Origin of the sequence: Streptomyces dysideae (genome assembly GCF_001514305.1) — a bacterium.
In the GTDB taxonomy this organism is placed as follows: Bacteria; Actinomycetota; Actinomycetes; order Streptomycetales; family Streptomycetaceae; genus Streptomyces; species Streptomyces dysideae.
The window spans coordinates 197,629-307,950 of sequence record NZ_KQ949079.1 but is presented as its reverse complement, the minus strand read 5'-3'; the positions used below and the strand labels follow the sequence as shown (position 1 = coordinate 307,950).

General features: G+C 70.1%; 111 protein-coding genes, 8 pseudogenes and 1 riboswitch (1 of these 120 only partly in view). Of the genes and pseudogenes, 70 read left to right on the top strand and 49 right to left on the bottom strand.

The window, feature by feature from the left end:
* The 6 genes and pseudogenes from AQJ91_RS11880 to AQJ91_RS11855 form a co-directional block, all read left to right on the top strand.
* Positions 1-548, top strand: the 3' portion of a protein-coding gene (locus AQJ91_RS11880) for a TIGR03086 family metal-binding protein (protein ID WP_067019381.1). The gene continues 67 nt to the left of window position 1, outside the view; the window shows 548 of its 615 coding nt (coding positions 68-615); its start codon lies beyond the left edge, outside the window; its stop codon occupies positions 546-548.
* 82 nt (positions 549-630) lie between these two features.
* Positions 631-1,716, top strand: coding sequence for an LLM class flavin-dependent oxidoreductase (locus AQJ91_RS11875; RefSeq protein WP_067019378.1), 1,086 nt, complete (start codon positions 631-633; stop codon positions 1,714-1,716).
* A pseudogene (locus tag AQJ91_RS11870) lies at positions 1,713-2,353 on the top strand (CE1759 family FMN reductase). The gene AQJ91_RS11875 and the pseudogene AQJ91_RS11870 overlap by 4 nt, the downstream one beginning before the upstream one ends.
* A gap of 118 nt (positions 2,354-2,471) precedes the next feature.
* The gene (locus tag AQJ91_RS11865) at positions 2,472-3,191 is read left to right on the top strand and encodes a response regulator transcription factor (protein WP_199847906.1); all 720 of its coding nucleotides are present in this window, start codon (positions 2,472-2,474) and stop codon (positions 3,189-3,191) included.
* Entirely contained in the window at positions 3,192-4,634 is a 1,443-nt protein-coding gene (locus AQJ91_RS11860; protein WP_067019374.1) for a sensor histidine kinase, read from the top strand.
* 27 nt (positions 4,635-4,661) lie between these two features.
* Positions 4,662-5,096 carry a hypothetical protein gene (locus AQJ91_RS11855; RefSeq protein ID WP_067019371.1) on the top strand — a complete coding sequence of 145 codons (435 nt, stop codon included), beginning with the start codon at positions 4,662-4,664 and terminating at the stop codon, positions 5,094-5,096.
* Here AQJ91_RS11855 and AQJ91_RS11850 read toward each other — a convergent pair.
* Positions 5,071-5,259, bottom strand: a complete 189-nt coding sequence (locus AQJ91_RS11850; RefSeq protein ID WP_067019369.1) for a DUF397 domain-containing protein — start codon at positions 5,257-5,259, stop codon at positions 5,071-5,073. The two genes, AQJ91_RS11855 and AQJ91_RS11850, sit on opposite strands and share 26 nt — an antisense overlap.
* A 10-nt stretch (positions 5,260-5,269) precedes the next feature.
* Positions 5,270-5,653, bottom strand: a complete 384-nt coding sequence (locus AQJ91_RS11845; protein WP_199847905.1) for a DUF5753 domain-containing protein — start codon at positions 5,651-5,653, stop codon at positions 5,270-5,272.
* 1,423 nt (positions 5,654-7,076) lie between these two features.
* On the opposite strand from AQJ91_RS11845, the gene AQJ91_RS11840 reads away from it, so the two are divergent.
* Both AQJ91_RS11840 and AQJ91_RS11835 read left to right on the top strand, forming a co-directional pair.
* Positions 7,077-7,292: a hypothetical protein gene (locus AQJ91_RS11840; RefSeq protein WP_067019367.1), complete on the top strand. Its 216-nt coding sequence runs from the start codon at positions 7,077-7,079 to the stop codon at positions 7,290-7,292.
* A 98-nt stretch (positions 7,293-7,390) separates the two neighbouring features.
* Complete coding sequence (locus AQJ91_RS11835; protein WP_067019364.1) at positions 7,391-8,713, top strand: phytase; 1,323 nt, start codon at positions 7,391-7,393, stop codon at positions 8,711-8,713.
* A 95-nt stretch (positions 8,714-8,808) separates the two neighbouring features.
* Here the strand turns inward: AQJ91_RS11835 and AQJ91_RS11830 are convergent, their stop codons facing one another.
* From AQJ91_RS11830 to AQJ91_RS11820, 3 genes are all read right to left on the bottom strand, one after another.
* Positions 8,809-9,441 carry a DUF305 domain-containing protein gene (locus tag AQJ91_RS11830; RefSeq protein WP_067019362.1) on the bottom strand — a complete coding sequence of 211 codons (633 nt, stop codon included), beginning with the start codon at positions 9,439-9,441 and terminating at the stop codon, positions 8,809-8,811.
* A 116-nt stretch (positions 9,442-9,557) separates the two neighbouring features.
* Positions 9,558-9,986, bottom strand: a complete 429-nt coding sequence (locus tag AQJ91_RS11825) for a DUF6153 family protein (RefSeq protein WP_324617990.1) — start codon at positions 9,984-9,986, stop codon at positions 9,558-9,560.
* A gap of 88 nt (positions 9,987-10,074) precedes the next feature.
* Entirely contained in the window at positions 10,075-10,386 is a 312-nt protein-coding gene (locus tag AQJ91_RS11820) for an SCO0607 family lipoprotein (RefSeq protein WP_067019360.1), read from the bottom strand.
* A gap of 175 nt (positions 10,387-10,561) precedes the next feature.
* Between AQJ91_RS11820 and AQJ91_RS11815 the strand changes: the two genes are divergently transcribed.
* On the top strand, positions 10,562-10,816 hold the full coding sequence (locus AQJ91_RS11815) for a hypothetical protein (protein ID WP_067019359.1): 255 nt from the start codon (positions 10,562-10,564) through the stop codon (positions 10,814-10,816).
* Positions 10,817-11,040: 224 nt separating this feature from the next.
* Here the strand turns inward: AQJ91_RS11815 and AQJ91_RS11810 are convergent, their stop codons facing one another.
* Positions 11,041-11,634, bottom strand: coding sequence for a hypothetical protein (locus AQJ91_RS11810; RefSeq protein ID WP_067019356.1), 594 nt, complete (start codon positions 11,632-11,634; stop codon positions 11,041-11,043).
* Positions 11,635-11,883: 249 nt separating this feature from the next.
* Positions 11,884-15,093, bottom strand: coding sequence for an AfsR/SARP family transcriptional regulator (locus AQJ91_RS11805; protein WP_267891179.1), 3,210 nt, complete (start codon positions 15,091-15,093; stop codon positions 11,884-11,886).
* A gap of 249 nt (positions 15,094-15,342) precedes the next feature.
* Between AQJ91_RS11805 and AQJ91_RS11800 the strand changes: the two genes are divergently transcribed.
* Positions 15,343-15,687: a hypothetical protein gene (locus tag AQJ91_RS11800; RefSeq protein WP_067019354.1), complete on the top strand. Its 345-nt coding sequence runs from the start codon at positions 15,343-15,345 to the stop codon at positions 15,685-15,687.
* 126 nt (positions 15,688-15,813) lie between these two features.
* On the opposite strand, the gene AQJ91_RS11795 is transcribed toward AQJ91_RS11800, so the two are convergent.
* Positions 15,814-16,665 (bottom strand): hypothetical protein, encoded by an 852-nt coding sequence (locus AQJ91_RS11795; RefSeq protein WP_067019352.1) that lies wholly within the window; start codon positions 16,663-16,665, stop codon positions 15,814-15,816.
* Positions 16,666-16,813: 148 nt separating this feature from the next.
* Between AQJ91_RS11795 and AQJ91_RS11790 the strand changes: the two genes are divergently transcribed.
* Positions 16,814-17,038, top strand: a complete 225-nt coding sequence (locus AQJ91_RS11790) for an ABC transporter permease family protein (protein ID WP_067019349.1) — start codon at positions 16,814-16,816, stop codon at positions 17,036-17,038.
* Positions 17,039-17,126: 88 nt separating this feature from the next.
* On the opposite strand, the gene sigJ is transcribed toward AQJ91_RS11790, so the two are convergent.
* The gene (gene sigJ, locus AQJ91_RS11785; protein ID WP_067019347.1) at positions 17,127-18,080 is read right to left on the bottom strand and encodes an RNA polymerase sigma factor SigJ; all 954 of its coding nucleotides are present in this window, start codon (positions 18,078-18,080) and stop codon (positions 17,127-17,129) included.
* Positions 18,081-18,253: 173 nt separating this feature from the next.
* On the opposite strand from sigJ, the gene AQJ91_RS11780 reads away from it, so the two are divergent.
* Positions 18,254-18,661, top strand: coding sequence for a hypothetical protein (locus tag AQJ91_RS11780; protein WP_067019346.1), 408 nt, complete (start codon positions 18,254-18,256; stop codon positions 18,659-18,661).
* A 47-nt stretch (positions 18,662-18,708) separates the two neighbouring features.
* On the opposite strand, the gene AQJ91_RS55425 is transcribed toward AQJ91_RS11780, so the two are convergent.
* The 3 genes and pseudogenes from AQJ91_RS55425 to AQJ91_RS11765 all read right to left on the bottom strand — a co-directional run bounded on the left by AQJ91_RS55425 (position 18,709) and on the right by AQJ91_RS11765 (position 20,551).
* On the bottom strand, positions 18,709-18,960 hold the full coding sequence (locus AQJ91_RS55425; RefSeq protein WP_067019344.1) for a LamG domain-containing protein: 252 nt from the start codon (positions 18,958-18,960) through the stop codon (positions 18,709-18,711).
* A 379-nt stretch (positions 18,961-19,339) separates the two neighbouring features.
* A pseudogene (locus tag AQJ91_RS58185) lies at positions 19,340-19,957 on the bottom strand (AbiTii domain-containing protein); the annotation flags it as partial.
* Positions 19,958-20,086: 129 nt separating this feature from the next.
* Positions 20,087-20,551, bottom strand: coding sequence for a GNAT family N-acetyltransferase (locus tag AQJ91_RS11765; protein WP_067019494.1), 465 nt, complete (start codon positions 20,549-20,551; stop codon positions 20,087-20,089).
* Between the two features lie 30 nt (positions 20,552-20,581).
* Here AQJ91_RS11765 and AQJ91_RS11760 point away from each other — a divergent pair.
* A pseudogene (locus tag AQJ91_RS11760) lies at positions 20,582-21,643 on the top strand (tyrosine-type recombinase/integrase); the annotation flags it as partial.
* A gap of 67 nt (positions 21,644-21,710) precedes the next feature.
* Here AQJ91_RS11760 and AQJ91_RS11755 read toward each other — a convergent pair.
* On the bottom strand, positions 21,711-22,148 hold the full coding sequence (locus tag AQJ91_RS11755; RefSeq protein ID WP_003974483.1) for a hypothetical protein: 438 nt from the start codon (positions 22,146-22,148) through the stop codon (positions 21,711-21,713).
* A 585-nt stretch (positions 22,149-22,733) separates the two neighbouring features.
* Here AQJ91_RS11755 and hemL point away from each other — a divergent pair.
* From hemL to AQJ91_RS11715, 8 genes are all read left to right on the top strand, one after another.
* Positions 22,734-24,050 carry a glutamate-1-semialdehyde 2,1-aminomutase gene (gene hemL / locus AQJ91_RS11750; protein ID WP_067019339.1) on the top strand — a complete coding sequence of 439 codons (1,317 nt, stop codon included), beginning with the start codon at positions 22,734-22,736 and terminating at the stop codon, positions 24,048-24,050.
* Between the two features lie 38 nt (positions 24,051-24,088).
* Entirely contained in the window at positions 24,089-24,736 is a 648-nt protein-coding gene (locus tag AQJ91_RS11745; protein WP_107122412.1) for a histidine phosphatase family protein, read from the top strand.
* A 162-nt stretch (positions 24,737-24,898) separates the two neighbouring features.
* Positions 24,899-26,185 carry a polysaccharide deacetylase family protein gene (locus AQJ91_RS11740; protein ID WP_067019335.1) on the top strand — a complete coding sequence of 429 codons (1,287 nt, stop codon included), beginning with the start codon at positions 24,899-24,901 and terminating at the stop codon, positions 26,183-26,185.
* A 66-nt stretch (positions 26,186-26,251) separates the two neighbouring features.
* Positions 26,252-26,881 (top strand): TlpA family protein disulfide reductase, encoded by a 630-nt coding sequence (locus AQJ91_RS11735; RefSeq protein WP_067019334.1) that lies wholly within the window; start codon positions 26,252-26,254, stop codon positions 26,879-26,881.
* Between the two features lies 1 nt (position 26,882).
* Positions 26,883-27,653: a cytochrome c biogenesis CcdA family protein gene (locus tag AQJ91_RS11730; RefSeq protein ID WP_067019333.1), complete on the top strand. Its 771-nt coding sequence runs from the start codon at positions 26,883-26,885 to the stop codon at positions 27,651-27,653.
* Between the two features lie 3 nt (positions 27,654-27,656).
* A complete protein-coding gene (gene resB / locus AQJ91_RS11725; protein WP_067019331.1) occupies positions 27,657-29,399 on the top strand; it encodes a cytochrome c biogenesis protein ResB in 1,743 nt (580 codons plus the stop codon).
* Positions 29,396-30,532: a c-type cytochrome biogenesis protein CcsB gene (gene ccsB / locus AQJ91_RS11720; protein ID WP_067019329.1), complete on the top strand. Its 1,137-nt coding sequence runs from the start codon at positions 29,396-29,398 to the stop codon at positions 30,530-30,532. Before resB ends, ccsB begins: the two co-directional genes overlap by 4 nt.
* Before the next feature lie 66 nt (positions 30,533-30,598).
* A complete protein-coding gene (locus AQJ91_RS11715; protein ID WP_067019327.1) occupies positions 30,599-31,003 on the top strand; it encodes an SRPBCC domain-containing protein in 405 nt (134 codons plus the stop codon).
* Here the strand turns inward: AQJ91_RS11715 and AQJ91_RS11710 are convergent.
* The 3 genes from AQJ91_RS11710 to AQJ91_RS11705 all read right to left on the bottom strand — a co-directional run bounded on the left by AQJ91_RS11710 (position 30,912) and on the right by AQJ91_RS11705 (position 33,076).
* A complete protein-coding gene (locus AQJ91_RS11710; RefSeq protein ID WP_324617989.1) occupies positions 30,912-31,961 on the bottom strand; it encodes a hypothetical protein in 1,050 nt (349 codons plus the stop codon). The genes AQJ91_RS11715 and AQJ91_RS11710 overlap by 92 nt on opposite strands.
* An 88-nt stretch (positions 31,962-32,049) precedes the next feature.
* Positions 32,050-32,169, bottom strand: coding sequence for a DUF397 domain-containing protein (locus tag AQJ91_RS55415; protein WP_234382076.1), 120 nt, complete (start codon positions 32,167-32,169; stop codon positions 32,050-32,052).
* A complete protein-coding gene (locus AQJ91_RS11705) occupies positions 32,117-33,076 on the bottom strand; it encodes a helix-turn-helix domain-containing protein (RefSeq protein WP_067019324.1) in 960 nt (319 codons plus the stop codon). Before AQJ91_RS11705 ends, AQJ91_RS55415 begins: the two co-directional genes overlap by 53 nt.
* 131 nt (positions 33,077-33,207) lie before the next feature.
* On the opposite strand from AQJ91_RS11705, the gene AQJ91_RS11700 reads away from it, so the two are divergent.
* Positions 33,208-33,633 carry a DUF7848 domain-containing protein gene (locus AQJ91_RS11700; protein ID WP_079084838.1) on the top strand — a complete coding sequence of 142 codons (426 nt, stop codon included), beginning with the start codon at positions 33,208-33,210 and terminating at the stop codon, positions 33,631-33,633.
* Here AQJ91_RS11700 and AQJ91_RS11695 read toward each other — a convergent pair.
* The 4 genes from AQJ91_RS11695 to AQJ91_RS11680 form a co-directional block, all read right to left on the bottom strand.
* Positions 33,630-34,295, bottom strand: a complete 666-nt coding sequence (locus AQJ91_RS11695) for a hypothetical protein (RefSeq protein WP_067019320.1) — start codon at positions 34,293-34,295, stop codon at positions 33,630-33,632. The two genes, AQJ91_RS11700 and AQJ91_RS11695, sit on opposite strands and share 4 nt — an antisense overlap.
* The gene (locus AQJ91_RS11690; protein WP_067019317.1) at positions 34,217-34,765 is read right to left on the bottom strand and encodes a hypothetical protein; all 549 of its coding nucleotides are present in this window, start codon (positions 34,763-34,765) and stop codon (positions 34,217-34,219) included. The genes AQJ91_RS11695 and AQJ91_RS11690 overlap by 79 nt, the downstream gene beginning before the upstream one ends.
* Before the next feature lie 127 nt (positions 34,766-34,892).
* A complete protein-coding gene (locus AQJ91_RS11685) occupies positions 34,893-35,879 on the bottom strand; it encodes an isopenicillin N synthase family dioxygenase (protein ID WP_067019315.1) in 987 nt (328 codons plus the stop codon).
* Positions 35,860-36,309, bottom strand: a complete 450-nt coding sequence (locus AQJ91_RS11680; protein WP_067019313.1) for a nucleoside deaminase — start codon at positions 36,307-36,309, stop codon at positions 35,860-35,862. Before AQJ91_RS11680 ends, AQJ91_RS11685 begins: the two co-directional genes overlap by 20 nt.
* A 100-nt stretch (positions 36,310-36,409) precedes the next feature.
* Between AQJ91_RS11680 and AQJ91_RS11675 the strand changes: the two genes are divergently transcribed.
* Positions 36,410-37,036, top strand: coding sequence for a helix-turn-helix domain-containing protein (locus AQJ91_RS11675; protein WP_234382085.1), 627 nt, complete (start codon positions 36,410-36,412; stop codon positions 37,034-37,036).
* Here AQJ91_RS11675 and AQJ91_RS11670 read toward each other — a convergent pair.
* Positions 37,023-37,937 (bottom strand): transglutaminase-like domain-containing protein, encoded by a 915-nt coding sequence (locus tag AQJ91_RS11670; RefSeq protein WP_067019491.1) that lies wholly within the window; start codon positions 37,935-37,937, stop codon positions 37,023-37,025. The genes AQJ91_RS11675 and AQJ91_RS11670 overlap by 14 nt on opposite strands.
* Positions 37,938-38,128: 191 nt before the next feature.
* Positions 38,129-38,274: pseudogene (locus AQJ91_RS58730) on the bottom strand (transposase); the annotation flags it as partial.
* 38 nt (positions 38,275-38,312) lie between these two features.
* On the opposite strand from AQJ91_RS58730, the gene AQJ91_RS49135 reads away from it, so the two are divergent.
* Positions 38,313-38,483 carry a hypothetical protein gene (locus AQJ91_RS49135; RefSeq protein WP_234382040.1) on the top strand — a complete coding sequence of 57 codons (171 nt, stop codon included), beginning with the start codon at positions 38,313-38,315 and terminating at the stop codon, positions 38,481-38,483.
* On the opposite strand, the gene AQJ91_RS11660 is transcribed toward AQJ91_RS49135, so the two are convergent.
* The gene (locus AQJ91_RS11660; RefSeq protein WP_067019307.1) at positions 38,422-39,174 is read right to left on the bottom strand and encodes a MerR family transcriptional regulator; all 753 of its coding nucleotides are present in this window, start codon (positions 39,172-39,174) and stop codon (positions 38,422-38,424) included. The two genes, AQJ91_RS49135 and AQJ91_RS11660, sit on opposite strands and share 62 nt — an antisense overlap.
* A gap of 81 nt (positions 39,175-39,255) precedes the next feature.
* Between AQJ91_RS11660 and uvrA the strand changes: the two genes are divergently transcribed.
* Together uvrA and AQJ91_RS11650 are read left to right on the top strand one after the other, a co-directional pair.
* On the top strand, positions 39,256-41,781 hold the full coding sequence (uvrA, locus tag AQJ91_RS11655; RefSeq protein WP_067019305.1) for an excinuclease ABC subunit UvrA: 2,526 nt from the start codon (positions 39,256-39,258) through the stop codon (positions 41,779-41,781).
* A 76-nt stretch (positions 41,782-41,857) separates the two neighbouring features.
* Positions 41,858-42,409: an HAD domain-containing protein gene (locus AQJ91_RS11650; protein WP_067019302.1), complete on the top strand. Its 552-nt coding sequence runs from the start codon at positions 41,858-41,860 to the stop codon at positions 42,407-42,409.
* 305 nt (positions 42,410-42,714) lie between these two features.
* Here the strand turns inward: AQJ91_RS11650 and AQJ91_RS11645 are convergent, their stop codons facing one another.
* Positions 42,715-43,032, bottom strand: coding sequence for a PLD nuclease N-terminal domain-containing protein (locus AQJ91_RS11645; protein ID WP_067019299.1), 318 nt, complete (start codon positions 43,030-43,032; stop codon positions 42,715-42,717).
* 86 nt (positions 43,033-43,118) lie between these two features.
* On the opposite strand from AQJ91_RS11645, the gene AQJ91_RS11640 reads away from it, so the two are divergent.
* Both AQJ91_RS11640 and mqnP read left to right on the top strand, forming a co-directional pair.
* Entirely contained in the window at positions 43,119-44,576 is a 1,458-nt protein-coding gene (locus AQJ91_RS11640) for a menaquinone biosynthesis decarboxylase (RefSeq protein ID WP_067019296.1), read from the top strand.
* Positions 44,573-45,475, top strand: a complete 903-nt coding sequence (gene mqnP / locus AQJ91_RS11635; RefSeq protein ID WP_067019294.1) for a menaquinone biosynthesis prenyltransferase MqnP — start codon at positions 44,573-44,575, stop codon at positions 45,473-45,475. Before AQJ91_RS11640 ends, mqnP begins: the two co-directional genes overlap by 4 nt.
* On the opposite strand, the gene AQJ91_RS11630 is transcribed toward mqnP, so the two are convergent.
* The gene (locus AQJ91_RS11630; protein ID WP_067019291.1) at positions 45,465-46,067 is read right to left on the bottom strand and encodes a rhomboid family intramembrane serine protease; all 603 of its coding nucleotides are present in this window, start codon (positions 46,065-46,067) and stop codon (positions 45,465-45,467) included. The genes mqnP and AQJ91_RS11630 overlap by 11 nt on opposite strands.
* 91 nt (positions 46,068-46,158) lie before the next feature.
* On the opposite strand from AQJ91_RS11630, the gene AQJ91_RS11625 reads away from it, so the two are divergent.
* From AQJ91_RS11625 to AQJ91_RS11595, 7 genes are all read left to right on the top strand, one after another.
* The gene (locus tag AQJ91_RS11625) at positions 46,159-46,839 is read left to right on the top strand and encodes a UbiX family flavin prenyltransferase (protein WP_079084832.1); all 681 of its coding nucleotides are present in this window, start codon (positions 46,159-46,161) and stop codon (positions 46,837-46,839) included.
* Positions 46,840-46,912: 73 nt separating this feature from the next.
* A complete protein-coding gene (locus tag AQJ91_RS11620) occupies positions 46,913-47,368 on the top strand; it encodes an Lrp/AsnC family transcriptional regulator (RefSeq protein WP_067019284.1) in 456 nt (151 codons plus the stop codon).
* A gap of 51 nt (positions 47,369-47,419) precedes the next feature.
* On the top strand, positions 47,420-48,583 hold the full coding sequence (mqnE, locus tag AQJ91_RS11615; RefSeq protein WP_067019281.1) for an aminofutalosine synthase MqnE: 1,164 nt from the start codon (positions 47,420-47,422) through the stop codon (positions 48,581-48,583).
* A 140-nt stretch (positions 48,584-48,723) separates the two neighbouring features.
* On the top strand, positions 48,724-49,362 hold the full coding sequence (locus AQJ91_RS11610; protein WP_067019278.1) for a UdgX family uracil-DNA binding protein: 639 nt from the start codon (positions 48,724-48,726) through the stop codon (positions 49,360-49,362).
* 30 nt (positions 49,363-49,392) lie between these two features.
* Positions 49,393-49,917, top strand: a complete 525-nt coding sequence (locus tag AQJ91_RS11605) for a GNAT family N-acetyltransferase (protein WP_067019275.1) — start codon at positions 49,393-49,395, stop codon at positions 49,915-49,917.
* A 109-nt stretch (positions 49,918-50,026) separates the two neighbouring features.
* Positions 50,027-50,338 (top strand): DUF4229 domain-containing protein, encoded by a 312-nt coding sequence (locus tag AQJ91_RS11600; RefSeq protein WP_067019488.1) that lies wholly within the window; start codon positions 50,027-50,029, stop codon positions 50,336-50,338.
* A gap of 70 nt (positions 50,339-50,408) precedes the next feature.
* Entirely contained in the window at positions 50,409-51,071 is a 663-nt protein-coding gene (locus AQJ91_RS11595) for a TetR/AcrR family transcriptional regulator (RefSeq protein ID WP_067019272.1), read from the top strand.
* Here the strand turns inward: AQJ91_RS11595 and AQJ91_RS11590 are convergent.
* On the bottom strand, positions 51,053-51,913 hold the full coding sequence (locus AQJ91_RS11590) for a MaoC/PaaZ C-terminal domain-containing protein (protein ID WP_407696845.1): 861 nt from the start codon (positions 51,911-51,913) through the stop codon (positions 51,053-51,055). The genes AQJ91_RS11595 and AQJ91_RS11590 overlap by 19 nt on opposite strands.
* Entirely contained in the window at positions 51,910-53,205 is a 1,296-nt protein-coding gene (locus AQJ91_RS11585) for a 3-oxoacyl-ACP reductase (RefSeq protein ID WP_067019266.1), read from the bottom strand. Before AQJ91_RS11585 ends, AQJ91_RS11590 begins: the two co-directional genes overlap by 4 nt.
* A 153-nt stretch (positions 53,206-53,358) precedes the next feature.
* Between AQJ91_RS11585 and AQJ91_RS49130 the strand changes: the two are divergent.
* Together AQJ91_RS49130 and AQJ91_RS11580 are read left to right on the top strand one after the other, a co-directional pair.
* A pseudogene (locus tag AQJ91_RS49130) lies at positions 53,359-53,559 on the top strand (acetyl-CoA C-acetyltransferase); the annotation flags it as partial.
* A gap of 212 nt (positions 53,560-53,771) precedes the next feature.
* On the top strand, positions 53,772-55,703 hold the full coding sequence (locus AQJ91_RS11580; protein ID WP_067019263.1) for an AMP-dependent synthetase/ligase: 1,932 nt from the start codon (positions 53,772-53,774) through the stop codon (positions 55,701-55,703).
* A 37-nt stretch (positions 55,704-55,740) separates the two neighbouring features.
* On the opposite strand, the gene AQJ91_RS11575 is transcribed toward AQJ91_RS11580, so the two are convergent.
* The gene (locus AQJ91_RS11575; protein WP_067019485.1) at positions 55,741-56,433 is read right to left on the bottom strand and encodes a cation efflux transmembrane domain-containing protein; all 693 of its coding nucleotides are present in this window, start codon (positions 56,431-56,433) and stop codon (positions 55,741-55,743) included.
* Positions 56,433-56,768 (bottom strand): ArsR/SmtB family transcription factor, encoded by a 336-nt coding sequence (locus tag AQJ91_RS11570; protein WP_067019260.1) that lies wholly within the window; start codon positions 56,766-56,768, stop codon positions 56,433-56,435. Before AQJ91_RS11570 ends, AQJ91_RS11575 begins: the two co-directional genes overlap by 1 nt.
* Before the next feature lie 313 nt (positions 56,769-57,081).
* Here AQJ91_RS11570 and AQJ91_RS11565 point away from each other — a divergent pair, with 313 nt between their 5' ends.
* Positions 57,082-57,804 (top strand): HEAT repeat domain-containing protein, encoded by a 723-nt coding sequence (locus AQJ91_RS11565; RefSeq protein ID WP_067019257.1) that lies wholly within the window; start codon positions 57,082-57,084, stop codon positions 57,802-57,804.
* On the opposite strand, the gene AQJ91_RS11560 is transcribed toward AQJ91_RS11565, so the two are convergent.
* On the bottom strand, positions 57,775-58,029 hold the full coding sequence (locus AQJ91_RS11560) for a DUF397 domain-containing protein (RefSeq protein ID WP_067019254.1): 255 nt from the start codon (positions 58,027-58,029) through the stop codon (positions 57,775-57,777). The genes AQJ91_RS11565 and AQJ91_RS11560 overlap by 30 nt on opposite strands.
* Entirely contained in the window at positions 58,026-58,160 is a 135-nt protein-coding gene (locus AQJ91_RS49125) for a hypothetical protein (RefSeq protein ID WP_407696844.1), read from the bottom strand. The genes AQJ91_RS11560 and AQJ91_RS49125 overlap by 4 nt, the downstream gene beginning before the upstream one ends.
* A gap of 79 nt (positions 58,161-58,239) precedes the next feature.
* Here AQJ91_RS49125 and AQJ91_RS49120 point away from each other — a divergent pair, with 79 nt between their 5' ends.
* Positions 58,240-58,746: an ATP-binding protein gene (locus AQJ91_RS49120; RefSeq protein WP_079084831.1), complete on the top strand. Its 507-nt coding sequence runs from the start codon at positions 58,240-58,242 to the stop codon at positions 58,744-58,746.
* Here the strand turns inward: AQJ91_RS49120 and AQJ91_RS11555 are convergent.
* On the bottom strand, positions 58,661-58,972 hold the full coding sequence (locus AQJ91_RS11555) for a hypothetical protein (RefSeq protein ID WP_067019251.1): 312 nt from the start codon (positions 58,970-58,972) through the stop codon (positions 58,661-58,663). The genes AQJ91_RS49120 and AQJ91_RS11555 overlap by 86 nt on opposite strands.
* Positions 58,973-58,983: 11 nt before the next feature.
* Entirely contained in the window at positions 58,984-59,874 is an 891-nt protein-coding gene (locus AQJ91_RS11550) for a LysR family transcriptional regulator (protein WP_199847903.1), read from the bottom strand.
* A gap of 229 nt (positions 59,875-60,103) precedes the next feature.
* On the opposite strand from AQJ91_RS11550, the gene kstD reads away from it, so the two are divergent.
* A complete protein-coding gene (gene kstD, locus AQJ91_RS11545) occupies positions 60,104-61,888 on the top strand; it encodes a 3-oxosteroid 1-dehydrogenase (RefSeq protein WP_067019249.1) in 1,785 nt (594 codons plus the stop codon).
* Between the two features lie 76 nt (positions 61,889-61,964).
* Here kstD and AQJ91_RS11540 read toward each other — a convergent pair whose 3' ends face one another.
* The 3 genes from AQJ91_RS11540 to AQJ91_RS11530 form a co-directional block, all read right to left on the bottom strand.
* Complete coding sequence (locus AQJ91_RS11540; protein ID WP_067019246.1) at positions 61,965-62,612, bottom strand: class I SAM-dependent DNA methyltransferase; 648 nt, start codon at positions 62,610-62,612, stop codon at positions 61,965-61,967.
* 11 nt (positions 62,613-62,623) lie between these two features.
* A complete protein-coding gene (locus tag AQJ91_RS55405) occupies positions 62,624-62,944 on the bottom strand; it encodes a hypothetical protein (protein ID WP_234382038.1) in 321 nt (106 codons plus the stop codon).
* 107 nt (positions 62,945-63,051) lie between these two features.
* Positions 63,052-63,255, bottom strand: a complete 204-nt coding sequence (locus tag AQJ91_RS11530) for a cold-shock protein (protein ID WP_003992177.1) — start codon at positions 63,253-63,255, stop codon at positions 63,052-63,054.
* A gap of 288 nt (positions 63,256-63,543) precedes the next feature.
* Between AQJ91_RS11530 and AQJ91_RS11525 the strand changes: the two genes are divergently transcribed.
* From AQJ91_RS11525 to AQJ91_RS11500, 6 genes are all read left to right on the top strand, one after another.
* Entirely contained in the window at positions 63,544-64,392 is an 849-nt protein-coding gene (locus AQJ91_RS11525; protein ID WP_067019243.1) for a menaquinone biosynthetic enzyme MqnA/MqnD family protein, read from the top strand.
* Between the two features lie 325 nt (positions 64,393-64,717).
* Positions 64,718-66,985 carry a protein kinase domain-containing protein gene (locus tag AQJ91_RS11520; protein ID WP_067019240.1) on the top strand — a complete coding sequence of 756 codons (2,268 nt, stop codon included), beginning with the start codon at positions 64,718-64,720 and terminating at the stop codon, positions 66,983-66,985.
* Positions 66,986-67,000: 15 nt separating this feature from the next.
* Positions 67,001-67,882 carry a prepilin peptidase gene (locus AQJ91_RS11515; protein ID WP_067019237.1) on the top strand — a complete coding sequence of 294 codons (882 nt, stop codon included), beginning with the start codon at positions 67,001-67,003 and terminating at the stop codon, positions 67,880-67,882.
* Between the two features lie 72 nt (positions 67,883-67,954).
* Positions 67,955-69,154, top strand: coding sequence for a cyclic dehypoxanthinyl futalosine synthase (mqnC, locus tag AQJ91_RS11510; RefSeq protein WP_067019234.1), 1,200 nt, complete (start codon positions 67,955-67,957; stop codon positions 69,152-69,154).
* A 7-nt stretch (positions 69,155-69,161) separates the two neighbouring features.
* Positions 69,162-69,611, top strand: coding sequence for an imidazolonepropionase-like domain-containing protein (locus tag AQJ91_RS11505; RefSeq protein ID WP_067019231.1), 450 nt, complete (start codon positions 69,162-69,164; stop codon positions 69,609-69,611).
* Between the two features lie 147 nt (positions 69,612-69,758).
* The gene (locus tag AQJ91_RS11500) at positions 69,759-70,454 is read left to right on the top strand and encodes a demethylmenaquinone methyltransferase (RefSeq protein ID WP_067019228.1); all 696 of its coding nucleotides are present in this window, start codon (positions 69,759-69,761) and stop codon (positions 70,452-70,454) included.
* Here the strand turns inward: AQJ91_RS11500 and AQJ91_RS11495 are convergent.
* Entirely contained in the window at positions 70,441-70,740 is a 300-nt protein-coding gene (locus tag AQJ91_RS11495; RefSeq protein ID WP_067019476.1) for a PASTA domain-containing protein, read from the bottom strand. The genes AQJ91_RS11500 and AQJ91_RS11495 overlap by 14 nt on opposite strands.
* 131 nt (positions 70,741-70,871) lie before the next feature.
* Positions 70,872-71,393 (bottom strand): GNAT family N-acetyltransferase, encoded by a 522-nt coding sequence (locus AQJ91_RS11490; RefSeq protein ID WP_067019224.1) that lies wholly within the window; start codon positions 71,391-71,393, stop codon positions 70,872-70,874.
* A gap of 98 nt (positions 71,394-71,491) precedes the next feature.
* On the opposite strand from AQJ91_RS11490, the gene AQJ91_RS11485 reads away from it, so the two are divergent.
* Complete coding sequence (locus AQJ91_RS11485) at positions 71,492-72,781, top strand: geranylgeranyl reductase family protein (protein ID WP_067019221.1); 1,290 nt, start codon at positions 71,492-71,494, stop codon at positions 72,779-72,781.
* Between the two features lie 95 nt (positions 72,782-72,876).
* Here the strand turns inward: AQJ91_RS11485 and AQJ91_RS55400 are convergent.
* A pseudogene (locus tag AQJ91_RS55400) lies at positions 72,877-73,005 on the bottom strand (peptide deformylase); the annotation flags it as partial.
* A gap of 90 nt (positions 73,006-73,095) precedes the next feature.
* Here AQJ91_RS55400 and AQJ91_RS11480 point away from each other — a divergent pair.
* The gene (locus tag AQJ91_RS11480) at positions 73,096-74,916 is read left to right on the top strand and encodes a hydroxysqualene dehydroxylase (RefSeq protein WP_067019218.1); all 1,821 of its coding nucleotides are present in this window, start codon (positions 73,096-73,098) and stop codon (positions 74,914-74,916) included.
* A 54-nt stretch (positions 74,917-74,970) separates the two neighbouring features.
* Here the strand turns inward: AQJ91_RS11480 and AQJ91_RS11475 are convergent, their stop codons facing one another.
* The gene (locus tag AQJ91_RS11475; RefSeq protein WP_067019215.1) at positions 74,971-75,792 is read right to left on the bottom strand and encodes a C40 family peptidase; all 822 of its coding nucleotides are present in this window, start codon (positions 75,790-75,792) and stop codon (positions 74,971-74,973) included.
* Between the two features lie 714 nt (positions 75,793-76,506).
* Here AQJ91_RS11475 and AQJ91_RS11470 point away from each other — a divergent pair.
* The 15 genes from AQJ91_RS11470 (at position 76,507) to recQ (ending at position 94,779) form a co-directional block, all read left to right on the top strand.
* Positions 76,507-76,866, top strand: a complete 360-nt coding sequence (locus AQJ91_RS11470) for an NADH-quinone oxidoreductase subunit A (protein ID WP_003974383.1) — start codon at positions 76,507-76,509, stop codon at positions 76,864-76,866.
* Between the two features lie 13 nt (positions 76,867-76,879).
* Entirely contained in the window at positions 76,880-77,434 is a 555-nt protein-coding gene (locus AQJ91_RS11465) for a NuoB/complex I 20 kDa subunit family protein (protein WP_067019213.1), read from the top strand.
* Positions 77,431-78,177, top strand: coding sequence for an NADH-quinone oxidoreductase subunit C (locus AQJ91_RS11460; protein ID WP_067019209.1), 747 nt, complete (start codon positions 77,431-77,433; stop codon positions 78,175-78,177). The genes AQJ91_RS11465 and AQJ91_RS11460 overlap by 4 nt, the downstream gene beginning before the upstream one ends.
* Positions 78,174-79,556 carry an NADH-quinone oxidoreductase subunit D gene (locus AQJ91_RS11455; RefSeq protein WP_067019207.1) on the top strand — a complete coding sequence of 461 codons (1,383 nt, stop codon included), beginning with the start codon at positions 78,174-78,176 and terminating at the stop codon, positions 79,554-79,556. The genes AQJ91_RS11460 and AQJ91_RS11455 overlap by 4 nt, the downstream gene beginning before the upstream one ends.
* Positions 79,553-80,422, top strand: a complete 870-nt coding sequence (nuoE, locus tag AQJ91_RS11450) for an NADH-quinone oxidoreductase subunit NuoE (RefSeq protein ID WP_067019204.1) — start codon at positions 79,553-79,555, stop codon at positions 80,420-80,422. Before AQJ91_RS11455 ends, nuoE begins: the two co-directional genes overlap by 4 nt.
* Positions 80,422-81,768, top strand: coding sequence for an NADH-quinone oxidoreductase subunit NuoF (gene nuoF / locus AQJ91_RS11445; protein ID WP_067019201.1), 1,347 nt, complete (start codon positions 80,422-80,424; stop codon positions 81,766-81,768). The genes nuoE and nuoF overlap by 1 nt, the downstream gene beginning before the upstream one ends.
* Complete coding sequence (locus AQJ91_RS11440; RefSeq protein WP_067019198.1) at positions 81,765-84,269, top strand: NADH-quinone oxidoreductase subunit G; 2,505 nt, start codon at positions 81,765-81,767, stop codon at positions 84,267-84,269. The genes nuoF and AQJ91_RS11440 overlap by 4 nt, the downstream gene beginning before the upstream one ends.
* Positions 84,266-85,630: an NADH-quinone oxidoreductase subunit NuoH gene (gene nuoH, locus AQJ91_RS11435; RefSeq protein WP_067019196.1), complete on the top strand. Its 1,365-nt coding sequence runs from the start codon at positions 84,266-84,268 to the stop codon at positions 85,628-85,630. Before AQJ91_RS11440 ends, nuoH begins: the two co-directional genes overlap by 4 nt.
* On the top strand, positions 85,623-86,234 hold the full coding sequence (nuoI, locus tag AQJ91_RS11430; protein WP_067019192.1) for an NADH-quinone oxidoreductase subunit NuoI: 612 nt from the start codon (positions 85,623-85,625) through the stop codon (positions 86,232-86,234). The genes nuoH and nuoI overlap by 8 nt, the downstream gene beginning before the upstream one ends.
* Complete coding sequence (locus AQJ91_RS11425) at positions 86,231-87,073, top strand: NADH-quinone oxidoreductase subunit J (protein ID WP_067019189.1); 843 nt, start codon at positions 86,231-86,233, stop codon at positions 87,071-87,073. Before nuoI ends, AQJ91_RS11425 begins: the two co-directional genes overlap by 4 nt.
* Positions 87,070-87,369: an NADH-quinone oxidoreductase subunit NuoK gene (gene nuoK, locus AQJ91_RS11420; protein WP_067019186.1), complete on the top strand. Its 300-nt coding sequence runs from the start codon at positions 87,070-87,072 to the stop codon at positions 87,367-87,369. Before AQJ91_RS11425 ends, nuoK begins: the two co-directional genes overlap by 4 nt.
* Positions 87,370-87,383: 14 nt before the next feature.
* Complete coding sequence (gene nuoL / locus AQJ91_RS11415) at positions 87,384-89,297, top strand: NADH-quinone oxidoreductase subunit L (protein WP_067019183.1); 1,914 nt, start codon at positions 87,384-87,386, stop codon at positions 89,295-89,297.
* A 5-nt stretch (positions 89,298-89,302) separates the two neighbouring features.
* Entirely contained in the window at positions 89,303-90,898 is a 1,596-nt protein-coding gene (locus AQJ91_RS11410) for an NADH-quinone oxidoreductase subunit M (protein WP_067019180.1), read from the top strand.
* Positions 90,895-92,544 carry an NADH-quinone oxidoreductase subunit NuoN gene (gene nuoN, locus AQJ91_RS11405; RefSeq protein WP_067019177.1) on the top strand — a complete coding sequence of 550 codons (1,650 nt, stop codon included), beginning with the start codon at positions 90,895-90,897 and terminating at the stop codon, positions 92,542-92,544. Before AQJ91_RS11410 ends, nuoN begins: the two co-directional genes overlap by 4 nt.
* Before the next feature lie 246 nt (positions 92,545-92,790).
* Positions 92,791-94,779 (top strand): DNA helicase RecQ, encoded by a 1,989-nt coding sequence (recQ, locus tag AQJ91_RS11400; protein WP_067019174.1) that lies wholly within the window; start codon positions 92,791-92,793, stop codon positions 94,777-94,779.
* Between the two features lie 65 nt (positions 94,780-94,844).
* Here recQ and AQJ91_RS11395 read toward each other — a convergent pair whose 3' ends face one another.
* The 4 genes from AQJ91_RS11395 to fahA all read right to left on the bottom strand — a co-directional run bounded on the left by AQJ91_RS11395 (position 94,845) and on the right by fahA (position 98,532).
* Positions 94,845-95,783 carry a M56 family metallopeptidase gene (locus AQJ91_RS11395; protein ID WP_067019171.1) on the bottom strand — a complete coding sequence of 313 codons (939 nt, stop codon included), beginning with the start codon at positions 95,781-95,783 and terminating at the stop codon, positions 94,845-94,847.
* A gap of 187 nt (positions 95,784-95,970) precedes the next feature.
* On the bottom strand, positions 95,971-96,348 hold the full coding sequence (locus tag AQJ91_RS11390) for a GntR family transcriptional regulator (RefSeq protein WP_067019168.1): 378 nt from the start codon (positions 96,346-96,348) through the stop codon (positions 95,971-95,973).
* Positions 96,345-97,211 carry a hypothetical protein gene (locus tag AQJ91_RS51960; RefSeq protein ID WP_199847911.1) on the bottom strand — a complete coding sequence of 289 codons (867 nt, stop codon included), beginning with the start codon at positions 97,209-97,211 and terminating at the stop codon, positions 96,345-96,347. The genes AQJ91_RS11390 and AQJ91_RS51960 overlap by 4 nt, the downstream gene beginning before the upstream one ends.
* A 109-nt stretch (positions 97,212-97,320) precedes the next feature.
* Positions 97,321-98,532 carry a fumarylacetoacetase gene (gene fahA / locus AQJ91_RS11380; protein WP_067019165.1) on the bottom strand — a complete coding sequence of 404 codons (1,212 nt, stop codon included), beginning with the start codon at positions 98,530-98,532 and terminating at the stop codon, positions 97,321-97,323.
* A 100-nt stretch (positions 98,533-98,632) separates the two neighbouring features.
* Between fahA and AQJ91_RS49110 the strand changes: the two are divergent.
* The 3 genes and pseudogenes from AQJ91_RS49110 to AQJ91_RS11365 form a co-directional block, all read left to right on the top strand.
* A pseudogene (locus tag AQJ91_RS49110) lies at positions 98,633-99,243 on the top strand (hypothetical protein); the annotation flags it as partial.
* The gene (locus AQJ91_RS11370) at positions 99,228-99,689 is read left to right on the top strand and encodes a carboxymuconolactone decarboxylase family protein (protein ID WP_067019158.1); all 462 of its coding nucleotides are present in this window, start codon (positions 99,228-99,230) and stop codon (positions 99,687-99,689) included. The pseudogene AQJ91_RS49110 and the gene AQJ91_RS11370, both read left to right, overlap by 16 nt.
* Positions 99,690-99,810: 121 nt before the next feature.
* Positions 99,811-100,617 (top strand): Cof-type HAD-IIB family hydrolase, encoded by an 807-nt coding sequence (locus AQJ91_RS11365; protein WP_067019157.1) that lies wholly within the window; start codon positions 99,811-99,813, stop codon positions 100,615-100,617.
* Positions 100,618-100,635: 18 nt separating this feature from the next.
* On the opposite strand, the gene AQJ91_RS11360 is transcribed toward AQJ91_RS11365, so the two are convergent.
* The 3 genes and pseudogenes from AQJ91_RS11360 to AQJ91_RS11350 form a co-directional block, all read right to left on the bottom strand.
* A complete protein-coding gene (locus tag AQJ91_RS11360; protein WP_067019154.1) occupies positions 100,636-101,382 on the bottom strand; it encodes a LysM peptidoglycan-binding domain-containing protein in 747 nt (248 codons plus the stop codon).
* A gap of 5 nt (positions 101,383-101,387) precedes the next feature.
* Positions 101,388-101,555: riboswitch (cyclic di-AMP (ydaO/yuaA leader) on the bottom strand.
* 318 nt (positions 101,556-101,873) lie between these two features.
* The gene (locus tag AQJ91_RS11355) at positions 101,874-103,895 is read right to left on the bottom strand and encodes a CocE/NonD family hydrolase (protein ID WP_067019151.1); all 2,022 of its coding nucleotides are present in this window, start codon (positions 103,893-103,895) and stop codon (positions 101,874-101,876) included.
* A 28-nt stretch (positions 103,896-103,923) separates the two neighbouring features.
* Positions 103,924-104,238, bottom strand: a pseudogene (locus AQJ91_RS11350) (POT-type proton-dependent oligopeptide transporter); the annotation flags it as partial.
* A gap of 291 nt (positions 104,239-104,529) precedes the next feature.
* Here AQJ91_RS11350 and AQJ91_RS11345 point away from each other — a divergent pair.
* The 4 genes from AQJ91_RS11345 to AQJ91_RS11330 all read left to right on the top strand — a co-directional run bounded on the left by AQJ91_RS11345 (position 104,530) and on the right by AQJ91_RS11330 (position 108,906).
* Positions 104,530-105,540 (top strand): polyprenyl synthetase family protein, encoded by a 1,011-nt coding sequence (locus AQJ91_RS11345; RefSeq protein ID WP_067019144.1) that lies wholly within the window; start codon positions 104,530-104,532, stop codon positions 105,538-105,540.
* Positions 105,541-105,803: 263 nt separating this feature from the next.
* Entirely contained in the window at positions 105,804-107,012 is a 1,209-nt protein-coding gene (locus AQJ91_RS11340) for a LolA family protein (RefSeq protein WP_067019141.1), read from the top strand.
* A gap of 36 nt (positions 107,013-107,048) precedes the next feature.
* Positions 107,049-108,035, top strand: a complete 987-nt coding sequence (locus tag AQJ91_RS11335; protein ID WP_067019138.1) for an ABC transporter ATP-binding protein — start codon at positions 107,049-107,051, stop codon at positions 108,033-108,035.
* Positions 108,022-108,906 carry an ABC transporter permease gene (locus AQJ91_RS11330; RefSeq protein WP_067019135.1) on the top strand — a complete coding sequence of 295 codons (885 nt, stop codon included), beginning with the start codon at positions 108,022-108,024 and terminating at the stop codon, positions 108,904-108,906. Before AQJ91_RS11335 ends, AQJ91_RS11330 begins: the two co-directional genes overlap by 14 nt.
* 3 nt (positions 108,907-108,909) lie before the next feature.
* Here AQJ91_RS11330 and AQJ91_RS11325 read toward each other — a convergent pair whose 3' ends face one another.
* Together AQJ91_RS11325 and AQJ91_RS11320 are read right to left on the bottom strand one after the other, a co-directional pair.
* Positions 108,910-109,491, bottom strand: a complete 582-nt coding sequence (locus AQJ91_RS11325) for a flavodoxin family protein (RefSeq protein ID WP_067019473.1) — start codon at positions 109,489-109,491, stop codon at positions 108,910-108,912.
* A 61-nt stretch (positions 109,492-109,552) separates the two neighbouring features.
* A partial coding sequence (locus tag AQJ91_RS11320) for an amidase family protein (protein ID WP_234382036.1) occupies positions 109,553-110,322 on the bottom strand: 770 nt, incomplete at its 5' end.

The following is a 110,322-nucleotide window of genomic DNA, read 5'->3' as shown; positions in this document are numbered from 1 at the left end:
GGGCCGTTCCGGTGCTGCGGGCGGTTCCCGACGAGGCGCTCGGCGCGGCCACACCCTGCGCCGACTACGACGTGAAGGCCCTGGTCAACCATCTGCTCCAGGTGGTCGTGGAGTTCCAGAAGCTGGCCGCCAAGGGGGAGTCGGACTTCGCGACGACGCCCGACCGGGTCGGTGCGGGGCCGGACTGGCGTGAGCGGTTCGCCGAGGAGACGGACCGGCTTGTGGCGGCCTGGTCGGCGCCCGGCGCGGAGGAGGGCACGGCGGGGGCGTGGCAGATGCCGGCGCGGCTCGTCGGTTCGATGGCGCTGCTCGATCTGACGGTGCATGTGTGGGACCTGGCGCGGGCCACGGGTCAGGAGTACCGGGAGGACGACGACGTGGCGGAGGTGGTCGTGGAGCAGCTGGCGGGCACGGTCGCCGAGCTGGCGCCGACGGCTCGGGCGACGGGCGTGTTCCGGGATCCGGTGCCGGTGGCGGAGGGCGCCTCGGCGTTCGAGCGGCTGCTCGGGCAGACCGGGCGGGACCCGCGGTGGGCGCCGTCGGCCTGAGGGAGACAGGGGGAATAGGGAGCGGAGGGCCGCCGTTCTCCGGGTATAGTTGAACGGTCAACAACCTGGAGGGTGAGCGACCATGCAGTTCGGGATCTTCAGCGTCGGTGATGTCACACCGGACCCGACCACGGGCCGTACGCCGACCGAGCGCGAGCGCATCAAGGCCATGGTCGCCATCGCGCTGAAGGCCGAGGAGGTCGGCCTCGACGTCTTCGCGACCGGCGAGCACCACAACCCGCCGTTCGTGCCGTCGTCGCCGACGACGATGCTCGGGTATGTCGCGGCGCGGACCGAGAGGCTGATCCTCTCGACCTCCACGACGCTGATCACCACCAACGACCCGGTGAAGATCGCGGAGGACTTCGCGATGCTGCAGCACCTGGCCGACGGCCGGGTGGACCTGATGATGGGGCGCGGCAACACGGGCCCCGTCTACCCCTGGTTCGGGCAGGACATCCGGCAGGGCATCAACCTCGCCGTCGAGAACTACGCCCTGCTGCATCGGCTGTGGCGTGAGGACGTCGTGAACTGGGAGGGGAAGTTCCGTACGCCGTTGCAGGGGTTCACGTCCACGCCGCGGCCGTTGGACGGGGTGCCGCCGTTCGTGTGGCACGGGTCGATCCGGTCGCCGGAGATCGCCGAGCAGGCCGCGTACTACGGGGACGGCTTCTTCCACAACAACATCTTCTGGCCCGCCGACCACACCAAGCGGATGGTCGAGCTGTACCGGGAGCGGTACGCGCACTACGGGCACGGCACGGCCGAGCAGGCGATCGTGGGGCTGGGCGGGCAGGTGTTCATGCGGCGCAACTCGCAGGATGCGGTGCGGGAGTTCCGGCCGTACTTCGATGTCGCGCCGGTGTACGGACACGGCCCGTCGCTGGAGGAGTTCACCGACCAGACTCCGCTGACGGTCGGCTCGCCGCAGCAGGTGATCGAGAAGACGCTGAGCTTCCGGGAGTACGCCGGTGACTACCAGCGCCAGCTGTTCCTGCTGGACCACGCCGGGCTGCCGCTGAAGACGGTGCTGGAGCAGCTCGACCTGCTGGGTGAGGAGGTCGTGCCGGTGCTGCGCAAGGAGTTCGCGAAGGGCCGTCCGGCGGATGTCCCCGAGGCCCCCAGCCACGCTTCTCTCAAGGCCGCCCAGGAGGTGACCGTCGCATGAAGCTCGTCGTCGTGTCCGCGGGGCTGAGTGTCCCGTCCTCCACCCGGTTGCTGGGTGACCGGCTGGCCGCGGCCGTCGCCGGCCAGGCCGAGGTGGAGGTGCAGGTGCAGGTCGTCGAGCTGCGCGACCTCGCCGTTGGGTCGTGCCGGAGGCGCGCCACGGATGCAGTGCGCACAACTTCACCAATGGCTTCCCGGGCCGGAATCTGGCCGCCGCGATCGACGCGGTGACGGGGGCGGACGGGCTGATCGTCGTCACGCCGGTCGTGCCGGAGGCGCGCATCGATGCAGCCTCCGCGTCGTGCAGCGGGCTGTTCAAGTCGTTCTTCGACGTGATCGATCCGGACGCGCTGGCCGGGATGCCGGTGCTGGTCGCGGCGACCGGTGGTACGGCGCGGCACTCGCTGGTGCTGGAGCATGCGCTGCGGCCGCTGTTCGCCTATCTGAGGGCGGTGGTCGTGCCGACCGGGGTGTACGCGGCCTCGGAGGACTGGGGCGCGGAGGGGCTGGACGGGCGGATCGAGCGGGCGGCGGGGGAACTGGCCGGGCTGATGGCCGGGCGGCCCCCGAAGCGGACGGCCGAGCCCGAGGTGGTGCCGTTCGCGGAGCAGCTCGCCGCGCTGCGACCGGCCGGGTGAGAGGGCGGTGGAGAGTTCCTCCCCGGTTGCCGCCCGCCGGGTGAGAGGCCAGTAAGAAGGGCACCCGGTGAGCTGCTCATCACGGCGTACGACACCGGCGGCTTGGCAGTATGGATCCGTGCCCCGAACCGTGCTGCTCGCCGAAGACGACCGCGCCATCCGTCACGCCCTGGAGCGCGCCCTGACCCTGGAGGGCTACCGGGTCACCGCGGTCGCCGACGGTGTCGAGGCGCTCGCGCAGGCGCACCGGACTCCGCCGGACGTGCTGGTGCTGGACGTGATGATGCCGGGCATCGACGGGCTGCAGGTCTGCCGGGTGCTGCGGGCGGAGGGGGACCGGACGCCGATCCTGATGTTGACGGCGCTCGTGGAGACCCAGGACCGGATCGCGGGCCTGGACGCGGGCGCCGACGACTATGTGGTGAAGCCGTTCGACGTGGAGGAGGTCTTCGCCCGGTTGCGGGCGCTGCTCCGCCGGACCAGTGAGGAGAACGGCACCGCGGTCCCCGTCAAGAACGTGGCCAAGCCGGAGCCCGACCGCTTCCTGGAAGCTGCCGGGCTGCGGATGGATCCACAGGCGCGGCGGGCCTGGCGCGGGCGGCGGGAGCTGGAGCTGACGCGGACCGAGTTCGAGCTGCTGGAGCTGCTGGTGCGCAACGCGGGGATCGTGCTCGACCACTCCACGATCTACGACCGTATCTGGGGCTACGACTTCGGCCCGGGCTCCAAGAATCTCGCCGTGTACGTCGGCTATCTGCGCCGCAAGATCGACGAGCCGGGCGCGCCGCAGCTGATCCAGACGGTGCGGGGCGTGGGTTACGTGCTGCGGGAGGACTGAGTGGGCCGGCTGCGGCGGCCCCGGCTGGTCTCCCTGCGGACCACCTTCGCGGTGTCCTTCGCCGCGGTGACGGCCGCGGTGACGCTGCTGGTGGGTGTGCTGTCGTACGGGGCGGCGGCGCGGCTGGTGCGGGTGGACCAGGAGACGGTGTTCGACGAGGCCGTACAGGATCTGCGGGCCGAGGTGCGGGACCAGGCGATGGCGCCGGAGGACTTCTCGTCCCAGGCGCCGGGGCACGATCTGGTACGCCCCGCCCGTACCGATGTGCAGGTGCTCGGGCCGGACGCCCGCATCGTCGACCCGGGGAGTCCCGGGCTGCCGGTCATGGCCGCCGACCGGCGGATCGCGGCCGACGGTACGGCCGGGCGGATGGTCGAGCACAAGGACGTGGACGTCGGCGACGACGTCTACCGCGTCGCGACGGTCGCCCTCGGCGGCGGGCGGGGCGCGGTGCAGGTGGCGCAGGAGTTCAGCGACACGGAGGATCTGCTGCGTGCGCTGCAACAGCGCACGCTGATCCTGATGGCCGCGGTCGTGGTCCTCGCCGGGCTGTTCGGCTGGTGGCTGGCCCGGCGTATCACCCGCCGGCTGGTCGTCCTCACCTCCGCCGCCGAGGACGTCGCCCGCACCCGTCGGCTCGGCATCCAGGTGCCGGTCGCCGGGTACGACGAGGTGGGCCGCCTGGGCCGCGCCTTCGACCGGATGCTGGGGCGGCTGGCCCAGTCGGAGGAGGACCAGCGGCGTCTGGTCCAGGACGCGGGGCACGAGCTGCGTACGCCGCTCACCTCCCTGCGTACGAACATCTCCCTGCTGCGCCGCATCGACGAGCTGCCGTCCGGCACCCGCGACGAGCTGGTCGCCGACCTGACCCAGGAGGCCCGCGAACTGACCGACCTCGTCAACGAGTTGGTCGACCTCGCGGCCGGCCAGTCCGACACCGAGGCGCCGCGGCGGGTGGACCTCGCCGACCTCGCCGAGGACGTCGCGGGGCTCGCCGGGCGGCGTACCGGGCGGCAGGTCGTGGTGCGGGCGAGCGGCGACACGACGACCGACGGGCGGCCCGGGATGCTCCAGCGGGCGGTGTCGAACCTCGTCGAGAACGCGGCCAAGTTCGACCGCGACGGCACGGCACCGATCGAGATCCGGGTCAGTGGGCCCGCGCGGCCGGGGACGGTACGGGTGGAGGTGCTGGACCGGGGGCCGGGTGTCGCGGACGACGATCTGGTCCGGGTCTTCGACCGGTTCTACCGGGCGGCGGACGCGCGGTCGTTGCCAGGGTCGGGGCTGGGGTTGTCGATCGTGCGGGAGGTGGCACTGGCGCACGGGGGAGCGCCGTTCGCGTCTCGGAGGGAGGGCGGGGGCTCGGTGATGGGATTCACGGTGGGCGGTGTTGAGCGGGGTGACCCCCTTGGCGGGCTGAGCACCGCGTCCGTGGACACTTGATCACACAACACGGGGGAAGGACCACACGTGATCACTCCATGGCGCAGTGCCCTGTCGTACGCGGCGATCGTCACGCTCGCCTCACTGGCGGTAGGGCAGGTGGTCAGCATCCTCTACTTCGCCCTGGACTTCGACGCCTGGGCCAAGGAGGCCTTCCGCTCCCCGGACCAGCTGGTCTTCCCGGCGGCCGCGATCGCCGTACTGACCGGGGTACGGATGCGGCTGCCGGCCCTGTCGCGGTGGCGCACGGCCGTGATCGACACCAGCCTGTACACGTTCGTCCTGCTCGTCGTGGAGATCACGCGGGCGGCGGTGGCCGGGGACGAGCAGCCGGTCGACTGGGGGTTCTTGATGCTGATCGTGGCGATGTACAACCTGCAACTCCCAGCTGCGCTGGGGTTGTCGGCGTGGCGGTATGAGCGGTTGGTGCCGGTGGTCAGTGTGCGCGCCCGAGGGTGGTGAGCAGGGCGTGGAGGGCGGTGAGGGTGGGGGTGAGGGTCGTGGTGGGGTGATCGCTTTCGCGGAGGTGGAGGGTGGTGGGGGTGGAGGCGGCTATTTCCAGGCAGTTCGTGTCCTCGTCGCCTGCTGAGAACGACGACTTCTGCCAGTGGAGGGTTGTGGACACGCGTGGCCTCTCAGAGTTCCTGGGCGATACGACGGACGAGGTCAAGTGAAGCATCCTGCGGGAGGGCAGTGCTGTCCACGCGTTCGAGTAGCGCTCGGTAGCGATTCAACTGGGCGGTGGCATCGATGAACTCGGCCCCGTGCTGGGTGTCGATCTGCACGGTGTCGAGTTGCGGGACGGTTCCGCCGAGGTACTGCATGGGGAGGCCCGACCCCGCGAATCCGTCGGCTGAGAACGGGATCACGCGAATCGTGACGTTCGGCCTCTCGGACACCTCGAGGAGATGCGCGAGCTGGGCGCGGGTGACTTTGGGGCCGCCGACGCGCATACGTAGCGCGGCCTCGTGGATGATCGCGTTGTACGGCTTCCCGGACTCGACCTCCGAACTCGTCACCAACGCCTGCGTACACGCGAAGGGCGACGGCGCGGCGCTGTGGCTGGCGGTGGAGGACGGACGCGTACGGGTCGTCGTGTACGACGGGGACGAAAACCCGCCGGTCATAAGGGGGATGACGCCTCAGCAGTGGGCGCAGGGCGGACGGGGCCTGCACCTGGTGGACGCCCTCACCGCCGGCAAACGGGGGGCACGGCCCGGCCGTACCGTACGACGGCCTGGCCCGCCCGGAGGGCAAGTCGGTGTGGTTCGACCTGGGCCTCGGCATCGGCCTCAACCTGCCCTGAACGTAGCGTGTCGGGTGAATGAGCAGATGGCGGGTCGAGCGAGGCACAGGGCGCGGGCGGTAGGCGTGTGCGGGCGTGGAATCCACTCAGCCCTCGGCCGACGCGACGCTCGGAACCGCGGCCGCGCCGACCTGTTCGGGCCAGGCCTGTGAGGGGCTCGACCCCAAGGTCACCGGGTGCAGCGCCGGAGCGGAAACCCTGGCACAGGAATGGGGGTCTTCGAAGTTGAGCGGTGCGCGGACGCCGGGCGCCGACTGGTAAGCCGCGAGGATGTGACAGTTTCCGCGGGAGTGTCACATCCCCGGCTTACGAGGGCCCTGGGGGCGGACGCCGACCAACAGGGGCGCACCGCTCAAGTTCGAAGACCCCCTTTGCGACGATAATTTTGGCTTCCGCCTCATATCCGCCGGTGACGTCGAGGTGAAGGTGTGGGACCCCGTTATCGTCCACGAAACCGATTGGCGAGGCAGGAGCCACGTCGACTGAGGCTTACTCTTGTCCGGCAGGAAGTACGGCGCACCCTTCACCTTGTACTTCGGAGGGTCATTCACCTCAGGACAAGCCCTGTTGGCTCGGGGTGTCTTCGCGGCGGGCTTTTCGCCGGTGAAAGTGAACTCGATTTCGCCGTTTGCGTCCACGACGGTTCCGTCATTCAGGACAATCTTTGCGTCATCGGCCGGTGCCGGTTCATCGTCCGGCGTGACGGCGCCTGCGCCGGTTGCTGTCAGCAACACGGCTGCAGTGGTCATGAAGGGAAGAACGGTACGCCGCGCCTCTGTGACGCTTCCCCGGGTGTCGTGTGCGCGTCTTTTCTATACGTTCGCCAGCGCTTGAGACGAGAGTTTGAGGAAAGCTCAGGAAAGCCTCAAAATTCCGCGAGGGCGGAGTCGCGGGCCAACTTCCCCTGGGTTTTGGGGAGTTGCGACGCGCATGGGTGGCGGGGGCAAGGCCGGGGGTGGCGTCTGTCCGGCATGCGTACATCCGGCCCTTGTTGTTACACCCCACCGCTGTGATGATCTTCACCTCGGGATGGTTGAAACTTAATAGACCTGCGCGAGTGATCACTGGCACAGTTCTCTCGCCCGGCTCGGGCAGGCCGGATTCGGCCACATGGGGAACCAGTCCCGGGGGGGCGTATGAGCAGGTCCGGCTTTCAGGTCGGCGACAAGGTGCTGCACTACCGCGAGGGCGACAACGTTGGCACCGTCATCGCTGTGCGGCGGACGTGGTGGTCGTTCTTCGGGCGGGTCTACTGGGTTCAGTGGCGGGAAGGCGTCCTGCCCGTGCCGATGCACACCGGTCTGCGGTCCGCCGCCAACGCCGGTCGGGCCGAGGGGTGGGAGGCGGCCTGACGAGATTGTGCTGCTGGACAGCTCACGGCCCACTGCGCGCAAACTTTCCCTCGCACCATCGGCATGTCCTTGACATCCTGGAGTAAGGAAGCGCGCCTGTGAGAACGACGAGCCGCACCGCCCGCAGAGCCGCGGCCCTCGCCGGCGGCACCGCACTCACCACCCTCCTTGCCACGATCCCCGCGGGGGCGGCCGGGCCGCACGGTCTGCCCGCGGTGACCGCGAACAGTGAGACCGCCGCGCTCTACGACGACGAGGCCGGCGGCAACTCCGACGCCGACGACCCGGCGATCTGGCGGAACGCCGCCGATCCCGGCCGCAGCCTCGTCGTGGCCACCGCGAAGGAGGGCGGCCTGCGGGTCTACGACCTCGACGCGCGGCTTGTGCAATCGCTGTCCGCTCCGGAGCCGCCGGGCGCGGACGACGCCCCTGGCCGCTACAACAACGTCGACCTCGTCTCCGGTCTGCGCACCTCCGCCGGCCGCGCCGACGTCGCGGTCGTCAGCGACCGGGGCAACGACCGGCTGCGGATCTACCGCATCGACCCGTCGCGGCCGGGCGGCCCCCTGAAGGACGTCACCGACCCCGGCGCCGCCCCGGTCTTCTCCGCCGACCAGGCCGAGATCAACGACCAGCGCACCGCGTACGGCCTCGCCACCTGGACCGACAAGGCCACCGGACGGACGTACGCCCTGGTCAGCCAGCGCGAGCGTACCCGCCTCGCGCTCCTCGAACTCGTCCCGGCCGCCAACGGCACCGTCGGCTACCGAAAGGTCCGCACCCTCGACCTCCCCTCCTCCTTCCGGCTGCCCGACGGCACGTCCTGGAGCCCCTGCGCCGAGCCCGACGAACTCCCGCAGGTCGAGGGCGTGGTCGTCGACCCCGCCACCGGCACGCTCTACGCCGGCCAGGAGGACGTCGGCATCTGGCGGCTGCGCGCCGACCTCACCGGCACCCCGGCCCTCGTGGACAAGGTGAAGGAGTACGGCGTCCCCGGCACCTACGACGAGGAGACCGAGGAGTGCGTGCCGGGCGCCGACCCCGGCTACGGCGGCAAGCATCTGACCGCCGACGTCGAGGGACTGACGCTCTATCAGGAGCGGGACGGCGACGGCTACTTGCTCGCCTCCAGCCAGGGTGACAACACCTTCGCCCTCTACGACCGCGAGGTGAGCGAGCGCAACGAGTACGAGGGCGGCTTCCGCGTCGCCGCCGCCTCGGCGACCCTCGACAGCGTGGAGGAGTGCGACGGCGCCGCCGTACTGAACGCCCCGCTGGGCACCCGCTACCCGCGCGGCCTCCTCGTCGTCCAGGACGGTCAGGAGACGCCCGGCGTCCCGGACGGCGAGGGCGGCACCCGCACGGCGACCGGGTTCAAGTTCGTCGACCTCGGCGCCGTGGTGGACGCGGCCGACATGTGACGTTCCGTACGGCCACCTACTGGCGGCAGGCCCCGGACCGTCCGGCGAAGTGCGAGGCGGCAGGCCCCGCACCTCGCCGGACGGCCCTTGCCGTGTCAGCTCTTGCCGAGCAGCTTGTTCATCTCCTCGATCTCGGTGGTCTGCGCGGTGATGATGTCGTCGGCGAGCTTCGTGGCGGGCCCGTACTGGCCCTTGTCCTTCTCGGTGGTCGCCATCTCCACGGCGCCCTCGTGATGCTCGACCATCATGGTCAGGAACACCGTGTCGAAGCCCTTGCCGGACGCCTTCATCAGCTCGTCCATGTCCTCGGTGTCCATCATCCCGGGCATGCCGGAGTGGCCGGAGTTTCCATGGTCCATGCCGGGCATGTCGGCGGGCACGTCCTCGCCCCACGCCTTCAGCCACCCGGACATCGTCTCGATCTCCGGGTCCTGGGCCTTCTCGATCCGCGCGGCGAGGTCCTTGACCTCGGCGGACGAGGCCTGAGTCGCGGCCATCTTCGACATCTGAACGGCCTGCTGGTGGTGCGGGATCATGCCCTGCGCGAAGGACACGTCCTGCTCGTTGTGCGCGTCGGCGGTGGCCTCGGCACTGGCGGACGCCGACGTGTCGGCGGCGGCGGTGCCGGAGCCGCCGTCGTCGCTGCCGCACGCGGTGAGGACGAGAGCGGCGGCGACGGCCGTGGCGCCGAGCGCGGCACGGCGCACGAGGGTACGGGCACTGGTCATGGTGGTGCTCCTGCGGTGTGTACGAAGGATGCGCCGCCGCAGCAGTTGGTGTGCTGAGCGGCGTGGGACATGACAGGGGCCGTTCCCGCTCCGGGGCGGGTCGGCGCGGTCTTGTCCTATATCCGCAGGAGTTGCAGTTCCGCCAGTGAGGACGGCGCGCGGCCGTCCTCGGGCGAGGTGGTGAGGGAGCGGTGCGAGGTGCCCGCGGGCACGGCGGCGCCGACGGGGTCGGGCAGCGGTGCCGCGAGGGCCGGGCCGCCACCGACGGCGGCGGAGGCGCAGGCCGGGTCGGCGTGCTGGGCGTGTCCGCCGTCGCCGCTGTCGCCGTCACAGACGAACTCGTCGTCCAGGGCGGTCAACTGGGTGTGCGCCATGGCGGCGGCATGCGGGTGATGGCCGCCGCCGGAGTGGGCGGGCGTCCCGCCCGGTGCGAGGCCGTGCATCCCCAGCAGCCCGATCAGCAGCCCGACCAGCACACACGTCCGCGCCCACCCCTGGGGCGGGCGCACACGGCGGAACTGTGCACGGGCTGTCACGAACGCCATGCTACGGAAGCCGTCGCGTCCGCGCTGCCCGAGTGGGGCAGTTCACACCAGGTGCAGTTCACACCAGGTGCCCCACCTCTCCCACCCGTCACTCGCCTTCGGCCACCTCGATGATCTTGCCGTTCTTGTCGATGGTGTGGGTGCTCCAGTAGGTGTCCCACTTGTCGCCGACCTGCTCGGGGACCTTGCCCTCCGGGTAGCGGACGTATCCCTCCGGCGGCTCCTCGCCGTTGCTCACGCACGCGCTTCCGGTGCTGCCCACGGTCATCACCGGGTACTCGCCGCCCCCGCAGCTGGCCTCCTTGATGGAGCAGCCGGTGAGCACGGCGGCGACGGCGGCACCGGCGAGGGCGAGGCCCAGCACGGACGACGGACGGTGAACTCGGTTGGTGATACGCATGGTTGTCTCCCCCACGGGTGGCTGATGCGACCAGCCTGCGGGAGCCGGGGAAAAGCGGCATGAGTACCGGTACTCAGAAGCGATGCGCGCAGTTACCGGGGTGGGCACGCGAGACCGCCGTCGATACAGTGGCGCCCCCATGTCACCCACGTCACCCATCTCATCCACGCCACCGGTGTCCGGCAAGCCGCGCCTTCGGCGCCTCGCGTTCTCGCTCACCGTCTGGTGGCTGCTGCTCGCCCTCGTCCTCTGGCTCCTGGGCAAGGCACTCGACCAGCCCGCCTCGCTCGCGCAGTGCGCCGCCTCGTCCGCCTTCTTCGTCGCTCTCGGGGAGGCCGGCGACTGGCTGCGGCGGCGGCGCCGGCGAGCCGGCCGGGGCGCGGGTCGGCGCCGGGCGTCCGGTACGGAGACGCCGACCGCGCGTCCTTGACCGCTCCCGCCACTGTGACCTGCTGCATCGGCAGGACCGCACAACCCCCGGGAAAGATCAGCCGTCTTCCCTATGGGCGCCGGAAGAGCGCCTCGCTCATCCGTTCTGCGCGAAGGAACGGAGGATGGAGGCACGGAGGATGGCTTCACGTCACCACGGGCCGGACGGCTGCCCGGCGTCCTTCCACAGGTGTGGAAAGGCTCCCGTCGGGGAGCGCGTACAGATCAGGTACGAGGTGGTCGAACCGCTGCTGCTCCGGGCCGGCCTGCTGTCCCAGCTCCTGTGGATCGGGAGTGCGGGTGATCCGCGGGAGCGGGAGGCGTAGCGACGAGCGACGGGAGCCGGTCGGCAGGGCTCAGCTCGTCGCTCCAGCGGACGGCGAGCAGATAGGTGTGGCCGGTCTCCAGACGGGGCGCGCTCGCGGTCGTACTCTCGACGCGGGTGCCGCTCTCCCGGTACACCTGCCAGCCGGGGGCCGTCATGTCGAAGCCCTTGCCCAGGGAACGTCTGGGCCGCGCGGCGGACCACAGGAGGCTGTCGGTACGGAACGTCACCGTGCGGTCGGTCTCGTACCGGAACTGGCCCTGCGTGAACTCACGCCGGTTGGTCTCCCGCTCCTGTACCGGGGAGGCGACGACGACATGGTCGGCGTACCTGATCCATTCCTCCGCGGTCTGGGAGGGGTAGCCGTCGGCGGCGATCCCACAGCCGACCACCGTGTCCAGACCGCTGTGGCCGACGAGGACGCTCGCGGCGATTCCGGCGATGGGCAGACAGACAATGACAGGCCGGCTCGTTACGCGGCCGCCGTAGTGCATCCGTCGCACGGCGAAGTGCTCCCCCTGTAAGCGACGGTGTCCCCCGGTCGCTGTCCCGCTCGCGCCGCCTCCCGCGGCTGCGCCGGCTCCTCGCGCTCGCCACGGACAACTGGCCCGCCCGGGGCTATCTGGCGGTCTTCGCCGTCTCCGTCCCGGTCGCGTTCCTCTTCCCGGACAGCGTCGCCGTGCTGCTCGGCCTGCTCGCCCGGAGGCTGACAGACCGGGAACCGCATCCGGCGGCCTGAGGCGTCACCAGTCCAGGTCCCTGTACGTCTCCGCCGGCACGCCCACGTCCGAGAAGATGGCCAACGCCTGCTGACGTACGGACTCGGCGGCAGCGGAGTCGGTTTTCCGGTGGGCGCGGGCGAGTGCCGTGAGGGTGCGGGCCTCGCCGAGTCGGTGGCCGGTCTGACGGTGAATCGACAGGGCCTGGTCGCCGAGGGCGACGGCTGTGGCGTACGCCGACTCGGCCTCCGCCAAGCCGCACAGGACCGTCAGCGCCTGCCCCTCCACCACCCGGAAGCCGTACTCACGGGCCAGGCTCAGCGCCTGCTCGGCATGGCTGCGGGCCTCGTCGTGGTGGCCCCGTTGCTTGTGCGTGAGGGAGAGCCCCAGGATGCAGTCCGCCTCAGTGCGTCTGTATCTCGCCTCGCGGGCCAGGGCGAGAGCCTGCCTGCCGGCCCGAACGGATCGGTCGAAATGTGCCAGTTCTCGGTGGGCGGCGGCGACCGTGTTGAGGATGCTGGCCTGAATCCAGCGCCGTCCTCTGCCTTTGACCATGGCAAAGGCGCGCTCGGCCTGTTCCAGCGCCTCGTCGTGGCGGCCGAGCTCGATATTGATCTTCGCGACGGCGTCGAGCATCATGGCGCGGTCGTTGCGGTATCCGCCCCTCCCGCCAGCGGTCACCTCGGGACCGAGGACGTCGAGGCCGTCAGCCAGACGGCCGAGTTCCCAGTACACCCAGCCCAGATTCTGCAGAGCCAGGCTGTCGTCGTTCCAGCCGATCTCTTCATTCCGGCTGATGGCCAGTTCGAGGTGATCGGCAGCCTCGCGCAGCCGACCGAGATCCCGGCAGGTGACACCCAGGACGACCAACCCCAACGCTTCAAGGTGAAGATTTCCGGCGTCACGGGTGATCCGCAAGCCGGTGGTGACTTGCTCGCGCGCGCTGTCGAGGCGCGCCATGCTCCATTCCGCCTGGCCCATGCCGCCGAGAGCCGCTGCCTTGCCCGTCGCCCAACCGAGCTCCCGGCTGATTTCCAGTACGCGTGTGTGATGATCCATCGCCTGACTGGCGTGCCCCCGGTCCCACTTGAGCAGTCCGAGGCTGCTGTGCATGGCTGCCTGGCCGAACAGGTCGCTTTCGGCTGTGGCCGCGTCCAGCGCCGTCTGTGCGGTGGCCTGCCACGTCGCCCGCGGCAGATGGAGCCAGAAGTAACCGAACAGCGCGTTGGTCAGGTGCCAGGCGACGGGGCGGGGACCATGGCGGCCGGCATGGTTGATAACGGCGAGCAGATTCGCCTGCTCCGCTTCCAGCCACTGGGTGGCTCCGGCAGCGGACGGAACGCCTGGCTGATCGCCTGGGGCGAGGTCGCGAGGCAGCTCCGGGAAGAGCCAGGTCCCCCCGGCGGTGCGAGCGGCGCTCAGGTACCAGATCAGGACGCGTTTCAACGCGGCGTCACAAGCCGCCGTCGTTTCCTCCGCCTGCGCACGCTCCTGCGCGTACTCGCGAAGGAGATCGTGGAACCGGTATCGGCCCACCGCCACCGGTTCGATCAGGTGGGCAGCAGCCAACGCACCGAGCAGGCGTCGGGCCTGCTGGACCGGCGCGTCCAAGAGGGCCGCCGCGACCTCGGCGGTGAACTCCGGCCCGGGAAACAGGCCGAGCAACCGGAACAGCCGACGCGCTGCGGGCGCCAGCACCCGGTACGACACGGAAAAGGCCGCCCGCAAAGGGGAGTTCTCGTCGCCGTCCGGCTCCAGCGCCTCCAGCCGGTTGCCCTCGGACACCTCAGCGACCAGGTCGGCCAGGCGCAGCCCCGGATCGCCCGCCAGCCTGGCGGCGGCGACGCGCAGCGCCAGCGGAAGGCCGCCGCACAGCCGGATCAGCTCGTCCGCGGCGAGTGGTTCGGCGGACAGCCTGTCGGCGCCGAGCGCCTCGGTGAGCAGCGCACGGGCCTCGGCCGGCAGGAGGAGGTCCAGCGGCAGGGCGTGTGCCCCGTCGCGGGCGACGAGGTCGCCGAGCCGGTTGCGGCTGGTGACGACGACACAGCAGGACGGGCTGCCCGGGAGCAGCGGGCGGACCTGCTCCGCCGAAGCCGCGTTGTCCAGCAGGACCAGCAGGCGCCGATCAGCCAGCAGGGTCCGGTACACCCGGCCTTGAGCCTCGTCGTTCGTGGGGATCTCAGACGCCGCGAGCCCCAGGCTCCGCAGCAGTAGCTCAAGGGCTTCGCCGGCCTTGAGCGGCTGCCGATCGTGGTCGAATCCGTGCAGGTTCACATACAGCTGGCCGTCCGGGAAGCGATCACGCACCTGGTGTGCCCAGTGCACCGCCAGAGCGGTCTTGCCGATGCCGGCGGCGCCACCGATGGCGGAGATGACCACGGTGCTCGACGGCCCCCGGTGCCGCTCGGGCGGAAGCAACGCGTGCAGTCTGGCGAGTTCGTCGGTGCGGCCGGCGAATCCTGCGGCACCGTGGGGCAGCTCGGCCGGCGCGGGAGGAGCGTTCTCGCGGGGCCGCACTTGCGTCGGGGAGGCAGGAGCCGCCGGACGGAGGACCTGGCCGTCGTCCTGACGCAACACCGCTTCGTACACCCGGCGGAGCTCGTCACCCGGATCCACTCCGAGCTCGTCACGCAGGCGTACGCGTATGTCCTCATACGCGTTGAGTGCTTCCGCCTGACGCTCGCAGCCGTACAGGGCCCGCATGCGCAAGGCCAGCAGCGACTCGTCGTAGCGGTCAGCCACCGAAGACGCCGACGGGCCGGCGAGGTCGTCGAGGGCGTCGCCGAACCGGCGCAGCAGAACGAGGCACTTGAGCCGCTCCAGCCGCAGGGTCCGCCGGCGCTCCCACAACCGGCGTCGCTCGTCCTGCGCGAACGGGCCCGGCAGGTTGGCCAGGGGCTCTCCCCGGAACAGTTCGATCGCGGCGGAGAACCGGTCCGTCGCGGTGGCCAGGTCGCCGGACGCCATGGAGCGCATCGCCTCATCGCCCCGCTCGGCCAGGTCGGCCGTATCGAGCCGGACCCGGTCGACGACGAAGCGATACCAGCCCTTGCCGCTGCGGATCACCGACGCCGCGGGCTGGGTGCCTGCCGTGTCGAGTGCCCTGCGCAGCGAGTTGACATGGGTCGGCAGCACTTTGCGGCCGCCGGCGGGTGGTTCCAACCCCCATACGGAGTCGAGCAGTTGCTCATGGCTCACGACCATCCCTCGGCGGAGCAGCAACGCGGCCAGCACGGCCTGTCGCTTGCCGGGCCCCAGATCCAGTGGTGTTCCTGGTGTTCCTGGTGTTCCTGGTGTTCCTGGTGTTCCGCCCAGCCATGCCCGTAACGGTCCGAGCACCTCGATCCGAAGCAGCTCAGGAGATCCGTCGTCCACCCGAAGCCTCCGCTTCCACACATCATCGGAATTTCATCAGCATTGCAGCACCCCCGGCCATGGTGACGGACACGACATCGCACAACGCGCACAACTGAAGGGGGTCCCGTGACCGAAGTGGAGTTGGTGGCCGTCGCGTTGGCCACCGGGGCGGCGGCCGGACTCACGGACTCCGCGAACGGAGCCGTCCACGACCGCTACACCGGGCTCAAGTTGGCGGTCCGCCGACGATTGCGCGGAGCCGGCGCCAGGAGCCTGGCCGGCGGCTACGGCGTACGGATACTGCACGCGTACGAGACGGACCCCGATATGTGGCGAAGCCGGCTGCTCCAGGTCCTGACAGGCTCCGGGGTGGAGACGGACGAGGAGATCCTCGCGGCGGCCCGCGCCGTTCTCCGCGCCGAGCGCCGGACGGGGTACGTCACCGCGAGGACCATGCACCTGCCCCGATGAAGAAAGACCATCCGGGCAGGCGAGCGCGCTGGGGGTGCTCGCAGGATCTCCCTGGGTCAGGGGCGGGCTCGTTACCGTGGAGGGCTTTTCGCGGACCCAGGATGGGGCAAGACCGTGAGCGATCCATCATGCGGCCTGCGGGTTGGCGTCGGGTGAGCAGTCCCGGAAGAGGGCGGGTTCCGCCGCGCGGAAGGCGCGTTCGCAGCCGTCGCAGGTCTGCCAGGGCAGGACGGCCGGTCTGTCGGCCGCGGCAACCGGCGCGGGCGTGGCCGGTGGCGGTTCGCTGAGGCGGAAGGTCAGGATGCGGGCCGGGCGGGACCGGATGGGCTCCGGTAGCCGGGTGGTGAGTGCTTCGGTGATCTGCGCGGGGCTGACGCCTGCCGCGAGCCACTGCGTGACGGCCGGAGCCAGCTCGGCCACCTCCCGTCCCGACAGAATCAGCCGGGAATCGACGATCCGCAGCGAGCCGAGGATGACGGCGGCCCGCTCGTCGACTTCGGTTTCGTCCTCTCTCTGAGCCGCAGGCGCAGGTGGAAGTGGAGGTGGAGTGCTGGGCGCGACGGAAGGCGTAGGTCGAGGGTCCGGCCGTGACACGGACCGGGTGGCTGCGGAGGCGCGGCCGCGGTCCCGGGCCGGTACGTCGTGGAAGTACGTACGGGTACGGATCCGGCCGCCGGGTCCGCGTTCCCGCCGCCGTTCCAGGTAGCCGAGCGCCTCCAACTCCCGTAGCGCGCGGGAGATGAGGATCTCGCCCTCGCTGAAGTGGGCGCACAGGCGGGCGATGCTCACGACGGCACCGTCGGGCAGCGAGAGGATGTAGACCGCGACGCCGATCGTGACCGCGCTTCCGGGCCGCTGTGCCAGGGAGTTGGCGATCACGGTGAAGTCGGCGGTGAGGCGGGTGCGGATGTGGATCACGCCGGAGGTCGGAGCTCCGGCGTCTGCGCGCACGGGCGCGTTAGACTGCGGGTCAGCCATTGGGAAGGGGTTTCTTCCTGATTGGTCAGGCCCTCGATCAGGATTGCCGTCCTGGCCGGGGGCCGTCGTCCGTGTGAGGTTGTTGCGGCGAACGTAACCCTCCGTGCCCACGTGCTGCAACCGAGTCACTCCGTTCGCGCCACGGTGGGTGCCCTCCATCGCTGATCGGATCATCGTGTCCCGGCAGAGCCCGGAACTGAACACGTTGACCTCCGGGGTCGCCTCACTCGTCTCGGGCCAGCTCGGCGACCGCAACCAGTACCCGATCAAGCTCGCGGCGACCCTGCTCATGACCATCCCCGTGGCACTGGTGTTCTTCGCCTTCCAGCGGCACTTCGTCCGCGGGGGGACGGCAGGAGCGACCAAGGGGTAGCGGGGGACCCGGCGACCGTGACGGCGTCCACGACATCTGCCGCGGCCGGCGCGCCATCGCCGACAGCTCCCCGCCCCCCGTGTCTTCGTCAGATCTGTCCGCTCGCGGTCCACGCACGGAGTTTCTCCGGGTTGCGGACCGCCCAGATACGGTTGACGCGGCCGCCGGTGACATCGAACGCGGCCACGGTCACGGGCACGCCGGCCTGCTGGGCCACCAGGCCGGGTCGGCCGTTGACCGTCCGCTCCAGGAGCATCAGTCCAGCAGATACGCCGGCGATGTGGATCAGGTACTGGGCGATGCTCTTGCCGCCCTTGACCGGACGCAGGACGGTGCCGACCAGGCCGCCGCCATCGGCGGTCATCGTGGCGTCGGGGTCGAGGAGACCGACGAGGGTCTCGATGTCCCTGGCCTCCCATGCCTCCTTGAAATGCCGTACCAGAACGGCCTGTCCGGCTGCCGGAACTGCCGGAGTCCGCGCGGCCCGGATGCGCCGACGGCCCGAGGACGCCAGCTGTCGACAGGCCGCCGGCGTCCGGCCGACGATCTCGGCGATCTCGGCGAAGGGGTAGCGGAAGACGTCGTGCAGGATGAACGCCACGCGTTCGGCCGGCGTCATCGACTCCAGTACGACGAGGAAGGCCATGTTCACCGACTCGTCCAGGGTGACCCAGTCGGCGGGGTCGGCCGGCTCGGCCCTGCCGCCGCCCGCCCGACCGCTGATCCACTCCATACGGTCGGGCAGCGGCTCGGGTATCCAGGTGCCGACGTAGCGCTCGCGCCGGGCCCGCGCCGAGCCGAGCAGGTCCAGGCAGATGCGGCTGGCCACCGTCGTCAGCCAGGCGCCTGGTGAGGCGATGGCCTCCTGCTGGTGACGCGACATCGCGTACCAGCGGGTGTAGGTCTCCTGCACGGCGTCCTCGGCCTCGGTCAGCGAACCGAGCAGCCGATAGGCGAGATTGACCAGCTGGCGCCGCTCGCCGATGACCGTGCTCGGGTCCGGCTCGGACCGGTCGTGCCCTGACTCGGATGGGGTGCTCATGACCGCGACCGCTCCCTGGTTCTTCTCGTCCGCTTCCGCTCTCGCCCCTTCGGCGGAACACCGCACCGGACTGTGAGGCGGGCGCCTCGCCTGACATTTCACGGGCCTGCTTCGTCGGACCGTCAGGACACTACCGATCCAGTCGCCGCGAGGCAGGAAGAGGGGGCCACATCATGGCCGAACAGACGACGACAGCACCGGGCAGACTCACGTTCCTGCACGTCGCGATCGCCTTGCAGACCTTGGCGCTCCTCTTCCAGGCGGTCACCGCCGGACTACTGCTGTCCTCGTCCGACAGTGAGGTGCTGCACAGCGTCGGAGCGCGCGTGATGTACGGCGCGTCGATGCTGTACGTGCTCGCCGCGATCCTGGCCTGGCGGCCCGGTGGCGGCTCGCCACGTCCCATCCTGCACGCGTCCGGTTTCCTCGCACTCGCCTCGGTGCAGGTGATCCTCGGCATCGCGCGTGTACCGGCGCTCCATGTCCCCTTGGGAGTCCTGATGTTCGGCCTGAGCGTGCTGTCGCTGGGTCAGGTGGCGTCCAGCGCCCCCGGCGCCAACCCACCGCGACGTACCACGTGACGCCAGCGCCGGCGCAACGCAGCTGATCAGCCTCCCGACCGCGGCGGTCACAGCTCCTTCGCGCAGGTGTCCTGGTACGCCGCCCTCCCTCCGAACACATTCAGGCCGATGTGGCCATCGACGTACGTCGTGTCCGTCACGTCGATGATCCGCTTGCCGTTGAGGAACACCTGGATTCGGTCGCCCTCGGTGAGGATATGGACGGGGTAGGTCGTGCCGCGGCGGACCAGGGCCGGGACGCGGGCGAGGGCGGCGCCGTCGTCGAAGTGGCCGTTGGTCTTGGCGACCAGGCGGATCACGCGCAGGTCGGGGTCGAGGTTGAGGCAGTAGGCGTCGGCGCCGTCGGAGGAGGCGCGCCAGAGGAGGGAGAGGGCGCCGCCGGTGTCCGGGGCGGGGCTGCCGAGTCGGACCAGGGTGGTGAGGTCCAGATCCGCCGCCGTGCGCGCCGAGACGGCGTTGGAGTCCTTGTCGGACGTTCCGGCGCGCCCCGCTGTCCGTGGACCGGTGACCGGCGGGAGTGACTGTCAACTTGCCGAGGTCTGTGCGGAATTCACCGCCGGTCGGGGCGACAGCCAACGGCTTCACGCGGTCCACCGGGCGGTAGGTGCTGTCCAGCTTGTGCACCTTGAGCGACTCGATGTGTGCGGTGCCGCCCTTGGCGTAGAAGGCCATGCCGTCGGCATCCGGGTCGGGGAAGATCAGGCTGGTCACGGCGGCCTGTCCGGCCGCGCCGAATGCCTCGACCGACGACGAGTCTACGTACACGCGCAGGGTCACGCGGCCGTCGGTCGTCCTCATCGGCGCGGTCGTGCGGCCCGCGAAGTGCTGCGTGAAGTCGCTCAGGCCCGAGGCCGTAATGTGGGAGCCTTCGTTTCCCATCTGGTGCTGTTCCTGAGTCATCAGCAGGACGTATTCAGCCGAGCCGGGCGGGCTCAGGCGTACCACCCTGTCGCCGCGGGTGACGACGGCTTCGAGTTCCCGGACTCCTTGCCGGATTGGTGCGCTCTCTCCGATGCCGCGATCGCGGGCGTGTTGGGGCAGCTGCCCCGGGCTGATCCGCTGAGTGTTGCCCCGGATGATCTGGCCCGGTAGATAGAGGTCCACTACGACTTCGAGTGCGGCTGGCACCTTCCGATACGAGGGCATCTCATCGGCCGCTGCGTACCCTTCCAGCTCCTTCAGCGCCCAGGCGCGCAGTTCCCCGTGGTGGGCGAAGCCAGCCAGCATGATGCACTGCCGGAGGGCGGTAGCGAGAGAGGCGGTGTCATCCAGGACGGCGCGCTCAAGCTGCTCCATCCCACGGATGTCGGGTGTCGTCACGGTGTCCAGTCTGCCCTGCCCCACTGACAACACTGGTCGAATTCGTCGTCCCGGCACCCCGCCTTGCCGTCACAATCAATGGAGTCAAGGGTTCCAGTTCCTGACTCAGCTCCGAAGGCCCTTGACCATGACCGCGTACACCGGGGAGTCAGCGAACGGTTGCTGCTCGCCGACCTTGGCGTACCCCCACGACTCGTAGAGCTCCTGCACCTTGGGGTGGGTCACATCCACCAGAAGCACGGCAAGGTCTTCCGCGCGCTCCTTCAACAGCGCTTCGTGGAGCCGCTCGGAGATGCCACGCTTGCGCCAGCCTGGGCGCACCACCACCTCGGACACGGCGTAGGTGGAGGAGTAGCCGTTGTTCGGCTCGTACGCTGTGGACCGCCACCATTCGCGGCCGGGGGCGAGCGGGGCGCCGTAGGCGAAGCCGACCGGTTCGTCCTCGTCGTACGCCACCACGCAGGAGAAGCCGTCCATGCCGGTCCAGTGGTCGACGAACCAGGCGAAGCGCTGGTGGAAGGGGTCGTCCATCTGGTCGGCGTAGGCGTCGGCGTGTACGTCGATGAGCATCTGCCGGAAGACCTCGGGGAGGTTTCCTTCGTGTGGCTCGACGCGAACTCTGTCGGCCCGACGACCGCGCTCCGCTACGAGGCGACCGTCCGCAACCACATCGTCGAGCACCTCGGCCGACGTGAGCTGCGGTCCCTCAACCAGCCCTCGATCATTCAGGGTTGGATTCGCACGCTCCAGGACGCCGAACTGGAGGTATCGACGATCGAGGGCGTCTTCGACATCCTCTCCAGCATCCTCGGCATGGCCGTGGAGGACGGGCTGCTGCCGAAGAACCCCTGCAAGTCGAAGTCGGTCAAGCTACCGACGGCGACCAAGAAGAAGATCATCCCCTGGTCGTTGGAACGCGTGCGCGCGGTCATCGCCGGTCTCCCGAAGCGCTTCGAGGCCGGCGGCAAGCTCGCCTTCGGCTGCGGCCTCCGCCAGGGCGAGGTGTTCGGCTTCGCAGTCGAGGACATCGACTTCAAAAGCGGCTGGATCCACGTCAACCGCCAGGTGCGGCTCGTCGGCACAAAGCCCGTCTTCGCCCTGCCCAAGGGCAACAGGATCCGTTCAGTGCCCCTGTCGGCTCAGCTCGCCTCGGCCCTCAAGGCTCACATGAAGGAGTTCCCGCCAGTCGAGGTCACCCTGCCCTGGGCCAAGCCGGACGGTGAGCCGAAGACCTTCCGCCTCCTCTTCGTCGACAAGAAGAGCGGAGCCTACAACCGCAGCGTCCTCAACATGGGCGCCTTGAAGCTCGCCCTGGCCGCCGCCGGCGTGATCCCTCCCCGCGAGCGTGGCGCGCGCTACCTCCAGGCGGCCCCGGAAGACGGCATGCACGCCCTCCGGCACGCCTACGCCTCCGTGCTCCTGGACGTGGGGGAGAGCATCAAGGCGCTCTCCGAGTACCTCGGCCACTCGGACCCGGGCTTCACGCTGCGGACGTACACGCACCTACTGCCATCCAGCGAGACCCGCACCCGCAAGGCGATCGACGACGCCTTCACGGAAGCGGAGGCCGAGGCGGAAGACGACGGCGACCCGCCCGCCGCCCAGGGCGCATCAGTGCTCCCAGCGAAACCAATGTGCCCTCAATGCGCCCTGGCCGCCTGACGGCCCCTCTCCGGCACTGAGAAGGGCGAGGCCCGAAGACCCCGCCCGATACCAGTGAACCCCCAGGTCACGGCCACACGAGGCAGTAAGGCTGATGCCCCGCCTCATGCAACCGATGGCTGAAGTCCTGCCACTCGTGCAGCAGTTGGTACACATTGAACGCGTCCCGCGGTCCACCCCGGTCCGGCACCGTCGACCAGATGAACGCCGCCGCGCCCACCGCTTCCTCGCCTATGCCCCGGAGTGGATCCACGACCGTCATCGGCAGCTTGACCACCGCGTAGTCGGGGTGCAGGACGACCAGTTCCAGTGGGGGCACCTTGTGCAGCGGCACGCCCTCGATGCCGGTCAGGACCATCGCGGCCATCGTCTCCGGCTTGATCTTGGTGAACATGCCGTTCATGCCGAGCTCGTCGCCGCCGAGTTCCTCGGGGCGCATCGAGATCGGGACGCGGGCCGCGGTCGCGCCGTCCGGTGCGCCGAAGTACTTGTACGTCACCCCCACCCGACCACCATTCCTGCTCCCCGCCCTGAGCCGCTCGATCCGACGTTCGATACGTCCGTCGTCCCGCTCCGACTCACTCGGCACACCGCGTTCCTGCCGTGCTTCGTTCGATTCCTCCGCGTCGCGCCGGTGCTTGCCTCGCCGGGCACGTCGAGGACCCAGGTCATCAGTCCCCTCGCCCAGTCCGCCACCGCGATGCATATCTCCACCCGACTGCTTTTCTAGGATGCATGGCCCCGCCGCGCAACCCGATCATCGTGTCAGTTGACCTCCCCCACGTCCGCCCGCCGAAACGTGCGTTGAAACACTGTCCGCAGCTTCCGCCCGCAGGTTGTGTCCGTAGGTTCTGTGCGCAAGATCTTGGCAGCCCTGAGCACGTGGTCCGTGTGAGCTGTGTGTATCACTCCCAGTTTCGCAGATCGCGGGGGAGTGGGGGTCTGCCCCGGCCCTTCCCCGACTCAGCAGCGGGCCCGGCGCCCGCCTTCCCAGCGGCCCCGCTGCCCCCGAACCGCCCTGGCCTACCCTGAGGAGGTCAGTGGCAAGCGGAGTCCGAGCAGTCGGAGAAGGTCGGAGAAGTCGCAGGACATGAGCGAAACGCCCTATTCATACGATGCGCCTGTCTCGCAGGCCCTGTTCGACCGCGCGTCCGCCGTCACGCCCGGCGGCGTGAACTCGCCGGTGCGTGCCTTCCGCGCCGTCGGCGGCACGCCCCGGTTCATGGTGTCCGGCAGCGGCCCCTACCTGACCGACGCCGACGGGCGCGAGTACGTCGACCTGGTCTGCTCCTGGGGGCCCATGATCCTCGGGCACTCGCGCCCGGAGGTCATCGCCGCCGTCCAGGACGCCGTCTCCCGCGGTACCTCCTTCGGTACGCCCGGTGAGGGCGAGGTCGCCCTCGCCGAGGAGATCGTCGCCAGGATCGAGCCCGTCGACCAGGTGCGGCTCGTGTCCAGCGGGACCGAGGCCACGATGTCCGCCATCCGGCTCGCCCGCGGGTTCACCCAGCGGCCCAAGGTGATCAAGTTCGCCGGGTGCTATCACGGGCACGTGGACTCCCTGCTCGCCGCGGCGGGGTCCGGCGTCGCCACCTTCGCGCTGCCCGACACCCCCGGCGTCACCGGCGCCCAGGCCGGCGACACCATCGTCCTGCCCTACAACGACCTCGAGGCCGTCCAGGAGGCCTTCCACCGGCACCCCGGCGAGATCGCCTGTGTGATCACGGAGGCGTCCCCGGGGAACATGGGCGTCGTACCGCCCCGGCCCGGGTTCAACCAGGGACTCAAGGACGCCTGCCGGAAGAACGGCGCCCTCTTCATCTCCGACGAGGTCATGACCGGCTTCCGTACCGGCCGCGCCGGCTGGTACGGCATCGACGGGGTCAAGCCCGACCTCATGACCTTCGGCAAGGTGATGGGTGGCGGGTTCCCCGCCGCCGCCTTCGGCGGGCGCGTCGACGTCATGGCCCACCTCGCTCCCGCCGGGCCCGTCTACCAGGCCGGCACCCTCTCCGGTAACCCCGTCGCCACCGCCGCCGGCCTCGCTCAGCTGCGGCTCCTCGACGAGGCCGCCTACGACAAGGTCGACGCCGTCTCGGAGACCGTCCAGTCCCTAGTCACCGAGGCCCTCACCAAGGAAGGCGTCGCGCACACCGTGCAGAACGCCTCCAACATGTTCTCCGTCTTCTTCACCAACCGGAGCGTCCGGAACTACGAGGAGGCCAAGGCGCAGGACTCCTTCCGCTTCACCGCCTTCTTCCACTCGATGCTGGCGCAGGGCGTCTACCTGCCGCCCTCGTCCTTCGAGTCCTGGTTCGTGTCCACGGCCCACGACGAACAGGCCGTCCAGCGGATCGCCGACGCCCTCCCGGCAGCGGCCCGAGCGGCAGCGGAGGCGACCGCGTGAGCAACCAGACCAACGGCGACATCACCGTCGTACACCTCATGCGGCACGGCGAGGTCGCCAACCCGGACGGCATCCTCTACGGCCGCCTCCCCGGCTACCACCTCTCCGAGCTCGGCCGGCAGATGGCCGACCGGGTCGCCGACAACCTCGCCCCCCGCGACATCACCTACGTCTGCTCCTCCCCGCTGGAGCGGGCCCAGGAGACGGCCACCCCGATCGCCAAGGCGCACGGCCTCGACCTCGCCACCGACGCCCGGCTCCTCGAGGCCGGGAACGTCTTCCAGGGCAAGACCTTCGGCGTCGGAGACGGCGCGCTGAAGAAGCCCGCCAACTGGAAGCACCTCGTCAACCCCTTCAGGCCGTCCTGGGGTGAGGCGTACGTCGACCAGGTCATCCGCATGATGGGGGCGCTGGACGCCGCCAAGGACCAGGCCCGGGGGCACGAGGCCGTGCTGGTCAGCCATCAGCTGCCGATCTGGATCGTGCGGTCCTACGTCGAGAAGCGGCGCCTGTGGCACGACCCGCGCAAGCGGCAGTGCACGCTCGCCTCCCTGACGACGTTCACGTACCAGGGCGACCGGATCGTGTCCGTCGGCTACACCGAGCCCGCCATCGACCTCGTGCCCGCCCATCTCCGCGCCGGCGCCAAGCCGGTGAAGGGGAAGGACAAGGCCTTCGGTGCATAGCCGCACAGCCACGTAACCGCATAACCGACATCCGTAAGGACCGTCACGTATAAGACAGTTCCGTGACAAACGTTACGAACTATGTACTAGTTCGCGGAACCTCCCCGCTCCTCATGCCCTCTGACTGGGTGACCACCACAGGACATGACGAACGGGGATGCAATGCGCACTCTCACTCGAAGGGGAGCACTCGGACTCGGTGCCGGTGCCGCCGCCCTCGGACTCGCGGGATGCGGCACCCTCACGCCGTCAGACGGGTCGAACCGGGAAACTGGTTCCGGGAACTCCGGCGGCAACCGGCCCGGCGCCCAGAAGCACCCCGCCCGGCCCCTCGGTGACGGTTCCACCTCGTACACCGGCAAGCAGCCGCGTCAGCCCGCCGCCCCGAAGCCCCTCGAACCCGGCGAGACCCCGCCCCAGTTCGTCGTCTTCTCCTGGGACGGGGCCGCCGAGGTCGGCAACGGCCTCTTCCCGCGCTTCCTGGACCTGGCCAAGGACCACGGCGCGAGCATGACCTTCTTCCTCTCGGGCCTCTACCTCCTGCCCGAGTCGAAGAAGCGGCTCTACGACCCCCCGAACAACCCGCGCGGCGCCTCCGACATCGGCTACCTCACCGACGGCCACGTCAAGGCGACACTGGCCAACGTCCGCCGCGCCTGGCTCGAGGGCCACGAGATCGGCACCCACTTCAACGGCCACTTCTGCGCCGGCACCGGCAGCGTCGGCAACTGGACGCCCCAGCAGTGGCGCAGTGAGATCCAGCAGGCGAAGGGCTTCGTCAAGGAGTGGCGGACCAACACCGGGTGGTCAGAGCTGCCCGCGCTGCCCTTCGACTACGACAAGGAGCTCATCGGCGGCCGTACGCCCTGCCTCCTCGGCCAGGACAGCCTGCTGCCCACCGCCCGCGAACTGGGCTGGCGCTACGACGCCTCCTCGCCGGGCGGGCGCCAGGTGTGGCCGGTGAAGAAGGAGGGCCTGTGGGATCTGCCGCTTCAGCAGATACCTTTCCCCGGGCGCAGCTTCGAGGTCCTCTCGATGGACTACAACATGCTCGCCAACCAGTCCGTGAACTCGACCAACGCGCCCTCCTACAACTACCCGGCCTGGCGCAAGCAGTCCGGCGACGCCTACATCGCGGGCTTCCGGCGGGCCTACGAGACCAACCGCGCCCCCTTCTTCGTCGGCAACCACTTCGAGCAGTGGAACGGCGGCATCTACATGGACGCCGTCGAGCAGGCCTTCAAGCACATCGCCGCGGAGAAGGAGAAGGGCGCCGACGTACGCCTCGTCTCCTTCCGGCAGTTCGTCGACTGGATGGACGTACAGGAGCCCGAGGTGCTGGCCAAGCTGCGGACGCTCGATGTGGGGCAGGAGCCGGCCGGGGGCTGGAACGCCTTCCTGAAGGACACCCCTGCGAGCCCTTCCGGGAGCTCGCAGAACGCTGCCTGAAATGCGGTCTTGCGCCCGTGAGGGGGGTGCGCAAGATCCTCAGAACGGGCATGCGAAACTTTTCACATGAGTGCCGCCAGCCGCACCCCCCTGCGCCCTACCGCCTGGACCCGCTCGCGTCGCGCCGCCCTGACGACCGCCGGTGCCGCCCTCGCGGCACTGCTCGTCTCCGCGTGCTCCTCGGGAGGCGTCTCCGGGGGTGGCGGTGACACCAACTTCGTGATGGGCAAGGACGGCATCTCCACCGTCGAGAAGGGCAAGCGCGACCAGGCCCCCGACCTGTCCGGCAAGACCATCGACGACAAGCAGCTCGCGGTCTCATCCTTCAAGGGCAAGGTCGTCGTCCTGAACGTGTGGGGATCCTGGTGCGCCCCCTGCCGTGCCGAGGCCGCCAACCTCGAGAAGGTCTACACGGACCTCAAGCCGCGGGGCGTTCAGTTCGTCGGCATCAACGTCGCCGACCCGCAGGTCAAGAGCGCCCTCGCCTTCGAGAAGCAGTACGGCGTCACCTACCCCAGCCTGTACGACCCGAGCAGCAAGCTGATGCTCCGCTTCGAGAAGGGCACGCTCAACCCGCAGGCGATCCCCTCCACGCTCGTCCTCGACCGGGACGGGAAGATCGCGGCCCGCTCGCTGGCCGCGCTCAGCGAGGAAAAACTGCGCAAGATGATCGCCCCGGTCCTCGCGGAGAAGTGACGTGAGCGCAGTCACCACGTTCGCAGCGGAGGGCTACAACGGCACGGTGCTTAACGGCGCCCTGCTTGCCGCTCTGCCCATTGCGCTGCTCGGCGGACTCGTCTCCTTCTTCTCGCCGTGCGTCTTGCCGCTGGTCCCCGGCTACCTGTCCTACGTCACTGGCGTCACCGGCACCGACCTCGCCGAGGCCCGGCGCGGCCGGATGGTCGCGGGCGCCTCCCTCTTCGTCCTCGGCTTCACCGCCGTGTTCGTCTCCAGCGGGGCCCTGTTCGGCTACTTCGGCAACAACCTGCAGGAGCACCAGGGCGTCCTGTCCAAGGTGCTGGGTGCGCTCATGATCCTCATGGGTGTGTTCTTCATAGGGCTGATGCCATGGATGACCCAGCGGGAGTTCCGCTTCCACAGGAAGCCGGTGACCGGACTGGTCGGCGCCCCCCTGCTCGGCGCGCTCTTCGGTATCGGCTGGACACCCTGCATCGGCCCGACCCTCGCCTCCGTGCTCGCCCTGTCCTCGCAGCAGTCGAGCGCCGGCCGCGGCGCCATACTGACCGTCGCCTACTGCCTCGGCCTCGGTGTGCCCTTCGTGCTCGCCGCGGTCGCCTTCCGCAAGGCGCTCGGCGCCTTCGGCTGGGTCAAGCGGCACTATGTCTGGGTGATGCGGGTCGGCGGCACGATGATGATCGTCACCGGTCTGCTGCTGCTGACCGGCGCCTGGGACAGCCTCGTACAGGACATGCAGTCCTGGTCCGCCGGATTCACTGTGGGGATCTGATCGATGACCAAGACCACCGCGCCTGACGAGGCCACGGACCAGGACCTCGGTACCGCCGGCTCCCAGCTGTCCACGGCGCCCGTGGACGCTTCGCCCAACCTGCCCGTCCTGGGTGTCATCGGCTGGGCCCGCTGGTTCTGGCGGCAGCTGACCTCCATGCGGGTGGCCCTGCTGCTGCTTCTGCTGCTGGCCCTCGGAGCCATCCCGGGCTCGCTGATCCCGCAGACCGGCCAGGACGAGACCAAGGTCGCCGACTTCCAGAAGGCCCACCCCACCCTCGCGCCGATCTACGAAAAGCTCGGCCTCTTCCACGTCTACGGCTCGGTGTGGTTCTCCGCGATCTACATCCTGCTGTTCGTCTCCCTCATCGGCTGCATCGTGCCCCGCACCTGGCAGTTCGTGGGCCAGCTGCGCAGCCGCCCGCCGCGCGCGCCCAAGCGGCTGACCCGGCTGCCCGCGTACACGACCTGGCGCACCGAGTCCGAACCCGAGCAGGTCCGTGAGGCCGCCCTCGCCCTGCTGAAGAAGCGCCGCTTCCGCGCCCTCCCCCACAGTCTTGAGGACGTGGGAGGTGCCCCCATCGCCGGTGACGCCGTCGCCGCCGAGAAGGGCTATCTGCGTGAGGTCGGCAACCTCGTCTTCCACATCGCCCTCATCGTGATGCTGATCGCCTTCGCCTGGGGCCAGCTCTTCAAGTCCGAGGGCAACAAGCTCATCGTCGAGGGCAACGGCTTCTCCAACACCCTGATCGGCTACGACGACTTCAAGTCCGGCAACCTCTTCTCCACCGACGACCTGACGCCGTTCAGCTTCACCCTGAACGACTTCGCCGGCACCTACGAGGTCTCCGGCCCCAACAAGGGCACCCCGCGCACCTACCAGGCCTCCCTCACCTACGCCGAGGGCGCCTACGGCAAGGACAAGAAGACCGTCGTCAAGGTCAACCACCCCCTGGAGATCGGCGACTCGAAGGTCTACCTCACGGCCCACGGCTACGCCCCCGTCATCACCGTCCGGGACGGCAAGGGCGACGTCGTCTTCCGCGACGCGGTGCCGCTGCTGCCGCTCGACTCCAACGTCACCTCCTCCGGTGTGGTCAAGGTCCTCGACGGCTACAAGAACGCCAAGGGCGAAACCGAGCAGCTCGGCTTCCAGGCCTTCCTCCTGCCGACCTACACGGTGGGCAACGAGGTGTCCTCCACCTTCCCGGCGCTGCTCAACCCGGTGCTGAACCTGGAGCCCTACCACGGCGACCTGGGCGTCAACTCGGGCATCCCGCAGAGCGTGTACCAGCTCGACAAGTCGCACATGAAGGAGTTCAAGGACTCCAAGGGCGAGCAGATGCGGGAGAACCTGCGGCCCGGGGAGACCATGACGCTCCCGAACGGTGCCGGCTCGGTCACCTACGAGGGCACCAAGGAGTGGGCGAACTTCCAGGTCACCGAGCAGCCCGGCAGCGGCTGGGCGCTGGCCGGCGCCATCGCCGCGATCTTCGGTCTCGCCTCCTCCCTGTTCATCCAGCGCCGACGGGTGTGGGTGCGGGCCACCGCCGGTCCCGACGGCGTGACCGTCGTCGAGATGGCCGGGCTCGGCCGCAGCGAGTCCGCCAAGGTGCCCGAGGAGCTCGGCGACCTCGCCGGGATCCTGTACGAGCAGGCGCCGGGGGTACCCGACCCCGCCCCCGACCCCGACGACGTCCCCGATCCAACCCACCCCGCTGTACCTGCCGAAGGGTCTGAGAAGTGACTCTCGCCGCCGCAACCGATCTCGCCGCCGCGACCAACGAGAATCTCGCGAGCCTCAGCAATACGCTGATCTACTCCGCGATGGCCGTGTACACCCTGGCCTTCTTCGCGTACATCGCCGAATGGCTCCTCGGCAGCCGCAGCAAGGTAGGCCGCACGGCCGCCGCGCTCACCGCGACGAAGGCGAGGACGCAGAAGGCCGGCGCCCCCGCCGTCACCGTGAAGGAGGGCGGCTCCACCGCCGTACTGGAGCGGCCGAAGGTCGTCGTGCGGGCCGCGGCCGGCTCCCGCGATGTGCCGGACGGGCCCGGGGCGCACGGCGGGGACGAGCAGGGCGACCTCTACGGGCGTATCGCCATCTCGCTCACGGTGCTCGCCTTCCTCGTCGAGTTCGGTGGTGTGCTCGCGCGGGCTCTCTCGGTGCAGCGGGCGCCGTGGGGCAACATGTACGAGTTCAACATCACCTTCTCCACCGTCGCCGTCGGTGTGTACCTCACGCTGCTCGCGCTGAAGAAGAACGTACGCTGGCTGGGGCTGTTCCTGATCACCACGGTCCTCCTCGATCTCGGCCTCGCCGTCACTGTCTTGTACACCGCCAGTGACCAGTTGGTTCCCGCCCTCCACTCGTACTGGCTGTACATCCACGTCTCCACGGCGATCCTGTGCGGCGCGGTCTTCTATGTCGGCGCGGTCACCACGCTGCTCTACCTCTTCAAGGACTCGTACGAGAACAAGCTCGCGAGCGGCGGCACCCCCGGCCGCTTCGCGAACTCGGTCCTGGACCGGCTGCCCGCCTCGGCGTCCCTCGACAAGTTCGCCTACCGCGTCAACGCCGCCGTATTCCCGCTGTGGACGTTCACGATCATCGCGGGCGCCATCTGGGCGGGCGACGCCTGGGGCCGCTACTGGGGCTGGGACCCCAAGGAGACCTGGTCGTTCATCACCTGGGTCGCCTTCGCCTGCTACCTGCACGCCCGCGCCACGGCCGGGTGGAAGGGCCGCAAGGCCGCCTACCTGGGCCTGATCGGCTTCGGCTGCTGGCTGTTCAACTACTACGGCGTCAACATCTTCGTCTCCGGCAAGCACTCCTACGCCGACGTCGGCCTGGGGGCGCTCCAGTCCGTCGGGTTCTGAGCGCGACAAGGCAGGTCAGCGGCCGTAAGGGGTGCACATCGCCGCCGGCGGGGTCAGGCTGGAGCTATGACCGGTTCCATCGAACAGGGCACCAGCCGGACCCACGGGAACACGCACATCCTGCACTTCCTGGTGCGGCTTCCTCGGCCCATGGAGAAGGTCTGGCCCGCACTGGCCACCCGGGACGGCCTCGCCGCCTGGTGCACCCCGGCCGACGTCCTGGAACCCCACCTCGGCGGCGCGGTCACCCTGCGTGACCTCGGCAGTGGGCGGATCACCGCGTGGGACGTGGAGCGGGTCGCCGAGTACACGGTGGAGGGCGGCGGCCGGATCCGCTTCCACCTGGAACGGGACGGCGACGAGGGGGCGGCCCTGCGCTTCACCCATGAGTTCCAGGGGGACGTGGAGTCGGAGCAGGGGTGGCGGGCCCGTTTCGAACGGCTCGTCGAGCTGTTCGAACCGGCCCCTTAGTGCGCAGGGCGGGCCGGCCGTCGCCGCGCAGGGCGGCGACGAAGACGACCTGGTCGGCGATGCCCTCGGACCGGTCCCGCAGCACGGCGTCGACGAGCCCCGCCCCGGGCGCGCTCTGCGCGTTGTCGACGAGCACGAGCGGCCGCCCCAGCCGACGCATACGCGGCAGTACGCCCGCGTAGGCCTCCGACAGGTCGGCGAGCAGCGCCCGTACGAGATACTGCTCGGCGTGCTCACGGGAGGTACCGCCGGCCCGGAAGTGGTCGGACAGCAGCATCAGCCCGCGCCGGGGATTGCCGCCCGCGTTCGGATAGTCGCGGTACCAGGTGGAGGCGCGCTGGGTACGCCGGTTCACGAAGCCGTCGGAGATGGACTCCAGGGTCGCCTCGACGGCCGCCGAGGTCAGCGGCCCGCCGCCGGTCACGGCCGCCACCACCTTGGCGGCGACCCGCCCCGCCCACCGCCCCGCGATGCCGGTGATCCACGACCCGCTCTCGTTCAGCAGCAGGATCCGCTCCACCTCACGCCGGATCCGCTCCGAGTCGGCGTTCCCCCACCCACCGGCGGCCACCGCGACGAGCCCCGACATCAGCCGCGGGAACTGGATCCGCCCGGCACCGGTCACCGGCTCGGCGAGCTGCTCGGCGACGACGAGCAGCGCCTGCGACACCGGCGACCATGCCTCGGCGGGCCGCCCGGCAGGGGGCGCCGCGAACTCGGCGTCCTCACAGTCGACCATCGCGACCGGCGTATGCCCCTTGTACCCGTCCCGCAGCTCCCGCAGCACAGCCGTCTTACCGAGCCCGCGCCCGCCGGTGAGTACGAGGAACGGCAGCTCCTGCGGATGCTCGGCCGGCACGGCCCGGTGGTGATGCGGACGCAGACCCACGAGCCGCGGAGCGAGACCGGCCGGATCCGTCTCGAACAACGCCCCACGCCCGTGCAAACGTCTGCCCAACGCTTCTCCCCCTGTCCCCCCAAGCGTCTCCAACGCCAGGGTAAGTAGGGGGAGTTGGTTCGGACTAGGTCGCGTGATGTCCGTTCGGTTACGAAAGTGTCAGTGTGGAGGTGAAGGCTGACCAGGCGGTGCGGGTGACGATCAGGACCGGGCCGTCAGGAGTCTTGCTGTCGCGGACGGGGACGACGTTGGGGAAATCGGGGGCGATCTCGATGCAGTTGCCGCCGTTGTCGTCGCTGTAGCTGCTCTTGATCCAGGTCGCCGCGCGGAGCTCGTGCCTGTCCATGATGCTCGTACCCTTCCATCGCGTCGCTGATCAGAGCGGCGGAATCGCGGGCTGACGGAATGTCCGCCCTGAGCACATCATAGGTCTGGAGATGGCGCCGGTAGAGGGCCGGATCGTTGTTGAAGTGGCCACGGTCCAGGGACTTCGAGTACACCCATCGCTCGTCGGGCAGCTCGATCAACGACATGGAACCTCGTGGGCGGATGAGGCCGAAGAGGCCTGATGGGGCCACTTGGATGCGGATGTTGGGGCGTCGTCCGACGGCCAGCAGATGTTCGCACTGGCCGCGCATGACTTCCGGGCTCCCCACTGCGTTGCGCAGGCAGCTCTCGTCCAGGACAGCGACGTACATCGGGCCGTCGTCGGCCAGGAAGCGCTGCTGTCGACTCAGTCGCGCCGTGACCCGCGAGGCGACCTCGTCGGCATCCGTGCCCCGGCGGCTGAACAGCGCCTGCGCATAATCAGGCGTCTGCAACAGCCCTGGGAAGACGCGCTCTTGATACTCGCGCAGGGCCACCGCCGCCTCATCCATCTCGGCCCTGCGCCGAAACCAGTCCGGATGCTCCACCTGCGGATACCAGTCGATGCGGTCCCACAGCCGCGCCAACACCCCGCCCGTGCCCAGCAGTTCGTCGCACTTCTTGGCGAACGTGTCCTGCGGGACCCGCGTCCCGGCCTCCACCCGCGCCACATGCGACCGGTCGCAGGGGATCTCCTTCGCCAGCCCCTCCTGGGAGAGCAGCGCGGCCTCGCGGAAGTGCTTCAGCACCTCGCCGAACACGGCGGCCGTGGTGACCCCCGAGCCCCCTTCGGCGTTACGTCGGCTCACAGGCTCGCTCTCTCCCTCCGTGACAGTGGACGACTGGCACGCGTCAGGCGTTGATGCGGACCGTTCCCCTGCGCGACGCTCGATACACCCAGAGTTACGGAAGGTGTCGGGAGTTGCACATGCCTGAGCGGATGGAACCGGGAACGCTCGTCTACGACCCGCGGTTGAGCAGGGTCGGCGAGTACCAGGCCCGGCAGGGGCCTTACGTCCTGCTGCGCCCGGTCGGCGGCGGCCGGGAGTGGGAGGCGGACCCGACAAGGATCAGGCCGGCGACGCCGGAGGAGCGGCTGAGCGCGGGGGTGCGGGCGGCCAACGACCGTTCCACCGGCCGCCGTGTCTTCCGCTACGTGCCGTACTCGATCACGCAGGACGCGTCGGCGGAACCGGAGTACGAGGCCCGCTGTGTCTCGGGCGAGGAGTCGGACTGCGGGGCGACGTCGGGGCCGTGCTCGGCGCCGGAGGACGTGGAGGAGTGGCAGCGCAGGCACACGCAGGAGACGCGGCACACGCGGTATCGCCGTAGCTTCGCGGACTACGCGGTGTTGGCTCCCGTCTAGGAGTCAGGGTCGGGGGCGGCGAGGGCATGGGCCACGGCCCAGTCGAAGTCATAGCCGCTCAGCTTGGCGTTTCGGGCGAGCACGGCGGAGACCTGCTTGCTCGCCGCCAGCCGGACGAGGCCGGGCCGCTCGGTCCTGACCAGTTCGAAGAGCTCACGGGATTCCTGAAGCTCGTCGGGGATCCGGTCGTCGATCACCAGGGACCCGATATCCAGTGGGCGAGTGGATCCGCGAGTAGTCAACAGCGCGGCCGTGTTGTCGCATACGGTCCGCTCGTACCCGGTCACCAGAAACTCCACCATACGGGCGGTCGTCTCCTCGGACGCCTCGACAGCGGTACCGGATCGCAGGGCGGTGAGGAGGGTACGCAGCGCCATCCTCGACAGGAGCAGAGCCCGCCAGTTGGCCGACCAGAGGAGGTTCGTCACGTCCTGCTCCCCGGGCGACGGCTCGGCGAACATCCTCGCGTAGAGGCTGCGCCGTGACCCCAGATAGGTCAGCAGCTGGACGTAACGCTTGTCGCTCGGCTCCGCCGCCAGCATGGGCACGTACCAGCTGAGCCGCCGGTGCCGTGCGGTGACCTTCAGTTCCTGGGGCTCCAGTTCGCTGAGCGGCCAGTACGGGAGCTGGAGCAGGAGCAGGGAGAGCTGGGCGGCGCGCACACAGTTGATGAAGGCCGGCTTGTGCTGTACATCCCGGGCTCGTCCTCGTCGGCGAGGCTGCCCCGCACGACCGCCGCGACGTCCTCCAGCAGCGGCGACACGGTCTCGCCGTTCGTCGTGCCCAGGTACGCCACGAGTTCGTCCGCGATGGCCGGGCCGTGCGCGGCGACGTCGATCTCCTCGACGATGCCGAGGTCGATGAGGGCGTTGCGCAGTTCGAGGTCCTCGGCGTCCGGCGGGGTCTCGCAGCGGAGGACGTACAGCTTGTCGTAGAGCAGCAGCGCATCGCAGAGCGCAGAGAGATCGGCGAGGCGCTCGGCGTTCGTCACCGGCACCCGGCGGAGTCGTACCACCAATTGCGCGGCCAGCGCCGGGTCGAATCCGCTGTTCATCATGTAGGTCCCGAAGGCACCACCGCAGGGAACGTTCTGCAGCAGACGGGCGGCGTCGGCGATCATGGTCTGATCCACGAGGACCGCTCCTGACGTCTCCTCAGGAGTCAAGGACACCTCCACTGTTCATCAGGCAAGTGTCCGGGCCGCCGCTCGGGTGTGTCCACCGGAACGGCGATCTCCGCGCAGCCGGTATTCGAGCCGCTCAGCCGACCGTGATCGAGTCCAGCTTCTCCCGCAGATACACGTGCGAGTCGACCGCCTCGTACGCCACCCGCCCCACCGGCGCCGGCACGGACTCCACGAGCGTGCCCGGCGTGCACTCCCCGAAGTAGACCAGGGACATCAGCTCCTCGGCGGGCGCGTCGGCGGGCGGGGGCAGGACGCGATGCCGACCGGACCGCCACCGATCCCCCGTCCAACGGGCCATCAGGTCACCGATGTTGATGGTGAAGGCATTCGGGTCGTAGGGCGCGTCCTCCCAGCCGCCCTCGTCCGTGTAGACCTGCAGTCCACCCTTGCCCGCCTGCCGGTCGAGGATCGTGACCGTGCCGAAGTCGGTGTGTGGGCCGATGCGGAACTGGCCCGGCTGCGGGTCGCCGACGACCTCCGTGCCCGGGTACCAGTTGATGTTGAAGCCGTATGTCGGGTGGCCCATGTGCCGTGCGAAGAAGTCGGGTTCAAGGCCGAGGGCCTCGCCGAGCAGGGAGAGAAGCTCCTTCTCCAGGTCGGCCATCCGCGCCAGGTACTCCTCGCAGAGCGACTGAAGCTCGGGGACCTCCGCCGGCCAGACGTTCGGCGCGTACCACTCCGCGTTGACCACCGGGTCGTCGAAAGGCTCGTGGGTCGCGAAGGTCAGCGACTCCTTGAGGTCCGGCGGGGTCTCCGTACCCTCCGAGTAGCCGTTGGCCTCGGCGCCGGGACCGAGCCATCCACGCCCGCCGACCTTCGCGGTGTACGGCTGCTTCACCCCGACGGGCAGCGCGAAGAAGGCGCGGGCGGCCTCGCGGATGCGGGCGCGCAGGGCCGGGGACACGCCATGGCCGGTGACCAGTAGGAATCCGGCGGTCTGGAGGGCGTCGTCGACGGTACGGGCGATCTGCGCGCGGACCTCCGGGGCGCCGTCCAGCCAGGGCTTCAGATCGATCGTGGGGATACGGGGGCCAGGGGTCCTACACACCGATGTCCTCATTCCACAGGTCCGGGTTCTTCTCGATGAAGTCGCGCATCAGCTCGATGCACTCGGGATCGTCGAGCAGGACGATCTCCACGCCGTGTTCGGCGAGCCAGTCGTGCCCGCCGTGGAACGTGGCCGCCTCGCCGATCACCACCCGCGAGATCCCGAACTGCCGGACCAGTCCGCTGCAGTACCAGCACGGCGAGAGGGTCGTCACCATCGTCGTCCCGCGGTACGTCCGCTGCCGTCCCGCCGCCCGGAACGCCGCCGTCTCCGCGTGCATCGAGGGGTCGCCGTCCTGGACACGCCGGTTGTGGCCGCGGCCGAGGAGGGTGCCGTCGGGGCCGTAGAGCGCGGCGCCGATCGGGATGCCGCCCTCGGCGAGCCCGGCGCGGGCCTCCGCGACGGCGGTGGTGAGCCACGTCCGTGCCTGTTCCTGATCCATGTCTTCACTCTCCAATGGGCGAAACACGAGGGCAACGTGCGGAAAGTACTCTCCCGGCAGCCCGCAGCCGGACGAACTGTCAGCGCCCCTGGAGGTTCCCGTGCCCGGACTCACCGTCGCGGTCGGGCATGCCGTCGCCGCTGGTGGTGGCTGGCTGCGCTGGAGCGACACGCTGCGGGCGGCCCGTATGACACTGGAGCTGGCGCTGACCGTGCCGGCCGCCGAACCCGCCGAACCCGCCGTACCCGAGGGGCCGTTGGTGACGTCCTCGCGTGCCCTCGCCCTGGAGCGGGAGCTGACGCGGGGCGGCGTGGACGCCAACCGGGAGCGGCTCGCCGGGATGGTCCAGCATGCGCTGGGGCCGCTGCTGGAGTGGGAGGCCGCGCATGCCAGCGACCTGGTGCGGATGCTGGAGGTGCATCTGCGGAACGGCTGTTCGCCGACGCGGACGGCGGCCCTGCTGCACATCGGCCGCCAGTCGCTCTACCAGCGGCTGGAGCGGATCGAGTCGTTGCGGGTTGGAGATCGGCGATCCGGATCTGCTGGGGGAGCTGCTGGCGGCGGCCTGTGCGCATCGGGTGGTGCGGGGGTTGAGACCGGCGGTGGATGGTGGGTTGCGGACGGTGGCCTAAGCGGCCTTGGCGAAGTCCGGCGCGGAATCGTGCCCCGTAAGGGGCGCGGGACGCAGCATCACCGCGCCTCCAGCGGAGCGCTCAGCGGAGGGTGACGAGGCTCTGGCCGTTGAACGGCGCGTAGCAGGTCACCGTCTGCGGGGTGCGCAGGATGTCGTCCTCGGCGAACAGCTTCCGCGCCGCCTCGAAGGAGACCTCGCCGCTGATGACGGGGGCGACACGGTCGTAGAACTCGCGCGACGACTCCGGCAGCGGCGACCCGGGCTCGCCCTCGTCCTCTCCCCATACGTCCCACAGCAGCGTCTCGACCTTGTTGAGGGCGGCGAGGTCGAGGCGGATGTCGCCGGCCACGAATCGCTCGCCCCAGAAGGGTCCGTCCTCCGGCCGGTGCAGCCCGAAGGTCGTCTCGTCGGCCCCGCCCGCACGGATCGCCCGCCATGCCTCGCCCGCGACGAGGAAGCGGTCACGCGGGACGTCCATCGGGTCGAAGTCCACCGGCCAGTTGGCGGTGACGGCCGGGTCGGTCAGCTGGGCGTCGGCCAGCAGCCAGCCCTGCTTCTCGTCCCAGTACTCGGTGACCACATGGTCGCCGTGGAAGCCGGTGGTGCCGAAGTAGTCGGCGAAGCCGGACCGCAGCCGGGCCGGGATGCCGGCGTGGCGCAGGAACGAGCAGTGCAGCAGCGTGAAGTCGCGGCAGGTCCCGACGAACCGGTCGCCGGGCTCGCGCCGCACGGACAGCGCGGCGGCGTTCCGCTCGACGACGAGCCGCAGGATGTCGTCGATGTAGCGGGACTCGGCGTCGTTGTGGAGGCGGTCGGCCGGGTGGGTGTGGCCGAAGAGGTCGCCTTCGACGCGGTGGATCAGCAAGTCACGGGCGATACGGGCGAGTTGGGCGGGATCTCGCGGTAAGTCGGCGTAGTGGCGGGCGAGATCGCCCGGGTCGGAGAAGGTGCTCTGGGTGGCGTAGAAGGCGAGGGCCTCCGGGGTCTCAGGCATGACGGTGACGGTGTCGAAATCCACCGCGAAATGTCCATAAGCCCCGTCGGGAAACCTCCGTAACAGGTCGAGTAACCCGTGCCGACCACCGCCACTCCAGCGGCAGTTGGGCCCCGGCAGATGGAAGAACGGTCATGCGCATCCCGACACTGTTCTGACCCGCATGTTCGCATGGGTCCGCACTGTTGTCCTCAGCCCACGGGACGCTGTTGCCGCTCGGTGTACTGCTTGACCACAGTCAGCGGGGCCCGCCGCACGATCCGGCGAAGTGCGAGCCGGACCAGAAGTGGCGACCCCACAGGTACCGGCGCGCGTGCGTGTCGTACTCCTTGCGCAGCGGTCCGGCGTCTCGCCGTCACCTTCAAGATCCACCGGGTGACGAACGGCATCGAGGCGTCGCTGGTACTGCTGGCCGCGGCCATCGCGGACGCGGTGACCGGCGGCATCGAGCCGACCCGCTGGGCGCTGGGCGCGCTGGCGGTCATCACGTGGGTGATGGTCCCGGCCCACCTGCTGTCGATCCTGTCGTCGTCGCGACTGCGCTGAGGTAACCGTCCAGACGGCCCGCCCCGGCCAGCATCGTCCGGGTGCGGGCCGTCAGCGTCTCGCCGCGCGCCCTGATCACCGTACGCAACGCCTCACTGCTGCCCTCCCGGCGCAGCCCCTCCAGGACCGGCCGGATCTGGTCGAAGAGATAGTGGCCGCGGCGCAGGGTGTGGATCAGCCGGGCGTCGCGGACGTCGGCCGGGCGGTAGACGCGGTAGTCCGTACCGCGCTCCCGCCCCGGCGTGAGTAGCCCGGTCGCCTCCCACACCCGCAGCGCGGACCTGCGTACGCCGAGCAGCGCGGCCACCTCACCGATGCGCAGGCCCGAGCGGGGGAGCGCCTCGGGCTCCTCGCGGGCCAGGGTCTCGAGGGCCTCGCCGGCCGCCCGGAGCGCCGTCCGCTCCTCGTGCAGCGCGGCGTGCGCGGCGTCCACGAGGGCGAGCGCGGCCGGCGCGTCACCGGTGTGCACGGCCCGCATGACCTGGGCCGCCGTCGCCGGCCCGTACCCCTCCAACAGCGCCCGGTAGGTCAGCAGCGCCCGGCGGTGCACGTCCCCGAAGGTCCGGTAGCCGGACGCGGTCCGCGCGGCCGGGGGCAGAACGCCGGCCTCCTCGTAGTTGCGGATCTGCTGCGCCGAGACACCGGCGAGCCGGGCCAGGTCGACGGGCCGGAGCCGCTCGTGGCTGTTCATCGATTTGAAGGTTACGCCCAGCCGTACAGCGCAGACGCGGCAAAAGTCTCAACGGCGCACTTCAATGAAAAACTTGAAGGCATGGACGACGACTGCATACACGTCAACGGCGCCCGTCTGCACAACCTTCAGAACGTCACTCTCACCATCCCGAAGAAGAAGCTGGTCGTCATGACCGGCCTGTCCGGCTCCGGCAAGTCCACCCTCGCCCTCGACACACTCCACCGGGAGAGCCACCGCCAGTACATGGAGTCGTGGGGCGTGCCCACGGCCCGCCACAGCCGCCCCTCGGTCGACTCGATCACCGGCCTGTCGCCGTCGATCAGCGTCGACCAGCACCCCACGGGCCACAGTCCGCGCTCCACGGTCGGCACGGTGACCGACGTGTACACGTACCTGCGGCTGCTGTGGTCGCGGATCGGGGTACGGGTCTGCGCTGGCTGCGGGGAGCGCGTACCGCCCGCCCACACGTACGGGGACGACGGGTATGACGAGAACGACGTGGAGGCGGGGTCCGTCCCCTGCCCGCACTGTGGCGCCCCCGTGCCCGAACTGGTGATGGGTTCCTTCTCCTTCAACAAGCCCGCCGGCGCCTGCCCGGCCTGCACCGGACTCGGCGAGGTGATCCGGCCGGACGTGCGGCGGCTGGTCGACGGCCGGCGCGGGGTGGCGGACGGCGCCGTACTCGGCTGGCCTGCGAAGCTCACCGAGCACAATGTGCCGGTGCTGCGGCGGGCGGCGGCGCACTACGGCTTCACCTTCGAGGCGGACACGCCGGTGGACCAACTGACCGACCAGCAGCGGGACCTGCTGTTCCACGGCGTCGAGAGCGAAAAGTTCCGGCGTCACTTCCCCGGCGTGCGGCCGCCCGCGACGGTCACCGCGGGCCGGTTCGAGGGGGTGGCGACGGCGCTGATGCGGCGCTATGCCGAGCGCATCCAGGACGCCGAGTACCGGGAGAGGACCGAGAAGCAGGGGCTGGTGAAGCAAGCCTGCGGGGAGTGCGGGGGCGCCCGGCTGCGCGCGGAGAGCAGGGCGGTCACCGTGCACGGCCTGTCGATCGTGGAGGCGGCACGCCTGCCCCTCGACGAACTGGCGCAGTGGCTGGGCCAGTTGCGGGAGAAGGTCTCGCCCGACGAGTGGCTGTTCGTCGAGCCGGTCGTCGCCGACCTCGACGAACGGGTACGGCGACTCGTCGACGTCGGGGTCGGCTATCTGACCCTGGAGCAGCCGACGCCGAGCCTCTCCGCGGGCGAGTCGCAGCGGCTGCGGCTGGCGGCCCTGCTCGGCTCAGGGCTCACCGGCATGCTCTACGTCCTCGACGAACCGACCATCGGGCTGCACCCCGCGGACACCGCCCGCCTGATCGACGTCATGCACCGGCTGCGGGACCTGGGCAACACGGTGCTGGTCATCGAGCACGACCTGGACGTCCTGCGGGCGGCGGACCATGTGGTGGACGTCGGCCCCGGGGCGGGCCGCGACGGAGGCCGGATCGTGGCGCAGGGGACGCCGGAGGAAGTGGCGGCGACGGAGGGCGACTCGGTGACCGGGGCGTATCTGTCCGGTCGGCTGCCCGCGCCGCTGTCGATGGGCCGGGGGAGCGGCGAGCGCGCCCTGCTGATCCGAGGCGCCCGCGCCCACAACCTCAAGGACCTGACCGTACGGATACCGCTGGACCGCCTGGTGACGTTCACTGGCCCGTCGGGCTCTGGCAAGTCGACGCTGCTGCTGGAGGTGCTGGACCGGGCCGCCCGGCGCCGCTTCCGGGGCGCGGGCGATCCGCCGGGCGAGCACGACGGCATCGACGGCTGGCAGCACCTGGACAAGGTCGTCACCATCGACCAGGAGCCGGTCAGCCGCCTCCCGCGCTCGAACGCGGCGACCTACTCGGAGGCGTTCACACCGATCCGGGAGGCCTTCGCGGCGAGGTCGGGCGGACGGCTGTCGCCCGGCGCGTTCTCCTTCAACGTCCCAGGCGGCCGCTGCGAACGCTGCGAGGGCGCCGGGGTGTTGTCGGTCCACATGCACTTCCTGCCGCCGGTGGACGTGACCTGCCCGGCCTGCCGGGGCCGCCGCTTCGGCCCCGAGGTGCTGGCGGTCCGCTACGAGGGCCACGACATCGCCGAGGTGCTGGCGGCGACGGTGGCGGAGGCGCTGACGGTGTTCCAGGATCTCCCGCCGGTGGCGACGAGGCTCGGACGGCTGGCGGACGTGGGCCTCGGCTACCTACCGCTGGGCCAGCCGGCCACCACCCTCTCCGGCGGCGAGGCCCAACGCCTCAAACTCGCCAAGGAGTTGGGGCGCAGAGCATCCGGCCGCACTCTCTACCTCCTCGACGAACCGACGACCGGCCTGCACGCCGCCGACACCGCCCGCCTCCTCGACGTACTCCAGCGCCTCGTCGACACCGGCCACTCCGTCATCACCATCGAGCACAACCTCGACGTCATCCGCGCCTCCGACTGGCTGATCGACCTGGGCCCCGAGGGCGGCACGGCCGGGGGCACGCTGGTGGCCGAAGGGACACCGCAGGAGGTGGCGGCGGTTGGCGCGTCACGGACGGGCGGATTCCTCCGACGTGAGGGCGGGCCGGGCACCGGATAAAAGCAGGGGCCCGGGGCGTGGGGCGGGGCTAGGCTCCTCGCGTGGTGACGTGCCGCGCGAGGAGAGGAGCAGCCCCGTGTCCCGGCCCTTGCTCTACCTCGACGTCGACGGACCGCTGAACCCGTACGCCGCCAAGCCCACGCGGCGCCCCGCCGGCTACTCGACCCACCGTATGAAGCCGGACGGCTGGATCGCCCAGCACCACGGCACGCCCCGGGCCTTCGTGAAGCCGCTCCGGGTCTGGCTCAACGCCGGGCACGGGAGGCGGCTCCTGGAGCTGGGCGAGCGGTACGACCTGGTGTGGGCCACCACCTGGGGCACGGACGCCAACGCCTTCATCGCGCCGGTCGTTGGGCTGCCGGAGCTGCCCGTGGTGGAATGGCCCACGATGCACGACGCGGGACCGGCCGGCACGTTCTGGAAGACCCGCCACCTGGTGGCGCACGCCGCCGGCCGACCGTTCGCCTGGGTCGACGACGACCTCGGCGACGCCGACCGGGCCCTCGTGGCGGCGCGTCACGAGGGCCCCGCCCTCCTCCACCATGTGGACCCCCGGCTCGGCCTGCGCGACGACGACTTCGCAGCCCTCGAGACGTTCGCCCGCGCCCTGCCGTCCTCGGCGGCCTGACGGTTCGCCTGGGGGCGTGCTCACTCCGCGGCGAGCGTCGCCCCTGAGGGCGCGACCCCGACCGCCGGCGTCGGGAATGGGTTCGGAGCCCGCCGGCTCGACGGCGATGACCTTGTCACCGTAGGCGGGGGCGACGGGGTCGGCGGAACCGGGGGAGCAGTCGTCATGCGAGCCAAGTGTCCGGTCAGGACCGGCCCCGACCCAGGGGCGCATTGTCCGCTTCGGGAGGCAGGCCGGCGTACAACCTGTAGGCATCGCCGGCGGACGACAGGGCGCGAAGGGGACCTTGCGTCACGTCTCGCGCGTCAGGTCTCGTCCCGCTTGTTCTCGCCCTGCTTCCCGTCCTCGTCGTCGAGGGACTTCAGGAAGTCGGGGTTGTCGTCGGGGGCGACCCACCGTCGGCTGCGGTTGTCCCGGACGCCGGACCAACCCTCGGCGGCGGGGCTGCGCTTCTTGCCCGCGATGATCCAGGAGATCGAACCGACCAGCGGGAACACCAGGACGAGGATCGCCCACAGTGGCTTCGGCATGTGACGGACGTCCTTCTCGTCCGTGCTGATGCAGTCGATGAACGCGTAGACGCTCAGTGCCAGCGGCACGAGGAACATCAGCACCCGGAGCATGTAATCGGACCCCCTCGGAGTTGCCCGCCCGGGGCCCGCGACCCCGGTGACGCCTCCAGCGTAGTGCGTGCCCGATACTGGAACGCATGGCTTACGACGATCTTCGTTCCCTGCTCAGGGCACTGGAACGCGAAGGCGACCTCAAGCGCGTCAAGGCCGAGGTCGATCCGTATCTGGAGGTCGGGGAGATCGTCGACCGGGTCCAGAAGTCCGGCGGCCCCGCGCTCCTCTTCGAGAACGTGAAGGGGGCGTCCATGCCCCTCGCGATGAACGTCTTCGGCACCGACCGGCGGCTGCTGAAGGCGCTGGGCCTGAAGTCGTACGAGGAGATCAGCGAGAAGATCGGCGGGCTGCTGAAGCCCGAACTGCCGCACGGCTTCGTCGGTGTCCGCGAGGCATTCGGGAAGCTCGGCGCGATGACGCACGTACCGCCGAAGAAGGTGAAGTCCGACAACGCGCCCGTGCAGGAGGTCGTGCTCCAGGGTGAGGAAGTGGACCTCGACCGGCTCCCGGCCCTCTTCACCTGGCCCAAGGACGGCGGCTCCTTCTTCAACCTGGGGCTCACCCACACCAAGGACCCGGAGAGCGGCGTCCGCAATCTCGGCCTGTACCGCCTCCAGCGCCACGACAAGCGCACGATCGGCATGCACTGGCAGATCCACAAGGACAGCCGCAACCACTACCAGGTGGCGGCGAGGCGGGGAGAGCGGCTGCCGGTCGCCATCGCCTTCGGCTGCCCGCCCGCCGTGTCCTACGCGTCCACCGCCCCGCTGCCCGGCGACATCGACGAGTACCTCTTCGCCGGGTTCATCGCGGGCAAGCGGATCGAGATGGTCGACTGCAAGACGGTGCCGTTGCAGGTGCCGGCGCAGGCGGAGGTCGTCCTCGAGGGCTGGCTGGAGCCCGGCGAGATGCTGCCGGAGGGGCCCTTCGGCGACCACACCGGTTTCTACACCCCGCAGGAGCCGTTCCCGGCCCTGACGATCGACTGCGTGACCATGCGCCGCCGACCCCTGCTGCAGTCGATCGTGGTAGGCCGGCCCCCGACGGAGGACGGACCCCTCGGCCGTGCGACGGAGCGGTTCTTCCTCCCGCTGCTGAAGATCATCATTCCGGACATCGTGGACTACCACCTGCCGGAAGCGGGCGGCTTCCACAACTGCGCGATCGTCTCGATCGACAAGAAGTACCCCAAGCACGCGCAGAAGACGATGCACGCGGTCTGGGGTGCGCACATGATGTCCCTGACCAAGCTGATCGTGGTCGTCGACTCCGACTGCGACGTGCACGATCTGCACGAGGTCGCGTGGCGCGCGCTCGGCAACACGGACTACGCGCGCGACCTCACGGTCGTGGAAGGACCGGTCGACCATCTCGACCACGCCTCCTACCAGCAGTTCTGGGGCGGCAAGGCGGGGATCGACGCGACGCGGAAGTGGCCCGAGGAGGGCTACACGCGCGACGGCGGCTGGCCCGACATGGTGGAGTCCGATCCGGAGACGGCGGCGAAAGTCAGCAGCCGCTGGAAGGAGTACGGGCTGTGAGCAGCGCCTCCGCCGCGATCCCCCAACCGGGGCGCACCAAGGCATTCCTGCGCCTCGTCATGATCGAGCACTCGGTGTTCGCGCTGCCCTTCGCCTACATCGCGGCTCTCACCGCGATGTTCCAGCTGGACCGGAACATGCACTGGGGCCGGCTCCTCCTGGTCACCATCTGCATGGTGGGCCTGCGGACGTTCGCGATGGCGGTCAACCGGATCATCGACCGTGAGATCGACGCCCGTAACCCCCGGACGGCGCACCGCGAGCTGGTGACCGGCGCGATGTCGGTGCGGCACGCCTGGACGGGCGCGCTGATCGCCCTGGTGGTCTTCCTCGGCTCGGCGGCCCTGCTCAACCCGCTGTGCCTGGCCCTGGCCCCCATCGCGGTGATCCCGATGGTGGTCTACCCCTACGGCAAACGCTTCACGAACTTCCCCCAGGCCATCCTGGGCCTCGCCCAGGCGATGGGTCCGGTCGGCGGCTGGCTCGCGATCACCGGTTCCTGGTCCTGGGACGCGGTCGTCCTCGGCCTCGCGGTCGGCATCTGGATCGGCGGCTTCGACCTGATCTACGCCTGCCAGGACGTCGAGACGGACCGCGAGATCGGCGTCATGTCGGTCCCGGCCCGCTTCGGCATCCCGGCGGCGATCTGGGCGGCCCGGGTCTGCCACGCCGTGACGACGGGGCTGTTCGTCTGGTACGCGGTGACGACGGACGCGGGCACCTTCTTCTGGTTCGGCCTGCTGATCGTCGCGGCGGCGTTCGTGTACGAGCACTCGATCGTGCGCCCGCATGACCTGTCCCGGGTGAACCGGGCGTTCTTCTCGGTCAACGGATTCATCGGCATTGCCCTGTTCGTGTGCGCGCTGCTGGATCTGCTGGTGCGCGGGCTCACCGTATAGGCGTCGGAGCCGTGGTCCGGCGGCGGAACCAGAACGCCGCCGCCACGCCCGCGAGCAGGCCGATCAGATGGCCCTGCCAGCTGACACCGGTCTGCGTGGGCGCGAGGCCCGCCAGGATCGAACCGCCCCAGACCGCGCCGACCAGCAGGCCGACCACGACGCCGAGTGGCCGGCGCTCGACGAAGCCGCTGACCAGCAGGAAGCCGAAGAGGCCGAAGACCACCCCGGAGGCGCCCGCCGTGTTGCTGTGCGCCGGGGCTATGAGCCACACGCCCAGGCCGTCCGCCACGATGATCAGCGCGCACACCGCGGCGAACCGGCGCAGGCCGCCGAGAGCCGCGAGGAAGCCCATGACCAGCAGCGGGACGCTGTTGGCGGCCACATGGGCGAAGCCGAAGTGGATGAAGGCGGCGGGGACGACATCGACCAGCTCGGAGGAAGTGCGCGGGGTGATGCCGCGCCCGTCCAGCGCGTGGCCGCTGATCACGTCCACCACTTCCAGCAGCCACAGCAGCGCGACCCAGCCCACGATCAGCTTGGCCGCGGCCTGCACCCGATGGCGGCCCGACCACTCCAGCTCGGTATCCGACATGGCAACCCCCATTGCTCACTCGTCCCCTCCGGGGAACGCTCCGGACCCCTTGGCCGGTTCCCACCCTGCGACGCCGGATAGGCTCGGGGGTGTGAACCCAGTCAAGCCAGGGGAGACGCGGCGTACGCCTTGGATCGTAGGGGTGTCCGGCGCCTCCGGCACCCCGTATGCCGCGTCCGTGCTGCGCGCACTCCTCGATGCCGGCGAGAGCGTCGACCTGGTCGTCAGCCGGGCGTCCCGACTCACGCTGATGGACGAGACGGGGATCTCCTTCCGGGACGCCCACTGGCAGGACGACCTGCGGGAATGGCTGTCCCGGGGGGCCGACGGCAAGCCCGGGACCTTCGAGGTGGACATCGCGCCCGTGCGGTACTGGAACGCCGGTGACCTCGCCGCGGGGCCGTCCTCGGGGTCGTACCGCAGCAAGGGCATGCTCATCGTCCCCGCCTCCACCGCCTGTGTCGCGGGCGTCGCGCTCGGTCTGTCGAAGGACCTGTTGCAGCGGGCGGCGAGCGTGACCCTGAAGGAGGGGCGCACGCTCGTCGTGGCCGTGCGAGAGAGTCCCCTCAACGGGCAGACACTCCGGCATCTCGTGACGCTGGACGACGCGGGCGCGTCCGTCGTGCCCGCCTCGCCCGCCTTCTACGCGGGCGCGACCCACATCCAGGACCTCGTCGACTTCGTCGCCGGACGGGTCCTCGACGCGGCGGGTGTCGAGCACCGGCTCTACCGCCGCTGGAAGGGCGACATCGGCGGGGCACGGGCCACTTGACGGTGCCTGGGCCTCACCTCCGTACGTCAGCAAGAACCAGTCTCAGACCTCTTCATCGGAAGGCTTCGATCGCATGGACGCGGTGGACAGGCAGCTCATTCAGGCCCTGAGGGAGAACGGCCGGGCCTCGTACGCGGAGCTGGGGCGCCTCGTCGGTCTGTCGGGACCCAGCGTCACCGACCGCATCAACCGGCTGGAGGCGGCCGGCGTCATCACCGGCTACCGCGCCACCGTCGATGCCGCCTCGCTCGGCCTCGGCGTCACCGCGCTGATCGGCATCTCGCTCTCGGACGCCGCCGACCACGAGGACGTGGCCGCCCGGATGAAGGACCTCGGCGAGATCGAGGACTGCTGGTTCATCGCCGGCGACGACTCGTACATGCTCAAGGTGCGGGCCAACGACGTGGACGGGCTGGAGAAGATCATCCGGCGGCTCAGCGGGACCAAGGGCGTCTCCCGGACCCGTACCACCATCGTGCTCTCCACCAAGTGGGAGAACCGTGTCGGAGAGCTCCCCGAAGAGGTCTAGAAGAGGCATAGGCGTACCGTTGACGAATCTGTCGTAGGGAGAGGTAACAGCATGGATGTCGGGCTCAAGCGCGAGCTGGAGGACAAGGTCCGGGCCGGTGAGCGGCTGACCCGCGAGGACGGCATCGCGCTGTACGAGTCGGACGACCTGGCCTGGCTGGGCGGCCTCGCGCACGAGGTGCGGACGCGGAAGAACGGCGACGTCGTCCACTTCAACGTCAACCGCCACCTCAACATGACCAACGTCTGTACGGCCTCCTGCGCGTACTGCTCCTTCCAGCGCAAGCCGGGAGAGAAGGACGCGTACACGATGCGCATCGAGGAGGCCGTCAAGCTCGCCAAGGCGATGGAGGGCGAGAACCTCACCGAGCTGCACATCGTCAACGGCCTGCACCCGAACCTGCCGTGGCGCTACTACCCGCGTTCGCTGCGCGAGCTGAAGGCGGCTCTCCCGAACGTCTCCCTGAAGGCCTTCACGGCGACGGAGATCCACCATTTCGAGACGATCAGCGGGCTGTCCGCCGCCGAGATCCTCGACGAGCTCATCGACGCCGGTCTGGAGTCCCTCACCGGCGGCGGCGCCGAGATCTTCGACTGGGAGGTCCGGCAGCACATCGTCGACCACCGCACCCACTGGGAGGACTGGTCGCGGATCCACCGGCTCGCGCACGAGAAGGGTCTGAAGACCCCGTGCACGATGCTGTACGGCCACATCGAGGAGCCCCGGCACCGGGTCGACCACGTACTGCGGCTGCGTGAGCTGCAGGACGAGACGAACGGCTTCCAGGTCTTCATCCCGCTGCGCTACCAGCACGACTTCGTGGACGTGCAGGACGGCAAGGTACGCAACCGCCTCCAGGCGCGTACGCAGATGGCCACCGGCGCGGAGGCCCTGAAGACCTTCGCCGTCTCCCGGCTGCTCTTCGACAACGTCCCGCACGTCAAGGTCTTCTGGGTCATGCACGGCGTCCAGACCGCGCAGCTCGCTCTGCAGCACGGCGCCGACGACATGGACGGCTCGGTCGTCGAGTACAAGATCACGCACGACGCCGACAACTACGGCACCCCGAACAAGCTGACCCGCGAGGACCTGCTGGACCTGATCCGGGACGCGGGGTTCCGGCCGGTGGAGCGGAACACGCGGTACGAGATCATCCGCGAGTACGACGGGCCCGACCCGGCACGCCGGGAGTCGCCGCAGCCGATGAGGGTGTGAGTTTTCAGCCGACGGGGAGTGGTCCGGCCCAGGGGCGCGGGGCTGTATCGATATGCGGCTCCGCCGCGTGGGCGCGACCAGCCACCACACACCCGCGGACGACATGAGGTCCGAGCCCCTACGGCGGGTACTCGGACCCCATGTCTCCCGAGGACGCCTACACAGCCGAACCCTTCGTCCCGGACCGCGGCGGCCTCCCCGCTCTGCGCCGGGCCGCCGCCGACTGCCGTGGCTGCCCCCTGCACCGAGACGCGACCCAAACCGTGTTCGGCGCCGGGACGGCGGACGCCCGGGTGATGCTGGTCGGTGAGCAGCCCGGGGACCAGGAGGACCGGCAGGGCAAGCCCTTCGTCGGGCCCGCGGGGAAGCTGCTCGACCGGGCGCTGGAAGAGGCCGGCATCGATCCCGGCGAGGCGTATGTCACCAACGCCGTCAAGCACTTCAAGTTCACGCAGGCGGAGCCCCGTAAGCGCCGGATCCACAAGGCGCCGACCCTGCGCGAGATGACCGCCTGCGGGCCGTGGCTCGCCGCCGAGCTGGCCGTCGTGGAGCCCGAGCTGATCGTGGTGCTGGGGGCGAGTGCCGGGAAGGCGCTGCTCGGGTCGTCGTTCCGGGTGACGCAGGTGCGCGGGACGGTGCTGGAGGAGGAGATCCACGGGCGGCGGGAGCGGCTCGTGCCGACGGTGCATCCGTCGTCCGTGCTGCGCGCCGACGACCGGGAGACCGCGTACCGGGGGCTGCTCTCCGACCTGAGGGTGGCGGCGCGCGCATTGCCGTAAGGGGTAATGGGTAATGGCTACGATTGTCTGGTGTCCCTTACGTTCACTCTCGGCCCCTCCGTCACTCCCGACCTCCACGACGGGATCCTCGACCTGTGGACCGACGTCACCAACACCGGCGGAGCCGTGGGCTTCGTGGCACCGGTGACGCGGGAGGCGATACGCCCCGAGCCGGTGAAGCACCTCGCGGCGATGGCCGACGGGCGGATGCGGCTGCTCACCGGGCGCGACGCGGCAGGTCAGCTCGCCGCGACCGCGTTCTTCGGCTTCAACACGCACCGCCTGAAGACGTACTGGGTCTGGCTCTACACGGTGATGGTGCACCCCCGGCACCAGGGCAGGGGCTACGGCCGGGACCTGATGGCGGCCGCCACGGACGCGGCCCGCACCTTCGGGGGCGTCGAGGCGATACGGCTCACCTGCCGCGGCGGGCTCGGCCTGGAGCGGTTCTACGCCTCCTGCGGCTACAAGGAGGTCGGCCGCGTACCCGGCGCGATCCGGGTGGCGCCGGACGACGACCGGGACGACGTCTTCATGCTGCTGCCCCTCTCCTGACTCCGCCCGAGTGCCCACACCCCCCTGCAAGATCCGGCCCCGACCGTGCTTCACTGGACGGTGCCCTTTGGCAATGTTCGGACTGTTCGGAACGGAAGAGTGGATTGAGATGCTCCGCTACACGCTGATGCGCCTCGGAATCTTCGTGGGCTGCGCCGTGGTCGTCTGGGGCCTCGTCTACTCGGGCCTCGCCCCGCGCGGACTGGGCGCCTCCAACGGCATGTGGATCATCCTGCTCGCCTTGCTCCTCTCGGCGCCGATCAGCTTCGTGGCGCTGCGCAAGGAGCGGGACCGGGCGTCCGTCAAGATCGCGCCCAAGGTCGAGCGCATGCGGGCCAACCTGACGACCAACCTGGACGCCAACCGCAGCCAGGAGGACGTGGCCGACGACGCGGCGCGGGCGCAGGGGCAGACTTCCTAGCGCCGGTTGGCCGGGATGCCGCGCGTCCTGGCGGGGTAGCCCGTGGCGGGGCCCATCTAGGCTTGCCCCCATGGATGCCGTGAAGACCAAGCGGATGCCGCGCGCCGTCCGTGAGCAGCAGATGCTGGACGCCGCCGTGCGGACCTTCGGGCAGCGTGGGTACATGGCCGCGTCCATGGACGAGATCGCCGAACTCGCCGGCGTCTCCAAGCCGTTGGTGTATCTGTACCTGAACTCCAAGGAGGACCTCTTCACGGCCTGCATCCGCCGTGAGGCGGCCGCGCTCACCGAGGCGGTGCGGGCCGGTGTCATCCCCGGTCGGCCCGCCGACCGCCAACTCTGGGAAGGGCTGCGGGCGTTCTTCACGCACACCTCGCGGCATCCGGACGGCTGGGCGGTTCTGCATCTCCAGGCCCGTACCCACGGCGAGCCGTTCGCCGCGGAGGTGGCGGCGATGCGCGCGGAGATCGTCGCATTCGTGACGGAGCTGATCCTCGCCGCGGCCCGCGAGGCACACCGCGATCCCGACCTGCCCGAGCGTGAGGTGGCCGGTCTCGCCGAGGCCCTGGTGGGCGCCGCCGAGTCCCTCGCCGCCTGGGCCAACGCCACTCCCGGCGTCACCGCCAGACAGGCGGCGGCGACCCTCATGAACTTCGCCTGGGCCGGCCTCGGCAACATGATGGACGGCCGCCCGTGGTCACCACCGGACGCCGCTCACGAGGTCAGCGGGTAGACCTCCCCGGTCACATGGACGCGCTCCTTGGCGCCCCGCAGCTCGAACCGGCCGCCGTCGTCCGCCGCGTACGTCACCGTCCCCGGCAGCAGCACCGGCGCCCTGAACTCGGCCCGCACACGCGCGGCCTGTGGCGTGCCGTGCGCGGCGAGGCACCGGGCCACCGTCCACATGCCGTGCGCAATGGCGCGCGGGAAGCCGAAGAGGCGGGCGGTGACGGGGTGGAGGTGGATGGGGTTGCGGTCACCGGAGGCGGCGCCGTAGCGCCGTCCGACGTCCCCGGCCAGCCGCCACTCGGCCACGGCGGGCAGGGGCTCGCGCCGCTCCACGGGCTTGTCGGCGATACGCCCGCCCGTCCGATGCCGCGCCAGATACGTACTCCGCGACTCCCAGACCACGCCCCCGTCCCCGTCCCCCGCCCGCACCTCGGTGACCACGGTCGCCTCGGTCCCACGCCGATGCGGCGCCAACTGCTCGACGTACGCGGTGAGTTCGTACTCCCCGGTCGCCGTCATCGTCGTCCGCCGGGTGATCCCGATCGACGTGTGCACGAGCCCGAGCAGCGGCAGCGGAAAGTCCCGGCCGCTCATCAGCCGCATGGCCAGCGGAAACCCGAGGACGTGCGGATAGGTCAGGGGCAGCGCGTCGTCGCCGGTCGCGAAGCCGCACACCCGCTCGTACGCCGCCAGCCGCGCGAGGTCGACGCGTACGCCGGGCAGCACCAGCCGGGTCCGCGGGAAACCGGCGTCGGGGCGGGGGCGTTTGAAGGGGGAGAGCAGGGTGCCGCGGGCGAGGAGCGGCGTCAGGGCAGGGGCCTGGGGCAGGACGACGGACGTCACTATGCCCCCAGCAGACTCTGGCCGCACACCCGTACGACCTGCCCGTTGACCGCACCGGACGCCGGATGGGCCAGCCAGGCGGTCGTCTCGGCGACGTCGACGGGCAGCCCGCCCTGGGCGAGGGAGTTCATACGGCGGCCGGCCTCGCGGATGAAGAGCGGGATCGCGGCGGTCATCTTGGTCTCGATGAACCCGGGCGCCACCGCGTTGACGGTCACCCCGTGCTCGGCGAGCGCACGCGGCGCCAGCGACCGCACCAGCCCGACGATCCCCGCTTTACCCGCCCCGTAGTTGGTCTGCCCGGCGTTCCCCGCGAGCCCCGCGATGGAGGCCGTGGCGACGATCCGCCCGCCCCGCTTGAGCGTCCCGCTCGCCAACAGCGCGTCCGTCGTCCGCAGCACACTCGACAGATTGACGTCGAGCACCGAACTCCACCGCTCCGCAGGCATGTTGACCAGCCGCCGGTCCCGTGTGATCCCCGCGTTGTGGATGAGGACGTCAAGACCGTCGGGCAGCGCGGCCGCGATCTGCCCGCCCGCGTCGGCGGCGGTGATGTCGAGGGCGAGTGCGGTGCCGCCGAGCCGCTCGGCGACCTGCCGCGCCTCCTCCTCGGCCTGCGGCACATCGAGTACGACGACCCGCGCCCCGTCTCTGGCCAGCGTCTCGGCGACGGCCGCACCGATGCCGCGTGCGGCGCCGGTGACGAGGGCGGTACGGCCGGTAAGGGGGTGGCCGTCGGGAGCGGTGACGCCGGCGGAGTCCCCGGTGGCCTCGATCACCTGGCCGCTGACATACGCCGACCTGGGGGAGAGGAGGAAGCGCAGGGTCGACTCGGCGGCGTGCGCGTCGGTGAGCCGGACGAGGTTCACGGTCCGTCCCCGGCCGATCTCCTTCCCCAGTGACCGAGTGAACCCCTCCAACGCCTGCTGGACGGCGGCCTGGTGATGGTCGGCGGCGTCGAGGGGCGTGCCCAGGACGACGACCCGCCCGCTCTCGGCGACCGACCGCACGACGGGGTGGAGGGCCGTGTGCACCTCGGCCAGCCCGTCGACGTCCCGCACACCCGTGGCGTCGAGGACGACGGCGGCGGGCCGGTCGGCCGTGCCGGTCAGGGCGAGCCCCGTACTCGCGAGGTCGAGGTCGGACTTGCCCGCCGTGAGGTGGAGGAGGGGGCCGTCGAGCGTGGGCCGCTCGGGCGACCAGCGTTTCAGGGCGGCGGGCTGGGGCAACCCGAGGCGGCGGGTGAGGAAGCGGCCGGGCGTGGTGCCGGTGAAGGTCAGGTAGCGATCGGCCATGGCCATCTCCCCGCTCGGTGCAATGCTTACTCTGGAGTAAGGTTACCGGAGGTAAGCCTACGTCACGCATGAGGAGCCGGTCGAGATGAGCCCTCTGAAACCCCCCACGGCCCGGCGCGGCGCGATCATCGGCGGCGCCCGCATCCCCTTCGCCCGCTCCGACCGGTGGACCGCGCCCGCCTGAACGTGGCAGGCTCCTCCCTCGCCACCGGCCACCCCTTCGCGGCGACGGGCGCGAGGATCGTGGCGACGCTGGCGAAGGCCCTTGCCGAGAAGGGCGATTCGGGACGCGGGCTGATCTCCGTCTGCGCAGCCGGCGGGCAGGGGGTGACGGCCATACTGGAGCGTACGTGAATCTTCCTCACGTAACCTCCAAGGTTGCACATCCCCGGCTCCGGACCCTCCCCGAAGCAGCACAATCTCCACACGCGGGCGCCGTACGATCCCGTAGCTAACCGGCGGTAACCCAATTCCTCGGTCGCCGCCGGTGAACGCCTCGGTGCGCGAGGCACGTACCTCATGCAGCAAGCAGTTTCTTCGCTGCACGCCCGCCGCAGGAGCCGCCCGTGTCCACCCCGCTTCCCTCGTTCGCCGCCTCGGCCGCCTTCAACGATCTGCCCGGCCCCTTCCTGGTGGAGCCCGAGACCCGACGGCTGGACGGCGTCGTACGGGAGGCGTACGTACCCCCGTTCGCCCCGCCGGTCACCCACGGCTCCCTCGCCGAGCTGCCCTTCGACAACGCGAGCGCGGCTCCGAACGCGGTCGTCCTCAGCCGCAAGGGCCCGGACGGGCACTGGTCGGACATGACGGCCGTCCAGTTCGCCGACGAGGTGCTGGCGGTGGCGAAGGGGCTGGTCGCCGAGGGGCTGATGCCGGGCGACCGGATAGCGGTCATGGCGCGCACGACGTACGAATGGACCCTTCTCGACTTCGGAGCCTGGGCGGCGGGCCTGGTGACGGTCCCGATCTACCCCACCTCCTCCGTCTTCCAGACCCGCTGGATCCTCCAGGATTCGGGCGCGGTGGCCCTGGTCACCGAGTTCTCCGGCCAGGCCGCCACCCTCGGCCCCGAACTCGACCGTCTCCCCGACCTGCGGCACCTGTGGGTGATGGAGAAGGGGCATGTGGAGCGCCTGGCGGAGTCAGGTGCCCAGCAGCCGGACGGCGAAGTCGCGGTACGCCGGGGCATGCTGGCCCCCGACACCCTGGCCACGCTCATCTACACCTCGGGCACGACGGGCCGCCCGAAGGGCTGCGCCCTCACCCACGGCAACTTCTTCTCCGAGGTGGACAACGCGATCGAACTCCTCTACCCCGTCTTCAAGTCGAAGACGAGCGAGGAGGCGTCGGTGCTGCTGTTCCTCCCCATGTCGCACGTGTTCGGCCGGATGGTGGCGGTGGCGTGCATCCGTGCCCGGGTCCGTCTGGGCCACGCGCCCAGCCTCAAGTCGGAGCACCTGCTCTCGGACCTGGCAAGCTTCCGCCCCACCTGCCTGCTCGCCATCCCCTACATGCTGGAGAAGGTCTTCAACACCGCCCGCGCCAAGGCCGAGGCGGGCGGCCGGGGCTCCTCCTTCGACCGCGCGGTGTCCGTGGCCCAGCGCTACGGGGACGCCGTGGAGGCCCGCCGGCACGGCACGGGCCACGGCCCCAGCCGCGCCCTCAAAACGGCCCGCGCCTTCTACGACCCCCTCGTCTACCGCCGCATCCGCAACGCCATGGGCGGCCGCGTCCGCTACGCGATCTGCGGCGGCTCCCCGATGGGCCGCTCCCTGTCGGCGTTCTACGCGGGTGCGGGCATCGAGATCTACGAGGGTTACGGCCTGACGGAGACGACAGGCGCGGCGACGGTCACGCCCCCGCTCAAACCCCGTATGGGCACGGTGGGTTGGCCCCTCCCCGGCACGAGGGTCCGGATAGCGGCGGACGGCGAGATCATGATCGCCGGCGACGTGCTGCTGCGCGGCTACTGGGACCCGGCGGCGGGCGGAGTCGTCCCGGCGACGGTGGACGGCTGGCTCCCCACGGGCGACATCGGCTCCCTGGATGACGAGGGCTACCTGACGATCACCGGCCGCAAGAAGGAACTGCTGATCACGGCGGGCGGCAAGAGCGTGGCACCGGCACCGCTGGAGAACTGGCTGCGGTCGCACCCCCTGATCTCCCAGTGCATAGTGCTGGGCGACCGCAGACCCTACGTCTCCGCCCTGATCACGTTGGACATGGACGGCATCACCCACTGGCGCCGGATGCACGGCAGGCACCCCGTCCCCGCGGAACTCCTGGTGGACGACGAGGAGTTGAGGACGATCCTGCAGCGGGCGGTGGACGAGGCGAACAAGCTGGTGTCACGTCCGGAATCGATCCGCCGCTTCGCGATCCTGTCGGTGGACTTCACGGAGACGGCGGGGCATCTGACGCCGTCGATGAAACTGCGGCGTGAGGTGGTCATGCGGGAGTTCGCGCAGGAGGTGGAGGGGCTTTACGAGCAGCAGTGATGTTCGCCGGGTTCGGTGGCATGGGGTTGTGCGGCGGTCAGTCGCAGCAGTCGCACGCGCTGCTCGCCTTGGCATCGGCGGATGCGCAGCAACCCTTGCCCTGCCAGGCGTCGCGGCCTTCCTTGACGGCGATGGTGGCGATGACGAGGGCGGCGACGGGGTCGGCCCAGGACCAGCCGAGGGTGGCGTTGAGGACCAGACCGACCAGCAGCACGGCGGAGAGGTACGTGCACAGCAGGGTCTGCTTGGAGTCGGCGACCGCACTGGCGGAACCGAGGGCGCGGCCCGCCCGGCGCTGGGCGGCGGACAGGAACGGCATCACGGCGAGGGAGAGGGCGGCGAGCACGATGCCGGGTACGGAACGCTCGGCCTCGCCGGTGCCGGTGAGTGCGCGGACGGCGTCGACGGTGACGTACGCGGCGAGCACGAAGAACGAGACCGCGATGATCCGCAGCGTGGTCTTCTCCCGGGCCTCGCGTACGGCGTGGTCCTGGGCGGAGAACTGCCAGGCGACCGCGGCGGCCGAGGACACCTCGATGACGGAGTCCAGCCCGAAGCCGATCAGCGCGGTGGACGAGGCGACGGCGCCGGCGGTGAGGGCGACGATCGCCTCGACGACGTTGTAGGCGATGGTCGCGGCGACGAGCAGACGTATCCGGCGGGCGAGCACCTCCCGCCGGGCCGGAGACAGGCTGAGGGATATCGCGGATGTCGTGGATGTCGTGCCCATCAGCAGCACCCCTTGTCGTCGGCGTCGACGCAGGTGCGGTCGGTCTCGACGGCGACCACGGCGGTACGCAGGTCGTCCAGCGCATGCCCGAGACGTTCGTCGGCGAGCTCATAGCGGGTACGACGCCCATCGGGCACGGTGACGACCAGGCCACAGTCGCGCAGGCACGCGAGGTGGTTGGAGAGCCGGGTACGGGAGATGCCGAGGGCGTCGGCGAGATCGGCGGGGTAGGCCGGGGCCTCGCGCAGGGCGAGCAGGATGCGGCAGCGGATGGGGTCGGCGAGGGCGCGGCCGAAGCGGACGAGGACGTCGATGTCGGGGGCAACGGTCAGCACACAACGACAGTACACGTCATCCTGAATTCATGGAATCCTGGATCGATGGTGGGCCTGGCGGGGAGGCCGCCCAGGAGTAATTGGAGGATTTGTGTCATGCCGGGGATGGAAGAGTCCTGGCCGGGAGGCCCGCCCGTGAAACAAATCCGCCAATCGCGTCCTCCGTCGGGTACTCGTCCGGCTAGCGTCCTGGCATGGGCCGGGAGTTGAAGCAGGTGGGGGCGGACGGGGAGCGGGCGGTCGGGCGGGGGGCGACGTCAAGGCCGCGGCGACGGGCGATCACAGCCGCGCGACGTACATCGAGAACCAGTACGTGCAGCAGGCGCCCGAGCCGGCGGCACTGTCCCCCGAGGAGACGGACGAGGCGCTACGGCGCTACGCCACCCGTATCCGCGAAAGCTACGGCCGCCTGGATCTGGAGGTCCTGATCGCCACGGAGGAGGGCGAACATCCGCCGGTCGGCTTGGACGAGGTGGTGGAAGAGCTGTGCGCGTACCGGAGCCATGAGACCGAAACGTGGGAGCTGGCGTTCGACAGGCTCAGGAATGACCCGGCGCTGCCTGTCCGAATGGAGGCGCTGCGCGCAACCAGGTATTGCCGAGACGATGCCCGGGTGTGGGCCGCGGTCCGGGAGCGTGCGTCCGAAGATGACGCTGCATCGATCCGTGCATTGGCGCTTGCACGGTTGGTCATGGGCAGGGGAGACGATGCCGCGACCCGACAGCTGATTCAGGACCGGGCGACCAGCGATAGCGAACCCAGGGTCCGAGTCAACGCCTTGCGCTGGTGGGCCGTCTGCGAGACGGACGACAGTGCGCCCGATCTCCTGCGGGACCTGGCTGTGGCCGACCCCGACCCCGAGCCCCGGATCGCCGCCCTGCAGTCACTCGCCTTCGGCTGGCCCGCCCACCCGGAGACGTTGCCGTTGCTCCGGGAGCGGGCCGAAGCCGACGAGGAAGAGGACGTACGTGAAGCATTTGCGAAGGCCCTGGCGGCGGCCGAGGCGTTAGCGCCTCTCGCCGACCAGCTCCCCTGAGAGGAACGCCGACCAGGCCGAGGGGGAGAGGGCGAGCTGAGGGCCGGTGGGGTTCTTGGAGTCGCGGATGTGGATGGTGTGGGGGCAGGTGGCGACCTCGAGGCACTGGCCGCCCTCGCCGTCGCTGTAGCTCGACTTGCGCCAGGCGTAAGCGACTTCCAGGCAATCGCCGCCCTCGCCGCTGCTGTAGCTGGATTTGAACCAGGTGAGTGCCTCGCTGTTCATAGCCCCTCCAGCTTCTTCTCGATCAACTCCCGGGACTCCATCGGCGGGAGCGCCATCGCCCGCATGATCCCATAGCGGTCGGCGATCTTCCGGACTTCCTCCGCGTCGGTGATCAACCGGGGGTACGCCACCTCACCGCACCCGTACGGCTACACAGCGTCGCCGAGTTGCCCCTGGCCAGCGTAGATACAACCCACCACGCTCGGTGACGTGAACGCCGAAATCTCCACCCCCACGGCCGAACTGACCCAGCGCCTCAGTGCCACGCCCCGCGGCGCCCGCCTGGCCCGCCACCTCACCGCGGCCCAACTCGCCACCTGGGGATGCCCACACGACAGCGACCTGAACGACACCGCACAACACCTGGTCGCCGAGCTCGCCGCCAACGCCGTCACGCACGGCCGGGTCCCGGGCCGGGACTTCGAGCTGCGCCTCCTGCTCCTCCCCGAGGCCACTCTCCGCATCGAGGTGAGTGATCCGCGCGGCGACCGCCGACTCCGCTACGTCACCGATCCGGACGCCGACGGAGGCCGAGGCCTGATCCTCGTGACGCTCCTCGCTCAGACCTGGGGCGTCACGGAGCGCACCGTGGGCAAGACGGTGTGGGCCGAACTGGCGCTCGGGGAACGGCTCAAAGCAGACTCTCGTCCCGGACCGTCCACCCCGCACCCAGCTCACCGCGCAACGCATCCAGCGCGGCATACGCCCGCCCCTTGAACAGCTCCCGCTCCTCATCGGACCACGGCGACGGCCCGGCCGGGTCCTTCCAGTCGAGCGACGACTGGTACCACTCGCTGAGCCTCGCCAACTCGGCCCGGATGGCTTCGCTGACCGGAAGCCGGTCCAGGTCCGTCGGATAGCCGTACGGGCTGTCCATGTCTTCCGGCCACAGCGGGGTGTCCACGCCGTACTCGAAGAAGAACCGCAGGTAGTGGTGGGCCATGCCGAAGCCTCTCACCCCTGCCGACGCATCTCGACGACCAGGTCGGCGAACGCCCGCGCCGGCGGACTGAGCGCGTCCCAGCGGCGTACGGCCCAGCCGACGGGGAGGGGCCGCAGGCCGGGGAGGGGGATGAGGCGAAGGGTGCCGGCGCCGGGAACCGGCAGGCCCGGCAGCGCCGGCACGATCGCCCGGCCCACCCCCAGCTCCGCCAGCAACAGCGCCGTGTCCCAGTCGGCGACGCTCGTGTCATGGGCGAACCGGACGCCCGACTCGGCGCAGGCGGCGTCCAGGTGGGCGGCCGAGGCGGAGTTGGGCGGGAGCCGGATCAGCCGTACGTCGCGTACGTCGGCGGCGTCGGCGTACGGACGCTCCGCGAGCGGGTCGTCGGACCGGACGGCGAGGACCCAGGGCAGCTCCACGACCGGCCGCTGTTCGATGCCCCGCACCGGTGGGCCGAGTGTGATCCACGCCAGGTCGAGCGTGCCGTCGGCCAGCGCGTCGAAGCTGCCGCGGCCCGAACTCACCGTCCGGAACTCCAGGTTGACCTCGGGATGCCGTTGCCGGAACGCCACGACCGCGTCCGACATGAAGTGGCGTACGGTCGTCGCGCCGGTCGCCACCCGTACGTAGCCGCTCGCGCCGGCGACCAGGTCGCGCAGTTGCCGTACCGCCAGATCGAGCCCGGATATCCCCTCGGCGGCCGCGGCTTCCAGCACCCGCCCCGCCTGCGTCGGCACGACGCCCCGCGGCTGCCGCTCCAGCAGCGCGACCCCGGTCTCCCGCTCCAGCCGCTTCACGTGCTGGCTCACCGCGGACTGCGTGCACCCCATGTCCCGGGCCACCGCACTGAGACTTCCGGCCCGGCACACGGCCACGAACACACGCAGGTCGTCGAGGGTCACGACATCCAAGCTAACACTTGGGTCCAGCGACAAATCCCAAGGACTGACTGGCACTTGGTCCCGTACGAGGATATTCCTCAGGGCCCGGGCGGCAACCCGCTCCGCACCCCCAGCCGGCGGGGGAGGGAGCGGGTGCCGACCCATCAACTCCCTTACCCAGCCCTTGACTTCACAAGTCGACCGCGTCACATTCGCACTCCTGACACATCCTCAGGCGGGAGTGACGCTCATGACCACCACCAGCCCCAGTCACCACCCCTCCCGAAGACGCGTACTCGCGGGCACCGCAGGCGCAGGCGCAGCCACCGCCCTGGCCCTCACCGCCGTGGCCCAACCGACAGCCACCGCCGCCGACTTACCCCTCCTCGGCACGTACGACGTCGTGGTCGTCGGCTCGGGCGCCGCCGGTATGACCGCCGCGCTGACCGCCGCCAAGCAGGGGCTGAGCTGTGTGGTGGTGGAGAAGGCGCCGACCTTCGGGGGCTCCGCCGCCCGTTCCGGTGCCGGGATCTGGATCCCGAACAACCCTGTCATCCTGGCGGCCGGCGTTCCGGACACTCCCGCCAAGGCCGCCGCCTACCTCGCCGCCGTCGTCGGGCCGGACGTCCCCGCCGACCGGCAGCACGCCTTCCTCGCCCACGGGCCGGCGATGCTCTCCTTCGTCATGGCCAACAGCCCCCTCCGCTTCCGCTGGATGGAGGGCTACAGCGACTACTACCCGGAGCTGCCGGGCGGTCTCCCGAACGGCCGCTCCATCGAACCCGACCAGCTCGACGGCAACGTCCTCGGCCCCGAACTCGCCCACCTGAACCCGCCGTACCTGCCGGTCCCGGCCGGCATGGTCGTCTTCAGCGCCGACTACAAATGGCTGGCCCTGGCCGCCGTGAACGCCAAGGGCGTCGCCGTCGCCGCCGAATGCCTGGCACGCGGCACCAAGGCGGCCGTGCTGGGCCAGAAGCCGCTCACCATGGGGCAGTCGCTGGCCGCGGGGCTGCGAGCGGGACTGCGGTCGGCCGGGGTGCCGGTATGGCTCAACACCCCGCTCACCGAGCTGTACGTCGAGGGGGGTGCCGTGACCGGTGCCGTGGTCACCAGGGACGGCGGCGCCCCGGCCCTCGTCCGCGCCCGTCGTGGCGTCATCGTCGGCTCCGGCGGCTTCGAGCACAACGCGGCGATGCGCGACCGCTACCAGCGCCAGCCCATCGGCACGGACTGGACGGTCGGCGCGAAGGAGAACACCGGCGACGGCATCCAGGCGGGCGAGCGGATCGGTGCCGCGCTCCATCTGATGGACGACGCCTGGTGGGGGCCCGCGATCCCGCTCCCCGACCAGCCCTACTTCTGCCTCGCCGAACGCACCCTTCCCGGCGGCCTGCTGGTGAACGCCGCCGGCACCCGTTTCGTCAACGAGGCCGGCCCGTACAGCGACGTCGTCCACACCATGTACGACGTCAACGACACCGACCCGGCCATCCCGTCCTGGCTGATCGTCGACCAGAACTACCGCAACCGCTACCTCTTCAAGGACGTCGCCCCGACGCTGCCGTTCCCCGACACCTGGTACGACTCCGGCGCCGTCCACAAGGCCTGGACCCTGGACGCCCTGGCGACCTCGATCGGTGTCCCGGCGGCAGCCCTGCGCACGACCGTCGACCGCTTCAACTCCCTTGCCCGGCAAGGCAAGGACGCCGACTTCCGGCGCGGCGACAGCGCCTACGACCACTACTACACCGACCCGTCCGTCCTCCCCAACTCCTGCCTCGCCCCCCTCTGGCTGCCCCCGTACCACGCCTTCCGCATCGTCCCCGGCGACCTCGGCACGAAGGGCGGCCTGCTCACGGACGCGCGGGCCCGCGTCCTGCGTGAGGACGGCTCGGTGATCCGAGGGCTGTACGCCGCCGGGAACGCGAGCGCGGCCGTCATGGGGCACAGCTACGCGGGCGCGGGCTCGACGATCGGTCCGGCGATGACGTTCGGGTACATCGCGGCGCGGGACGTGGCGGGGGTGCTCTGAGCGGCATGTGGCGGGGGTGCTCTGAGCGGCGGCTACGGCCCGGCCGCATGCATTCCCCTTGTTCCATTTTGTTCTCTTACCCGGCCTTGCGGGCGATGAGGAACGCCTGCGGTACGGGCTCCCCGAACGCCTCCTCCGCCTCCCGTACGGTCCGTGACCGTACGTCGAACCCGGCGTCCGTCAGCAGGCCGGCGATGTGGTCCGGCCGGCGGCGCTGGAAGTCGAGGGCCACCGGGTGTCCGAAGGGCCGGTCGTGGCGGCGGGGCTCCTCGCCGACCTGGAACGCGACGAGCAGGTGGCCGCCGGGTGCCAGTACGCGCCCGAGCTCGGTGAAGAGGGAGGGGAGCCGGTCCACAGGGGTGTGGATGGTCGAGTACCAGGAGACGACGCCCGCGAGACCACCGTCGGGGAGGTCCAGGTCCAGCATCGAGCCCCGCTCGAACCGGAGCCCCGGGTTCTCCCGCCGGGCGATGGCGAGCATGGACTCCGACAGGTCGACCCCGAAGGCGGACAGTCCGAGGGAGGCGAGATACCCGGTGACCCGGCCGGGCCCGCACCCGAGGTCGGCCACGGCCCCGCCCTCCCCGACGAGCTCGGCGAAGGCCCGCAGTAAGCCCCGGTCCACCGGTGTCGCGGCGACCACGTCCCGGAACAGTTCGGCGTAGTCCTCGGCGATGGCGTCGTAGAACACACGGGTGTCGGTCAGGAAGTCGGCATCAGTCATGCCCGGGGACTCTACTCAGCCTCGCCGGGGCCGTCCTCCTTGCCCTCACTACGTGTCTGACCAGCACCGACACCAACGCCAACGCCAACGGCGGTACCCAGCGCCATCCCCAGGGTCAGTCCGGCCCCGAGGTTGTCGAAGACGGTCAGCCCGAGCACGATGCCGATGCTCGTACCGAGCGCGAGGCCGACCGAGATGCACATCGCCAGCCTGTTGTCGGCGGGAGTCCCGCCGTGCTCGCCGTCCCCCTGTACTTCATCTCCCTGCACTTCATCCCCCTGCACGTACTCATCCTTCCTGGGCAAGGCAGGAGCCCCGTTGCCATACGGCACGGGGCTCCTTGGGTACTGCTATCTGTTCCGGATCAGAGCATCAGGCTCATCGAGCCTTAGGCCTGGACCGAAGACCGAACTCCGAGATCGAACTCCGAGGACGAGACTCAGACGGGGGTGACGTTCTCCGCCTGCGGGCCCTTCGGGCCCTGGGTCACGTCGAAGGAGACCTGCTGGTTCTCCTCCAGCGAGCGGAAGCCGCTCGCGTTGATCGCGGAGTAGTGAACGAAGACGTCGGGGCCGCCGCCTTCTTGGGCGATGAAGCCAAAGCCCTTTTCGGCGTTGAACCACTTCACGGTTCCGGTAGCCATAAGCCCTCCTTGGGCCCAAAGGGTTGCCCTGCTCCAGAACCCTGCAAGTGTGAAAACAAGATGCCGCACAACTGCATACGTCTGAAAACGACTAGAGCCCGCGGTCACATGCTCCGCAGGCTCTGTACTGCAAGGGAAACCAAACTGCAACTTGCGGCGAGCCTAGCACGCAGGCAGCCGAAAGCAATAGAGGTCAAGATCACGTCACTCGGACGTTTGAGTCCCGCGAAGAGGGTTGACGGCGGGGGCGGAGGTCGCACTGTACCCCAATGGGTCTAGCCTCGCGATGTGGACAATTCTCGCACCCGGCCGCGCGTCGGCCACATCCAGTTCCTGAACTGCCTGCCCCTGTACTGGGGGCTCGCGAGAACGGGCACGCTCCTCGACTTCGAGCTGACCAAGGACACCCCGGAGAAGCTCAGCGAGCAGCTGGTGGCCGGAGACCTCGACATCGGACCCGTCACCCTCGTCGAGTTCCTGAAGAACGCGGACGACCTGGTCGCCTTCCCGGACATCGCCGTCGGATGCGACGGGCCGGTGATGTCCTGTGTGATCGTCTCGCAGCTCCCGCTGGACCGGCTGGACGGCGCCCGCGTCGCCCTCGGCTCGACCTCCCGCACCTCCGTGCGCCTGGCCCAGCTGCTGCTGACGGAGCGCTTCGGCGTACGGCCCGACTACTACACGTGTCCGCCCGACCTCAGCCTGATGATGCAGGAGGCGGACGCGGCCGTACTGATCGGGGACGCGGCGCTGCGCGCCAACCTGCACGACGGGCCGCGGTTCGGGCTGCAGGTGCACGACCTGGGCGCGCTGTGGAAGGAGTGGACCGGGCTGCCGTTCGTGTTCGCGGTGTGGGCGGCGCGGCGGGACTACCTCGAGCGTGAGCCCGTGATCACCCGCAAGGTGCACGAGGCCTTCCTCGCCTCCCGCAACCTCTCCCTGGAGGAGGTCGCCAAGGTCGCCGAGCAGGCGGCCCGCTGGGAGGCCTTCGACGCGCAGCTCCTGGAGCGCTACTTCACGACCCTCGACTTCCGCTTCGGCGGCCCGCAGCTGGCAGCGGTCGCGGAGTTCGCCCGCCGGGTGGGGCCGACGACCGGGTTCCCCGCGGACGTGAAGGTGGATCTGCTTCAGCCGTAACCTGCCGGGGCACTAGAACTCTGTGTGTGCCTGTGGTTTCCAGGCTTTTCGGGCGCGGCGTGGCCGTGTGCGGTTGCCGTCCGGTGGTCCGAACCTCGGGGTGAGGGGGTGGACTTGGCTGGCGTGCAGGTGGTGGAGGCCGGTCCGCTCGGCGGCGCGGGTGCGTCGGCGACAGGTGTCGGAGGTCGAGTAGCACCAACAGGGCGGCCGGCCACGGCCGTTCGCATGCCCTGTCACGCCCACCCGCACCGGCCGTTACTACTGTGTCTGCGGCAGCGAACATCGTGATCGCGCCGCGCACGCGCCACTACGGGGAAGGCCCACCATGGAGACTCTGCAGCCGGACGACCCGAGAGGGCTGGGCAGTTACCGGTTGCTGCGCAGACTCGGTGCCGGTGGCATGGGGCGTGTCTATCTGGCCCGTTCTCCCGGTGGCCGGACCGTCGCGGTGAAGGTCGTCCGCCCGGACCTGGCGGCGGACGCCGATTTCCGGGGCCGGTTCCGGCACGAGGTCGAGATCGCGAAGGCGGTCTCCGGGCGCTACACCGCTCCCGTCGTGGACGCCGACCCGGACGCGCCGCTGCCGTGGCTGGCCACGTCGTACGTGCTCGGTCCGGACCTCTCGGACGTGGTCGCCGCGCACGGCGCGCTGCCGGAGCGGACCGTGCGCGCGCTGGCCGCGGGGCTCGCCGCCGCCCTCCAGGAGATCCACGCGGCCGGTCTGATCCACCGCGATCTCAAACCCTCGAACGTCCTGCTGGCCGCTGACAGGCCGCGTGTCATCGACTTCGGCATCGCGCGTGCGGTGGACGGAAACCGTATGACACAGACGGGAGTTGTGGTCGGCTCGCCCGGCTACATGCCGCCAGAGCAGGCGCTGGGCCAGGACGTGGGGACGGCGGGCGACGTCTTCTCGCTGGGCGCGGTGCTGGCCTTCGCGGCGTCCGGCCGCAGCGCCTTCGGCGACGGTGCCGCCTCGCACGCTGCGATGCTCTACCAGATCGTGCACGGCGAGCCGGACCTGACGGACGTACCGCCGTCCCTGCTCGGCCTGATCCGCGCCTGTCTGCAGAAGGACCCGGCGCAGCGGCCGGCCCCCGCCGAGATCGTGGCGGCGCTGGCTCCGCAGGGCGTCGAGGGCGTACTGCACGACTGGCTGCCGTCGGCGGTGGCGTCGACGATCGCCACGCACGCGGCGGGGATCCTGGACCTGGAGGCACCCGCGTCCGCCGCGCCCTTCGGCCCGCCGCCGACGATGCTGGACGGGGCGCCGACGCCGGGGTACGGGTACGGGACGCCGGCACCTGGTCATGGCACCCCCGTGCCCGGCACGGTCCAACTCGGCGCGCCCGGCGTCTCCTTGCCTCCCGCCCGCTCCCGACGCCGTGTCCTCGGGCTCGCGTTCGGCGGGGCCGCGGCCGTCGCGGTGGCCGGGGGCGGCATCGCCTGGTGGCTCGGGTCGGCCGACGACACCCCCGACGACGCGTCCGGCGCGGACGGCAAGGGAGGTTCGGCCCAGCCCGTCGACGACACCTTCACGACCCCGCCCGCCGGAATGGCCCCCCAGCCCCTGTGGCACAAGACGGTCGCGGAGGACAGCACCACGACGTCCGTACCGCTCCTCACCCACGACGGCGTGCTCCTGGTCAGCGGCGACCCGCTGGTGGCGTACGACGTGAAGACCGGCAAGGCCCGCTGGACGAAGAAGGGCGTCTGCCGACCCGGCGCCCGGCTCCTCTTCCACGGCGGCAAGGTGTTCCTGGCCGACGGCGACTACGACGGCGTACTCGTCGCCTACGACGTGAAGACCGGTGACGAGGCCTGGCGCAGCCGGCTCGGCAAGAAGCTGACCGTCGAGGACACCATCGCCATCGACGACAAGAACGTGTACGTCATGGCGGCCGACTACAGCGACTCCCAGAGCGCCACCAAGTACCGCACGGCCGTCGCCGCGATCAGCCACACCACCGGCACCAAGGTGTGGCTGCAGAAGCGTGACTGGGGCACCAAGGACTACGACGTCCAGGGCTCCGTCTCCCTCTCCGGCACGTACCTGGTCTACGCCGACTCCAACTACAACCTCACCGTGCGGTCCACCGTCAACGGCGCCCAGCTGTGGACCAAGAAGATCGGCGACGACTGGACCTGGCAGCCCACCATCGCGGGCGGCCTCGTCTTCCTGCCCGGCGACAAGCTCACGGCCGTCGACGCGGACACCGGCGACGTCCGCTGGAGGCTCTCCCCGAACGGCCGCCGCGGCTTCAACAACCCGACGGTCATCGGCGGCGTGCTCTACGTCAGCGACTACGACGACGGCGTCTGGGCCGTGAACGTCAGCACCGGCAAGCGGATCTGGCTCTGCGACGAACTGGACATCGACGGCCCGGAGACGTTCGTGAAGGCCGGCACGACGCTGTACGGCGCCGCAGGCCCCATCGACGCCGGCGTGGTCGCCCTCCAGGCCAAGACGGGCAAGCTCCGCTGGACCTTCACCGACGGCAAGGACCACGGCGAGCCCTGGCAGGTCGCCGTCGCCGGCAACCGCCTGCTGGTGACGGGCGGTTGGGAGATCTACGGACTGCCGGCGGTGTGAGGGAAAGCGACAGAGATGAGCACGTCGGTAGTGATCGCCGTCGCCGCGCTGTGGGGTGCGGTGGCGGGGGCGTTGTTGCCTCGGGCCGTCTACCGGTTCTCCGTGCCGTCCGGGGAGGCCTGGCGGGACGCGTGCCCGGGCGGGCATCGGATCGGTGCCTGGATCGGGCCCGCGCGGTGCGGGGCGTGCGACGTACCGGACGCGGGTGCGGGTGCGGGCACGGGGAAGGGCGCGGACCGGGGCACGGGCGCGGACCTGGACCTGGACAAGGACGCGGACCGGGGCACGGGCACGGGCGCGGACCCGGGCACAGGCGCGGACCTGTACAAGGACGCGGACGCGGCCCCGGGTGCGTACGGGCCCGGCGCCCCGCTCATCGCCGTCGCCACCGCCTTCGTATGCGCCGCCCTCGCCGCCGCCACCGACACCCGGCCCGAGCTGGCCGTCTGGCTGCTGCTCACGCCCGTCGCCGTACTGCTGACGGTCGTCGACTTCCGTGTGCAGCGGCTGCCCGACGTACTCACCCTGCCCCTCGCGGGCGCCGCCCTCGTCCTCCTCGGCCTGGTCGCGCTCGTGCCCGAGCACGCCGGTGACTGGCCGACCGCGCTGTGGGGCGCCCTCGCCCTCGGCGGCGGCTACTTCGTGCTGTTCCTCATCAACCCCGGAGGCATGGGCTTCGGCGATGTGAAGCTGGCGGTCGGGATGGGCGCGGTGCTGGGCTGGTACGGCTGGGACACGGTCATGCTGGGGACCTTCGCCGGGTTCCTGTTCGGGGCGCTCTACGGCGGTGCGCTCGTCGTCGTACGGCGGGCCGGGCGCAAGACGGCGATCGCGTTCGGGCCGTTTCTGATCGGCGGGGCGTTCGTAGGGCTGCTGGTCGGGGCGTACGCGGCCTGACGTCGGTACGGCCATAGCGCTGGCGTAGGCTGGCTTGGTCTGTCCACAACCCTTGACGAAAGGGACGCCCCGGTGACCGAGAAGGCCGACCTGCAGTCTGTGCTCGACCGTGCCGCATCGGGCGGGCGGATCACCCCGGAGGAAGCGCTCGACCTCTACCGCGACGCCCCGCTGCACGCGCTGGGCGCCGCCGCCGACGCCGTACGACGCCGTAGGTACGCGGGTACCGAGCACATCGCGACGTACATCATCGAGCGCAACATCAACTACACGAACGTGTGCGTCACGGCGTGCAAGTTCTGTGCCTTCTACGCCGCTCCCAAGGACAAGGCCAAGGGCTGGACCCGTGACCTGGACGACATCCTGCGCCGCTGCGCGGAGACCGTCGAGCTCGGCGGCACGCAGATCATGTTCCAGGGCGGTCACCACCCGGACTACGGCGTCGAGTACTACGAGCAGCACTTCCGCGCCATCAAGGACGCCTTCCCGCAGTTGGTGATCCACTCGCTGGGCGCGTCCGAGGTCGAGCACATGGCCCGCATCTCGGGCGTGTCCGTCGACGAGGCCATCACCCGGATCCACGAGGCGGGCCTCGACTCCTTCGCCGGCGCCGGCGCCGAACTCCTCCCTGCCCGGCCGCGCAAGGCCATCGCACCGCTCAAGGAGAGCGGCGAGCGCTGGCTGGAGATCATGGAGATCGCGCACGGGCTCGGCGTCGAGTCGACGTCGACGATGCTCATGGGCACGGGCGAGACCAACGCCGAGCGCATCGAGCACCTGCGGATGATCCGTGACGTACAGGACCGGACGGGCGGTTTCCGCGCCTTCATCCCGTACACCTACCAGCCCGAGAACAACCACCTGAAGGGCCGCACGCAGGCCACGCTCTTCGAGTACCTGCGGATGATCGCCATCGCCCGTCTCTTCATGGACAACATCCAGCACATCCAGGGCTCCTGGCTGACGACCGGCAAGGAGATCGGCCAGCTCTCCCTGCACTACGGCGCGGACGACCTCGGCTCGATCATGCTCGAGGAGAACGTCGTCTCCTCCGCCGGCGCCAAGCACCGCTCCAACCGCCTGGAGATCATCGACCTGATCCGGAAGGCGGGACGGGTCCCGGCCCAGCGGGCGACGACGTACGAGCACCTCGTCGTGCACGACGACCCGGCCGACGACCCCGTCGACGAGCGGGTCATGTCCCACATCTCGTCCACCGCGATCGAAGGCGGCACGGCCCACCCCGAGTTGAAGCTGCTCGCTTCCAACTGACCCTCACATGCTCACGATTCACGCCGCCGGCGAACTGCGGTACGCCTGGGACGACCCGGAGCGGCTCAAGGACGGCGCGGTCGCCGTTCAGGGCATCCGGGTCGCCGCCGTGGGCCCGCTGACGGAGCTCCAGGAACGGTTCCCGGGTGCGCGGGTGCGCAGATGGCCCGGCGTGCTGGGGCCCGGACGCATCCACGAAGGCCCGTTGCCGGACGCGCCGACGCCACGTGAGCGTATCCACGCGGTGCTGAAGTCGGGTGCGGTGGCGGTCCTGGAGCAGTACGCCGACTCGCCCGAACTCCGCGCCGCCGCCGAGCGGAACGATGTGGCCGTACTCCCCCGCACGCGCCTCACGGCCATCATCGACACCGGCCGCGCGGACCTGGCCGTCTTCGACGAGACGGGCGCATGCATGGCAACGGTCTGCGCGGGCCGCCTGGTGCACAGACGCCGGTAGAGACGCGCCTTCAGGGGCGCGGGGAACTGCGCGACCAGCCCGCACTGTCCCGCGGCTTCGCCGCGGATGGGTGGAGGACGTCACCGCGAGGAAGAGGCCGGGGCTCCTCCCCGTAAGTCCGCGAGGGCGTGCTGCCACAATGGGCACGTGACCCGCGCATCCCTGGACAAGCAGCCGCACGAAGTCGCCTCGATGTTCGACAACGTGGCGGAGAAGTACGACCTGACCAACGACGTCCTGTCGCTCGGCCAGGACCGGAGATGGCGCAAGGAGGTCGCCAGGGCCGTCGACGCCCGCCCCGCGCAGAAGGTCCTCGACCTGGCCGCCGGTACGGCGACCTCGTCGCTGCCCTTCGCGCAGACCGGTGCGTACGTCGTGCCCTGCGACTTCTCCCTTGGCATGCTCCGGGTCGGCAAGCGGAACCACCCCTGGCTGCCGCTCACGGCCGGCGACGCGACGAGGCTGCCCTTCAAGGACGACACCTTCGACGCCGTCACGATCTCCTTCGGGCTGCGCAATGTGCAGGACTTCGACGCCGCCCTGCGCGAGATGTACCGGGTGACCAAGCCCGGCGGCCGGGTCGTGATCTGCGAGTTCTCGCACCCGACCTGGGCGCCCTTCCGCACGGTCTACACCGAGTACCTGATGCGCGCCCTGCCCCCGGTCGCCCGCGCCGTGTCCTCGAACCCCGAGGCGTACGTCTACCTCGCCGAGTCCATCCGTGCCTGGCCCGACCAGCCCGCGCTGGCCGAGCGGCTGCGCAAGGCCGGCTGGTCGAAGGTGGCGTGGCGGAACCTGACGGGCGGGGTCGTGGCCCTGCACCGGGGCTTCAAGGAGAGCTGATCCCGGTCACACAGCGGGCGGCGTAGGGATCGCCCGGCTCGTCCAGCTCGCGCTGCGGTCCGCCCCGAGACGGTCTTGGCACGCGCGGCTCGTGGATGCCCCCGCCGCCCTCACCCTCACCGAAGTCGAACCACACGTAGACCATGGAGTCCCGCGGCACCTCGGCACCGGGCTGCGGGTACTGGCGTACGACGTAGTCGACGACGGTGAGGTGGAAGTCGGGCCGGTCCGGCGCATTGACGAGGAGCCCCTGCGCCTTGGCCGTCTCGCGCGCGTCCACGGCCATCAGGCCGACCAGGCGCGGTACGCGCACTTCCGGTGATTTGGGTGTTATGCGCACAGATGTCACCCCCAAGTACTGGCAGGGTAACCCCCGCCCCGCACCTGCCGGAAGCATCACGTATCTTTCTGTAGCGGTCAGTTACCGTGTGTCATCAGATCGAGCCGGTAGCAGTGCCCGCGCTGCCGACTCGACGGTGTGGCGAACACCTCGGCGAGCCGCATCCCCAGCCGCTGGGTCACCGCGATCGACCGGGTGTTGCGGGCGTCGACCATCGCGACCACGCTCGGCACCCCGGCCGCCCGCACCCGCTCCAGCGTCTCGTGCGCGGCCGCGGTGACATATCCCCTGCCCCAGTGCTCCCGCCCGAGCCGCCAGCCGATCTCGATCTCACCGGTGGGACCCCACTCCCGCTCCCACGGCTGGGCACCGGTGAACCCGATGACCCGGCCGTCCTCGCCGAGCACGGTCCACAGGCAGAATCCCCGCTCGGCGTCGTGCCGGCGCTGGCGGGCGGTGAGCTCCTCGTAGACGGACAGCCCCGCGGACCTCCCGCCGTGGAACTCCATGACATCCGGGTCGTCGAAGATCCGGTGCCAGGCGACGGCGTCCTCGTCGGTGGGGACACGGAGCCGTACTGCGGGGAGAGCTCGGTTCACGGAGGAAGCCCTTCAGCCGGGTGATCGATTCTCCTGAATAGACTGCCCATGTCCAGTGCCGGTCGGCACGCAGATTTCGAACTTGGGGAGATCCCGCCGTGACCGAGCCCCTCCTCTCCGACAACACCGCCAACGTGATCGTCGTGGGCGCGGGGCCAGCCGGCTCCACGACCGCGTACCACCTGGCCAAGGCCGGGCTCGACGTCCTCCTGTTGGAGAAGACCGAGTTCCCGCGGGAGAAGGTCTGCGGCGACGGCCTGACCCCTCGCGCGGTCAAGCAGCTCGTCGCGATGGGCGTCGACATCTCCGAAGAGGCCGGCTGGCTGCGCAACAAGGGCCTGCGCATCATCGGCGGCGGGGTCCGCCTCCAGCTGGACTGGCCGGATCTCGCCTCCTTCCCGGACTACGGCCTCGTCCGCAAACGCGACGACTTCGACGAACAGCTCGCCCGCCAGGCCCAGAAGGCGGGCGCGCGGCTCTACGAGCGGTGCAACGTCGGCGCCCCGATCGTCGACGACCGCACCGGCCACATCACCGGCGTCCACGCCAAGCTGGGTGACGAGAAGCGCGAGGTCACCTTCCACGCGCCGCTGGTGGTGGCCGCCGACGGCAACTCAACCCGGCTGTCCCTGGCGATGGGCCTGCACCGCCGCGAGGACCGCCCGATGGGCGTCGCGGTCCGCACGTACTTCACCTCGCCGCGCCACGAGGACGACTACCTGGAGTCCTGGCTGGAGCTGTGGGACCGCCGCGGCCCGGGCGAGGACCGGCTGCTGCCGGGCTATGGCTGGATCTTCGGCATGGGCGACGGCACGTCGAACGTCGGCCTGGGCGTCCTCAACACCTCCGACTCCTTCAAGGAACTCGACTGGCGCGAGGTCCTGAAGGCCTGGTGCGCGTCGATGCCGGAGGACTGGGGCTACACCCCGGACAACATGACCGGCCCCATCCGGGGAGCGGCGCTGCCGATGGCCTTCAACCGCCAGCCCCACTACACCAAGGGCCTGCTTCTGGTCGGCGACGCCGGCGGCCTGGTCAACCCCTTCAACGGCGAGGGCATCGCCTACGCCATGGAATCCGGCCAGATCGCCGCCGACGTCATCGTCCAGGCCCACTCCCGCTCGACCCCGGCCCTGCGCGAACTCGCCCTGCAGCGCTACCCGCGCATCCTCAAGGACACCTACGGCGGCTATTACACGCTGGGCCGCGCCTTCGTGAAGCTCATCGGCAACCCGAAGGTCATGAAGATCGCGACCCAGCGCGGCCTGACGCATCCGCTGCTGATGAAGTTCACGCTGAAGATGCTCGCCAACCTCACGGACCCGACGGGCGGCGACGCGATGGACCGCATCATCAACGGTCTGTCGAAGGTGGCCCCGAAGGCCTGATCAGGCGCTCAGAGCCGCGATGTCGGCGACCCGGCGGGCGAACACCTCGTCCCGCCGGTCCGCCACCTGCCGCAGCGCCTCCTTCCGCTCCCGCCTTCCCGGCACGGCTTGTGCAGGACCTCCTCACCCACGTCGGTGATCCTCCGCACCTCTCCGCACCGGGCCCCGGGCGCGAGCGGCGGATACGAGTCGACGGGCCTGCCCCGGACGAAGACGCTCGGCATCGTGGTCTCTCCCTGTGTTTGTGAGGATGCTGTGGGTGGCCGGGAAACGGGCTTCCGGCCTCCGGAGCCCCTCCCTACCCTCCGGGAATCATGACAACAGAACACACACAGCAGCCCCAGGAGCAGACCGGCCACACCCGCAGACGCTTCCTCGCGGCCACCGGGGGAGTGGTCGGCGCGGCCGGCACCGTCGCCTTATGGCCGACCGGAAGCGCGAGCGCCGCCTCCGGTAAGCGTGTCGCCGTCCTCGGCGGTGGCGTCTCCGGCCTCAGCGCCGCCCAGGAACTCGCCGAACGCGGCTACGCCGTCACCGTCTACGAGTACTACGACGCCCTCGGCGGCAAGGCCCGCTCGATGGACGTCCCGGGCACCGGCACCGGCGGCCGCAGACCCCTTCCCGGCGAGCACGGCTTCCGCTTCTTCCCCGGCTTCTACCGGAACCTGCCGGACACCATGCGCCGCATCCCCGTCCCCGGCAACGCGAACGGCGTCCACGACAACCTCACCAGCGGCACCGAAGCCCTCTTCGCCCGCTCCGACGGGCGCCCCGACCTGCACTTCCCGCTCCGCCGCGCCACCACCCCGCCGCGCCCCGTCGACCTCACCCCGTCCTGGCTCCGCGACCAGATCCTGTCGGTCCTCGACCTCGGCACCCGCCTCCCCGCCCACGAGGCCGCCTACTTCGCCGACCGCCTCCTGGTCCACCTCACCAGCTGCGACGCCCGCCGCGAGGACCAGTGGGAGAAGGTCGCCTGGTGGGACTTCATCCGCGCCGAGGAGATGAGCGAGGAGTACCAGACCGTCCTCGGCGTCGGCCAGACCCGCAACCTCGTCGCCACCCGCGCCGAGGTCGCCTCCACCCGCACCGTCGGCCGCGTCATCATCGAGGCCCTGCTCCTGTGGGGCCTGCTCGGCCGCGGCATGGACGGCGACGCCGACATCGACCGCGTCCTCAACGCCCCCACCAGCGAGGCCTGGATCGACCCCTGGGAACGCCATCTGCGCTCCCTCGGCGTCGAATTCGTCATGGGCACCCAGGTCCGCGAGGTCCTGTACGCCGCCGGCCGCATCAGCGGCGTACGCGTCTCGGCCCGCGACGGCGGCCAGGACCGCACCGTCACCGCCGACCACTACGTCTCCGCGCTGCCGGTCGAGCACGCGCGACCGACCTGGGGCCCGGCCCTGCGCGCGGCCGATCCGCAGCTCGCCAAGTGCGACGCGCTGCAGGCGGACTGGATGACCGGCGTGATGTTCTACCTGCGCACGCCCACCCCCGTCGTGCACGGCCACCTCAACTGCCTCGACTCGCCCTGGTCGGTGACCGGCGTCGGACAGGCCCAGTTCTGGGACGGACGGGACTTCTCACGCGACTACGGCGACGGCCAGGCCCGCGACTGTCTCTCCGCGATCATCTCGGAATGGGACAAGCCCGGCATCCTGTACGGCAAGACGGCCAAGGAGTGCACCAAGGAGGAGGTCGTCGCCGAACTCTGGGCCCAGCTGAAGGACGGCGTGAACGACGCCGGCAAGACGGTCCTGAGGGACGAGGACCGGCTGGGCTGGTTCATGGACCCGGCGGTGACGGGCCTGGGCGGCCCCGACCCGCAGAACCGCGAACAGCTCCTGATCCACCCCACGGGCACCCTCTACAACCGCCCGTCGGCGAGGACCGCGGTCCCGAACTTCTTCCTCGCGGGCGACTACGTCCGTACGGACGTGGACCTGGCGACCATGGAGGGCGCCAACGAGTCCGCGCGGCTGGCCGTCAACGCGCTCCTGGACGCGGACAATTCGGACGCCGAGCGGTGTGAGATCTGGGAGCTCTACCGGCCCCCGGAGCTGGAGCCCCTGAAGCGCGTCGACGACCTGCGCTACCGGCTGGGCCTGCCCAACACCTTCGATCTGGGATAGGACGGCGGGGCCGCTGCCCCCGAGCGGCTGCGGCCCCTTCCGTACGGCGGTGCGTCAGAGCACCCGCACCGCACCCGACGCCGGGTAGCCGGACAGGTCCTGGATGACGACGCCCTTCTCCGGGTTCGCCGCGTCCAGGTACTGGTCGTTGCCGATGTAGACGCCCACGTGGTACGCGGAGCCCTTGCCGCCCCAGTACAGGATGTCGCCGACCTGGATCTGCGACAGCGGGATGTCGGTGCCGGACATCGACTGGTCCTGCGAGACACGCGGCAGGTCGACGCCGACCTGCTTGTAAGCGGCCTGGACCAGGCTGGAGCAGTCCCACGCGTTGGGGCCGGCGGCGCCCAGGACGTAGGCGTCGCCGAGCTGGGCCTTGAGGAAGGCGATGACGGTCCCGACGCTGCCGCTGGCGGGCGCGGAGACGGCCGTACTCGCGGACAGGGTGGCCCGCTCCGAGGAACGCGAGGCGGCGGCCTCCGCGGCGGCCCTGCGGGCCTCCTCGGCCTTCTTCTTGGCCTCAGCCTTCTTCTTGGCCTCGGCGAGGTCCTTCTTGGCCTCCTGGGCCGCGGCGGCGGCAGCAGCGTCCCGCTCGGCCCGCAGCTCGTAGTTCGCTGCGGCCAGCTGCGTGGCCTCCGCGGACTCGGCGACCTGAGCGGACAGGTCGGCCGTGAGGGTGGGCAGTTCGAGGGTCTGCGTCACCGGCTCGGCGGCGTTCGCCGTGGCCGACGCACCCGCCGCTGCCATGCTGAGGACGCCACCGGCAACTCCGGCGCGCATCGCGATCGTCGACGACGCGGTGCGGCGGGGCTTCCGGTGGCTGCGTATGTGAGCGGTGTGGGACATGAGAACAACCGGTATCAGGGGCTCCTCCATACCTTCAAGAAACGTGTGCTGCGCCACAGTTGTTCAATCGAGCCGCCGAATCCCGGGTGCGGCGTTCTTTATTGACGCCGTAACGGACATTGTGGACGTCGCCCATCACGCCTGTGATCACGACCTTTCGCTGTTACGTCCGAATTGCCCTGCACCTACCACTTGTTGAATAGGTGGCCAAGCCCGGTTCTCGGGCACCCCTCATGGATGTGGCGGAGGTCACGCAACGATTACGAGCGTGTGTGCGTCGCGCGCAGAGACTGCACCCGGGAACCGCTCGTGAACGCGTGCACGCGTCCACACCTCATCCCGCGCCTCCCTCTGATGTGTGAACGCGGCCCTCTATCAAGGCACCCTGTCCAACTCCAATTTGCATGCACGGGAAGTCTCTTGATATGGAGACGCCTCTCCGAGCTGCGTCGACGAGTGAAAATGTCACCTCTCGTGATCCCTCGGACGCTTCACGTACGAAGATCACTGCTCATCCGACTTCATGATCCTTCGTCAGGTGGTGGAGATCACAAAGCTTGTGTAATACCCCGTGTCGCAGATCACAGAGTCGCGGGCATAGGATGCGAGGCAGTTGGGCTTGTGACCTGCTTCACATGTTCGCGATCTTCGTCAGGACGGGCGGGGCTGGCGAGACAGGTGAGGCGGATGCGAAGCCTGATGCAACCGCCAGCAGTCAGTGCCGACTGAGAGGAGCGAGGAGCGGTGAACGCGTATGCGCCCATCCTCGTACTGGGAGCCCTCGGGGCAGGCTTTGCGATCTTCTCCGTGGTCATGGCCACGCTGATCGGTCCGAAGCGGTACAACCGGGCCAAGCTCGAGGCCTACGAGTGCGGAATCGAGCCGACCCCCACGCCGGCCGGCGGCGGGCGCTTCCCCATCAAGTACTACCTGACGGCGATGCTCTTCATCATCTTCGATATCGAGATCGTCTTCCTCTACCCCTGGGCCGTCACCTTCGACGCCCTGGGGATTTTCGGGCTCGTGGAGATGCTGCTCTTCGTGCTCACCGTCTTCGTCGCGTACGCGTACGTATGGCGGCGCGGCGGCCTGGAATGGGACTGAGGGGCCTTTAGACATGGGACTCGAAGAAAAACTTCCGAGCGGATTCCTGCTGACCACCGTCGAGCAGGCCGCGGGCTGGGTGCGCAAGTCGTCCGTCTTCCCGGCCACCTTCGGACTCGCCTGCTGCGCCATCGAGATGATGACCACCGGCGCCGGCCGCTACGACCTGGCGCGCTTCGGCATGGAGGTCTTCCGCGGCTCCCCGCGCCAGGCCGATCTGATGATCGTCGCCGGCCGGGTCAGCCAGAAGATGGCGCCGGTGCTCCGGCAGGTCTACGACCAGATGCCGAACCCGAAGTGGGTGATCTCCATGGGGGTCTGCGCCTCCTCGGGCGGCATGTTCAACAACTACGCGATCGTGCAGGGCGTCGACCACGTCGTCCCGGTCGACATCTATCTGCCCGGCTGTCCGCCACGGCCGGAGATGCTGATGGACGCCATCCTCAAGCTCCACCACAAGATCCAGACCTCGAAGCTCGGCGTGAACGCCGAGGAGGCGGCCCGTGAGGCGGAGGAAGCGGCGCTCAAGGCCCTGCCCATGATCGAGATGAAGGGGCTGCTGCGGTGAGCGACGCGAACGACACCGGCAACGGTGTGAACCCCGAGAAGGACCTCTCGGCCTCCAATCTCCCCGGCCAGCGCGGTCAGGGCGGCGAGGAGATCCGCGTCCAGCGCGGCATGTTCGGCGCCAACAACGGCGGCGACACCTCCGGTTACGGCGGCCTGGTCCGCTCGGTCCGGCTCCCGGGACCGGCGAGCCGCCCCTACGGAGGTTGGTTCGACGAGGTCGCCGACGAGCTCGAGGGCGCGCTGGAGGAACAGGGCCTCCTCCCCGAGAACGCGATCGAGAAGACGGTCGTCGACCGTGGCGAACTCACCTTCCACATCGAACGCGAACACCTCGTCCGCGTCGCCCGCACCCTGCGCGACGACCCGGCCCTGCGCTTCGAACTGTGCACCGGCGTCAGCGGCGTCCACTACCTGAACGACAAGGGCCGCGAGCTGCACGCCGTCTACCACCTGCGCTCGATCACCCACAACCGGCTGATCCGCCTCGAAGTCAGCGCCCCCGACAGCGACCCGCACATCCCGTCGCTGGTCTCCGTGTATCCGACGAACGACTGGCACGAGCGCGAGACCTACGACTTCTTCGGCATCGTCTTCGACGGTCACCCGGCCCTGACGCGGATCATGATGCCGGACGACTGGCAGGGCCACCCGCAGCGCAAGGACTACCCCCTCGGCGGCATCCCCGTCGAGTACAAGGGCGCCCAGATCCCGGCTCCGGACCAGCGGAGGTCGTACTCGTGAGCACGCAGTCAGCATCCTCCCGCCCGTCACCCGGCCACCACCCCTCAACGAGTCCCTCCGGGACGCCCCTCTCAACGGCACGCGAGACCACGGAAGGCACCGTATATACGGTCACCGGTGGCGACTGGGACGAGGTCGTCCAGTCCGCGGCCCGCGCCGACGACGAACGCATCGTCGTCAACATGGGCCCGCAGCATCCGTCCACCCACGGGGTGCTCCGCCTGATCCTGGAGATCGAGGGCGAGACGGTCACCGAGGCCCGCTGCGGCATCGGCTATCTCCACACCGGCATCGAGAAGAACCTCGAGTACCGGACCTGGACGCAGGGCACCACGTTCGTGACGCGCATGGACTACCTGACGTCCTTCTACAACGAGGCCGCCTACTGCCTCGCCGTCGAGAAACTCCTCGGCATCGAGGACCAGATCCCCGACCGGGCCACGATCATCCGGGTGCTCCTGATGGAGCTGAACCGGCTCTCCTCCCACCTGGTGGCCATCGCCACCGGCGGCATGGAGCTCGGCGCCACCACGATCATGATCTACGGATTCCGTGATCGTGAAATGATTCTCGACATCTACGAGCTCATCACGGGCCTTCGGATGAACCACGCGTACATCCGCCCCGGCGGACTCGCCCAGGACCTGCCGCCCGGCGCGGTGGACCAGATCCGCGAGTTCGTGAAGAAGATGACGAAGAACCTCCCGGAGTACGACAAGCTCGCCACCGGGAACCCCATCTTCAAGGCCCGCATGCAGGACATCGGCTATCTCGACCTGGCCGGCTGCATGGCCCTCGGCGCGACGGGCCCGATCCTGCGCGCCACCGGCCTGCCGCACGACCTGCGCAAGACTCAGCCGTACTGCGGCTACGAGACGTACGACTTCGACGTCCCGACCGCCGACACCTGCGACGCCTACGGCCGCTTCCTGATCCGGCTGGAGGAGATGCGCCAGTCGCTCAGGATCGTCGAGCAGTGCCTGGACCGGCTGCAGCCCGGACCGGTCATGGTCGCCGACAAGAAGATCGCCTGGCCCGCCCAGCTCGCCCTGGGGCCGGACGGACTGGGCAACTCCCTCGACCACATCAAGAAGATCATGGGTACCTCCATGGAGGCCCTGATCCACCACTTCAAGCTGGTCACCGAGGGCTTCCGCGTCCCGCCGGGACAGGCGTACGCGGCCGTCGAGTCGCCCAAGGGCGAGCTCGGGGTGCATGCCGTGTCCGACGGGGGCACCCGCCCCTTCCGGGTCCACTTCCGCGACCCGTCCTTCACCAACCTGCAGGCCATGGCGGCGATGTGCGAGGGCGGCCAGGTCGCCGACGTCATCGTCGCCGTCGCGTCCATCGACCCCGTGATGGGAGGCGTCGACCGGTGACCACCAGTTCTTCGGAGCACGGCGTCAGCCTGGGCATGCCCGAACTGCCCGCGCCCGCCTACCCGGACGACGTTCGAGCGAGGCTCGAGCGCGACGCGCGCGAGGTCATCGCCCGCTACCCGGACTCCCGCTCGGCGCTCCTGCCGTTGCTGCATCTCGTGCAGTCGGAGGAGGGCCATGTCACGCGCACCGGGATGCGGTTCTGCGCGGACATGCTGGACCTGACCACGGCCGAGGTCACCGCGGTGGCCACCTTCTACACCATGTACCGGCGTCGGCCGAGCGGCGACTACCAGGTCGGCGTCTGCACCAACACGCTGTGCGCGGTGATGGGCGGCGACGCGATCTTCGAGGAGCTCCAGGAGCACCTGGGCGTCGGCAACGGTGAGACCACCGACGACGGCAAGGTCACCCTGGAGCACATCGAGTGCAACGCGGCCTGCGACTTCGCGCCGGTCGTGATGGTCAACTGGGAGTTCTTCGACAACCAGACCCCAGGCAGCGCCAGGCGCCTCGTCGACGATCTGCGCGCGGGGCGGGCCGTGGAGCCCACGCGCGGGGCGCGGCTGTGCACCTTCAAGGAGACCGCGCGGATCCTGGCCGGCTTCCCCGACGAGCGGCCCGGGGCCGTCGAGGCAAGCGGCAGCGCGGGACACGCCTCGCTGGTGGGCCTCCGCCTGGCCAAGGGAGAGGCCGCACCCGCGCGCGTGGTCCATCCGCGCGACGGCGGACCGCACGAGCCGCAGGACGGCGCGGTGCACAAGCCGTCGCCCGCCGAGCACCTGAGCTCGCACGACGCACCGCAGGACACGTCAGCATCCGACCCAGCCCACCCGGCAGGGCCTGTAGCCGAGGAGGGGGAGTGATGACGTTGGCACCCGAGCTGAAAGACACCAGCCCCGAGAAGCTGCTCGCACCCGTGCTGTCGGCCTTCTGGGACGAGGACAAGTCCTGGACGCTGGACGTCTACCGAAGGCACGAGGGATACGAGGGGCTCCGCAAGGCGCTCGCCATGTCGCCGGACGACGTGATCGCGTACGTCAAGGACTCCGGTCTGCGGGGGCGCGGCGGCGCGGGATTCCCGACGGGAATGAAATGGCAGTTCATTCCCCAGGGTGATGGAAAACCGCACTATCTAGTTGTCAACGCCGACGAGTCGGAGCCCGGAACGTGCAAGGACATTCCGCTCCTCTTCGCGAACCCGCACAGCCTCATCGAGGGCATTGTCATCGCGTGTTATGCCATCAGGTCTTCGCATGCCTTCATCTATCTGCGTGGTGAAGTCGTCCCCGTATTGCGGCGGTTGCACGAGGCCGTGCGCGAGGCCTACGCGGCGGGCTACCTCGGCGAGAACATCCTGGGCAGTGGTCTCGACCTCCAGCTCACCGTGCACGCCGGCGCCGGCGCGTACATCTGCGGTGAGGAGACCGCACTGCTCGACTCGCTCGAAGGCCGCCGGGGTCAACCGCGGCTCCGTCCCCCCTTCCCTGCTGTCGCGGGCCTCTACGCATGCCCGACTGTGGTGAACAACGTCGAATCGATCGCGTCGGTTCCCGCCATCCTGCACAAGGGCAAGGAATGGTTCAGGTCGATGGGCAGCGAGAAGTCCCCGGGCTTCACGCTCTACTCGCTCAGCGGCCATGTCACCAACCCCGGTCAGTACGAGGCCCCGCTCGGCGTCACGCTCCGCCAGCTCCTGGAGATGAGCGGCGGGATGCGGGCAGGGCACCGGCTGAAGTTCTGGACGCCGGGCGGCTCCTCGACACCGATGTTCACCGCCGAGCACCTCGACGTCCCTCTTGATTACGAAGGAGTGGGTGCCGCGGGTTCCATGCTCGGCACCAAAGCGCTCCAGTGCTTCGACGAGACGACCTGCGTCGTCCGCGCCGTCACCCGCTGGACCGAGTTCTACGCCCACGAGTCCTGCGGCAAGTGCACGCCGTGCCGCGAAGGGACGTACTGGCTCGTGCAGTTGCTGCGCGACATCGAGGCGGGCAAGGGCGTCATGTCCGACCTCGACAAGCTCAACGACATCGCCGACAACATCAACGGCAAGTCCTTCTGCGCCCTCGGCGACGGTGCCGCCTCGCCGATCTTCTCCTCGCTCAAGTACTTCCGCGAGGAGTACGAGCAGCACATCACGGGCCGCGGCTGCCCCTTCGACCCGGCCAAGTCGACGGCCTGGGCCGACCGCACGGAGGTGAACGCATGACTGTGACCACCAGCTCTCCCTCGGGAGGGGGAGAGGCGGCGGTCCCGCCGGAAGATCTGGTGTCGCTGACGATCGACGGCGCCGAGATCAGCGTGCCGAAGGGCACCCTGGTCATCCGGGCCGCCGAGCAACTCGGCATCGAGATCCCCCGCTTCTGCGACCACCCCCTCCTCGACCCGGCCGGCGCCTGCCGCCAGTGCATCGTCGAAGTCGAGGGCCAGCGCAAGCCGATGGCGTCCTGCACCATCACCTGCACCGACGGGATGGTGGTCAAGACCCACCTCACCTCGCCGGTCGCCGAGAAGGCCCAGCACGGTGTGATGGAGCTCCTCCTCATCAACCACCCGCTGGACTGCCCGGTCTGCGACAAGGGCGGCGAGTGCCCCCTGCAGAACCAGGCCATGTCGCACGGCCACGCCGAGTCCCGCTTCGAAGGAAAGAAGCGGACGTTCGAAAAGCCCGTGCCGATCTCCACGCAGGTGCTGCTCGACCGTGAGCGGTGCGTGCTGTGCGCCCGCTGCACCCGGTTCTCCAACCAGGTCGCGGGCGACCCGATGATCGAGCTGCTCGAGCGGGGCGCGCTCCAGCAGGTCGGTACCGGTGAGGGCGACCCCTTCGAGTCGTACTTCTCCGGCAACACCATCCAGATCTGCCCGGTCGGCGCGCTGACCTCGGCGGCGTATCGCTTCCGCTCCCGCCCCTTCGACCTGGTCTCCTCGCACTCCGTGTGCGAGCACTGCTCGGGCGGCTGTGCCACCCGCACCGACCACCGGCGCGGCAAGGTCATGCGGCGCCTGGCCGCCCCGGACCCCGAGGTCAACGAGGAGTGGATCTGCGACAAGGGGCGCTTCGCGTTCCGGTACGCCCAGCAGCGCGACCGCCTGCAGACGCCGCTCATCCGCAACGCCGAGGGCGACCTCGAACCGGCCTCCTGGCCGGAGGCGCTGCAGATCGCCGCTCAGGGGCTGCTCGCCTCGCGCGGCCGGACCGGTGTCCTGACCGGCGGCCGGCTCACCGTCGAGGACGCCTACGCGTACAGCAAGTTCGCGCGCGTGGCGCTCGACAGTAACGACATCGACTTCCGCGCGCGCGTGCACAGCGGCGAGGAGGCCGACTTCCTGGCCGCGCGGATCGCCGGACGCGGCCGGGACCTCGACGGTACGGGCGTCACGAACACCTCCCTGGAGAAGGCGCCCGCCGTCCTGCTGGCCGGGTTCGAGGCCGAGGAGGAGGCGCCCGGGATCTTCCTCAGGCTGCGCAAGGCCTGGCGCAAGCACGGGCAGAAGGTCTTCGCACTCGCCACGCACGCGACACGCGGCCTGGAGAAGGCCGGCGGCACGCTGCTGCCCGCCGCGCCCGGCACCGAGACCGAGTGGCTGGACGCGCTCGCGAGCGGGGTCGGCCTGGAGGGCGACGGCGCGAAGGCCGCCGAGGCGCTGCGCACCGAGGGCGCGGTCATTGTCGTCGGCGAGCGGCTCGCCGCTGTCGCCGGCGGTCTCACCGCCGCCGTACGGGCCGCGTCCGCGACCGGCGCCCAGTTGGTGTGGATCCCGCGCCGGGCGGGGGAGCGGGGCGCGATCGAGGCGGGTGCGCTGCCGTCGCTGCTGCCGGGCGGACGTCCGGCCACCGACCCACGCGCGCGTCAGGAGGTCGCCGCGGCCTGGGGCGTCGCCGAACTCCCGCACCGCTACGGCCGTGACACCGGCCAGATCGTCGAGGCCGCCGCCGGTGGCGAACTCCAGGCCCTGCTGGTCGCGGGCGTCGAGATCGCCGACCTGCCCGATCCGGCACGCGCGCGTGAGGCGCTCACCGAGGTCGGCTTCCTCGTCTCGCTGGAGCTGCGGCCCGGCGAGATCACCGAGCACGCCGACGTCGTCCTGCCCGTCGCCGCCGTCGCCGAGAAGGCCGGCACCTTCCTCAACTGGGAGGGCAGGGTGCGCTTCTTCGAGGCCGCGCTCAAGCCCGACCAGATGACCAGGCGTCTCGCGCCCAGCGACGCGCGCGTGCTGCAGATGCTGGCCGACGCCATGGACGTACACCTGGGGCTGCCGGATCTGCGCACCACGCGCGCGGAGTTCGACCGGCTCGGCCCCTGGGACGGTCCCCGGGCCACCGACCCCGTGGAAGTCGCCGTCCAACTGCCGCGGCCGGCCGCCGGAGAGGCCGTACTGGCCGGGCACCGGCTGCTCCTCGACCAGGGGCGCCTCCAGGAGGGCGACGAGGCGCTCGCCGGAACCCGGCACACCGCCCACGCGCGTCTGTCGGCCGCCACGGCAGCCGAAGCAGGCGTGAAGGACGGCGACGTACTCGCCGTGACCGGCACCGCCGGAACGGTCGAACTCCCGCTCAGGATCACCGAGATGCCCGACCGCGTGGTCTGGCTCCCGCTGAACTCCGTGGGCACCGGCGTCGCCTCCGGCACCGGGGCGCTGCCCGGCTCCCTCGTCCGCATCGGCCCGGCGACGCTCGCCGACGAGGCCCCCAAGGAGGTGGAGGGATGAGCCCGTACCTCGCCGCTGAAGACCTCTCGATGTTCGGCCGCGACCCCTGGTGGCTGGTCGTCATCAAGGCGGTGTTCTGCTTCGCCTTCCTGATGGTGACCGTGCTGTTCTCCATCGTCTGGGAGCGCAAGGTCGTCGCCTGGATGCAGCTGCGCATCGGCCCCAACCGGCACGGTCCCTGGGGCATGCTCCAGTCGCTCGCCGACGGCATCAAGCTGATGCTCAAGGAAGACGTCATCGTCAAGCGCGCGGACAAGGTGGTCTACGTCCTCGCACCGATCGTCGCGGCCATCCCGGCCTTCATGGCGATCGCGGTGATCCCCTTCGGCCCGGCCGGCAACGAGATCTCGATCTTCGGCCAGCGCACCACGATGCAGCTCACCGACCTGCCGATCGCGATGCTCTACATCCTCGCGGTCGCCTCGGTCGGCATCTACGGCATCGTGCTGGCGGGCTGGAGTTCCGGATCGACGTATCCGCTGCTCGGTGGTCTGCGCGCCTGCGCGCAGATGATCTCGTACGAGATCGCGATGGGTGCCGCGTTCGCCTCGGTGTTCCTCTACTCCGGGTCGATGTCGACGTCGGCGATCGTCGAGGCGCAGCAGGACCGCTGGTACGTCGTCCTGCTGCCGGTCTCCTTCGTGATCTACGTCGTGACGATGGTCGGCGAGACCAACCGCGCCCCTCTCGACATGCCGGAGTCCGAGGGCGACCTGGTCGGCGGCTTCAACACCGAGTACTCGTCGATCAAGTTCGCGATGTTCATGCTCGCCGAGTACGTGAACATGGTGACCGTCTCGGCGGTGACGACGACGCTCTTCCTGGGCGGCTGGCGGGCCCCCTGGCCGGTCAGCACCTTCTGGGAGGGCGCGAACCACGGCTGGTGGCCGATGCTCTGGTTCGTCGTCAAGGTGCAGCTGCTGCTGTTCTTCTTCATCTGGCTGCGCGGCACGCTCCCGCGGGTCCGCTACGACCAGCTGATGAAGCTCGGCTGGAAGGTCCTCATCCCGGTCTCCGTGGTCTGGCTGATGCTCGTCGCGACCGTGCGGACCCTCAGGAACGAGAACTACGACTTCGCCGACATCGCGCTCTACGTCGGCGGCGGTGTCCTCGCGCTGTTGCTGCTCTCCTTCGTCGTGGACATGTTCCGGGAGCGGACGAAGGCGGCCGAGCGGCCCGTCGAGCCGCCCGCCGGATTCGACGCCACGGCGGGCGGATTCCCCGTGCCGCCACTGCCCGGACAGGAGCTTCCACCGGTGCCGAGGCGCCGCCCGCGCCGCGAGCGGGAGCTGATTGTCAGTGGTGGGCCCGATACTCAGAGTGACGGATCTCTGGATGGAAAGGAGGCGTCCGATGGCTGAGGAGCCCAAGGAGGCCGGGCAGACGAAGCCTGGCTTCCAGAACCCGGTAGCCGGCTTCGGCGTGACCTTCAAGGCCATGTTCAAGAAGCGGCTGACCGAGCAGTACCCGGAACAGCAGAAGACCACCGCTCCGCGCTTCCACGGACGGCACCAGCTCAATCGCCATCCGGACGGCCTGGAGAAGTGCGTCGGCTGCGAACTGTGCGCCTGGGCCTGCCCCGCCGACGCGATCTACGTCGAGGGCGCGGACAACACCGACGAGGAGCGCTACTCGCCGGGCGAGCGGTACGGGCGCGTGTACCAGATCAACTACGCCCGCTGCATCCTGTGCGGCCTGTGCATCGAGGCGTGCCCCACGCGCGCGCTGACGATGACCAACGAGTTCGAGCTGGCCGACTCCAGCCGCGCCAACCTCATCTACACCAAGGAGCAGCTGCTCGCCGGCCTCGAAGAGGGCATGGTCGACTCGCCGCACGCCATCTACCCGGGGACGGACGAGCAGGACTACTACCGGGGCCTCGTGACGGAGGCCGCACCCGGCACAGTCCAGCAAGTCGCCGTCTCCAAGGGCGAGAAGCCGGAAGAAGAGGAGGTGCAGGCATGAGCGCGCAGCTCGCCGCGTACTCCACCTCAACCGGCGAGGCCTTCCAGTTCTGGGTCCTCGGCACGATCGCCGTGCTCGGCGCCCTGGGCACCGTCCTCATGAAGAGGGCCGTGCACAGCGCGCTCTGCCTCGCCGGCACCATGATCATCCTGGCGGTGTTCTACCTCGCCAACGGCGCCTACTTCCTGGGCGTCGTGCAGATCATCGTCTACACCGGCGCGATCATGATGCTGTTCCTGTTCGTGGTGATGCTCGTCGGCGTGACGGCCGCGGACTCCCTGAAGGAGACCATCAAGGGCCAGCGCTGGCTGGCCCTTCTCTGCGGGCTCGGCTTCGGCATCCTGCTGGTCGCGGGCATCGGCAACGCCTCCATCACGGAGTTCAACGGCCTCGCCCAGGCGAACGCGAACGGCAACGTGGAGGGCCTCGCCGCCCTCATCTTCACCAAGTACGTCTTCGCCTTCGAGATCACCGGCGCCCTGCTTATCACGGCCGCCATCGGTGCCATGCTGCTCACCCACCGCGAGCGCACCGAGCGCGCCAGGACCCAGCGCGAACTGTCCGAGCAGCGCGTCCGCGAGGGCAAGCACCTGCCCCCGCTGCCGGCGCCCGGCGTGTACGCCCGGCACAACGCCGTGGACATCGCGGGCCTGCTGCCCGACGGCACCCCGTCCGACCTCACGGTCAGCAAGACGCTGCGCGAGCGCGGCCAGATCCGTGACGTGTCCACCGAGGCGCTCAACGATCTCAAGGCGCTGGAACAGCGCGCCGAGGAGCGCCTGGAGCGGACCGCGATCGAACCGTCGACCTTCAAGCGGGCCGAGGAGGCGTCGAAGTGAACCCCGTCAACTACCTCTATATCGCCGCCCTGTTGTTCACGATCGGCGCCACCGGCGTACTGATCAGGCGCAACGCCATCGTCGTGTTCATGTGCATCGAGCTCATGCTCAACGCCTGCAACCTCGCGCTGGTCGCCTTCTCCCGGATGCACGGCAACCTCGACGGCCAGATCATCGCCTTCTTCACGATGGTCGTCGCCGCCGCGGAGGTCGTGGTCGGGCTCGCGATCATCGTGTCGCTGTTCCGTTCCCGCCACTCGGCCTCGGTCGACGACGCCAGCCTGATGAAGCTCTGAGGGGTCGCTGAATCGTGGAGAACCTGATTGCGCTGCTGGTGGCGGCGCCTCTGCTCGGAGCGGCCGTACTGCTGTGCGGCGGCCGGCGGCTCGACGCCGTCGGCCACTGGATCGGCACCATTCTCGCGGCCGCCTCCTTCGTGATCGGCGCCGTCCTCTTCGCCGGCCTGCTCGGCAAGGACGTCGAACACCGGACCCTGACCCAGCACCTGTTCAGCTGGATCCCCGTCGAGGGCTTCCAGGCGGACGTCGCCTTCCGCCTCGACCAGCTGTCCATGACGTTCGTGCTGCTGATCACCGGCGTTGGCTCGCTGATCCACCTGTACTCCGTCGGGTACATGGAGCACGACGAGCGGCGCCGCCGCTTCTTCGGCTACCTGAACCTGTTCCTCGCGGCGATGCTGCTGCTCGTCCTCGCCGACAACTACCTGCTGCTGTACGTCGGCTGGGAGGGCGTCGGTCTCGCCTCCTACCTGCTGATCGGCTTCTGGCAGCACAAGCCCAGTGCCGCGACCGCCGCGAAGAAGGCCTTCCTGGTCAACCGCGTCGGCGACATGGGCCTGGGCATCGCCATCATGCTGATGTTCACCACCTTCGGGACCTTCGCCTTCGGCCCGGTGCTCGGCACCCACGAAGAGGAAGGGCTCGTCGGCGGGACCAGTGAGGCCACGCTCACCGGCATCGCCCTGATGCTGCTGCTCGCCGCCTGCGGCAAGTCCGCCCAGGTGCCGCTGCAGTCCTGGCTCGGGGACGCGATGGAGGGCCCGACCCCGGTCTCGGCCCTCATCCACGCCGCGACCATGGTGACCGCCGGCGTCTACCTGATCGTCCGCTCCGGCGCCATCTTCAACGCCGCACCCGACGCGCAGCTCGTCGTCACCATCGTCGGTGCCGTCACGCTCCTGTTCGGTGCGATCGTCGGTTGCGCGAAGGACGACATCAAGAAGGCGCTGGCCGGCTCGACCATGTCGCAGATCGGCTACATGATCCTCGCCGCGGGCCTCGGCCCCATCGGCTACGTCTTCGCGATCATGCACCTGGTGACGCACGGCTTCTTCAAGGCCGGTCTGTTCCTCGGCGCCGGCTCGGTCATGCACGGCATGAACGACGAGGTCGACATGCGCAAGTACGGCGGCCTCCGCAAGTACATGCCGGTCACCTTCGTCACCTTCGGCCTCGGCTACCTCGCCATCATCGGCTTCCCGGGCCTGTCCGGCTTCTTCTCCAAGGACAAGATCATCGAGGCGGCGTTCGCCAAGGGCGGCACCGAGGGCTGGATCCTCGGCGGCTGCGCGCTGCTGGGCGCGGCCATCACGGCGTACTACATGACGCGCGTGATGCTGCTGACGTTCTTCGGCGAGAAGCGCTGGCAGCCCGACGAGAACGGCAACGAACCGCACCCGCACGAGTCGCCCAAGGTCATGACGATCCCCATGATCGTGCTGGCCGTCGGGTCGGTGGCCGGTGGCGCGTTCTTCAGCATCGGCGACCGCTTCCTGCACTGGCTGGAGCCCATCACCGGGCACGACCACGGCCACGCGCCCATCAGCGCGCTGACGGTCACGGTGTCCACGGTGGCCGTGATGGTCATCGGTGTCGCCACCGCGTACGCCCAGTACGGGCGCCGTCCCGTCCCGGTCGTCGCCCCGCGCGGGTCGCTGCTCACCCGGGCCGCCCGGCGCGACCTGCTCCAGGACGACTTCAACCACGTCGTCCTCGTCCGCGGCGGCGAACACCTCACACGCTCCCTGGTGTACGTCGACCACACCCTGGTCGACGGCGTCGTCAACGGCACGGCGGCCTCGATGGGCGGTCTGTCCGGACGGATGCGCAGGCTGCAGAACGGCTTCGCGCGGTCGTACGCGGTCTCGATGTTCGGCGGTGCGGCGGTCCTCGTCGCCGCGACCCTGCTGATGAGGGCGGTCTGATACCGATGTCCTTTCCTCTGCTGACAGCGACGGCGGCACTCCCGGCGATCGGGGCGGTCGCCACGGCCGCCGTACCGGCCGCCCGGCGCACCGCCGCCAAATGGCTGGCGCTGCTCGTCTCGCTCGCCACCCTCGCCCTGGCCGCGACCACCCTGATCCGCTTCGACCCGGACGGCGACCGCTACCAGCTCACCGAATCCCACGCCTGGATCGCCGAGTTCGGGGTCCGCTACGAGCTGGGTGTGGACGGCATCGCGGTCGCGCTGATCGCGCTCACCGCGCTGCTGATCCCGTTCATCATCCTGGCGGGCTGGCACGACGCAGACCCGCTGGAGACCGGCGATGCATCTCTCAGCAGCTTCGCTGCGGGGCGGTGGCGGCCCACGCAGGGCTTCTTCGCCCTGATCCTGGCCGTCGAGGCGATGGTGATCATCTCCTTCGAGGCCACCGACGTCTTCCTCTTCTACATCTTCTTCGAAGCCATGCTCATCCCGATGTACTTCCTCATCGGCGGCTTCGGAGACCGCGCCCACGAGCACGGCGAGAAGGCGGCGGCGACACAACGGTCGTACGCGGCCGTCAAGTTCCTCCTCTACAACCTCGTCGGCGGCCTGATCATGCTGGCCGCGGTGATCGGCCTCTATGTGGTCGCCGGTAACTTCTCGCTCACAGAGATCGCCGAGGCCCGCGCCAACGGCACGCTGGACATGGCGACCAGCACCGAACGCTGGCTGTTCCTGGGCTTCTTCTTCGCCTTCGCGGTGAAGGCGCCCCTGTGGCCGCTGCACACCTGGCTGCCCAACGCCATGGGCGAGGCCACCGCCCCGGTCGCCGTGCTGATCACGGCAGTCGTCGACAAGGTGGGCACCTTCGCGATGCTCCGCTTCTGCCTCCAGCTGTTCCCGGAGGCCAGCAAGTGGGCGACGCCCGCCATCCTCGTCCTCGCCCTGATCAGCATCATCTACGGGGCGCTGCTCGCCGTCGGTCAGCGGGACATCAAGCGGCTGGTGGCGTACGCGTCGATCTCGCACTTCGGCTTCATCATCATGGGCATCTTCGCGATGACCAGCCAGGGCCAGTCCGGCGCGACGCTCTACATGGTCAACCACGGGATCTCGACCGCCGCCCTGATGCTGGTCGCCGGCTTCCTGATCTCGCGGCGCGGATCGAGGCTCATCGCCGACTACGGCGGCGTGCAGAAGGTCGCTCCGGTGCTCGCCGGCACCTTCCTGATCGGTGGCCTCGCGACCCTGTCGCTGCCGGGGCTCGCACCCTTCGTGAGCGAATTCCTGGTCCTGGTCGGCACGTTCGCGAACTACCCGGTGATCGGCATCATCGCCACCTTCGGCATCGTCCTCGCCGCGCTCTACACCCTCGTCCTCTACCAGAGGACGATGACGGGTCCGGTGAAGCCCGAGGTCGCGACCATGCCCGACCTGCGGGTGCGGGAACTCGTGGTCGTCGCGCCGCTGGTCGCCGTACTGATCTTCCTGGGCGTCTACCCGAAGCCCGTCACGGACATCGTCAACCCGGCGGTCAAGCAGACCATGTCCGACGTACAGAAGAAGGACCCCCAGCCCGAGGTGGAGGCCGCCAAGTGAGCGCACCAGCCGTCCACAGCCTGTGGACAACCGCGGCCGACCCGATCTCGAAGATCGACGCGCCGAAGATCGAATACGGACAACTGTCGCCCACCCTGATCGTCCTCGGCGCGGCGGTCATCGGGGTACTGATCGAGGCGGTCGTCCCGCGCAAGTCCCGTTACTACACCCAGGTGTTCGTCTCCGCCGTCGCACTCGCCGCCGCCTTCGCCGCGGTCGTCGCGCTCGCCGCCGGCGGATACGGCACCACCAAGGCGGGCATCGTCGCGATGGGCGCCATCGCCGTCGACGGACCGGCCCTCTTCCTGCAGGGCACGATCCTGTTGGCGGGCCTGGTCGGCCTGTTCACCTTCGCCGAGCGGCGGCTCGACCCGCTGGTGCACGGCAACCGCGTCGACTCCTTCGCCGCGCAGGCCGCGTCCGTGCCGGGCAGCGACAGCGAGAAAGCCGCGGTGAAGGCCGGGTTCACCACGACCGAGGTGTTCCCGCTGCTGCTGTTCGCCGTCGCCGGCATGCTGATCTTCCCGGCGGCGAACGACCTGCTGACCCTGTTCATCGCCCTGGAAGTCCTCTCGCTCCCGCTGTACCTGATGTGCGCGCTGGCCCGCCGCAAGCGGCTCATGTCGCAGGAGGCCGCGGTCAAGTACTTCCTGCTCGGCGCGTTCGCCTCCGCGTTCACCCTGTTCGGCATCGCGCTGCTCTACGGCTACTCCGGCTCGGTGTCGTACGCGACGATCGCGCAGGTCGTCGACGGATCCGCCCCGGACGTCAACCCGGCGCTCGCGGACACCATGGGCAACGACGCGCTGCTCCTCGTCGGCGCCGCGATGATCGTCATGGGGCTGCTGTTCAAGGTCGGCGCCGTGCCCTTCCACATGTGGACGCCGGACGTCTACCAGGGCGCGCCCACACCGGTCACCGGGTTCATGGCGGCGGCGACGAAGGTGGCCGCCTTCGGCGCGCTGCTCCGGATCCTGTACGTCGTCCTGCCCGGCCTGCGCTGGGACTGGCGGCCGGTCATGTGGGGCGTCGCCATCGTCACCATGCTGGGCGGCGCGATCGTCGCGATCACCCAGACCGACATCAAGCGACTACTGGCGTACTCGTCGATCGCGCACGCCGGGTTCATCCTCGCGGGCGTCATCGCGACCACGCCGGACGGCATCTCGTCCGTCCTCTTCTACCTGGCCGCGTACTCGTTCGTCACGATCGGGGCGTTCGCGGTGGTGACCCTGGTGCGCGACGCGGGCGGTGAGGCGACGCACCTGTCCAAGTGGGCCGGTCTCGGCCGGCGTTCACCCCTGGTGGCGGCCGTGTTCGCGGTGTTCCTGCTGGCCTTCGCCGGCATTCCGCTGACCTCCGGCTTCGCCGGGAAGTTCGCCGTGTTCAAGGCGGCGGCGGAAGGCGGCGCGGCCCCGCTGGTCGTGGTCGGCGTGATCTCGTCGGCGATCGCGGCGTTCTTCTACATCCGCGTCATCGTGCTGATGTTCTTCAGCGAGCCGCGGCCCGAGGGCCCGACCGTCGCCGTGCCGTCACCACTGACGACGACGGCGATCGGCGTCGGCGTGGCGGTCACACTGGTGCTCGGAGTGGCGCCGCAGTACTTCCTCGACCTGGCGAACCAGGCGGGGGTGTTCGTGCGCTGACCTGCGGTGCGACGTGCGATGGGCCCCGGCTCCCTTTTTGGGGGCCGGGGCCCATCGCGTGCGCTCAAGCGGCCGGCGGGCCCGGGCAGCGGCATGTCCCGGCCCGCACAGGCGTGCCAGGTGACGGGGGCCATTCGGATGAGCACCGAGCGTCACTCAACGGGCCTGTGGATAACTCCGGCGCTGTCGGTGCGGGCCCCTATCGTGGAGGCAGTGGTCGAGGGACGACGTACGGGGGACAGGACGATGCGCGGGACGGGCGGGATCAGCGAGATGCCAGAGGTGACCGAGAGCGAAGCGCTCTCCACGCTGCACCGGGTCTTCGGTTACGAGGCCTTCCGCGGCGAGCAGGATGCGGTCATCGAGCATGTGGTGGCCGGCGGCGACGCCGTCGTGCTGATGCCGACCGGCGGCGGCAAGTCGCTGTGCTACCAGATCCCGGCCCTGGTCAGACCGGGTACAGGGGTCGTCGTCTCCCCGCTGATCGCGCTGATGCAGGACCAGGTGGACGCACTGCGGGCGCTCGGCGTGCGCGCCGGGTTCATGAACTCCACACAGGACTTCGACGAGCGGCGCGTGGTGGAGGCGGAGTTCCTGGCCGGCGAGCTGGACCTGCTTTATCTGGCGCCGGAGCGGCTGCGGCTCGACTCCACACTGGATCTCCTGTCGAGGGGCAAGATCGCGGTGTTCGCTATCGACGAGGCGCACTGCGTGTCCCAGTGGGGCCACGACTTCCGCCCCGACTACCTGGCCCTCTCCCTGCTCGGCGACCGCTGGCCGGACGTCCCGCGGATCGCGCTCACCGCGACCGCCACGCATGCGACGCACCGGGAGATCACCCAGCGGCTCAACATGCCGACGGCCCGGCACTTCGTGGCCAGCTTCGACCGGCCCAACATCCAGTACCGGATCGTGCCGAAGGCGGACCCCAAGAAGCAGCTGCTGGGCTTCCTGCGCGAGGAACACGCGGGCGACGCGGGCATCGTGTACTGCCTGTCACGCAAGTCGGTGGACACGACGGCAGAGTTCCTGAGCCGCAACGGCATCGAGGCGGTGCCGTACCACGCGGGCCTGGACTCGGGCACGCGCGCGGCGCACCAGTCCCGCTTCCTGCGCGAGGACGGCCTGGTCGTGGTCGCCACCATCGCCTTCGGCATGGGCATCGACAAGCCGGACGTGCGGTTCGTCGCCCACCTCGACCTGCCCAAGTCGGTCGAGGGCTACTACCAGGAGACGGGCCGCGCCGGCCGCGACGGACTCCCGTCGACCGCATGGATGGCGTACGGGCTCAACGACGTCATACAACAGCGCAAGATGATCCAGTCCGGCGAAGGCGACGAGGCGTTCCGGCGCCGGGCCGCCTCCCACCTGGACGCCATGCTGGCGCTGTGCGAGACGGCGCAGTGTCGGCGGGGGCAACTGCTCGCCTACTTCGGGCAGGACCCGGACCCGGTGGGCTGCGGCAACTGCGACACCTGCCTCGCGCCGCCGGAGACCTGGGACGGCACGGTCGCGGCGCAGAAGGTGCTGTCGACGGTGGTGCGGCTGCACCGGGAGCGGGGGCAGAAGTTCGGTGCCGTACAGATCGTCGACATCCTGATGGGGCGGCGCACCGCCAAGGTGATCCAGTTCGACCACGACCAGCTGTCCGTGTTCGGCATCGGTGAGGAGCTCGGCGAGGGCGAATGGCGGGGCGTCGTCCGGCAGTTGCTGGCACAGGGTCTGCTCGCGGTCGAAGGGGAGTACGGGACGCTGGTGCTGACGGAGGCCAGCGGGACGGTACTGCGGCGGGAGCGGGAGGTGCCGCTGCGGAAGGAACCGAAGAAGGCGGTGACCTCGCGTTCGGCGTCGGGTTCGGGTTCGGGTTCCGGGCGTGGGGAGCGCAAGGGCAAGGCCGCGGTGGTCGAGCTGCCGGAGGCGCTGGTGCCCGCGTTCGAGGCGCTGCGGGCCTGGCGGGCGGAACAGGCGCGGGAGCAGGGGGTTCCGGCGTATGTGATCTTCCACGACGCGACGCTCCGGGAGATCGTGACGGCGTGGCCCGCGTCGGTGCGGGAGCTCGGGGGCGTCGGCGGCGTGGGCGAGAAGAAGCTGGCGACGTACGGGGAGGGCGTGTTGGGGGCGTTGGCCTCGCTGGGTGGCGCTGAGGCGGCGCCGGCGGTGACCGACGGTGATTCGGGCGGTGCGGATGACTGGCCCGAGATGGATGAGGAGCCGGAGCCGGAGGACTGGGCCTAGACGGCCGGGGGAGGGCGGCACCGGCGGTTGACGGGTACCGGAGGCTGGTGCTGGGAGGGCGTTGATCAGGACAGCGCCGTCAACCCCGGTGCGAACGTGATCAGTAGCGGTAGCAGGGGGATCAGCGCCGCCACCGTCGTCGTCAGGGCTCGGTCGCGGCGGGCCAGGCGGGGCGGGGGCTGAAGGAGGCGCTTGACGCGTTCGCCCAGGAGGCGGTGGGTGGAGGCGCAGGAGAGGACGCCTCTGTGCTGGTTGAGCTCGATCAGGGCCAACGCCGTCGTCAGATGGCCGCAGCGGCGGGACGCGGTGTCGTCGGCGGCCAGTTCGACCAGACGGTGGGTCTGGTCGCAGAAGTGGGCGAACAACGGGATGCGGGGGAAGCCGGTGGCGAGGGCGGTGGAGAGGTGGAGCAGCCAGTCGTGGCGGGCGCGGGCGTGGCCGCGTTCGTGGGTGAGGACCGCGTCCAGCTGGTGGTCGGTGAGGCGGTGCAGGGCGCCCGTCGTGACGATCAGCTGGGGCGGGTTGCCGGGCATCCACCAGGCGTCCGGATACTCGTCCTCCAGGACCAGCAGAGGGCCGCGGGCCGCGGGCAGGCCGGCCGGCAGATCAGGGGCGCGTTCGCGCAGGTGGGCCCTGGCCTGGCCGCGGCGCCGACGCGCTTCGACGAGCTCGCGGGCCAGCATCGCCGTCGTCCAGGCGGCACCGCAGGCCAGTAGCAGGGTGAGCGCGGTCGTCCACGGCGGCGTGGCCGAGAGGTCGTACGCCGCGGTGACCGCCGGGGGCGCCGGGGCGAAGAGCTGGGCGCGGACCGTGCCGAAGACGGCGGCGGCGCCCAGGGTTAGCGCCGTTAGACAGCACAGCAGCACGGTGGCGACCAGGCACTGCCACACCCACAGCGCGACCACGGGTTCCCGCTCGGGCCACGCGGCCCTGGTCAGCGCGCGCGGAACCGGCACGGCAGCGGCCAGCGCGACGGCGCTCAGCAGGAGCAGGCAGACAGTCATGCCACGGGCTCCGGATCCTGATCGGGGGAGAGGCGGGGGCGGCTCTGAGGGCGGCGGTCGATGAACACGCCGCTCCGCCGCCAAGTATGACGGCGCCGGGAACGGGAGTCAGGGGGAAAGCGCCGTCGAAATCGGCGGCGGGGTGGGAGGAGGCAGGGGGAGGCAGGGGGAGGGGAGGGCCCCGCCCCTACCCCCGCAAAGCCTCCCGCACCACCGCCACCACTTCCGCGTCCTCCGCCCCCAACGCCCGAGCCTCCGCAGTGAACCGCCGGGCCAGCGCCGCCAGTTCGGCCGGATCCGGGCGGCGTGTCCCCGTCGGGAGCGGTGCGACCCGTGTCCCCGCACCCCGGCGGGTGCGGATCAGGGACGCCGCTTCCAGCTCCCGGTACGCCCGTGCCACCGTCCCGGCGGCCAGGCCCAGGTCGGCGGCCAACTGCCGTACGGTTGGGAGGCGTTCGCCCTCCGGCAGGCGGCCGGTGGTGATCAGGGCGGCGAGCTGGGCGCGGATCTGTTCGTACGGCGGGACCGGGCTGGTCGTGTCGACGCGTACGGCCGGGCCGGTCACCGGCGTCCCGTCCCGGATTCCGCCCCGGATGCCGCGGCGGACGTCGCCCCAGAGCCCACCCCGGATGTCGCGGCGGACGTCGCCCCCGAAGGCACCCCGGATGCCCCGGCCCCCGGGGCCCGCCAGGTCGCCCGGGGCGAAAGGATCGTGAACAGGCACCACGGTCCCGTGACCAGGGTGATCAGGCCCAGTGGCCAGACCAGCCAGTTCGCGGCGGTCCCCAGCGTTCCGTCGCACGTCGTGCTCATCAGGGCGCCGGACACCGTCGATGCCGCGCCGAACATGGACGTCGAGACCACCAGCCCCCACGCCGCCACGATGGCCAACGTGCGGTCGCGGCGGGACTGTTCGTCGCCGGGGCGGGTCGCGATGCGCCGCAGCGACCAGCCGCAGGCGGCGGTGGAGATGGCGAGGGTCGCCAGGATCGGGATGCCGTAGTAGAGGCCGGGCCAGGGGGTGGACATGTGCGTCATCCCCTGGCAGGTCACCGTCAGTGCGCGGCCCGCCCGGCCCAGGTCGTCCGGCGACGCCACCGCGGCCGCCACCGTCAGCAGGGCGACCAGCGCGGCCGCGAGGCCGAGGAGCAGCCAGGTCATGCGGGGCGGCACGTGGTCGCGGACCCGGCGTGGGGTGAGGCCGGCCGTGCGGACGGTGCCCGGACGGGGAGCGGTCAGGGCGTCGCCCAGCAGGACGCCGGCCACCGCGCACAGGCCGAAGACCGGAATGGCGTACAGAGGGCCCTTCCCGTCCACCAGGGGGAGCAGCCGGCTGGAGGCCAGCACCCCGATGGCCAGGCCCGTCCAGCGGGCGTACCGGTCGACGCGTGCGCGGGACGCGGGTGGCGTCGAATCGAGTTCGAGCATGAGAAACAGACCCCCGTGGGAACGACTTGTACTCACCACTTGTATCAAGCGGCGAGTACAAGATGCGGTCCCGCCCGGCATTGTGTCAATTGCTTGGTACAACCGGCTGCTATCCGGAGACGCGCCCCGTGACCTCCCCCAGCCCCACCCGAACCCCACCCGGCCCAGGTGCCCACGCCGACATCGTCACCACATCCCCGTCCTCCAGGAACGTCCGCTTGCCGTCGGGGAGTTCGAGCGGGTCCCGGCCGTTCCAGGTCAGTTCCAGCAGTGAGCCGCGTTCCCGTTCCGTCGGGCCGCTCACCGTGCCGGAGCCGTAGAGGTCGCCGGTGCGCAGTGACGCGCCGTTCACCGTCATGTGGGCCAGTTGCTGGGCGGCCGTCCAGTACATGGTGGAGAAGGGGGGTTCCGACACCACGTGCCCGTTGATCGCCACCGAGATCCGCAGGTCGTAGCCGCCGGGCTCGTCCTGCGAGTCGTCCAGGTAGGGCAGCAGGTCGTGCGTCCGCTCCGGCGGCGCCACCCGTGCCTCCTCCAGCGCGTCGAGGGGCGTGATCCACGCCGACACCGAGGTGGCGAAGGACTTGCCGAGGAACGGGCCGAGGGGGACGTACTCCCAGGCCTGGATGTCGCGTGCCGACCAGTCGTTGAGGAGGCAGAGCCCGAAGACGTGGTCGCGGAAGTCGGCGAGCCCCACCGGCTTCCCCCGCTCCGACGGCCCCCCGACCACGAAGCCGACCTCCGCCTCGATGTCCAGCCGCACCGACGGGCCGAACACCGGCTCCGGATCAGCCGGAGCCTTCCGCTGGCCCGACGGGCGTACGACGTCCGTGCCCGACACCACCACCGTGCCGGAGCGGCCGTGGTAGCCGATCGGCAGGTGCTTCCAGTTGGGGGTCAGGGAGTCGGCCGCGTCGGGGCGGAAGATCCGGCCGACGTTCCGGGCGTGGTTCTCGGAGGCGTAGAAGTCGACGTAGTCCGCCACCTCGAAGGGCAGGTGCAGGGTCACCGACGACAGTGGGTGGAAGTGGCGCTCGATGGTCTCCCGGTGGGACGGCACCGTCACCCACGCCGTCAGCGCGCGGCGTACGTCCGACCAGGTGGTGCGGCCCGCGGCGAGGAGCGGGTTCAGGGAGGGGCGCGCGAGCAGGGGGGCGTACGGCGAGCCGAGGGCGTACGCCGCCGCGCCGACGTCGAGGACATGGTCGCCGAGCCGGACACCGACCCGCCGCGCGGAGTCCGGCCCCGGGGCGGAGAAGACGCCGTACGGAAGGTTGTGCGGGCCGAAGGGGTCGCCCTCGGGGATGTCGAAGGGGGGCATGGGGTGCTGCCTCACTCTCGCGGGATCCGTATGCCATGTGGTCGCGCCACACGTTACGGCCGAGTTGCCTGTCTTGGGCAGTGCCTGAAGAGTTCGCAATGTCCGAATAATTCTTGTCGGGGTTGCTGGTTCGGCCCTCGGTGATCCGCCCTGGAAGCAGCCCAGGCTGCGGCCGGAGTCGCCGTTCGGACGGGCTGGTCGCTGTGGGCGCTCAGCTACTACCCCCACCCCTACCGCCGCCTGCCCGCCGGCCTCCGCCACTACCTGGTCCGCCGGGTCCTCGGCCCGCTCGGCGCCTGGTGGCTGCGGGACCGCTTCGAGGGGGCGGTGCGGGTCAGCGAGGTCGCGGGCGTCGTAGGGGCGGACGCGGCGGAGGGCCGTACGACCCTGACCGTGCGCACTCTCGGCGGCCGTACGCAGCAGTTGTCCGCCGACCACGTCATCGCGGCAACCGGCTACCGGGTGGACCTGGCCGCCCTGGACTGCATCGGGCCCGCCCTGCGCACCGAGTCGGCGGCGGCGTCGTACGGGCCGGTGATGCGGTTCGTGTGCGGAACCGAGTTCGCGTCACCGAGGCTGGCGAGGCATCTGGAAATTTCTTCGGCCGATCGGTCACAACCCGGACCCCCGATCCGTCAGTGCGGTGAAGGCGACAACGAAAGCGTCTCATCCACCACTGACAACGGAGTTGGACCATGCAGGCACGGATGAACAACCCGGCGTACGTCCTCCCCAGCGCGATGAAGGGGATCGGCGCCCTCGTCCAGGCGATCGGGGAGAGCGGGCTGTCCAAGGAGCTCACGGAGATCGCCGCCCTGCGCGCCAGCCAGATCAATGGCTGCAGCGCGTGTGTCCACGGTCACGTGGTCAACCTGCGCAAGGGCGGCACGAGCGAGGAGCGGATCGCCGCCGTCTCCGCCTGGCGCGAGGCGCCCTGGTTCACCGACGCCGAGCGGACCGCGCTGCAGCTCGCCGAGTCGATGACGCGGCTCGCGGACCGCTCCCAGGAGTCGGTGCCGGACGCGCTCTGGGACGAGGCGGCCGACCACTTCGACGAGAAGGAGCTGTCCGCGCTCATCCTCACCATCTCGCTCACCAACATGTTCAACCGCATCAACACCACCACCAGGGAGCCCGCGGGCGTCACCTGGGGGTGAAAACGGCGCGGGCGCGAGGCAGTTGGGACACCGAAACCGGAACAGGTGTCAACACATGTGAACACAGCAGCCGTCCGGTTCGCGTCGAGTCGGTGGGGCGTCCTGTCCGTATTCTCTGATCATGGCCGCACCCATCGCATATTCACTCATCGCCACCGACCTGGACGGGACCCTGCTCCGGGGCGACGACACCCTCTCCGACCGGTCGTTCGCCGCGCTCACGCGGGTGGCGGCGGCCGGTGCGCGGCACCTCGTCGTGACGGGCCGGCCGGCGCCCAGAGTACGGCCGCTCCTCGACGACCTGGGCAGTACGGGGCTCGCGGTGTGCGGGCAGGGCGCGCAGGTGTACGACGCCGGCACGGACCGTCTGCTGTGGTCCGTCATCTTGGACCGGGAGCTGGCGGAGACCGCGCTCGGCAAGATCGAGGCCGAGGTGGGGCAGGTGTACGCCGCCGTCGACCAGGACGGCGTCGACGGGCTCACGCTCATCGAACCCGGGTACCTGATGCCCCACCCCACCCTGCCCGCCGTCCGGGTCGGCCGGCGTGACGAGCTGTGGTGCGAGCCGATCAGCAAGGTGCTGCTGCGCCATCCCGCCCTCTCCGACGACGAGTTGGCGGCGACGGCGCGTTCGGTGGTCGGTTCCCTCGCCACGGTCACCATGTCGGGGCCCGGGACCGTCGAACTCCAGCCATGCGGCATCACCAAGGCGACCGGCCTCGCGCTGGCCGCCGAGCACCTCGGTCTCGGCCCGCACGAGACGATCGCCTTCGGGGACATGCCCAACGACATCCCCATGTTCGACTGGGCGCACCACGGTGTGGCGATGGCCAACGCCCACCCCGAACTCAAGGCGGTCGCCGACGAGATCACCCTGTCGAACGAGGACGACGGCATCGCCGTCGTCCTCGACAGACTGTTTCCGTAGTGGGCCCGGCAGCAGGGCTCAGTACGCCCCGAAGACGTTGTCGATCGAGCCGTAGCGCTGCGCCGCGTAGTTGCAGGCGGCCGTGATGTTCGCGATCGGGTCGTAGGGGTCGAACGACGTCCCGTCCACGTGGTACGCCTGGAAGGTCGGGTCGATGACCTGGAGCAGTCCCTTGGACGGGGTGCCCTTGGCCGCGTTGGAGTCCCAGTTGTTGATGGCGAACTGGTTGCCCGACGACTCCCGCATGATGTTGCGGTAAATGCCGTTGTACGTACCGGGAATTCCCTTTTGCGCCATGATGTCCAGCGACTCGCGGATCCAGCCGTCGAGGTTGTTCGCGTACGTCTTGGCGGAGGCCTGGGTGGCATGGGCGACGGACGAGGCGGCCTTCTTGGCGGAAGTGGCGGCCTTGCTCGGCGTGCTCGCCTGCTTCGTCGTCCGGACCGTCAGCTTCAGGCCCGAGTGGATCAGCCTGGGGTTGTCGCCGACGGCCTTGCGGTTGTCCTTGTAGAGCTGCCGCCAGCCGCCCGGAGTGTCGTACCTGTTCGCGATGCCGTAGAGCGTGTCGCCCTTGACCGCGGTGTACGTGACGGACTTGGTCTGCTGCGCGGTCTGTGTGGCGACGGGGGCCTGGGCCGGCTGTGCGGCGCTCGCGGTGGTCGCGCTCAACAGCGGGAGGGCGAGTGCGGCGGTGCCGGTTCCGGCTGTGACGGCGTATCGGGTGAGCGGGTTGGTTCTGGGGCGGCGGTGCTTGCCTCGGGCCATGGCGCTGTTCCTCTCCGGCGCCTGCGAGGTGAGCTGTCGGGTTCGGGCGGGAGATGCCCGGCCGTGCCGCCGTACGGCGACGCGGTTTCACCCCTAGCCGGTCCGGCGGTGCAGCCCGGTCCGGCGATTTACCTGGTTCCCCCGCTCCTGCCGTGCGTTGGTCGGTGGGTGGTCCCGGGCGGCGGCAGGATTCGGCGTCCGCCCGACTGGCCGGGAACGTATGCGAGAGCACATGTCCGGAACAAGTGCCGGACTCACACCTCGTGCCTATTGACCTCGGTCTGAGGCTTATGGGGTGCTTGATCCTTTGCGGTCGCCAAGCCTCAACTGGCGCTCGGTGCAAGGGGGTACGCGCGTGTGCGGTGGGAAGCCGGTACGCGCGCGTGCGTGACTTATGTCACCGGGAAAGCTGCAGTGGAGTAAAACGGGCAATAGCCACAACTAGCCGTTGAATGGCATCAATCAGCATTCGGTCGGCTTTCGGTCGGTTGTCAGCCGGCTGTCCGCGGGATCCGCTTCTCCCACGTCCGGTGGAACACCACCTCGCCGCCCTCCGTGCAGACCACCTCGTTGGAGGCGACGAAGTCGAGCCGGTCGCAGGTGATCTCCGATCGGGTCCGGACCGTGGTGTCCCAGGCCAGGTCCGGGCGGTGCAGCCGGATCGACCAGTCCGAGCGGGTCCGGGCCGACAGGGGGTCGGACTCCTGGATCGTGTACGCCTCCAGCGCGTCCTCCGTGAACTCCAGCCCGTCGGGGTACACGCGCGTGCCGCCGTACCGGGGGTCGACCTCCAGCCGCCACTCGCCCTTGGCGACGTCCCGCACGACCAGCCGTTCCGGGCGCGGCTCGTCCAGGGTGACCGGGCTCCATCCATGAGCGGCTACGCCGCGGGTCACGCCCAGGGGCTCGGACTGCTCGGGTTCCTCGAAGCGGATCGGCGGTCGATCGGCGTCACGCGCGCGTACCGGCAGGTCGAGGAAGCTGCCCACCGGTTCCAGGGTGAAGCCCGCCGCCGAGTCCGGCTGGGGCCAGATCCACGGCCAGTACGCGGAGGAGACGGCGAGGCGGATGCGGTGGCCGGGCGGGAAGGCGTGGCCGATGCCGTTGAGCTCGAAGGCCACCTCCTCGGTGGCACCTGGCTCCCACGGCACCGCCCGCTCCCGGCCCCGGCGCGCCGACAGGTTCAGCACGCCGCGTGTCACCAGGGTCGACGAACCGTCGGGCGCCACGTCGCAGACGCGGGCGACGACCTGTCCGCGCGGCACCTCGGAGGTCAGCCGCAGCCGCACCCCGGGCCGCCCCAGGACCCAGGTCTCCTCGCCCACCTCGAAGTCGAAACACACCGACCTGGCGTCCTCCTCCCGCTGGTCGGGCGGCAGGTCGGCGTCGTTGCCGAAGGGGAAGAACCGGCCGGCGTCGACGCCGGTGTGCTGCGGGGAGCGGACGAGACAGGGGGCGCCCTGAAGTGCGTACGTCACCTTCCGCACCTGGGGAGAGGGCCAGGCCGGTTCGCCGACCCAGCGGCCGGGCAGGGTGCCGTAGACGGTCGCCGGGGGATGCGAGTCGCTGACGTAGGCGCGCAGGAGGGGTTCCCGCATCACCCCGGAGTCGATGCCCTTGAGCCAGTGGTCCCACCAGCGCAGCGTCTCCTGGAGGAAGCCGATCGCCGGGCCGGGCGGCAGGCCGCGGTCGGGGTACTGGTGGGACCAGGGGCCGATCAGGCCGCGGACCCGGTCGGCGGGCAGGTGTTCGACGAGGCGGAGGACCGTGTCGCGGTACGGGTCGTGCCAGCCGCCCACCGCGAGGACGGCGGCGCCGATCGCGCCGTAGTCCTCGCAGACGCTGCCGTGCCGCCAGTAGTCGTCGCGGGTCTGGTGGGCGAGCCAGGTGTGCAGGAGGGGGTCGACGGCCTCCAGGCGCTTGAGCCACATGTCCCGCCAGGCCGAGCCGAAGTAAAGCGGGTCCGGCGGGCGGGCGACGAAGGCGAGCATCGTCGCCGCCCAGGCGTGCATGTCCACCGCGAGGACGGAACCTCCCAGGTAGTGCACGTCGTTGTCATAGCGGTCGTCCGTGGAGCAGACGGTGACGATCGCCTTGAGCGGCTCGGGTGCGAGGGCCGCGATCTGGAGGGAGTTGAAGCCGCCCCAGGAGATACCGAACATGCCGACCCTGCCGTTGCACCAGGGCTGGGCCGCCAGCCAGTTGACCACCGCGACCCCGTCGGCGAGTTCCGTCGCCGAGTACTCGTCCGTCGGCATGCCCTCGCTGTTGCCGTGCCCTCGGATGTCCACGCGCACGGAGGCGTAGCCGTGGCCGGCGTACCAGGGGTGGCGCTGGTGGTCGCGGGGCGCGGTCCAGTCGGACGTGCGGTACGGCAGGTACTCGAGGAGCGCCGGTACGGGCTCGTCCGTCAGCGGGCGCCACACGCGCGCGTACAGCAGCGTCCCGTCCGGGAGCGGGATCCAGAGGTCCTCGTGAGTGGTCTCGTGGGGGAAGGACGTACGGATGTGCATGAGCGTGACCCCAGTGGCTCCGTTGGTGTCAGTGGACGGGGTGCATCGTGCGGCGCAGCCAGGGCGCCGCGGCCGGCACGGCCAGGCCCGCGGCCACCGCGATCGCGCCGTTGACGCCGAAGTAGGCCGGCTGGGAGACGTCGTCGTAGAGCTTCACGGTCTGCGCCTGGATGCCGTTGGCGCGGGCGAGCGACAGGAACCACAGGGACATGGTCCGACTGGCGAAGGCGGCCGGGGCGAGCTTGGTGGTGGCCGACATGCCGGAGGTCTCCAGCAGGATGTCGCCGAGGCCCAGCAGGAAGTACGAGCCCACGATCCACCAGACCGACATCAGGTGGCCGTCGGCCCTTGGGCTGACCGAAGAAGGCCTGATCGTCTTCGGGGGAGGGCCGCTGCCGGGCTCGACGTCGACTTCGGTTCGGGACACGGGGCGCTACTTCCCTACAAGTCGATAGATATCCGTCCTTATCGGATGATCAAAAACATACCGGCTGTGATCCGATACCGCCCGTGGTGCGCGGGTGGGTGGCATCGGTGATCGAAAGGCGACCGGATACGCTGACTTGAGTGATGGCAGCGACCTATCGACAAACCGCGTAATCGCCAGTAGACACCAGCAGACAGGAGACCCCTCGTGACCGTCGTCGGGCCGTTCGGGCTGAGCGTGCGGGACCAGGCTCTGGAAGCCGATGTCCAGGCCGGGTTGGCGGCTGTCGAGGAGGGACTGCTCGAAGCCACCAAAAGCGAGGTCCCCTTCATCACGGAGGCCGCCCAGCATCTGGTGCGGGCGGGTGGAAAGCGGTTCCGGCCGTTGCTCGTGATGCTCTCTGCCCAGTTCGGGGACCCGTATGCGCCGGGGGTCGTGCCGTCGGCCGTGGTGGTGGAGCTGACCCATCTGGCGACGCTTTACCACGACGACGTGATGGACGAGGCCGAGGTGCGGCGCGGGGTGCCCAGCGCCAACGCCCGCTGGGGCAACTCGCTCGCGGTCCTCACGGGTGACTTCCTGTTCGCCCGCGCCTCGCACATCCTGGCCGACCTCGGGCCCGAGGCGGTCCGGGTGCAGGCGGAGGCGTTCGAACGGCTGGTCACCGGGCAGATCCTGGAGACGGCGGGGCCGCAGGACGGGCGGGATCCGGTCGAGCACTATCTGGACGTGCTGGCCGGCAAGACCGGATCACTGGTCGCGGTGTCGTGCCGGTTCGGCGCGCTGATGTCCGGCGCCGACGAGACGGTCGTGGACGTCCTGACCCAGTACGGGGAGCGGCTCGGCGTCGCCTTCCAGCTGGCCGACGACGTCCTGGACATCGCCTCCGACTCGCACGAGTCCGGCAAGACCCCGGGGACCGATCTGCGCGAGGGCATCCCCACACTGCCGGTGCTGCGGCTGCGGGAGCGGGCTGCCCGGCTGGGGCTGGCCGAGGACATCGCGCTGTGCGAGCTGCTCGACTCCGACCTGAGCGACGACGTCCGGCACGCGGAGGCACTGGCCGCGCTGCGGGTGCACCCGGCACTCGAACAGGCACGCCGGGACACGGTGCGGTACGCGGAGGACGCGCGGGCCGCGCTGGCGCCGCTGGCGGAGTGCGACGCCAGAGCGGCGCTGATGGAGCTGTGCGACGCGGTGGTGCACCGCGCCGGATAGGGATGCACCGGGCGGCGTCCTACCTGAACGACCCTGAACGACCTGAACGACCCTTACGGGTCGGGGCAGATGCCGCCCTCTTGTGTCATACCCCAGGTGTACGTGGAGTTGAGTCCGCGGGCTGACGTATCTCCCTGGCCGATTTGGTCAGATGGAACCCGACGGAAATCACCACTCCTCACCGATTCGGGTGAGAATGGCGGCTCGGGGTGGACGAGTGCAACGCTGGCAAGGCCGCCGCCTACAACGGAGGTAGCGCACACATGGCACCGTACGGATCCGACGACAGCACGATGACCGAGGAGGCCGACGACCGGTACACCGGCCGGCGCAAGGCCGCCCGGTACGTCGTTCCGGTCGCGGTCGTGGGAGTCGCGGCGGCGACCATCGGGCTCGTCCCGGCGATCGCCGACTCCGGCGACCCCGACCTGCCCGAGATCACCGCACAGCAACTCATCGACAGGATCGCCGAGTCGGACGTACAGGAGCTGTCCGGCACGGTGAAGATCAGCACCGACCTGGGACTGCCCGACCTGGGCGGTCTGGAGTCCAGCCTGGGCTCCGGGGCCATGGGCGAGTCGGGTGACGGATCGTCCGCCGACCCGTCGGCCAAGCTGATGGAGCTGGCCTCCGGCACGCACACCCTGCGCGTCGCGGCCGACGGCCCGGACCGGCAGAAGCTCTCTCTGCTGGAGAACGCCGCCGAGTACAGCCTCATCCACAACGGCAAGGACGTCTGGGGCTACGACAGCCAGTCCAACGAGGTCTTCCACGGCACCGCCGAGGAGCAGAAGGACGAGCAGCGGGACGTCCCGGCCACGCCCAAGGACATGACCGAGGAAGCCCTGAAGGCGGTCGACGACACCACGTCCGTCACCGTCGACGGTACCGCGCAGGTCGCCGGGCGGGACGCGTACCGGCTGCTCATCAAGCCGAAGCAGTCCGGCACCACCGTCGGCGCCATCACCGTGGCCGTCGACGCCAAGACCGGCATGCCGCTGAAGTTCACGCTCACCCCGGCGAGCGGCGGCGCCGCCGTCATCGACGCCGGCTTCACCCAGGTCAGCTTCGCCAAGCCCGCCGCGTCGACCTTCGACTTCAGCCCGCCCAAGGGCGCGAAGGTCACCGAGGAGGGCGAGATGACCGCCCCCGAGGAGCACACGGAGCGCGCCGCGCCGAAGTCCGAGGACGAGCTCGCCAAGGACTTCGAGGGCCTGAAGGTCATCGGCGAGGGCTGGAACTCCGTGGCCACCTTCGACACCGGCGGCGAGGGCATCCCGTCCGGCTCCGAGGTCGGCGGCGACTTCGGCGGGTTCCTGGACTCCCTCGGCGACAAGGTCACCGGCAAGTTCGGCTCGGGCACGGTCTTCCAGACCCGCCTGGTCAACGCCCTGGTCACGGAGGACGGCAAGCTCTACGTGGGCGCCGTCACCAAGGACGCCCTGGTGAAGGCGGCCGACTCGGGGAAGTAGCCGCCGTACGACCACAACGATCCAGAAGGGAAGCCGATGGGCGAACCGTCCGCCACGGAGCCGGACCAGGAGGGCGCGGCACACAGCGGTGACGGCAGCGTCATCGCCACCCGTGCGCTCACCAAGCGCTTCCGCGGCGGACAGCTCGCCGTCGACGGTCTCGATCTGACCGTCCCGGCGGGCAGCGTCTTCGGCTTCCTCGGCCCGAACGGCTCCGGGAAGACCACCACCATCCGGATGCTGATGGGCCTCATCGAGCCGACCTCCGGCACCGCGCGCGTCCTCGGGCAGCCCATGCCCCGGGCCGCGCGCGGCGTGCTGCCGCAGGTGGGCGCGCTGATCGAGGGGCCGGCTCTGTACGGCTTCCTCTCCGGGCGCGACAACCTCGTCCGGTACGACTCCGCCGACCCGACCGCCGACCCGCGCACCCGGCGTGCCCGGGTCGCCGCCGCGCTGGAGCGGGTGGGCCTGACGGCCGCCGCGGGCAAGAAGGCGAGGGCGTACTCGCTGGGCATGAAGCAGCGGCTGGGCCTGGCCGCCGCCCTGCTCCAGCCCCGCAGACTCCTCGTCCTCGACGAACCGACCAACGGCCTCGACCCACAGGGCATGCGCGAAATACGCCAGCTCATCCGGGAACTGGCCGCCGACGGCACGACCGTCTTCCTCTCCTCCCACCTCCTCGACGAGATCGAGCAGGTCTGCACGCACGCGGCCGTCATGGCACAGGGGCGACTGATCACCCAGGGCGCGGTGGCCGAGCTGGCGGCGGGCCGGCGCGGGCGGCTCGTGGTGACCACGCCCGACACCGGGGACGCGGCACGGGTGCTGAAGGAACAGGGCGCCGGTGACGTCGTCATCACCGAGGACCGGGTGACCGCCGAGCCACCGGACCGTGAACTCGCCGATCTCAACGCGGCGTTGGTGACGGCGGGCGTCCGCGTCCGCGGCTTCGGCGTCGAACGGGCCTCGCTGGAGGACGCGTTCGTGGCGCTCACGGGGGAGGGGTTCGATGTCGCAGGCTGAGGCGATGCAGGCCGAAGTCACCAGAACGGTCAGCCCGTTGTGGACCTTCGGGCTCCTCCGCAGCGAACTGGTCACCACCTTCCGGCGCTGGCGCACCCTCGCGCTGCTCGCCGTGCTGGCCGGAGTGCCGATCCTGGTCGGCATCGCCGTGAGGATCGAGACGAGCGACGGCTCATCCGTCGGCGGACCGCCCGGCGCCGGCCCGGCGTTCATCGCGCAGATCACCAACAACGGCCTGTTCCTGGTCTTCACCGCACTCGCCGCGACACTCCCGTTCTTCCTGCCGATGGCGATCGGCGTCATCGCGGGCGACGCGATCGCCGGCGAGGCGAACGCGGGCACCCTGCGCTACCTCCTCGTCGCCCCGGCAGGCCGCAGCCGCCTCCTGCTCACCAAGTACGCGACAGTGATGGCGTTCTGCCTGGTGGCCACCCTGGTGGTCGCGGTCTCGGCACTGACGGTCGGGGCGCTGCTGTTCCCGCTCGGCGACCTGACGACCATCTCCGGCACCCGGATCAGCTTCGCGGAAGGCCTGGGCAGAGCCCTTCTGATCGCCCTGATCGTCGCCGCGTCACTGGTGGGCGTGGCGGCCCTGGGCGTGTTCGTGTCGACCCTGACCAACAGCGGCATCGCGGCGATGGCGACCACGGTGGGCCTGCTGATCACGGTCCAGATCCTCGACCAGATCCCCCAACTGCACGCGATCCACCCGTACTTCTTCTCCCACTACTGGCTGTCCTTCGCCGACCTGATGCGCGAACCCGTCTACTGGGACGACCTGCTGAAGAACCTCGGCCTCCAGGCCGTCTACGCGGGCGTGTTCGGCTCGGCGGCCTGGGCGAGGTTCACGGCGAAGGACGTCACCGCGTAGGACTCAGTCGTCGTACGGGAAACGCGCGAGCGGCGCCTCCCGCGCGAAGAAGGACTTGGCGCGCGTCAGCGCCTCCGCATCGTGCAGTACGTCACCGGGCTTGCTGCCGTTGCCGAGCAGGACCCCGCCGAAGCTCATCCCCATATACGCGGCCGAGTGGTTCAGCGTGCCGACCAGCGGATCGGCGACGACCTGCTCCTTGTGCGCGAGCGCGGTGACGCCCCACAGGGTGCGCCCGGCCATGGTCGCCTTGAAGTCGACGCCGGGGGTGCGCAGCCAGCCCGACCAGTAGTCGAGGTAGCGCTTGGTGTGGGCGGAGACGGAGTACCAGTACAGCGGCGAGGCGATCACGATGTCCGTCGCCGCGAGCGTCGCGTCGAGCAGCAGCGCCACGTTGCCCTCCGTGGGGCGGACATGGTCGGCGTCGTGCCGCAGGTCCTCGAAGTCGGGCAGCGGATGCGCGGCCAGATCGATCCACTGCTGCTCGACGCCCGCGGGGAGCTGCTCGGCGGCGCGACGGGCCAGGAGCTCGGTGTTGCCGTCGGGCCGGCTGCTGCCGGTGACGAAGAGGAAACGGCGGCTCATGGGATCCCCCAGATAGTCGGCGTACGGCAATTAATCTCTCATGCATTATATGCGCACGCAATCACTTGCCCAAGTCCCCCTGGTCCCCCCGGCCCGCGCTCGCCTCCGCGGCCAGCGCGGCGTCGAGCAACAGCCCCTCCCGCCCGTGCGCAGCCACCAACTGCAGCCCCACCGGGCAACCGTCGGGTCCGAGCCCCGCCGGAATGCTGATCGCCGGATGCCCACTCAGGTTGAACGCCCAGGTGAGCGCGGTGGAGTACCGCTCACCGGGCCCTTCGTGACCATGCGGCGCGGTGGGGGCGGTCGGGGTCAGCAGCAGATCCACGCCGCCGAAGAGCCCGGCCAGCCGGTCGTCGTTGGCGGCACGAACGCGCTGCGCGGAGCTGAGATCGGCCCCAGGGGTGCGCAGGGCAAGCCAGGCGGAGGCGGGGTCGGCGAGCCGAAGGGGGCTTCGGGGGCGTACGAGACGGAGGACACCGGCTGCACCGAGCCGTACGGCCATGGCGTGGGCGACGGCGACGATCTCGGGGTCGGGGGAGCCGAAGCCGAGGTTGGGGGACCAGATGGCGGTTGGGGGAGGGAGCGAGGTGGCGAGGTGAGGCGCAGGTCCGCCGGGAAAGGGCGCGGGCCTGCGGGAGTTCGGGGGGAGCGCGCCGGGGGCTTGCCGTCGGCTGCGGGGGTTGTGGTGGGGGTCGGTGGGGCTCTGCCGTGGGTCGCTGAGGTTGTGGTGGGGCTCGCCGGAGTTCTGCCAAGAGCCGTCGGAGCCCTGTCGGGGGCCGCCGGGGTCCTGCCGCGAACCGTCGGAGCCCTGTCGGGGCTCACCGGGGCTCC

Coding starts and splice junctions, on each gene's coding strand:
- AQJ91_RS11875 (WP_067019378.1), top strand. CDS start 631: ATGCAGTTCGGGATCTTCAGCGTCGGTGATGTCACACCGGACCCGACC.
- AQJ91_RS11840 (WP_067019367.1), top strand. CDS start 7,077: ATGAGCAGGTCCGGCTTTCAGGTCGGCGACAAGGTGCTGCACTACCGC.
- AQJ91_RS11830 (WP_067019362.1), bottom strand. CDS start 9,441: ATGACCAGTGCCCGTACCCTCGTGCGCCGTGCCGCGCTCGGCGCCACG.
- AQJ91_RS11825 (WP_324617990.1), bottom strand. CDS start 9,986: ATGGCGTTCGTGACAGCCCGTGCACAGTTCCGCCGTGTGCGCCCGCCC.
- AQJ91_RS11820 (WP_067019360.1), bottom strand. CDS start 10,386: ATGCGTATCACCAACCGAGTTCACCGTCCGTCGTCCGTGCTGGGCCTC.
- AQJ91_RS11810 (WP_067019356.1), bottom strand. CDS start 11,634: ATGCACTACGGCGGCCGCGTAACGAGCCGGCCTGTCATTGTCTGTCTG.
- AQJ91_RS11795 (WP_067019352.1), bottom strand. CDS start 16,665: ATGGCTGACCCGCAGTCTAACGCGCCCGTGCGCGCAGACGCCGGAGCT.
- sigJ (WP_067019347.1), bottom strand. CDS start 18,080: ATGAGCACCCCATCCGAGTCAGGGCACGACCGGTCCGAGCCGGACCCG.
- AQJ91_RS11780 (WP_067019346.1), top strand. CDS start 18,254: ATGGCCGAACAGACGACGACAGCACCGGGCAGACTCACGTTCCTGCAC.
- AQJ91_RS11765 (WP_067019494.1), bottom strand. CDS start 20,551: ATGCTCATCGACGTACACGCCGACGCCTACGCCGACCAGATGGACGAC.
- hemL (WP_067019339.1), top strand. CDS start 22,734: ATGAGCGAAACGCCCTATTCATACGATGCGCCTGTCTCGCAGGCCCTG.
- AQJ91_RS11745 (WP_107122412.1), top strand. CDS start 24,089: ATGCGGCACGGCGAGGTCGCCAACCCGGACGGCATCCTCTACGGCCGC.
- AQJ91_RS11740 (WP_067019335.1), top strand. CDS start 24,899: ATGCGCACTCTCACTCGAAGGGGAGCACTCGGACTCGGTGCCGGTGCC.
- AQJ91_RS11735 (WP_067019334.1), top strand. CDS start 26,252: ATGAGTGCCGCCAGCCGCACCCCCCTGCGCCCTACCGCCTGGACCCGC.
- resB (WP_067019331.1), top strand. CDS start 27,657: ATGACCAAGACCACCGCGCCTGACGAGGCCACGGACCAGGACCTCGGT.
- AQJ91_RS11715 (WP_067019327.1), top strand. CDS start 30,599: ATGACCGGTTCCATCGAACAGGGCACCAGCCGGACCCACGGGAACACG.
- AQJ91_RS11700 (WP_079084838.1), top strand. CDS start 33,208: ATGGAACCGGGAACGCTCGTCTACGACCCGCGGTTGAGCAGGGTCGGC.
- AQJ91_RS11685 (WP_067019315.1), bottom strand. CDS start 35,879: ATGAGGACATCGGTGTGTAGGACCCCTGGCCCCCGTATCCCCACGATC.
- AQJ91_RS11680 (WP_067019313.1), bottom strand. CDS start 36,309: ATGGATCAGGAACAGGCACGGACGTGGCTCACCACCGCCGTCGCGGAG.
- AQJ91_RS11670 (WP_067019491.1), bottom strand. CDS start 37,937: ATGCCTGAGACCCCGGAGGCCCTCGCCTTCTACGCCACCCAGAGCACC.
- AQJ91_RS11660 (WP_067019307.1), bottom strand. CDS start 39,174: ATGAACAGCCACGAGCGGCTCCGGCCCGTCGACCTGGCCCGGCTCGCC.
- uvrA (WP_067019305.1), top strand. CDS start 39,256: ATGGACGACGACTGCATACACGTCAACGGCGCCCGTCTGCACAACCTT.
- AQJ91_RS11645 (WP_067019299.1), bottom strand. CDS start 43,032: ATGCTCCGGGTGCTGATGTTCCTCGTGCCGCTGGCACTGAGCGTCTAC.
- AQJ91_RS11640 (WP_067019296.1), top strand. CDS start 43,119: ATGGCTTACGACGATCTTCGTTCCCTGCTCAGGGCACTGGAACGCGAA.
- AQJ91_RS11630 (WP_067019291.1), bottom strand. CDS start 46,067: ATGTCGGATACCGAGCTGGAGTGGTCGGGCCGCCATCGGGTGCAGGCC.
- AQJ91_RS11620 (WP_067019284.1), top strand. CDS start 46,913: ATGGACGCGGTGGACAGGCAGCTCATTCAGGCCCTGAGGGAGAACGGC.
- mqnE (WP_067019281.1), top strand. CDS start 47,420: ATGGATGTCGGGCTCAAGCGCGAGCTGGAGGACAAGGTCCGGGCCGGT.
- AQJ91_RS11610 (WP_067019278.1), top strand. CDS start 48,724: ATGTCTCCCGAGGACGCCTACACAGCCGAACCCTTCGTCCCGGACCGC.
- AQJ91_RS11600 (WP_067019488.1), top strand. CDS start 50,027: ATGCTCCGCTACACGCTGATGCGCCTCGGAATCTTCGTGGGCTGCGCC.
- AQJ91_RS11595 (WP_067019272.1), top strand. CDS start 50,409: ATGGATGCCGTGAAGACCAAGCGGATGCCGCGCGCCGTCCGTGAGCAG.
- AQJ91_RS11585 (WP_067019266.1), bottom strand. CDS start 53,205: ATGGCCGATCGCTACCTGACCTTCACCGGCACCACGCCCGGCCGCTTC.
- AQJ91_RS11575 (WP_067019485.1), bottom strand. CDS start 56,433: ATGGGCACGACATCCACGACATCCGCGATATCCCTCAGCCTGTCTCCG.
- AQJ91_RS11560 (WP_067019254.1), bottom strand. CDS start 58,029: ATGAACAGCGAGGCACTCACCTGGTTCAAATCCAGCTACAGCAGCGGC.
- AQJ91_RS11555 (WP_067019251.1), bottom strand. CDS start 58,972: ATGGCCCACCACTACCTGCGGTTCTTCTTCGAGTACGGCGTGGACACC.
- kstD (WP_067019249.1), top strand. CDS start 60,104: ATGACCACCACCAGCCCCAGTCACCACCCCTCCCGAAGACGCGTACTC.
- AQJ91_RS11540 (WP_067019246.1), bottom strand. CDS start 62,612: ATGACTGATGCCGACTTCCTGACCGACACCCGTGTGTTCTACGACGCC.
- AQJ91_RS11530 (WP_003992177.1), bottom strand. CDS start 63,255: ATGGCTACCGGAACCGTGAAGTGGTTCAACGCCGAAAAGGGCTTTGGC.
- AQJ91_RS11520 (WP_067019240.1), top strand. CDS start 64,718: ATGGAGACTCTGCAGCCGGACGACCCGAGAGGGCTGGGCAGTTACCGG.
- AQJ91_RS11515 (WP_067019237.1), top strand. CDS start 67,001: ATGAGCACGTCGGTAGTGATCGCCGTCGCCGCGCTGTGGGGTGCGGTG.
- AQJ91_RS11505 (WP_067019231.1), top strand. CDS start 69,162: ATGCTCACGATTCACGCCGCCGGCGAACTGCGGTACGCCTGGGACGAC.
- AQJ91_RS11495 (WP_067019476.1), bottom strand. CDS start 70,740: ATGGCCGTGGACGCGCGCGAGACGGCCAAGGCGCAGGGGCTCCTCGTC.
- AQJ91_RS11480 (WP_067019218.1), top strand. CDS start 73,096: ATGACAACAGAACACACACAGCAGCCCCAGGAGCAGACCGGCCACACC.
- AQJ91_RS11475 (WP_067019215.1), bottom strand. CDS start 75,792: ATGGAGGAGCCCCTGATACCGGTTGTTCTCATGTCCCACACCGCTCAC.
- AQJ91_RS11465 (WP_067019213.1), top strand. CDS start 76,880: ATGGGACTCGAAGAAAAACTTCCGAGCGGATTCCTGCTGACCACCGTC.
- nuoF (WP_067019201.1), top strand. CDS start 80,422: ATGACGTTGGCACCCGAGCTGAAAGACACCAGCCCCGAGAAGCTGCTC.
- AQJ91_RS11440 (WP_067019198.1), top strand. CDS start 81,765: ATGACTGTGACCACCAGCTCTCCCTCGGGAGGGGGAGAGGCGGCGGTC.
- nuoH (WP_067019196.1), top strand. CDS start 84,266: ATGAGCCCGTACCTCGCCGCTGAAGACCTCTCGATGTTCGGCCGCGAC.
- nuoI (WP_067019192.1), top strand. CDS start 85,623: ATGGCTGAGGAGCCCAAGGAGGCCGGGCAGACGAAGCCTGGCTTCCAG.
- AQJ91_RS11425 (WP_067019189.1), top strand. CDS start 86,231: ATGAGCGCGCAGCTCGCCGCGTACTCCACCTCAACCGGCGAGGCCTTC.
- AQJ91_RS11410 (WP_067019180.1), top strand. CDS start 89,303: ATGTCCTTTCCTCTGCTGACAGCGACGGCGGCACTCCCGGCGATCGGG.
- recQ (WP_067019174.1), top strand. CDS start 92,791: ATGCGCGGGACGGGCGGGATCAGCGAGATGCCAGAGGTGACCGAGAGC.
- AQJ91_RS11395 (WP_067019171.1), bottom strand. CDS start 95,783: ATGACTGTCTGCCTGCTCCTGCTGAGCGCCGTCGCGCTGGCCGCTGCC.
- AQJ91_RS51960 (WP_199847911.1), bottom strand. CDS start 97,211: ATGCTCGAACTCGATTCGACGCCACCCGCGTCCCGCGCACGCGTCGAC.
- fahA (WP_067019165.1), bottom strand. CDS start 98,532: ATGCCCCCCTTCGACATCCCCGAGGGCGACCCCTTCGGCCCGCACAAC.
- AQJ91_RS11370 (WP_067019158.1), top strand. CDS start 99,228: ATGCAGGCACGGATGAACAACCCGGCGTACGTCCTCCCCAGCGCGATG.
- AQJ91_RS11365 (WP_067019157.1), top strand. CDS start 99,811: ATGGCCGCACCCATCGCATATTCACTCATCGCCACCGACCTGGACGGG.
- AQJ91_RS11360 (WP_067019154.1), bottom strand. CDS start 101,382: ATGGCCCGAGGCAAGCACCGCCGCCCCAGAACCAACCCGCTCACCCGA.
- AQJ91_RS11355 (WP_067019151.1), bottom strand. CDS start 103,895: ATGCACATCCGTACGTCCTTCCCCCACGAGACCACTCACGAGGACCTC.
- AQJ91_RS11340 (WP_067019141.1), top strand. CDS start 105,804: ATGGCACCGTACGGATCCGACGACAGCACGATGACCGAGGAGGCCGAC.
- AQJ91_RS11335 (WP_067019138.1), top strand. CDS start 107,049: ATGGGCGAACCGTCCGCCACGGAGCCGGACCAGGAGGGCGCGGCACAC.
- AQJ91_RS11330 (WP_067019135.1), top strand. CDS start 108,022: ATGTCGCAGGCTGAGGCGATGCAGGCCGAAGTCACCAGAACGGTCAGC.
- AQJ91_RS11325 (WP_067019473.1), bottom strand. CDS start 109,491: ATGAGCCGCCGTTTCCTCTTCGTCACCGGCAGCAGCCGGCCCGACGGC.